Here is a 111,558-nt window from a genome sequence, read left to right on the forward strand (position 1 = left end):
GAGGTTTGCCGCTCGCTTCCTTCAGATCCCGCATCACTACGGACACCCTTGCGTTAGGCTATCGCTACTACTGCCTTCGCGATTCGGGACTTTCACCCTATAGAGTGCAGCCATGCCAGGTGCACCCAAATAGAAAAAGCGGACCAGAACCGGCCCGCTTTTTCCTATCCATCATCATTTAATTATCGGGAAAATCCGCCTAATTGTTGTTCAGCCATCGAAACAAGGCGTTTTGTAATTTCGCCGCCTACAGACCCGTTCGCGCGGGAAGTCGTATCAGCGCCAAGGTTCACGCCAAATTCTTGTGCAATTTCGTATTTCATTTGTTCCAGTGCCTGTTCAGCACCGCTTACAAGCAATTGGTTGCTGTTGTTGCTTTGTGCCATGTGTCTCACCTCCTTGTGAGTATAGAATGTGCACAAACACATAGCAACATGCTGTAATGATATTGGCGGTGCTACCAGTTAATGGATTTTACAGCAGATCCGATAAGTCTTCTTCCTGCTTTTTTTGGTTTGGCGTGATAAAGACGGTTTCAGTATGCTGCACTGCTTCCTCAATCAGTGTTTCCATATCAAGCCGGCTTTCATAGAGCCGCGAAAGCTCCACCTTCGGCCGTGTTTTCGGCGCAGGCGGCGTAAAAATGGTGCAGCAGTCTTCATACGGAAGGCTTGAGATCTCGTACGTATCAATTTTTTGCGCCATCTCAATGATTTCCAGTTTATCCATTGAAATGAGCGGACGTAAAACCGGCGTCGTGGTCACGTCATTAATCGCCACCATGCTGTCCAACGTCTGGCTGGCCACCTGCCCGAGGCTTTCGCCGGTCACAATAGCAAGCCCGTTGTGGATCTTGCGCAGCCGGTCCGTAATTTCCAGCATCACCCTTCTCTGTACTGTCATGGAATAGCCTTCCGGAACGCCTTTATGGATTGTTTCCTGGATTTTTGTAAACGGAACGATGTGCACTTTGATCGATCCGCTGTATGCTGAAATTTTTTCCGCCAAATCCAGCGCTTTTTGCTTTGCCCGCGGGCTTGTGAACGGCGGGCTGTGAAAGTGGACGGCTTCCACCTTCACGCCGCGTTTCATCGCCAAATAGCCGGCAACAGGGCTGTCGATGCCACCGGAAAGCATCAGCATCGCTTTTCCGGATGAACCGACCGGAAGCCCGCCGGCGCCTTTAATCACTTCGGTCGACAAATAGACGCCGTTTTTGCGGACATCCACGAGCAGTTCGATATCCGGATGTTTAACATCGACCCGGATGCCGCCGATATTTTTCAAGATATAGCCTCCGACCAAATGGTTTAAATCATTTGAATCGTATTCGAAAGTTTTGTCGCCGCGGCGTGCCGATACTTTAAACGTTTTTCCTTCCCGAAAGCTATTTTTGACCAGTTCAAGACCTGCCTGCTGGATACTTTCAAGCCGTTTATCGGCCCGGACAGCAGGACTGAACGACTGGATCCCGAAAATCGATTTTAACGTTTCGATCACCTGTTCTCCGTTTGCCCCGTTCAACAGCACGTACATCCGGTCGTACAGCGCCTGGACCTGAATGCCTTTATAAGGCTTCAGCGCTTTTTTGATGTTGTCTTTTAAATGCCTGATGAAAAACTGGCGGTTATGCCCTTTTGTCGAGAGCTCGCCGTAACGAATCAAAATTTGGTCGTAATTCATTGATTTCTCCCCAACACTTGTTGTAGATTTTGGATCGTTTGTTGCAAAATGCGTATAAAATTTTCCGCTTCTTCCATTGTGTTTTCATAGGAAAGGCTGATGCGCGCCGCCCCCTCGGCTTCAGCTTTGGAAACACCCATCGCCAGGAGCGTGCGGCTCAGTTCCCGCGTTTTTGAAGAGCAGGCACTTGTTGTCGAAATAAAAATTCCTTGCTGCTCAAGCGCGTGCACCAACACCTCACCGCGGATACCGCCGGCCGAAAAATTAATGATATGCGGTGCCGACACTTCCGGGTCCGTATGCACGGTAACGCCCGGTATCGCTGCTAACTTTTCGATCAGGTAATCGCGGATTTGGGACGTTTTTTCTGCTGCCCCGTTTTCGAACTTTTCATGGATCAGCCGGAGCGCTTTTGCGGCTGCAACAATCCCACCCGTATTTTCGGTGCCGCTGCGCAGCTGGCTTTCTTGGTGCCCGCCGGTTAAAAGCGGTGAAATTCTGATATTTGCACGCTTATATAAAACGCCTGTCCCTTTTAAGCCATGGAATTTATGCGCAGAAATCGTACAAAGATCGATGCCAGCTTCATGCAAGGAAAGCGGGACTTTTCCGCACCCCTGAACATGGTCGACATGGAATAAAATTTTTGGATAGTTTTTCAGGAGGCGTCCGATTTCCTCAACCGGCTGGACCGCCCCGACTTCATTATTCACATGCATGACGGACACCAAAATCGTTTCGTCCGTGATCGCCGCTTTTAAATCATCTATTCGGATTCTACCCCTGCTATCCACAGGCAGATAAGTAATGCGAAAGCCCAGCTTTTCCAGCTGGCGGCAAGTTTCAAAAACGGAAGCATGCTCGACAGCCGTTGTAATGATATGCCTGCCCCTTGCACGGTACTCAAGGGCGGTTCCTTTAATCGCCAAATTGTTCCCTTCCGTGCCGCCGGAAGTAAAAACAATTTCGTTTTGGTTTACACCGAGAATGTTTGCAATTTGCTGTCTCGCCTGTGTGACGAGCTTCTCTGCCTGCGCGCCGAGGCTGTGCAGGGAAGAGGGATTCGCATAATAGTTTACCGAAGTTTTCACAAAAGTATCCAAAACTTCAGGGTAAGGCTTCGTGGTTGCACTGTTATCGAAATAAATCATTTGAACACCTTCGATCGGCATAAAGTTGTATCCAAATCTACATCATACCATAGATGCGAATGTTGGAAAAGCGGTAAAAAGCAAACGGAAAAGGCGGGTATCTCCGCCTTTTCCGTTTGCCTGCATGCCCGTTACAACGTTTCTTCCGTTTCAAGCATTTTTTCAATTTTTTTTAAGGCACCGGGCTCGACAGATTCCACTGTTGTGGCGGCTTCTTCCAGCGCAGCCTGGTAATTGTAGCTCCGGAAAGCATCTTCGGCGCGCTGCAACCCGTCCGCCACTTTTTTATATTTTGCGCGGTACCGGTTGCCGTATTGAATCACTTTTTCAGCCAATACAACATTTTCCAGCAGTTCTTTCGTACTTTTCTCAAGCCCGCTGACCGTGCTTTCCGCTTCAGCCAGATGACGGTTCACCGTTTCCATATTCAGCGGTTTTGCATCCAAGCTTTCCGCCGTCTCCCGGATGGCTTTGCGCGCTGCTTCAAACTGCTCCCGGTACGATTCCGGCAGCCCCGGGACATTGCTTCTGCCAACCTGGCGGCGCATCTCCTGGATTTGCCGCCTTAATGCGGCAATTTTCCCGCGCGCCTCCATTTCATCTTTTCGCAGGCTTTGCAGATACTCCGTAAATGTCTCCTGGTCATCCTGCAGTTTTTCAATCTGCCCTTCAATTTCTTTTAACTGTTCGCTTAAAACCGAATAAATCGACTGGTTTTCGGGAATTTTAGCCTCAAGGACTGCAAAACGCTTTGCCAGTTTTTCAATTTGTTTTTCCAGCTCATCCGGGACCGCCATGTTTTCCTGCTGAAGCTGATACGTCTGCCGGATGGATTCCGTTTCATGCTTCAGACGGCTGTTTTCCCCCTGAATTTCATCGAGCTGTTCTTTCACTTTCCGGTAATTCAGCAGCACATAGTTTTTCGCATAAGCTTCTTTTTCCAAAATATCATAAATCGTATCGATTCTTTCCTTTAATGACTGAATTCCCTCTTCCACACCGCCGGTATCCGCCATTTCCAGTTTCTGGTGGTATGACGCAAGCTTTTCTTTTATATCCTTCATTTCTTCATCAAACTGTAGATGATCCAGCACAAAACCTTGGGCAGCCATTTCTTTATAGCCCTCTGTTAATTCCGCAAGCTGCATCGGTAAAAGCGATCCCGTTTCCGCCAATAAATCCGGGATCTTCCTAGTATCCTCCTGAAGTTTTTTCACTTCGGCCTTTAGTTCATCTGCTAATTTTTTTGCTTCAAGATAATTGCCCGCTTCCGTCAGCTCCCCGTACCGGTCAAACTTCGCTGCCAGAGCATCCGTCTTCAAATCCAGATTTTTAATGGCTTTTCCGTATGTGTGGCGGTGGGTCAAAAGCTGCTTCTTAATTTCTTTAAAAACCTTCCCGGTCTCTTCCATTTCCTGCCGGCTTTGTTTTTCGGCATCGATCAGTTCATGGAGTTCCACAAGTATGTTTTTTATTTTTAATTCGGCATCATTGAGAAATGCTTCCGTTTCAGCCTGCACTTCTTTTGCCCTTTTGAACCGGTATTTGTCGGTGTGCTCTTCGATTTCGAAAAGCTTTTCTTCCACCGCGGGCAGCTCGTCATTTAATAGGTCTTCCCAGTTTTTGCGCCAGCGCTCAAACAATTCTTCCGTCTCCCCGGTCATGTTGAGCTGCTTCACTTTTCCCAATTCTTCGATGACAGGCCGGTTCATAATATCAATTTTCCAAGCTTCTAGCCTGTCAATCTCCTTGTAAAACTGCCTTCTGATGATAAATCCGTATATCAATAAGATTAAAAGCAATACAATCGCGCCAATGATGCCGTACATCATAAACTTAAAAGCCTCCCGTCCATCCACAAATCAAATCTATATCAACCGCTCATTATGTAAAATTTCTTCCGGGCTTTTTCCGCCCGGATTTTCCCGTATGGTATTTGTATTCTATGATACCATGTAACGACAATATTTGACTATGGAATTCGAGATTTTTCGCATCAATTTGGTTTGTTCTTCCTTCAATGTACAAAAAAATCCTTAAATAAACCGGCTCTGTTTAATAGATTGCTGGCTGCCGCGAAATTCCATACCACAGTATGCGGCGGCCAACAATCAATGAAACAGAGCCGGCCCGTTAAAAAGCGGTTTTTAATAAAGGTTATGTTAGTGATCAATATGGATGATCGCGAAATCCGCTTCGCATATGGCGCGTCGCGGCCTCCCCTCCCGATACCACAGCACGAGGGCCTCTTCTTGCCCGCTTATACTGCAGATGTCTCAGAAATGAACGATAATCAACAACAACAATTAACAGAGCCTTAATAATAATGATTCCGGCTGCCCCTCGCCGTTTTGCTTCAAGCTGCCTAGCCATTCCGTAATGGCACGGCTGTACTGCTCGGTGAAATAAGGTTCTTCCGGCTGCATGCCCCATACTTCGCGAATATATTGGCTGTTTAAATAAGGCATCGCAATCATGCTTCTGAGCTGAATCACCATAAAATTCAGTTTGTTTCCCTGCATCCCCAGGCCAAACCAGGCTTTGGCAAGCTTTTTCAACAAATAGCGCTCTTTCATCAAGTACGTGGAAGTGATCTCGCGGACAATCTGCGAATCGATCGTTACTTCCCTCCACACAAATCTTGAAAGCAGATGGTTTTCACTTTGGAAATAAAGCATGCGGCGGATTGCCCGAATCAGTCCTTCCCCGGGAAGGTTTTGGGCATCCTGCACCACCTCCTCAAGGCATGCAATATATGGTTCAAAAAAGCGGATAAAACACGCTTCCAGCAGGCCCTGCTTTCCGTTATAATAATAAGAGATATTGGCAGAATTGACTTTCGCGGCGGAGGCGATTGCCCTGATGGTTGTCCCCCGGTAACCGTACGTATGGAATAAAGAAATGGCTGTATTTAATATTTTTTCTTTTGCTGCCGCACCATTACCGTCCATGTGCTTCATCCTTTCTTCCTATGTTCATGCTTGCCGATTTTGCCCTTGTGTGATAAAAATATTCTATTCATAAGAATTCAATGTTTTGGGCCGGTTTCCTTTAAGAACTTCTCGACAAATTCTTATCCCGTGCCCCGTTTCTTGTTGAAAAATTTGTTGACGTGAGGATGATGGCCATGTTTCATGCAGATACATATCGAGGAACGAAAAAAGAAAATTACCAGCTTGTCGTAAAACAGCTTGAGGCGCTGACGGATGGCGAACCAAACCGAATTGCCAATTTAAGTAATGCTTCCGCGCTTTTAAACCACTCTCTGGACCGGATCAACTGGGTCGGATTTTATTTGGCGGACGGAAAAGAATTGGTGCTTGGCCCCTTCCAAGGCTTGCCGGCTTGCGTGCGGATTCCATATGGGAAGGGTGTGTGCGGCACGGCATGGAAAGAAAACAAGATCTTGCGCGTCGCCGATGTCAACCAATTTCCAGGGCACATTGCCTGTGACGCCGCTTCGCAGTCGGAAATCGTTGTCCCGCTTGTAAAAAGCGGTAAAGTGGTCGGCGTTTTGGATATTGACAGCCCCGAAAAGAACCGTTTTGACGAGGAAGACGAAGCAGGCTTAACCGCGTTTGCCGCCGCGCTTGTGAAAGTTTTGTAAAATGGCGTATGCCCAAAACCCCTTGCCGGAATTGCCGGGCAAGGGGTTTTACTCATTTGCTTTGATTTGCGTATTGCTGATCACAACCTGGTTTTTCCCTAAATTTTTGGCATGGTATAAACCGGCATCCGCCCTGTTAAAAAGGGATTCAGCCGTTTCGTTCATTTCTTTGTTCCAGTACGAAACACCGCAAGAAACGGTGATCGGCGGGTTTGTATTTTTCTCCACAGCTGTAAGTAATCTTTTTGCGACCTGTTCGCCCGTTTCAAGCGGCACACCGGGGAGGTAAATGGCCAATTCCTCTCCTCCCCACCTTGCGCCGACATCTGTTGAACGGATATTTTCTTTAATCAAACGGGCAACTTGAACCAAAATTTCATCCCCCACCTGGTGACCATATGTATCATTCACTTTTTTAAAATCGTCAATGTCCAACAAAATCAATGTACCCTGCTCATCTTCTCTAATTGATTCCTCCATCCTGCTGTTCAAATAATTTTTGGCAAACAGTTGTGTAAGTTGATCCGTGATTACCATCTTTTCCAGCCGCTCACGGAGCATCGAATTCGTTAAAGCCATGCCCGACTGGTAAATCAAAGATTGAAAGAGTTTGAACATATCAAAAGAAAAATGGTACGGTTCCTCGTGGAGGACGATGCAGAATCCTTTTAATGCATCTTCCTGGATCAACGGGACGGCCATCAGCGAAGCAAAACGGTACCCTCTTTCGGGATAGCGCCGGTTTAAATTGCTGATAAACAATGATTCCTTATTGTTGTCGGAAAAGGATTGGTTGACAAAGTCAATATAACGGATGCCCTCATTTTGTTCGAAGACAGGGCTGCTGCCCTCAAGCAGGTGGTACTTCCCGTCCTGGATCATGATAAAGCCGATTTCTTTCGCATCAAACGAGCAGGAGATTTGCGACATTAAAAAATCAACCGTTTCTTTTACATTCGTGCTTTTATTTAACTGCTGAGAAACCGAATTGATGAGACGGAGTTCTTCAATGGACTGCATCGACTGCTGGTACAACTTGGCATTTTCGAGTGCACTGCCCGCCGTATTCGCCAACAGGCTGATAAATTCGACATCGCTGCGGTTAAATTCATAGTTGGCAAACGCGATGACTTGCAAAACGCCATATACCCCCTGCCTCCCTCGAAGCGGGGCATACAGCAGCGTCTGGTTCGTACGCCACAAAGTTGCAATCTGGATCTGGCCGTTCACATACGAATCAAGCGCCATATCGTCGATTGCATCGTACTGGAGCGATTTGATCGGCAAATCCACATTATGATGATCATCATCAGACAGCATTAAGGAATATTCAAAAACCGGGTACACCCTTTGGAGCGTATAAATGATTTCTGCTAGGATAGTGTCTGTATCCATGGAAGAGTGGAATTTCTCGGTCACTTGAAATAATTCAATATAACGTTTCCGGTCGCTTTCCACAACAGATAACTCATATTTCAACTTCAAAAATTTCCGGCTCTCCCGGACGAATGCCTGCAGATCCGCGTTTGACAGCGTTTCTAAAATCTTCTTTGGAATAGAAAGAAAAAGGCAGCCGTCCTCCATCTCTTTATCCGGAATGGAAAAGGCAATATTAAACTGTGAAAAGTAAGGATCTTTTTGCAATTCCCTGCTAAAGACGATCGGGGATTTCCCTGTCAAAGCTTTTATTTTCCCAGATGGCAGGCTTGTTTTGACGGGTTGCTGGTAAGGGTTGTAAAAACCGCTGATTTTATAACATTTTGTATTTTCGGTGTCCTGTTTATAATATGCAATCTTTTCCGCGTTTAAACAGTCGGCCACAACCCCCACCCATTCATCCAAGCTGCTGCCCTCCTGCAAATTCATTAAATCCAATAAACGGGACTTGTAATATAGGATCAAATGACTGAAATTCTTTTCCATTACCTAATCACCTTGTTTCATGTAAAAACGAAAACAAACGCATCCACATATTGAAAATGAAGAAAATTAAAACAAAAAATCGCGTGGTGTACCGCGAAAAAGGAAAAAAGTCACTTAAATTAATACTATTATATTACAAAAGAACTATTAATGTACAGCATATCCAGCCGATATATTATATATACTCGGTCTAATGCAGGAAAAACGCGGCACACCGATTTCCTTGTTGACTTTTAGGGAATAAAAACATATAATCAACTTTGTGTAAAATAATGCAGCCTTAGTGGGCAGCTTTATGCCTGCATTTTGTTCCTTGGACGGGATGTCCCGCAAGGTGTATCGCGTAACCCTCTGCTGCTGGGGCGATGGTACATGAAAACAAAATGCGCATAAAGGAATGTCCATGATACCTGTTTTTATTTTACAACAAAATAAAAACAAAGGAGGAGTCTTTCATGGCTCGTTATACCGGCCCAAGCTGGAAATTATCCCGCCGTCTTGGCATTTCTTTAAGCGGTACTGGAAAAGAATTAGAAAAACGCCCTTATGCGCCAGGCCAACACGGCCCGAACCAGCGAAAAAAATTATCTGAATATGGCTTGCAATTGCAAGAAAAACAAAAGCTTCGCCATATGTACGGCGTAAATGAGCGCCAATTCCGCAATACTTTCGCAAAAGCCGGCAAAATGCAAGGTAAACACGGCGAAAACTTTATGATCCTTTTGGAGTCCCGTTTGGACAACCTTGTTTACCGCCTTGGTTTGGCACGCACACGCCGCCAGGCACGCCAGCTTGTGAACCACGGCCACATTCTCGTTGACGGCCGTCGCGTTGATATTCCGTCTTACCGTGTAACACCTGGCCAAACGATCGGCGTTCGCGAAAGATCCCGCAACTTGGATGTCATCAAAGAAGCAATCGAAACGACAACTTTTGTTCCGGATTACCTTTCTTTTGATGCAGACAAGCTGGAAGGGATCTACACCCGCCTGCCTGAACGCTCGGAACTTCCGGCTGAAATTAACGAATCGCTGATCGTTGAGTTTTATTCCCGTTAATTGGACGGCTGCGCAAAAAACCCCAAGCCATTATGGTTTTGGGGTTTTTGCATAGAGGGATTTTTTTATCCAAAAAATCTATATTACGAATATCGAGATTACGATAGCAGCGTTTTAATTGATAAATGAATATTTAAATTTGCCGATCAGTTTTTTCATAGGACACAATAGAAAAAAGGGGTGGCAGTAGAATGAGGGTATCAGGAATGATGGGAATCTTATTGGGCATTCAAGCATTGCTGCTCTATTTAAACCCGTTAAACCTTCCGATCCAGTCAGATACAAGGGTCATCATATGCTTAACGGTTGCAGCAAGTATTCTATATATCATCGCAGCTTCCGCTGATTTGCAACCGAAACGGGCCATCCACATTTTGGGAGGAGTCATCGCCGCGGCAGTCATCGCCCAAATCGTGCTGGACGCTTTCCAAAATTCGTTTTTTGCCTATACCTTTTTTATTTACGGCAGCCTTGTGTTTTTCAATAGTTTATTATTTTTGATCGCTTTTTCTATATTTTCCTAAATTTTCTGATCAAAAACACCGCTGTAATAAAATTGCACAACAAAATGTAAGGCAACAAAGAAGACGAATCCGAATCCAAAATCCGAATTTCGGCCGTCTTTTTTGTTTGCCCTTCAATATGGAAAGTATCATTGATATTAAAGCTCGTCAAACCCGTTCAAATCGCTTACTTTTGTGTACTGGCGCGATTTTTGTTCAAAAAAATCGGTTTTTGTGCCGTCAAAATTGTCAAGATAGGCGCGGATCCACTTCATCGGGTTCCGGACATTTTCCGGATAGATTTCACTTAAGCCGATCATGCGCAGCATTTTGTTTGCCCGATATTGTATAAAACCGGCCATTTCCTCCAAATCGATCCCCTCTACATCAGAAAGGACATACTGCGACCATTCCGTTTCCAGTTCGACCGACCGCTTGAATTGGGCATACACCCAATTTGCAAACCCCTCCGTATTCAATTCCGGATTTTCCGCCAATGCCGCGCGGATCAGTTCCGACACAAACCGGCCATGTTCCAGCTCGTCCCGATTGATGTAGCTGATCATCGTTGAGGTGCCGACCATTTTATTTTGGCGCGCCAAGTTATAAAAGAATGCAAAACCGGAGTAAAAGAACAACCCCTCCAACAAGGTCGAGTACACTAGCGTTTTCAGGATGTTTTCGACGGACGGCTCTTTTACAAACCGGTTATATTGCTCCATTAATGCCCGGTTCCGTTTCAGCAGCACGGGATTTGTCCTGCCGATCTCAAATGCATTGTTCTGTTTTTCCAATGAAACAACAGAAGATAAAATATAGGAATAGCTCTCATTATGGACCGCTTCTTGCTGGGCGATAACAGCCAGGATCGACTGCACGGACGGATCCGCGGCATAAAGCGACAGAAGCAGCATCGTCCTTGTCTGCGAGGAATCGAGCGTCGCCAGCAGGCTGATGATTTTCAGGAAAGTTTCCTGTTCCCACTTCGATAACTCCGGAAATTGTTTGATATCCGAGGACATATTGATTTCATCAGACTGCCAGTAATTTCCAAGCAGCCGTTTGTACATTTTATACCAGTGGGGATACGGGAGGTCATTCCAATTGAGTATCCCGCTTGATTTCCCGCCGAAAAGCGCGGTCGCTTTATTTGAATACATGGGCTCTAATGTCTTCACTTTTTCCTGCAAAAGCATCTTCCAGCACTCCTTCCAGCCATTTTTCAACTTTCTTCTCTTGGCTCCCTCTAGGGGATTGTTCAATTTTTAAAGGTTCCCAGCGGCTACCGTAAAATTTCGCGAGTTTAACGGCGGCAAGACAGAACAAGTCATCACCGCCGAACTGCGTGTCGCCTGTACCAAAAACAGCGACATTCTCCGGCTTATACCCGATTTCGAGGACAAAATCTTTCACTTCATCAGGTGTGCTCCCCATATCCCAAGTAAACGTCCCAATCAGGATGAGATCGTAATGTTCCGGGTTTACCGGAGGCGAAACACCGATCTGGTACATGTCCACCCGGATGCCGCGCGCTTTAAGCCCTGATTCGATGAGTTCCGCCGTTTCTTTTGTATTTCCGCTATATGACAAATAAGCGATTAAAACGTTCAGCTTTGACACCATTCGCACTCCTCTACATCATTTGAAGTGGATCGCACATAATAAGTCGTTTTCAGGCCTTCCTTCCAAGCCTGGAGGTGAAGATCAAGCAAAACCGCTGCCCGGATGTTATGCGGCACATAAAAATTGAACGAGATGCTTTGGTCGACATGCTTCTGCCGGGCTGCGTTCTGCCTGACGGACCAGCGCTGGTCGAGCACATAGGCGGATCGTCGATAAACCGCGTAAGTGCGGTAATTTAAATCCGGCGCGGTGACCGGCATTTTATAATCCTTTTTCTCCTCAAAGTAAAAAGGCTTGAAAACCGGATCAATGCTCGCGGTGGATCCTGCAATGATGGAGGTCGTCGCGTTCGGGGCAACCGCCATTAAATAACCATTGCGGATGCCGTATTGTTTCACATCTTTTTCAAGTGCCTTCCAACGTTCACTTGTATAGCCTTTTTCTGCAAAATAGGCACCTGTGCTCCATTTGCTGCCCGGAAAAACCGGATAGCAGCCTTTTTCTTTGCCCAGTTCCATGCTGCTTTTAATCGTAAGGTAGGCGATGTCTTCATACAGCTTGTCCGCGTACTGCACTGCTTCTTCCGATTCCCATTGGATATTTTCTAATGCCAATAAATGATGCCAGCCGAAAGTGCCAAGCCCGACCGCCCGGTACTTTTGATTGGTGATTTCAACCTGCCTGATTGGAAGGGTGTTGACATCAATGACATTATCAAGCATGCGCATCTGGATTGGGATGAGCCGTTCAAGCACCCCGTCCGGCACCGCTTTTCCCAAATTGATGGAACTTAAATTACAGACAACAAAATCACCCGACCGGTATTTTTTTACAATCATATTTTCTTTTTCCACATATTCTTCCAACCATACCGTCGGGGATTGGTTTTGGGCAATTTCCGTGCACAAATTGGAGCAGTAAATCATCCCCTGATGGCTGTTCGGATTTTTCCTGTTCACTTCATCACGGTAAAACATGAACGGCGCTCCCGTCTCCAGCTGCGATCTCATGATGCGTTTCATGATTTCAATCGCAGGGACTTTCTTTTTCGATTTGAGGTCCGCTTTAATGCACGCTTCATATTTTTCGCGCCACTTGCCGCTTCCTTTTGTTTCATCGTAAAAATCTTCAAGTGAGAACCCCATTGCTTCCCTGACTTCATGCGGGTCAAACAAGTACCAATCGCCCCTTTTTTCCACCTGTTCCATAAAATAATCCGGGATGCAAACACCGGTGTAGATGTCCCTTGCCCGCATCCGGTCATCACCGTTGTTTAATTTCAAATCCAAAAAATCTTCAATGTCAAGGTGCCAAACATCCAAATAGACTGTAACCGCCCCTTTCCGCGTCCCGAGCTGGTCAACGCTGACCGCCGTATTGTTTAACTGCTTGATCCACGGCACAACACCGCTTGACATGCCGCGGAAACCTTTGATGGCACTCCCCCGTGCGCGGATTTTCCCCATATATACGCCAATTCCGCCGCCGTTTTTTGAAAGTTGGGCAATATCCGTATTGCTGTCATAAATGGATTGCAGGCTGTCATCTACTGTATCAATAAAGCAACTCGACAGCTGGCTGTAAGTTTTCCCGGCATTGGCGAGTGTCGGAGTCGCAACGGTCATATACAAATGGCTGAGCGCCCAGTACGCTTCTTTCACATATGCCATCCGTTTTTCCGGCTTTTCATCCTGCATCAGGTACATGGCGATCACCATCCAGCGTTCCTGCGGGAGTTCATAAATGTTTTTTTCAAAATCCGCGGCAAGATACCGGGTGGCAAGTGTATAAATTCCGGGATACGTAAACAGATAATCCCTTTCCGGCCGGATCCATCCGCCAATTTCTTCGATTTCCTTCCTGCTGTATTTGGCGAGCAGATGTGGCGAATAAATGCCTTTTTTCGTCAGTTGTTCAATCAGTTCATAAAAGGGACCGTAACGCTGCTGCGGATCGTAATGCCGGTTTGCAGCCGCCTTCATGTAAAGCAGTTGCAGGTAAATCCTGGCCGCAAGGAACGACCAGTCCGCACCGGCTTCATCTACATTTTCGAGCGCGTATTTGATAAGCAAATCGGTTTTTTCTTCAAGCCGGGCATCCTGATACCAGGCATTTGCAACCTTTTCTTTATACTTTTCGGTTTGAAGATCAAGTCCGGCCGAAATTTCATCCATCCATTTCAAAACGCCCGCTGCTTGAGTTGAACATAAGTTTTCCATGTTTTTCCTCCTTTTTTGAACCATAAAAAAACCGTCCACCCCGGGGATGAACGGCGAAACCGACAGAAAAACTGCAATATGTATCCATGTTTTCCAATCGTTTCACCTTCCCACACCCCGGAGAATGGAAACTTCAAGCTATGGCAGGTCTCCTGGCTTGTGTATCATCCTACTAAAGCCCTTCCCATACCGCCGCCATGAAGCAGGGGGTACAGTGGATTTGCTCGTTCGTCCACACTTACAGTTGCGGGGGCAGCTCCAGCTTTCAACTGGATTCCCTTTTAAGGCATTGCAAAAAATGCCACCATCGCCTGATATACCATATTTAGTGTTTTAATAGCATTAATAATACTACATATTGTTAGGTTATCATAGCAAGGAAATTTTTTCAAGAAAAAAATAAATAGAGCCCGCTTTTCACCACAAAAGCAGGCTATAAGGGAGTCTTCTTGAATGGCATTAATAATTGATTTTTATATAAGTATGTTCCCATTCTTCAAATGGAAGCGTGCGGTCCGGGATGTCAACTCGGTTAAAGCGGATCGCGCGGGCACCGTGGTCTTTTGTAATTTCTTCATAAATAAAAGCATCATCAAATCCCGCATTTGCCGCATCCTTTTGATCGGCGGCAAAATAAACTTCTTTCGGCCTCGCCCAGTAGATTGCGCCCAAACACATCGGGCACGGCTCGCAGCTTGAATAAAGGATACAATCGGCAAGCTGGAAAGTTCCAAGATTTTGGCAAGCATCCCGTATCGCCTGAACTTCCGCGTGGGCAGTCGGATCATTGTTTTTCGTAACGCTGTTTTTTCCGATCCCTACAATTTCACCGTTTCCATTTACAACAATGGCGGCAAACGGCCCGCCCCCATTTTCGATATTTTCCCTTGCCATTTCAATCGTTACCTTTAAAAAATACGCATGATTCATTCGCATCCCCCCTTTTTGTTGATTATAACAATAGATCTTCCAATTTTTGAAAAGATCTGTTCACAATTCTGACAATAAAAATTCGGGTTGCCGAAAGCGGGGCAAAACAAAAAGGCGTGATAGATGCCCACGCCCTAAACAAACCGCCTTATTTTTTCTTTCCGCTTTTCCGCCACAGCAGCAGCAATGAAACAGCCAGTGCGCCGGTAAGGAGCGGCTCTTTTTTCAGTTTGTGATCTTTTGTATAAAAAACGTCTTTCACGATGAGATTGATATTTTGCGGGCGTTCGGCCAGACGCCGCATATAATAGCCGAACCAATCGTTCCCGAACGGCATATAAGTGGTGAAGTGGTATTTTTCCGCCAATTCGTACTGCATCTCCTGGCGGAAACCGTACAGCATCTGAAATTCAAATTTTTCATGGGAAATGTTGTTTTCCCTGATAAAATCCTCCAACGCACGTATGATGTTGTGGTCGTGGGTGGCAATTGATGTGTACGCATCGCCGAGCAGCCGTTTTTTTGCTAGTTTTAAATAATTCCTGTCGATTTCAGCCTTCGTTTGGAAAGCAACCGCTTCGCTTTCTTTATAAGCCCCCTTCACAATGCGGAGCCGGATATCCTTCAGCTCATCCATCACATCTTCGGCACAGCGCAAATACGCTTGAATCACCGTTCCGACATTGCCGTAATTTTGGAGCAGGATTTTTAACACATCAATCGTGGCCTGAAAATGGGCATAATCTTCCATGTCAACATTGATAAAAATGCCGTAGTGCTCTGCCCGCGCTAAAATTTCTAACATATTTTGAATGCAAAATTCACGGCTGATATCAAGCCCGAGCTGGGTCAATTTCACCGATACATGGCAATCCAGTTTCTCTTCGCGGATTTTGTCCAGCATATTCAATATCTGCCGTTTTGCGGATTCTGCTTCCGTTTTTTCGGACACAAATTCCCCGAGATTGTCGACGGTGCAGCTGATTCCGCGGGCATTCATCTCCTTGATCGTGCGCGTGACGCTGCCGATATCCGTGCCTGCCACAAATTTTTCGGCCCCGAAGCGGAACCCCCATTTTTGCGCGCTTTTATTTAAAAATTTGCTGTTTGAGAGGCAGATGAAAAAATCCCTCGTCCAGTTCACCACCAGCTTCCCTCCTTTCTATGGATCCGCCCCAAAGGATTAAAACATTTCCGATACAGATTTGGCTTCCATAAACAGCTTCAAATAATCCGGGCCGCCTGATTTTGAATCGGTTCCGGACATTTTGAACCCGCCGAACGGCTGATACCCGACAACGGCCGCCGTGCACCCGCGGTTAAAATACAAGTTCCCGACATGGAATTCGTAACGAGCGCGCTCCAAATGCTCCCTGTTTTTCGAAATGACAGCGCCTGTCAATCCGTATTCCGTGTTATTGGCAATGTCCAGAAGCTCGTCAAAATCCTTCCCTTTTGTAAAGGCAACAACCGGCCCGAAAATTTCTTCCTGCATGATGCGCGCTTTCGGGTCCACATCTTTAAAGATCGTTGGATGGATAAAGAAGCCTTTTGAATCGTCAGCTTCCCCGCCGAGGACAAGCTTACCTTCTTTTTTGCCGATCTCTATATAACTTGTAATCTTGTCATACTGCTTTTGGTTAATCACCGCTCCCATGTAAACATTTTTTTCGGACGGGTCGCCGATCGTTAACTCCTGCGCAAGCGCAATGGTTTTTTCCAGCACTTCATCATATACATCTTCATGGACAGCAACCCGCGAGCAGGCGGAACATTTCTGCCCGGAAAACCCGAATGCCGAATGCACAATTGCATCGGCCGCAAGATCGAGATCAGCTTCCTTATCAACAATAATTGTATCTTTTCCGCCCATTTCGGCCACAACCTGTTTCAAGAACTGCTGGCCTTTCTGCACTTTCGCGGCCCGTTCATAAATACGCAAGCCCGTCGCCTTGGAACCGGTAAAGTTAATCCAGCGCGTCTCTTTATGGTCGACGAGATAATCGCCAATTTCCGCCGGATCCCCTGGCACAAACTGGAGAACGCCTTTCGGGAGCCCTGCTTCTTCAAGAATTTCGACGAGTTTATAGGCAATGACCGGCGTGTTTTCAGACGGCTTTAACAGCACCGGATTCCCTGCCACAATCGGTGCGACTGTGGTGCCGCAAACAATCGCAAAAGCGAAGTTCCACGGCGGGATCGTCACGCCCGGCCCGATCGGCTGGTAAAAATATGTATTATGTTCATTTTCCCGCTGCTCCATTTTCTGCCCTTTCGCAAGCTTGAGCATCTCGCGGCCGTAGTATTCCAGGAAGTCGATCCCTTCCGCCGTATCGCCGTCCGCCTGGCTCCAAGGCTTGCCGGCATCAAAGACAAGCCATGCCGACAGCTCGTGCTTGCGGCGGCGCGCAATCGCGGCAGCTTTAAACAGCACATTCGCCCGCGCTTCCGGGGACATTTTCCGCCATGTTTGAAACGCTTCATTTGCTCCTTCAAAAGCCATTTCGATATGTTTTTTAGCCGCTTTCGATACTTTTCCGACAACCTGCTCTTTATTTGCGGGATTGACAGATATAAGTTGTTCGTCTGTATAAATCCGCTCGCCATTGATCACGAGCGGGTACTCCCTTCCGAGTTCAGCACGCACTTTTCCGAGTGCCGCTTCAAAAGCCGCGGCATTTTCCGGCTGGTTAAAATCTGTTAACGGTTCGTGTTTAAAAAGTAAAACCAAAGGAAAAACCTCCTTCTCTTCAAGCATTCTGCACATATACCTTGCAAAAATCATGCCAACGAAAATAAGACCTGCCATCCCAATCATCCGTACTGAAAATAAACCGCTTTCCATGTACAATATATTTACACAATTGTAAATTAAATGTACAATAACTTTACAATACAGGTCTGGAGGGGGATGGGATTGGGAAATGAGCGGTTTTATTTGCAGGCGGTGCTGTCGACGGAAAATGATGCCATTACGATCGTAGACGAAAACCAGGAAGTGATTTACTGGAATGATGCCGCTGTCCGGACATACAACATTCCAATAGAAGAAATTTTAAACAGAAAGATCACGGATTTTTTCCGGGATGACGATTTAATCGTGCTGAAAGTGCTGCGCACAAAAGAACATGTGTCCAATCAGTACCACCGCCCGCGCCATGATAAACATGTCGTTGTCAACGCCAAACCGATTTTTAACGATCAAGGCAGACTGATCGGGGCCATTTCGGTTGAGCGGGATATTACTCAAATTGTAAAGCTGAATGACAACCTTGTATCCACATCCATTGAACTGAACGAACTGCGGCAAAAAATGTATACAAACTTTGAAGAAACACCGTTTGCCAAATTAAAAGGCAAAAGCCGCGCGCTGCAGGAAACGATCCGGATCGCGGCGAAAGCGGCTAAAACAGATGCCGTCACGTTAATTCTCGGGGAAAGCGGGACGGGAAAAGAAATTTGCGCCCGCGCGATCCACGAAGCCAGTGCAAGGAAAAACGGCCCGTTTATTCCGGTGAATTGCGGGTCGATACCTGCCGCACTCTTTGAAAGCGAATTATTCGGTTATGAACCCGGCACATTTACCGGTGCAGAAAAAAAGGGGAAGCCCGGAAAAATCGAAGAAGCGGACGGCGGAACCCTATTTTTGGACGAAATCGGCGAGCTGCCGCTGGATATGCAGGTCAAGCTGCTCCGGGTTTTGCAGGAAAATGTCATTTACCGTATCGGGGATGCAGCGGGAAGGAAAATTAATGTCCGGTTCATTGCGGCCACCAATCAAAACCTCGAAAAAATGATGGAAGAAAAGAAATTCAGGTCAGACCTTTATTATCGTCTAAATGTCATTCAAATTATCATGCCGCCTCTAAGAACGCGGACCGAGGATATTCCGGTTCTTTCGCAATACTTTTTGAAACAATTTGCCATCCAATATAAAATGCCTGAACCGGAGCTTACCTCCGATGCCCTATCTTTCCTGCTACAATACCGGTGGCCCGGCAATGTCCGCGAACTCCGGAATTTAATGGAGAGAATTGTGATACTGGCGGAAAAACCGGTGATTGAAGGGGAATCCCTCCTTCAGTTTTTCCAAAATGCTCATGCGGCCGTGCCTGAATTTGCCGCGCTTCCAGCAGGCCATTCCTTGCCGATGGAGAAGGAAACGATTGAAAAACAGCTGATTGAAAAAGCTTTGCGGGAAGCGGGCGGCAACAAATCGGCCGCCGCCAGAAAGCTGGGCATTTCAAGGGTGACGCTGTACCAAAAGCTGAAAAAATACGGGATCAGCAGTTGATTCCCATCGAAAGCGGGATGGTGTTATGGTAAAATAGCCGTATGAAACGAATGAAGGAGATCAACTATGGAAGCCAAAACCAATGTCCTCAACTTTGTCAGCGTCGCGCTCATCGTGCTGGAGGCGATTTTTAAATTGAAGTGGATCATTTACTTGTATTTTGCTTTTATCGCCGTGTTCCTTGTGCTTGAGCTGCGCGCCAAGCCTCCAAAAGATACACTTGTCCGTGTTCTTTTAAATATACTCGTGTTGACGATCATTATGGTGGTCGTTGGTTTTACGGAAATATAGGCTGAAAAAAGAAGAAGCCCGGATACAGGCTTCTTCTTTTTTTCTTAATGCTTAATTAAGAAGTACTTCTTCTTCCCTTTCCTGATGACGGTAAATTCCCCTCCGACTTTGTCTGATTCTTTTATTGTGTAATTCAGGTCGGTTACACGGGCGCCGTTTACGTAAATTGCGCCGTTTTGAATATCTTCGCGCGCCTGCCGTTTTGAAGGCGAAATTTTTGCAGCAACAAGCAGTTCGACCAATTGCTTTTGCTCCTCATTTTCAATTTGAAAAGAAGGTACATCTTTAAACCCTTGTTTCATTTCTTCGGCCGAAAGTTTTTTCACATCGCCGCTAAAAAGCGCCTCCGTAATGTTCAGCGCCTGCTGCAAAGCTTTCTCGCCGTGGATGAGCCTTGTCATTTCCGCCGCCAGCGCTTTTTGTGCTTTCCGGAGATGCGGTTCGGTTTCAACCGATTTTTCCAGCTCTTCAATTTCTTCTTTTGATAAGAACGTAAAGTATTTCAAGTATTTCACAACATCCTGGTCAGCAGTGTTCACCCAGAACTGGTAAAACTCATACGGCGATGTTTTTTCGGCATCAAGCCAGACCGCACCGCTTTCTGTTTTCCCGAATTTCGTACCGTCCGCCTTTGTGACGAGCGGAATCGTAAGGCCGAAAGCTTTTTCTCCTTCCGGTTCCAATTTGCGGATCAGCTCAAGCCCGCTTGTGATATTGCCCCACTGGTCACTGCCGCCGATCTGCAGCCGGCAGTTATATTTTTTGTATAAGTTTAAAAAGTCGACCGCCTGTAAAATCGTGTATGTGAATTCCGTAAAAGAAATGCCGGTTTCCAGCCGTGAAGCAATCGTGTCTTTGGCAAGCATGTAGTTGATGCCGATATGTTTCCCGTAATCGCGCAGAAATGTCACCAAATCCATCGATCCGTGCCAATCGTAGTTATTGACCATGACCGCGCCGGTTTCGCCTTCAAAATCGAAAAAGCGTTCCAGCTGTTTTCTCAGGGCTTCGCCATTTTGTTTCACAGCTTCAATCGTCAAAAGTTTCCTTTCTTCCTTTTTGCCGCTCGGGTCGCCGATCATCCCGGTCGCACCTCCCAGGACAACAATCGGCCGGTGCCCCGCCTGTTGAAAGCGGCGCAACGTCAAATACGGCAGGAGATGCCCGATATGCATGCTGTCCCCGGTCGGATCAATCCCGCAGTAAAGCGTAATTTTTTCATTTTTTATCAGATCGGCCAGCCCTTCTTCATCGGTCTGCTGGTAAATGATCCCCCGCCATTTTAAATCTTCGAGTAAATCCACGAAAAACCAACTCCTTTTTTTGCAAAAATAAAAACGTCCCTCCGTTAAACGAAGGGACGATTGATATCGCGTTACCACCCTACTTGAGAATTGCTTCTCCGCTCATTATGCATAACGGCTGTGAACCGTCTGCCGCTAGCACACGGCAGAAGCTCCGGGGTGTAATTCGCCCACCTGTCTGTACCGGTTCGCACCGACCACCGGCTCTCTTCAATGCAACAACAGGAGGCTACTGGATCCTTTCAACGCTTCATTATCTCGAATTGTAAGTTATTTTTACCATACGCATAGCGAAATGTCAACCTTGCGATGGGAAACGCCTTTGCCGGCAAACGCATGGTATATAAAAAAGTTTTAACTGCTGCTGCAGGCGTATGCGGTGATGTTGGCGATCCGTTCCGGATGGGTATAAATATTCATCGACCCGTCCCTGATAAAACCGACAGTCGTGATGCCGAGTTCTTCCGCCGATTTCAATGCGAAAGCGGTCGGGGCGGACTTGGACAATATGATTTCGCAGCCGATTTTTGCCACCTTTAATAAAATTTCCGAGGAAAACCGCCCGCTGAACGCAAGTATTTTCCCTTTTGTGGAAACCCCGTTTTTGAGACAGTAGCCGTATATTTTATCGAGCGCATTATGGCGACCGATATCCATCCGGCTGATGTTGATGCCGCCAGAATCGCATAAAGCGGCATTGTGGACGCCGCCGGTTTTCTTGAATACCGCTGCGTTTTTCTGTAGTTCTTCCATGAGCCGGAAACAGTCTTCAATGGTGATTCTTACATGGATCCCGTCTAATTTTTTCGCGGCAAGCGCATCATTAACAAACACAAACGCCTGCCTGCTCATGCCACAGCACGAGGTGATATACCGTTTATTTTGCAACTGTTGGTAATACGGGTTGACTTTATCGGTCCGGATATTGACATAACCTTCTTTTTCATCCGTCCAAATCTCGCGGATATCTTCATAACGCTGGACGATCCTTTCCGAAACCAAATAGCCGACCGCCATATCTTCTATATATTCAGGTGTGCAAACCATTGTGACCCATTCCTGCCCGTTCACTTTTAATGTCACCGGAAACTCCGTAACCACCGTGTCGACCGTACGCTCCAGCTTCCCATTGCGAAAGCGGAGGATTTCCCTTTGTGTGTCCACGTTTTTCATGGCCTCTCCAGCCCCCTGCCTATGATTTTTCATTTTAAATCAATTCATATCAAAACGAAAGCCAATTGCTCCAACATACAAAACAGTCTGATGATTTGTTCATTTTAAAATTGACCGCTATATGAAGATGACAACACCGTTTAAAAAAAGGTTCACTTTTCTAAGTTTGATATAAGTAACAGAGCCAGCTTATTACGTTTTTGCCATGATCTGCATTTTTTCTGAAGGCTGTACCTCATGGTCAAATGTCTTCAAAGGAGGAAAAGAAAATGGAAGGAGAAACCATTCACATCAACATCGACGGCAAGGATTACATCGCTGCAGCCGGGGAAAAAATCATCGATGTGATCAACCGGAACAAAATCCCGCACCCGCAAATTTGTTATTACCCTGAAGTAGACCCGATCCAAACTTGCGACACATGCATCGTGGAAGCAAACGGGGCTTTGGTGCGTGCATATGCGACTTTGGTGGAAGACGGCATGAACATCCGCCGCGACGTTGACCGGGCTGAAGCAGCGCGCCACGAAGCGATGGACAGAATTCTTGCCAACCACCTTTTGTACTGCACGGTCTGTGACAACAACAATGGGAACTGCATCGTGCATAATACATGCGAAATGATGGGTATCGAACACCAGAAATACCCGTTTACGCCGAAAGTGGGAGAAAGCGGCATCGATTATTCCCATCCGTTTTACCGGTACGACCCGAATCAGTGCATTGCGTGCGGGCGGTGCGTGGAAGCGTGCCAGAACCTGCAGGTGAACGAAACACTGTCGATTGACTGGGAAGCTGAACGCCCGCGCGTGATTTGGGACCACGGTGTGCCGATCAACGAATCTTCGTGCGTCAGCTGCGGGCACTGCGTCACCGTCTGCCCGTGCAACGCCCTAATGGAAAAATCATGCTTGGGGAAGCCGGATTTTTAACCGGGCTTGACCAGAACCTGCTCCATTGCCAAGGCCCGCCATTACTGACACAAATAGGCAGGCGGCCGTCATAATGACGATAACCTGGCTGTGCTCTTCCGCGTTTTTCTCAATCGGCTTCATATATTTTATTGTTTGAAAGCGGTGACTTCTTTTTCATAACGCAACACTCCTAAGCCTTAAGATATTTTCACTATAAACGGAGAGGAAATTGAAAAATGTGACGTTTGTCACCAAATTTCAGATTGACACAAATCCGTCAAAAAGTGAAAAAAAGAACGGCTTAAGAATGCTTAAACCGTTTGCCCTTTTCAATATTCCATTCAGTTGATGACGCAGTATTCAACTGGGCAGCCTTCGCAGTTGATCTGCCGTTTTAAATAATCAAGGCTGTGGATGACGATTTTTCTTCCTTTCTTGGAGATCACCCCTTTGCTTTGTAAGTGGTTTAGTTCCCGTGTAATACTTTCGCGTGAAGTCGAGCTGAAATTGGCCAGTTCCTGGTGGTTGATCGGGATATCAAGCAAAATCCCGTTTTCGCACTCCACCCCATAGCTGTTGGCCATCCGGATCAAAGTGGAGTAGAGCGCACTTTTTTCCCGTATAAAACCAGATCCCGGAACTTTGTATGCTGTTTCCGGAAATGGTCCGTCATCATTTTCATAAATTGAGGGCAAAGTACGGGTTGACCAAAAGCTCTTTTTCGATTGTTTCGTTTTTAATAACAAGCACTTCGCTGTCTTCGAGCGCACGCCCGTTGAGCAAGTATTACCGTTATTGGAAAAAATCATCAATTCGCCGATGACGGCATTTTTTTCGCACAGCCTTAAGCTTAATTTTTTGCCGTCACCGGTAAATGGCTGATTTCAAAATTGTCGGTGACGACAACAAAAAAGTATTCCCCTTTTTGGTCTTCCTGGAACAGAAATTTTCCTTTCGGCACTTTTTCCGACATATACGCCAATGATTTCAGCAGTTCGATATTTTTTTCACTCATTAAATTGTTCATGAAAATACCCCGCCGTTTTAAGCAAAATATTTTTGATACAAAGAACGTGCTTCCATTCTGTTTTTTGTTCCATGTATGAGCATTCTGCCGTCCGGAAACAAAACTACCCTGTGGCCTTCGAGTTCTGTAATCATTAAATAGCCATTATATTTTACATCCGCGCCGCCCGCTTTCATCTGCTGCGCCATGTTTTCCAAATGGAATTCCCCTGTATGGCGGATGTGCACCGTATCCCTGCCGCACAGCACATCCACGGATGATTTTTCGTTCAACGCCGGGTAAACAGGATGTTCCCCGCAGGAAGGGCAATCCAGTTTTTTCAGCTTTTCTGCTTTGAAAAAATGGTGGTCGTTTTTCCATAAATCAAATACGGCAACCGTATCGCGCACCTTTCCCCCTACCAAAAGCTTCATCGCTTCCGCCGTTTGGTAGGCAGCCGTCATCTGCACGGCCGGCGCGATAATGCCGACTGTATCACATGTCATCTGGTAGGCAGGCAGATGCCCGATCATGCAGCGAAAACACGGGGTTTGGCCCGGAATGATCGGAAACGAGACGCCGTAACTGCCGACGCAGGAACCGTATACCCACGGAATCCGGTATTTCATCGCGAGATCATTGAGATAAAACCGCGTTTCAAAATTATCGGTCCCGTCAATGATGACATCGACCCCTTCCTCCAATATGGTAATGAGTTTCGGATCAAACGCATCGATGCAATAGGCGCGGATGTTGACATCTCGGTTGACGGCTTCTAGGCGTTTTTTGGCGGCAACCGCTTTTGGCAAATTGTCCCTTACATCCTGCTCGCTGAACAAACTTTGCCGCTGTAAATTCGTTTCATCGACATAATCGCGGTCGACAAGGGTGATCTTTCCGACACCCGCCCTTGTTAAACTTTCCGCATTGGCAGAACCGAGCGCACCAACGCCGACAATTAACACATGGCTGCCTGAAATTTTTTCCTGCCCCTCTTTTCCAATCGGGGCAAACAGCATTTGCCGGGAATACCGTTCCATGTTCATTCCTCCTGCCTTTTAAAATGCCCGCTCTTACCGCCTGTTTTTTCGATCAAATAAGTCGGACCGATGACAATGCTTTTGTCAACCGCTTTGCACATATCATAAACCGTCAGCGCACAGATGGAGGCCGCCGTCAAGGCTTCCATTTCAACCCCTGTGCTGCCCTTTGTTTTCACGTACGTATCGATTTCAAGCGCATACTGCCCGTCTTCGCACTCCTGCCAGCTGAAGGAAATATCCACACCTGTTAACGAGAGCGGGTGGCACATTGGAATGACGTCCGCCGTTTTTTTCGCGCCCATGATACCGGCAACCTGGGCAACGGCAAGGACATCCCCTTTTTTCATTTTCAATTGGATGATGTTTTCATATACTTCTTTTGATAAAACCACGCAGCTTTTCGCATGGGCCGTTCTGACCGTTTCCTGCTTTTCCGTTACATCGACCATTTTCGCGCGGCCCTGTTCATTCATATGCGTCAATTTTTCCATTTTTCAACCTCCGCTTACCGGTGGGATGAGGGCCACGACATCCCCGTCCCGGATGATGTCTTCATCCTGCGCAAATTCTTCATTGACCGCAATCATGACGGATGAAGCCTGCGGAAGAAAACCATCTTTTCCGAGCTTGGCGCGCAGTTCGCCAACAGTCATTTCATTCCGGTCAATCGTTATTTCGGAACGGTTCAATTGTTCTTTTAAATGGGCAAATAATAAAACTTTAATCATAAACCAAACTCCTTTGGAACCCCTGTTTTTTCATAGGAGACCGTTTCCTGCTGGTTTCCGATCCATTTTTCGCCGTTTTCCCAATGCTCTTTTTTCCAGATCGGCACCATTTCCTTGATCCGTTCAATCGCATAACGGTTTGCTCGGTATGCATCATCGCGGTGCGGAGCGGAAACGGCAATCGCAACAGCTATATCTGTGATCTCAAGGCGCCCTATCCGGTGCACGATGGCGGTTTTCGCATCGGGAAACTGTGTTTTGATTTCCGACCCGATTTGTTCCAGCTTTTTCTTTGCCATCGACTCATATGCCTCATATTCCAAGTACAAGGTTTTCTTTCCTTTTGTCATTTCGCGGACCGAGCCGATAAACGTCACAATCGCGCCCGTATTCCGGTCTGCAACCGCATCAATGACTTTTGACACATCGATCGGCCCCTTTACAATGTCAAACATTTTATCACCTCTTCATAAACGCTTCGATCCATTCGGTGCAGCGTTTCCGGTCCTGTATCGGCATGCAGCCCGTAAGCTCCGGGTTCAGACTAAAAGCGGCCAAAACATTTGAAAGCCCGAGCAGGTCCGCATCTTCTTCACCACGGAGGCAGACCGTTTTCGGATAAGGCGCCTGTTTATAGCCTTCAATGAGCAGAAGATCAAGCGGCAGCGCCTTATACCAGCCGATTAGTGCTTCAAGGCCCCAGCCTTTTTCACTATGTACGGCAAAAACAAACAGGCCGTCCCCATCCACACCGGCCGCCTGTGCCCCGGCTTCAAAGTGCCGCGTTGAATCTTTCCCGGCTGAAAGTGTTGGTCTGCCGCCGTGCCCGTGATGCTTCAATGTCCCGACGCGGTATCCTTTTTCTGCAAGCACCCGCGACCAAAGTTCAACTAAAGTGGTTTTCCCGCTGTCTTTGCAGCCTGCGATCTGTAATATTTTCATCCCATTCCGGCGCCCCTTCTTCATCTTCCAAAAGCAGCACATCCACCTGCAGCCCTTTTGTAAAACCACGTGACCCGCCCGGCAGCACGATGAGGGCATTTGCTTCAATTAAAGACGAAACGATATTCGATTTGTCCATCCTGACTGGGCCTGCGTGTATCACGCCTGCTTCATAAGACAGTTTCGCGCGCACAAACCGGGTGAACGGGTTCGGTTTCGGAAAATCTTCCCCAAGGGTTGCCTGCGCTCTTTTCAAATATACGTTCCGATGCCCGAGCATCGTTTTCAAATACGGGCGGACGAACAGTTCAAAGCCGACATAGCACGCGGACGGATTGCCGGAAAGCCCGAACAGGATTTTTCCGGCAAGGACGGCTGCCGATGTTACGCTGCCCGGGCGCATTGCCACTTTATTGAACAATAGTTCGGCGCCAAGTTTTTCATACACTTTCGGAATATAATCAAAATCGCCGACCGAAACGCCGCCTGTTGTCATGACGATATCCGCTTCCCCAAGCGCCCGTTTAACAGCTTCATAGGTTTCATTAAAATCATCTTTTACAAGGCGGTAAAAAACGGGTTCGCCCCCGGCGCGGATTACCTGACCCCACAGCATATAGGCGTTGCTGTTGCGGATTTTCCCTTTTTCGAGCGGTTCGTCGACTTCGAGCAGTTCCGATCCGGTTGCAATGATCGCGGCTTTCGGTTTTTTCATCACCGGCACATCCTGATATCCAAAAGTGGCGAGCGTTGCCATGACGCCCGGGTTTACCGTGGTGCCTTTTGGAACAAGGATCTCGCCTTTTTTCATATCCTCGCCGATCTCGACGATGTTCTCGCCTTTTTCGACTTTTCGTTTAATTTGCACATAAATTTTTCCGTCTTTTTCCAATTCTTTTGTGAGTTCCACCATGATGACAGCATCGGCTCCGTCCGGAATCGCGGCCCCGGTCATAATTTTGACGGCTTGATCAGGCTTAATCCCTTCATCCCATGTATAGCCGGCGCCAATTGTGCCGAGGACTTCAAGCAGAACAGGATGGTCCGCATTTGCTTCCGCCGTTGATCCGGAAAAAATAGCGTACCCGTCATACGGTGACCGTTTAAACCACGGCACATCATTCGTGGCCGTCAGATCTTTTGCCAGCACCCGGTTCAAACTTTCTTTGATCGGCACGGTTTCCTGACGGCCTGTTCGCGTCCATTCCATCACTTTTCGTATGGCCTCTTCGACTTTTATTGGTTTTCTCATGCAGCATCACCGCCTCGTTTTATTCTTTTATGGGATGACCGCGAAATTGCTTTGCTTAGCAGGCAAGTTGCAAAGCCTCTATCATCCACGGTCATTTTAAATCATCTTTTGTATTGATATTGGCAAACCATTTTTTCTGCTCAAAATCTATTATTTTCACTCGGCAGTCTTCAAAAAGGCTACGCATGCTTAAATTGCCTGTGTCCAGTTTTGCGCGGATTTTCTCTTTCGCCCGCCTGTGAAAGACGGAAATGAGCGGCTGGAGCCTTCCGCCCGCACGAGAGACAATCACATCCCATTCCGGAGCCCTCTGCGCTAGGAGTTTTTCGATCACACTTTGTTTGATCCATGGTGTATCACACGGCAAAACGGCGTACCATTCCGCATCGATTTCCGTCATTGCCGAATAAATCCCGGCAAGCGGGCCTTTCCCACGATACTGCGGGAGATCGAAAATCACGCAGATGCGTCTGGTCTGAAGGATTTTTACGGCGAGATCGGGCCTCGCCACGATCACGATATCATTCAACCCGGCAAAGGCTTCCACACTGTATGCGACCATTTCTTTGCCATTTATTTTTGTGAGCGATTTTTCACCGCCAAACCGCCGTGACATCCCGCCGGCCAGCACAATCCCTGCCGTTTCTTTCATTACCGGTTGAGCTCCCACACAATATGTTTTAATTCCGGCAAAATCAATTTTTTCATGGCAAGGGAAACAGCGTTGCTGGACCCCGGCATGCAGAACACCACTTTTTTGCCGATCGTACCGGCGAGGGCTTTGCTGAGCATCGAAGCGCTTCCGATCTCCTCATAGCTTAAGTAGCGGAATAATTCCCCGAAGCCCGGCATCTCCCTATCCAGCAGTGTGCGGACAGTTTCTACCGTTATATCCCTGTTTGTAAAACCGGTTCCGCCGTTTAATAATACGGCATTGACATTTTCAGCCGCCGATTGCACAGCCGGGCGGATTTCCGCCGCCTCATCTCTTACAATACAATATTCAACCGCTTCGATTCCCTCCTGCTTTAATAAATCCATGATCAACTTCCCGCTTTTATCAGTTTCTTCCGTCCGTGTATCCGAAACGGTAATGACCTTGCAAAAAACTGGGATATTAGCTTTATGTTTATGTTCTTTCGTGCTCAACGTTTTACCCCCCAATATACGACATTTCAATCCGCTTCCCCTTGTAGGTCGGATTTTTCCCTCTTTCCTGCGAATACCGGTCGCATCGGACATCCCAGACACACTTAATCTGTGCGGCCAGCTCCTCATCGCTGGCGCCATTCCGCATTGATGAAAGCAGGTCAGTCCCTCTTGCAGCAAATAAGCAAGTATAGATTTTCCCGTCCGCGGACAGCCGGCAGCGCGTGCAGTCCCCGCAGAATGGCTGTGATACGGAAGAAATAAACCCGACTTCGATATCCGTCCCCACATAACGGCAGCGTTTTGCGACCTCGCCGTAATAATTTTCTTTTAACGGTTCAAGCGGCATTTCCTTGGAGATCATGTTGTAAATTTCTTTGCTGGTAACCACTTCATCCAGCTTCCAACCGTTCAGGGATCCGACATCCATAAATTCAATGAAGCGGAGGGTGATCCCTTTTTCTTTAAAATAAGCGGCCATCGGCAAAATTTGCGAATCATTCATGCCCCTTTTAACGACCATATTGACCTTTACTTTCATCCCTTGCCGGACGGCTTCATCCATTCCTTCTAAAATTCTCGATGATTTTGCCCCGACGCCGTTAATGGCGGCAAAAACTTCATCATCAAGAGCATCCAGGCTAACATTGATGCGTTTCAAGCCTGCTTTTTTTAAAGACGCGGCATATCTTTTTAAAAGAAAGCCGTTCGTTGTCATCGACAAATCTTCAAGTCCTTCGATGTTGTCAAGCATGCCCACAAGCTGATCGATATCTTTCCGTAACAAAGGCTCGCCACCCGTTAAGCGGATTTTCCGTACACCCAATGAAACGAAAAGTTTCGCGAGGCGTACGATCTCTTCGAATGTCATCAACTCGGACCGTTTCATAAAACAATATTTCTGTCCTTCGTCAGCAGGCATGCAGTAAGTACAGCGGAAATTACAGCGGTCCGTCACCGAAATCCTTAAATCCAAAAGCGGCCGGTTCAGCATATCGGTCAGCATGTTTGTCTACATCTCCATTTTAAATTCTATTTCCATGTTACAAAAGTCAGGAATGGCAATAATGTGATGCACGTCACATTTTTTAAAAATTCACCAAAAGTTCAAGATAACCTCATGAGATGTTCTTTCGGTAACACCAGCTTCTTTTCCCCGCTTAAAACGGACCCGATCTCCCGCGGCGAAACGAAAGCCTCTACGGTAAACCACGGTGTTTCCACAGTGACAAGACAATTTTCAATCCCTTGGTGTATGGCCGTGACACGATAGTCAAAAGCATTTTCATCCGCATTGTCCGCAAATTCAATATAATGGGCATGGATACCGAGATAACGGGCTTCCTTCCCTATTCCGACCGCAATCCGCGCGCCGCCGATGGTGCAAAACGATCCCCCGCTCCTGTCAACTCTCAAAATATTCCGGCATCCGATAATCTTGGCCGCCACCGCTGACTCTGGCCTTGTGATCACATCTTGTTTCGGCCCGGCCTGGAGTACTTTCCCGTTTCCGTACAAAATGAAGTGGTCGCATAAGAGATTAGCCTCTTCCAAATTATGGGTAACCAATAGAACGGTGCCGCCAAAATTTTCTTTGAGAAACGATAAAAACTCATTCATCAAATACTGCTTCGTGTCGGGATCCACCGCCGAAAAAGGTTCATCCAGCAGCAGGCAGTCCGGTTCCCGGATGAGCGTCCTTGCAAGTGCCACACGCTGCTGCTGCCCGCCTGACAGCTCATTCGGATAACAGTTTTCATACCCTTCCAATTTGATCTTTTTTAAAAAAGCAGCCGTTTTCTCTTCTATTTCCTTTTTTGTCCTACCTTTTAAACCAAATGCGAGATTTTGTTTAACGGTTAAATGCGGAAAAAGCGCATAATGCTGGAACATATACCCCGCTTTACGGAACCGTGTTTTGACTCGGATGTTTTTTTCCCGATCAAAAATCACCCTGCCGTTTACTTCAATATGGCCGGCATCGGGATTTTTAAGCCCGGCAATGCATTGCAGCGTTAAACTTTTGCCGCTTCCGGACGGGCCTAAAATGCCGGTAATGCCGGGTAGTGCCTGAAAATCAACATCAAGCGCAAAACGTGGCAATGTTTTTTTAATCTTTACGAGCAGCATGCCTGTCTTCACCTCTGATTACCCGTTTTTCAAGCCGCTTGATCCCGTATAAAATGGCGACGGACAAAACCGTCATGATGATCACGAGGAGATCAGCCGTACGTGTATCTCCGTTCATCAGGGCATCATAAATGGCAATAGACATGGTTTCCGTCTGGTTGGGAATACTGCCGGCAACCATTAATGTCGCACCGAAATCCCCGAGCGCGCGTGCAAATACAAGCATCATACCGCTCGTCAAACCCCTCCATGATAAAGGGATGACAACGGAAAAAAATAAATTCCATTCCGAGCGCCCGAGCACTCGGGCGGCATGAAGGAGATCCTCATCAATGCCGGCAAAAGCCGTCCGCGCCGATTGAATAAAAAAAGGAATGGAAACGGCCAGAGCGGCGATGACCGCCCCTGTTTGCGTAAAAACAACCGTGATCCCGAAATGCTGTTCGAGAAAACGGCCGACCGCACTCTGCCTACCTAGAAAAATAAGCAAATAATAGCCGAGGACGGTCGGCGGCAGTACGATCGGCAATGTCAGCAGCGCATCCGTAAAATCTGCCAGTTTCCCTTTCGACCTGCTTAAATAATAAGCCGCCGGCAGCCCCAAAACCAGGGAAAAAACGGTTGCCAGCAATGCAACTTTAAAAGATAAGTAGATCGGGAAAAAGTTGAGGTGCGCCACCCTTTACTGCCCCTCAGGTACCGTGTAGCCGTATTGTTTCATGATTTTTTGCCCGCTTTTGCTTGTTAAAAAGCTGGTGAATTTCCGTGCCGCATCCTGTTTTTCGGAGCTTTTGACAACAGCTGCCGTCTGCTTCAGCGGATCATACAGGCTGCTTGCGATGTTTTGAACCTTCATGTTCTCCCCCTGCACAAGGGAAAGGGAAACGATCCCGGCTTCAGTATTGCCGGATTGGACATATGTGAGCGTATCCGAAATGTTTTTTGCATAGACCAATTTTGATTTTACCTTGTTCCAAATGCCGGCTTTTTGGAGCGCCTGTCTCGCAGCCATTCCATACGGAGCGGTTTTGGGATTTGCAATCGCAATTTTTTTCACTTTAGGTTTTGTAAGATCATCCAGCCCATTAATGGAAAGCGAACGGTTTTTATTTGTTGCGATGCCGATTTTCCCGTACGCATAAACGGTTTTCGTGCCTGAGGCGATCAGGTTTTTATCCGCCAGTTGGTTGACATAATCGGCATTAGCCGCTGCAAAGACATCATACGGCGCGCCGTTTTCAATTTGCTGTTCCAATTCGCCGGACGCCGCGAAAATAAACTTCACTTTGATGCCGGTCTGCTTTTCAAACTGTTTGCCGATTTTCTGGAAAGATTTTGCTAAATCGGAAGCTGCTGCCACATTGATTTCCACCGGTTTTGATTCCTTTTTCCCGGAGGCACTTTTCCCCGCCGAACACCCTGCAAGCAGCAAGATGCAAAGCAGTGCTAAACTTAATTTTTTCATCTAAATCACCTATTCCAAAACTCTACTTTATTGTGAAAAAATGATATGTATTTATCATTTATCATAGCAGATTTAATTTTCATTCTCAATTTTTTGGTACACCTGAAAATTTTACCACTTATGCCGATTACAATACCTTTTCCTATCAAAAAACCGGGCAGCGCAACAGCTGTCCCGGTTCTAACCTCAATCTTCCATTGTCGACAAATCACCGGCCGGCAGGTTCAATTCCCAAGCCTTCAGCACGCGGCGCATAATTTTCCCGCTTCGTGTTTTCGGCAGTTTTTCGCAAAACTCAATTTCCCTCGGGGCGGCATGGGCGGCAAGGCCTTTTTTCACGAACTGGCGGATCTCTTCCTTCAGCTCATTCGACGGTTCGTACCCGCCCCTTAGGGCGATAAACGCTTTAATGATTTCCCCGCGCACAGGATCCGGCTTGCCGATCACGCCCGCTTCAGCAACAGCCGGGTGTTCGATCAATTTGCTTTCGACTTCAAACGGCCCGACCCGTTCACCGGAAGTCATGATGACATCATCGACACGGCCCTGGAACCAGAAATAGCCATCCTCATCCATGTAGGCCGAATCCCCGGAAACATACCAGCCGTTCGGGAAAAAGTAAGATTCATATTTTTGCGGGTTGTTCCAAATCGCTGCCATCATCGAAGGCCAGCCTTTTTTAATGGCGAGATTACCCATCCGGTTCGGCGGGAGTTCATTGCCTTGGTCATCTACAATCGCCACTTTGATGCCCGGGAACGGTTTCCCCATCGAGCCCGGTTTGATGTCCATACACGGGTAGTTGCAGATCAGCTGCGCGCCGGTTTCTGTCATCCACCATGTATCATGGATGCGCAGCCCAAAAACTTCATTTCCCCAGCGGATGACTTCCGGGTTCAGCGGCTCGCCGACACTTAAAATGTGGCGGAGCGTCGAGAGATCGTACTGCCTCACGATTTCATTACCGGCACCCATCAGCATCCGGAATGAAGTCGGTGCACTGTACCAAACCGTGACGCCAAACTGCTCGATCGTTTTATACCACGCGGCAGGGCTGAAACGGCCACCGACAACGACATTCGTTGCACCGTTCAGCCACGGGGCAAAAATTCCGTAGGACGTTCCCGTTACCCAGCCCGGGTCGGCCGTGCACCAGTAAATATCATCTTCTTTTAAGTCCAGGACCCATTTTCCGGTTTGGTAATGCTGGATCATCGCATTATGGACGTGCAGGACGCCTTTTGGCTTGCCGGTCGATCCGGATGTGTAATGCAGGATAAGCCCGTCGTTTCTGCCCACCCATTCAATATCCAATTTGTCGGAAGCTTCTTTAAAATATTTCAGAAAATCTAAAAGCTTCCCTTCTTCCCCGACATTTTCCCCGACGACAAAGATCGTTTCGAGCGCCGGAAGCTGGTCAACCGGAACGCGCCCGACAAGGTCCGGGGTCGTGACGAGGACTTTTGCTTTGCTGTCTTCAAGCCGGTCTTTTACGGCCCCTTCCATGAATGCTTCAAACAGCGGGCCGACAATTGCACCGAGCTTAATTGCGCCAAGCGTGGCAAAATACAATTCAGGCGAACGCGGCATGAAGATAAAGACGCGGTCACCTTTTTGGACGCCTGCTTTTTCTTTCAACACATTCGCCGCTTTGTTCGTCAGTTTTTTCATTTCATAGAATGTATATTTCTCGTTGCGTGTGTCACTTAAATACATGAGCGCCACTTTATTTTTGCGGAAGCTTTCCGCATGGCGGTCAATCGCTTCATACGCCATATTGACGCGGCCGGTTTCCGACCATGAAAAATTTTTCTCCACGTCTTTCCAGCTGAAAGTTTTGTAAGTTTCCTCATAGTTTTTCAGATTATAATCCCCTTGCACCGTTGGTAACGCTTCCAGTTGCATGCACATATCCCCCTTTGTTTAGATTCATATACCCATTATATATGAAAATCAATTTATTCACAAATTTAATTAAATGGTGTACAAAGTCAACATTTTGAACAATTCGGGAATATCACTTTCCATGTATTGTTTTTGCCGGAAAAACATGAGATGATGAAGATGCATAATGAATGATCATTCATTGAATTGTTTTTCTTTTGATTTGTTTAAGGGATGGTGGAAAATGGAACATAAGAAAACCTATTATTCTAAGGAATTGGAAACAAAAGCCGGGTTGCTTGTGATTGAAGGGCCAATTCCCGGGGAAAAGCTGGCAAAAATGGAGTTCCATGGAGATTTAAAAGCTTTCCGTCCCGCCCCGAAACAACTTGAAGCGCTGGTTGAAATTGCCGACCTGCCTGAAGGAAGGATCATCATCGCCCGGGACGGCAATACCGTTGTCGGCTATGTGACATTTTTATATCCGGATCCGCTGGAACGCTGGTCTGAAGGCCATATGGAAAACCTTCTCGAACTCGGTGCCATCGAAGTCATCCCGAAATACCGGGGAAATGCTGTAGGCAAGCATTTGCTGAAAGTTTCCATGATGGACGATGCGATGGAAGACTATATCATTATTACGACGGAATATTACTGGCACTGGGACATGAAAGGAACCGGGCTAAACGTGTGGGAATACCGGAAAATGATGGAAAAAATGATGAGCGCAGGCGGCCTGAAATGGTTTGCCACCGACGATCCGGAAATTTGCTCGCACCCGGCGAATTGCCTGATGGTGCGGATAGGAAAAAGGGTTGGCCAGGAATCGATTGAGCAATTCGACCGGATCCGGTTTAAAAACCGGTATATGTATTAATTTTACGGCAAAGGGGATGGGAAACATGATTGTGGAAGAAATTATGCAAAAAAACGTAAAAACGCTCACACCTAAAAATACCGTACGGGACGCATTGCAATTGATGCAAAAGGAACGGATCCGGCATATACCGCTTGTCGATGGAAACGGCAAATTGGCGGGTGTCGTTACGGAGCGCGACATTAAAGAAGTGGCGCCCAATCCGTTTTTCCCGAATGAACAAATGGAAAAACTGGCGCTGCCTTTGGAAAAAATCATGAAAACCAACTTGCTGACAGGGCACCCGCTCGATTTTATCGAAGACATTGCGGCCCTCATGAACGACAACCGCATTGGCTGCCTGCCAATCCTTGAGCGGGGCAAACTGGTCGGGATCGTCACGGGAACGGATTTGCTCCAGACTTTTGTCGATTTGACTGGCGCCGGGCAGCCAAGCTCGCAAATTGAAATCCGCGTGCGCAACCGTACGGGCGTCCTCCGGGAAATTACGGAAATTATTTATGAACACCATATCAATATTTTAAGCGTGCTGATCTATCCGGACCGCAAGAACCTTGATAACCGCATTCTCGTCTTCCGCGTCAGCACGATGAATCCTGTAACCCTTATTTCGCATTTAAAAGAGGCCGGCTTTGATGTGCTCTGGCCGAATATGCCGGGGATGCCGAGATGAAAGAGGCTGTTTTCGTTTTTTCAACCGACTTATTGGCATACCGGTTCCGCAACGACCATCCGTTTAACCAGATGCGGCTCCAATTGGTGAAAGAATTGCTCGAAGCGATCGGTGCATTAAACCGGGAAGATATCGTGAAACCGCGCATGGCCAGTGATGAAGAACTTTTTTTCATCCACGACCCGTCTTACGTGGAGGCGGTCAAACTGGCTGGCCGGGGCAAACTTGATCCCGTAAAAGCCGAAAATTTCGGTCTCGGGACGGAAGATACGCCAATTTTTCCGAATATGCATGAAGCAAGCGCCCTGATCGCGGGCGGCACGCTGGCAGCGGCGGAAGAAGTCATGTCTGGCAGGGCGCGCCATGCCCTCCATTTGGGCGGCGGCCTGCACCACGGCTTCCGTGGCAAAGCTTCCGGCTTCTGCATTTACAATGATACGGCCATTGCCATCAAATATTTACGTGAAACATACGGGGTACGCATTCTCTATGTGGATACCGACGCCCACCACGGCGACGGGGTGCAGTGGGCTTTCTATGATGATGAAAATGTTTGTACGCTTTCCATCCATGAAACGGGCCGTTATTTATTTCCCGGCACCGGTAATGTCAATGAATGGGGCACCGGAAAAGGTTACGGCTATTCTTTCAACATTCCTGTGGATGCGTTTACAGAAGATGAATCATGGTTGGAATGCTATGCGGCGGCGCTGGAAGAAATTGCAGCGTATTTTAAACCGGATGTGCTTGTCACACAAAACGGGGCAGATGCGCACTACTACGATCCGCTGACCCATTTATCGGCCACGATGAAGATTTACAGGGAAATCCCGAAACTTGCCCATAAAATCGCACACCAATATTGCGAAGGGCGCTGGATCGCGGTCGGCGGCGGGGGCTATGATATTTGGCGGGTAGTGCCGCGTGCATGGTCGCTTCTTTGGCTCGAGATGGCGGAAAGGGATGGCGGGCAAGGTGAAATCCCGGCATCATGGCTTGAAAAATGGCAGAAAAAGTCCTCTTATCCGCTGCCGGCTGTCTGGGACGATCCCGCTGACCTATACCGGCCGATCCCGCGCAAACAAGAAATTGAAGAAAAGAACCGGAACGTATTAAACCGGATGCTGCAGTTCATCGGGCAGTTAAAATAAGGCCGGCACTGCCAAAAATGTATTTTTTGGAAGGCCGGCCCCTTTCTTATTTCGTCGAATTCCGGTATTCAATGCGGTGCGGCAGGATGACTTTGTTTTCCGCTACCGTTTCTTTATTCATGTATTTCGTCAAAAGCCTCATAGATACTGCCCCGATGTCATACAAAGGCTGGACGACAGAAGTGAGCTGCGGGCGCACCATTTCGGCAAGGCGCGTATTATCGGACGAAACCACTTCCAGCTCATCCGGGATTTTTACGCCTGCGTCCTGGGCGCCATGGATCACGCCGAGCGCCATTTCATCGTTTCCAACGAAAACAGCCGTAGGGGCTTTATCCAATTCCTGAAGCCGCTGCCATGCTTCTATACCGGAATCATATGTATAGTCCCCCTCTATAACATAGTCTTCATCGAATTCAATTCCCGCTTCGGCGAGTGCCTCTTTGTACCCTTCCAGGCGCAGTTCACGGTTGATCGCATCATGGAGAGGGCCGATGACCAAAGCAATCTCTTTATGGCCTTTTTTCACAAACTCGCTGATGACTTCTACCGTCGCCTTTTTGTAATCAATATTGACAGACGGAATTTTGTTGAACGGCTCAATTGAACCGGCGAGCACGATCGGTACGGAAGATTTTTCGAATTCAGCAATATGCTCTTCCGTAATATTGCCGCTCATAAACACAATACCGTCCACCTGCTTGCCAAGCATCGTATTGAGCAGATGCAGCTCTTTCTCTTTATTTTGGTCCGAATTGCTCAAAATAATATTGTACTTGTACATCGTTGCAATATCTTCAATGCCGCGCGCAAGTTCCGCATAAAGCATATTCGAAACATCCGGGATGATCACGCCGACCGTCGTCGTTTTTTTGCTGGCAAGCCCGCGCGCAACAGCATTCGGGCGGTAGCCAAGCCGGTCGATCACTTCCAAAACTTTCTTTCTTGTAGTTGGCTTAACATTCGGGTTTCCGTTTACAACCCGCGAAACGGTAGCCATTGAAACATTGGCTTCACGGGCAACATCATAAATGGTCACATTCATTTTTCCATTCACACTCCAATTTTACAGTCCTATTCATAGTTTTCACAATTCAGCCCATATTAAACATGGCAACGGCAATATTCCGGCAGGTCAGCGGTGTATGATCTAAAAAACGCCAAACCACGATCGTATTCGACATTTTTATCAGTTCATTAGACTTTTCATTATACCATATATAATAAGCCAGGGAAAAATTTCCTGCAAGTCTTGACACAAAATTGACACATTCTTCGCATGGATTTTCAAGGAATGGGGGACCTGGCGAAGAAAAAACCTTCTGCACCACGCAGAAGGCTGTTTCAAATAGGTTAAATTTTTGCAGGCAGTACAGCTTGGATTTCTTTATAAAATTCATCAAATTGTTTCAAATCCATTTGCTGTGCCGAGTCTGAGAGCGCCACAGCCGGATCTGGATGGACTTCCGCCATGATGCCGTCCGCCCCGATGGCGAGCGCCGCTTTAGCCGCCGGAAGGAGCAGATCCCTTCTCCCTGTTGAGTGGGTCACATCCACAAATACCGGCAAATGCGTTTCCTGTTTTAAAATCGGCACGGCAGTTATGTCGAGCGTATTCCGTGTCGCCCTTTCATACGTCCGGATGCCGCGTTCGCAAAGGATAATCTGGCCGTTGCCCCTAGACATAATGTATTCCGCCGCATTGATGAATTCTTCAATCGTTGCAGCCAGGCCGCGTTTTAAAAGGATCGGCTTTTCTATGGAACCTGCCGCTTTCAACAGTTCAAAGTTTTGCATATTGCGCGCGCCGATTTGGATCACATCAAGGTAATCCACTGCTTTTTCCAAATCAGCCGGCGTTACGATTTCACTGATGACAGCCAAATCAAATTCATCGGCGATTTGCTTTAAGATTTTCAGGCCTTCAAGCCCCAAACCTTGGAAATCATACGGAGAGGTGCGCGGTTTATAAGCGCCGCCGCGAAGCAATTTTAATCCCTTCGCTTTAACGGATGCAGCAACAGCCGCAACCTGGTCGTACGATTCAACCGAACATGGGCCAAAAACAAAATATTGGTTGCCGTCGCCCACTTTTTCACCTTTAATATCGACAATCGTATTTTCCGGCTTTTTCTTCCGCGAAACAAGCAATGCTTTGCGGTGGTCATCTTCCTGCAGTTCTAGTCCGGCTTTGAAAATTTCCTTAAAGAGATGCTCAATCGTAGAAATTTCAAATGGGCCATCATGATGGTCCTTAATCAAATTCAGCATTTCCCGTTCACGGACCGGATCATAGCGGTTCACCCCCTGTACTTCCTTCAGTTTCCCGATTTCCTGCACAAGTTTGCCCCGCCTGTTGATCAATTCCAGGAGTTTCAAATTCAGTGCTTCTACTTCTTTTCGCAATTGCTCAAGCTCTTGGTTCCCCACGTACCTCTCATCCTCTCTGTTGTCCTTTATAGAATTTTTTCTGGCGTCTTCCTGTTGTCAATTAAACTTACAAGTTATTAGCACTTATTATAGTCTATTCTTTTTAAAAAGTCACGGAAAAATTCTTTATCGGATAAACGCTTTTATGCATTAAAGCAAATAGTGAAGTTTATGTTTTGCCACCCTATTCTTTATTATTATTTTGTATCGGAAATGGTTCTTTTCTTGTATGAAAAAAGCGGCGCAAATGCCGCTTTTTTCCGCCTGCTTATTCGCCGAATGAAGAGGAGGCTCCGGGCTGATCCTGCATTTGTTTATTCATCTCTTCCATATCGAACCCCGCTTTGTCTTTTGCCTGCTGAGCCGTTTGCATCACATTGTCTTTCAGCTGGCTGCCTTTTTGCATGGCGAAATCCCGTACCTGCTTTGTTTTTTCGGCAGCCTGCGAAGCAAGTTTTGTTCCTTTTTCAGCCGCAAATTCGCGCCAGCCGTCGGTTTTTCCTTTAATGGCTTCCATTTGGCCGTTTAAATCTTCACGCAGTTCTTTACCGGATTTCGGAGCGAGCATAAGGGCAACCGCAGCACCGACAACACCGCCGACAATAGCGCCCGTCAAAAAATCTTTTGTGGACATTTGTTCATTAGACATATCCATTCCTCCTTATGAATTTCTTGCCCTTCTCAACTGCCTTTCTTCATCATGGACCTGTTCTTCCAAAAGCCGCTTCGGTTTCGGGCTTTTTGCAGAAAGCGGATGGGTAACAGTACTGTTGTCCTGGCCGGACGAATTTTTGCTTTTTTTATCCGACCATCTATTTTTAATTTCTTTTAACGCAGCGCCCCATTGCATGGCTTGCGCTATTTTATCCTGCCTTTTGCTGACTGCAGAGGCAATGGTTGTTGTCACTTTGCGCAGTGCCTGGCTCAGCTGCTGGACGGACACGCCGATGTCTTCGACGGCATAAACCACGCTGTTCAGCCTTTCTGATTTATGTTCGATGTCCTCTACCAACACATTGGTTTTTTCCAAAAGTTTTGTGGATTCCATGGTTATCCCGTGCAGCTGCCCTTCAAGCCCTTTGACCGTATCAGACAGATTGTCCAAAGTTTTGCTTAACGATTTGAGCGTTTTCGACAAGCTCAGTACCAAAATAAAAAAGGCCACAGCAATCAGAGCCACGCTCAAATAAAGTATGATAATCATTTTTCCATACCACCTCCATGTACAATCAAATTATCCCAAATCACCTGCATAAAACACGCAAGGCTTTCGATTTCTTTTTTTTAGCCTCTGCTCCCTCTATTTTCTCATACTTGCCGGGCACCTGCCAATTATAAATGGCAGGATTTTCTTTTTGATTATTATTTCGATTTTTATTCCTTTTTTCCTGCTCATTTGCTGCCTTTTTTTGCGGAAATAAGACAATTTAGTAGGAACGTGCCGGAAATGGCGTCGCAGGATCGTCCGGGAAATTGAAAAGGCGTTGTCCAACGTTTTTCCGGACAACGCCTTTTCTATTACTGGCTTACATGCCTTTGCAGCAATTCTTCGTATGCTTTTTGGTACTTTTGAATATCGCCGGCCCCCATAAAGAGGATGACGCTGTTTTCAATCCCGAGAAGCGGGGACATGTCCTCTTCTTTGATAATTTGGGAACCTTCAATTTTTTCCTGCAAATCATTGATGGAAAGCTTTCCGTAATGCTCACGGGCCGACCCGAAAATATCGCAGAGAAAGACCCGGTCGGCAAGGCTTAAACTTTCGGCAAAATCCGTCAAGAAAGCCTGTGTGCGGCTGAAAGTGTGCGGCTGGAATACCGCAACCAGCTCGCGTTCCGGATATTTTTTCCGGGTCGCATCAATCGTTGCTTTGATTTCAGTCGGATGGTGGGCATAATCGTCAATAATGATTTGCGTGCCGATTTCTTTTTCCGTAAAGCGGCGTTTTACCCCATGGAACGTTTTTAAATGCTCCTGCACCGCTTCTTTATCAATCCCTTCGTACTGGCAGAGGGCGATGACACCGAGCGCATTCAGCACATTATGGTTCCCGAAAGACGGGATTTCAAACGTGCCGTAAAAATTATTGCGGACAACCACATCAAATTTCGTTCCTGTTGGTTCCGTCACAATATTTCTCGCCTGGAAATCGTTTCCTTCTTCAAATCCGTAAAACACAACCGGGACTTTTGCCTGGATTTTTTGCAGCTGTTCATCATCCCCGTATGCGATGATGCCTTTTTTCACCTGCAGGGCCATTTCCTGGAAAGCAGAAAAAACATCGTCAATATTGGCATAGTAATCAGGATGGTCAAAATCAATATTGGTCATGATCGCATAATCCGGATGGTAAGAAAGGAAATGACGACGGTATTCGCAAGCTTCAAACACAAAATACTCCGCATCTTTTACGCCTTTTCCCGTGCCGTCCCCGATCAAGTAGGAAGTCGGCTTGATCGCATGCATCACATGTGCAAGCAGCCCTGTTGTCGATGTTTTTCCGTGCGCGCCCGTAACGGCAATGCTTGTGAACCTGGTGATAAAATCTCCGAGGAATTTGTGATAACGGATCACAGGAATCCCGCGTTTGAATGCCTCGTCAATTTCTTCATGCGTATCGGGAAATGCGTTTCCTGCAATAACCGTCAACCCCGGCTGTATATTTTCACGTTGGAACGGCAATATTTTGATGCCCGCATCCTCCAGCGCTTGTTGTGTAAAAAAGCGCTTTTCTACGTCCGATCCCTGCACCTCGTATCCGATGTCGTGCAGGATTTGTGCCAGCGCACTCATGCCCGATCCCTTAATGCCTACGAAATGGTATACAGTCATAATAGAACCTCCAACACTGTCTATATGTATGCAGTATATGATAAAAACCCATCATGTGCGATAGCGCACGTTTCTGCACCGGCTGCACTTGCTGCGTGCGGCCGGTTTCGATGCCCATCTTCACAAAAAAATTTATGCTTAGTCATTATATCACTTCTGGGCAGCTGTGAACACAAAAAACAGAAACTTTGCTTCACCCTGCTAAAGCGGCAAATATGTGCGGGAAGAGCACCCTTCACTTCCTAGCGTTGCCATTATCCCCGCCGCATATAAGGAAAAACTTTTACTCGCGGGCGGCACCAGCTTCCTGCATTTGCCTGAATTCGCTTTTTGAAACAAGGACGTCGCGCGGCCTGCTGCCTTTTGCTTCCGATATGATGCCCTGCTCCTCCATCATATCGACGAGGCGGGCCGCACGGTTATAGCCGATCCTGAAATTGCGCTGCAAAAGCGAAGTGGACGCGCTGCCCTGCTCAATGACAAATTCGCACGCATCCAAAAAAAGTTCGTCTTCCTCTTCATTCATTTGCGCCTGCACCATCAATTCTTCCGGCTTGAACAAATATTCGGGCTTTGCCATTTTTCTGGCGTGCAGCACAACATCATCGATTTCTCTGTCGCTTACAAAAGTGCCCTGCAGCCTGACCGGTTTGGAAGAGCCGTTTTCCAAAAACAGCATATCCCCTTTCCCAAGCAGTTTCTCCGCCCCGCCCGTGTCGATGATGGTGCGCGAGTCGACCTGCGAAGAAACGGAAAAGGCAATCCGTGTCGGAATATTGGCTTTAATTAAACCGGTGATGACATCCACGCTCGGCCGCTGCGTCGCGATGATCAAATGGATGCCGCAGGCGCGGGCTTTTTGCGCGATCCGGCAAATCGCATCTTCAACATCCGCTGGAGATGTCATCATCAAATCGGCAAGCTCGTCGATCACGATCACAATATACGGCAATTTCTCCGCAAAACACCGCGATTGTTCCGCCATTTGATTAAAGCGGTGGATGTCGCGCACACTTTCATGGGCGAACAGTTCATAACGCCTTTCCATTTCTTCCACCGCCCATTTTAATGCGGCCGTCGCCATCTTCACATCTGTAATCACAGGGCTAACCAAATGCGGGATATTGTTGTACGGTGCCAGTTCCACCATTTTTGGATCAATTAAAAGTAGTTTTAAATCGTGCGGCGCCGCTTTGTAAAGAAGCGACACCAGAATGGAATTGATGCAGACGCTTTTCCCGGACCCGGTGGCGCCGGCGATCAGCCCGTGTGGCATTTTTTGCAGGTCGGTCACAACCGGCTTTCCGGAAATGTCGAGGCCCATCGCAACGGTCAATGGCGAGGGGCTGTTTTGGAATGCCGGATCCCCGATAATTTCGCTTAACCGCACAGGGCGGCTTTTCACATTCGGGATTTCAATGCCGACCGTATGCTTGCCCGGGATCGGCGCCTCGATCCTTATATCTTTCGCGGCAAGGCTTAATTTTAAGTCGTCATTTAAGTTTGTAATTTTATTGACTTTTACACCCGGCTCAGGCTGTACTTCAAAGCGCGTCACGGATGGCCCCTGGCTCGCATTGACCACTTTGGCGCGGACATTAAAATTTTCAAGCGCCCGGTCAAGCGTTTCGCTTTGTTCGTTTATCCATTCAGCATCCCGGGTTTGTTTTACCGGCGGATCCAGCAGGGAAAGCGGCGGGAAAGCATACGGCTTCTCCCTGCCGTTTTCCGCCTGCGCTGCCATGCCAAGCGCCGGTTTTTCCTGCTGTATGCGCGGCGCTTCTTTTTTTGCAGCGATTTTTCTGCGGTCCTGGTTTAGCATCAATACATTAAATGGCAAGTGTTTCCTCTCTTTTTTAGGCTTCTCTTCCGTTTTTCCGGAAACATCCTGTGCTTCAATAGTTTCAACAGCCGCTGCTCCAACTTGTTCCGTTTCAGATGCCGTTTGCTGTTCTTCTTTCACCTGTTCCGTTTCAGATGGTTGAACGAGTCCGGATGCTTCTGTTTCTTTCTCCGCAGTCAACAGCTCTGTACCTTTACCGATAACATGCTCCTGCCGCTCTGTCCGGCCACCGGTTTCTTCCTGCAGGCTCGGGCCCGCTTCTAAAAACGCCTGTTCCCCGGCGGAATTTTCCAACGCATCAGAGGAGCCTTTTGTATAAGCTGCCGTTCCCGTTTGTGAAACGTCCTGCATCATTCCTTGCTGCGGTATCTCCGCCTCACCTTCCACAGAGAGGGGTCCCGGCGTTCCAAAAACCGCTTCAGGATCAGTTGTTGCTGCTATTTCCCCTGTCTGCGGATCCAATATTTGATCTGGGCTTCCCGTACCAGCTGCCCGGCCCATTGCCGCAGCTTCCCTTTGTTGCACTTTTTGAGCAGCCTTTTCTCCGGAAAGATTTTCAGACGTTTCCGATGGGGTCCCTGATATAGAATCTGTTCCGGTAAATGCCTGCACCTTTTCACCATGTGCTGACAAACCCGTTACTGGAGCCGCTTCCGCCGTATTTTGGCCAAAAACGGGTTCAAAATCAAGCGCCTGTTTTGTCACTTTTTCTATATCACAAATACGGATATCTTTTTGGTAATCGTCTTCCAGTTCATATTCAAAAACCGGTTCTTTCTGCTGAAGCGGCGGCCCGTTTTCCGGCCGTTTATACCCGTAAACCGGGGAAGGGATATCGGTCGGCCGGAAAGGATGGCTTCCCTTTTGCCCAATTTTTTCTCTTTTATAGCGGGTAACAGGCTGATGCGCCCTTAAATCAGGCTGCGGGCGCTCCAGCCCCTTTTTCGACGTACGGGCAGGAAGGGCGTCCTGATCCGGTATTACCGGAAAACGGAAATGGTTTTTCGGATATTGGTAAACCACACGGGTATCAATGTTTTTGTTTAACGTCCGGTGATTTTGGGCCGTTTCTGTTTCCTCTTCGTGCCCGCTGTCGTCTTTAAAGTATTTTGCCATTTTTTTAAACCAATTCACATTCATCACTCTTTCCCTTTGCTCCTGCGTCCGAAGAGTCCCCAAAAAATCCTGTCACTCTCCATTATACAAAGGAAACACATGTTTTTCGAGGGATTTTTTAACACAGCCCTTCCAGCATAAAAAAAACTGCGCTAGGCACATTATGATTGATACCATTTTAAAAGGAGGCAAGTAAATTGAAAGCTGCAAAAACATTGCTGGGCATCGGGCTTGCATCAGGCCTATTAATCGGATGCGGCAACAGCAATAACCGTTCTAACGTGGACAACAACAATACGCGCCCTGTCCGCTATGATAACACGGCTGATAACAATGATGTTCGTTACAACAACGTCCGTTATAACACCCGGAATGACAACGGCACAAACAATACAAACTTGTTGGATAATGATGCCAACAACAATATGACAAACACGCAAAACGTCAGGGTCGCAAACAAAATCGCCCGCCGCGTTGAAGATTTAAAAGAAGTGGATAAAGCGAGAGTCATCGCTACGGATGACAATGCTTACGTGGCCGTATTGCTGGACAACAAGCAAAATAATGACAAATTGAACAAAAGTTTAAAAAACAAAATTGCAAAAGTTGTCAAGCAAACAGATAAGTCGATCGATGATGTGTATGTTTCCGAAAACCCGGATTTCTTTGACCAAATGAACGACTATGTAAATGATTTTCGGAACGGGCGCCCGATTTCCGGCTTCTTTGACCAGTTTAATGATACGGTCCAGCGTGTATTTCCGAACGGCAGCCGTTAAAAATCCGGCCACGAACCGCAGAGCGGGCGTGGCCTTTTCAAATGGTTAAGCCGGTAGCGGAAATTCCCGGCCAACCTCGTATTCGTCATCTAACACAAGGATGCCTTTCTTTTGCGGTGCATTCGGCAGCCCAAGTTCACGTGCCGAACAAATCATGCCGCTAGAAGCGACGCCGCGCAGCGAAGCATCTTTGATAATCATCCCGTTCGGCATGCAGGCGCCGACTTTCGCAACGACAACTTTTTGGCCGGCCTCCACATTTGGAGCGCCGCAGACAATTTGCAGCGTCTCATTGCCGACATCGACCTGGCAGATGCTCAAATGGTCGGAATCCGGATGCTTCACTTTTTCTTTCACATATCCGACAACGAATTTTGGAGATAGGTCGGCTTCAAGCTTTTCATCAAACCCGTTTTCAGCGAGAATCCCATTCAGCTTATCCATCAGTGCTTCCGTTAACTTTACTGGGCCTTTTGCATCAATCTCCATGTATTTTGATGCCCCGAAAATGTTATAGCCGGTGGTATCATTTGTCTTTTCATCATAAATGCGGGCAACATTGCCTTTTTTTTCAAAAGCGGTATGCTCCATATCTTTGATCATGATAATCAGCGTATCGCCGATTCCTTCGCGGTTGTAAAATACATTCATGAAACGAACTCCTTTCAAGATTTGCGCTTTTTGCCCATAATAAAGATCGGCTCCAGTTCGCCGTCTTTGTATAAAAACGAAAGGGCTGTAATCGGCACATGGCCGTTTGCAAAAAAGTTCATCGTCATTTGCGCCATTACATCATACCCTGTTTCATTCCGGATGTCACCTATAATTAAAACATCCTGGTGGGGAACGGCGACAACCATTTCCCCCTTCACTTTTTCTGCCATTTCTTTTAAAAATTTTTCATTCAAAATCCGGCTCGCATCATAACCGTCATTTGTATTTAAAAAATAAAAATCATTACCGGCCACCGTATCTTTTTTCATCTCCGTGGAAAGCGAACGCACATTAAAACGCGCCGTTTCGCGTACATGCTCCCCGCTCCAGCCTTCTTCTTCCAACAGTTTGAGATCGATCAGCCGGTATGTTTTCCCGAGGTCCAGGGCGTAATAAATGCGCGTTTCCGCCGTATGTTCATCCGTCAAAAACAGAACACCTTCGCGGGCTTCTTTTGGAAACGAAGAGGAGCGGATGACCGGGAAAATATACTTTTCCCGGCCCGAAAGTGGGTGGGCTTTCCCCATGACATTGAGCGCTTCTTCGGCATAATACACGACTTCATCGATCACTTTTTCTTTTTGCATATTCCATTTGGCCACAATCTCCGGTAGGGAAATATTCATTCCCTGATGGGTTGCCCCGTTTTCCACGCGGAGCACGTCTTTCTCACGATCATAGAAAAAAATTCTTCCTCCTTTTTCCAGCCGTTTTTGCAGCTCTTTTCTCATTTGTTTCGTATCCATTTTTTACGCCGCACCTCCCTCTATAAAATTTAGTTTTAGATTGCCATGACATTCACGCTGATCCAAGCAACTGGCAGCCGCCTTCCGAAAAAATCCCCCATCGGCATGATGGAGGGAAAAGCCAAATCAGGCAAGGCCTTCAATAAAGTTTTCCACTTCTTCTTTTGTTTTCCGGTCTTTACTGACAAAACGGCCGATTTCTTTGCCGTCGCGGTATGCGATAAAACTCGGGATGCCGTATACATCCAGTTCCCCGCATAAATCAATGAACTTATCTCGGTCAACATGGACAAACGTGTAATCGCTAAATTCTTTTTCGATTTCCGGCATAAACGGATCGAGGAAACGGCAGTCCGGGCACCACACCGCCGAAAACAAAAAGATATGCGCGCCGCTTTCTTTCAATTCATGAAATGCTTCTACAGATTGCAAGTCTTCCATTCGAGTACCTCCCAGTTATTTTCTGTCTTTTATTGTAACCTAAAATCGTGTAATTTTAAAAAACTGCGTCCGAAGCCGTTTTGGCTCTGGGCCAGCAGATTCCCTGCCTGGCTCCGATTTAAAATATCGTTGGGCTTATTCAGCCGCGATTGGATTTTGTCACCGTTTTGATTGATGTTTTTGATGCTGCTTTCAGCGTTTTTCCCTTTTTCTTCATTGTAATATGTAAAGGATTTCCCTGTCGGACTGCGCAAAAAGCAGCTGGATCTCTGTTGCCATTTTTAGCTTTAAATAACTGTCCTGCACAATTTTCAGACATATTTTCATCAAAATGAGCCCAGTTGCTGCTGTGGCCAACAAAAAGGCGATGTTGCCAAAGCCTGAATATTGTTTTTTCTAAAAACCTGGGCTTTCTTCCTCCTGCCTTATCGGTCTGTGCTTTGCGTCACGTATCTAAACGTATTGTTTTATCCGTCCCTTACAACGTGCAGTCAGCCAGTTGTAATCTATTCCTCATTTTCCACACATTATACCATGTGTTTGTGACAATTTTGTTACAAAGCAGTCCGCCAAAAGTATGATTTTAAAAGCCGATCTTTTTTCCTAATGTAAAACAGGCAGGACTGCCCCGCCTGCACTGCAATCAATTGTTATGATACAAGTACTGTCCTAAAAGCAGTTTTGCAATATGGGTAAACATTTCCCCTCTTGTAACCAGCCCGTTTGTAAAAATACCGACCGCCCCTTCTTTTTCCCGGACATTTTCTTTTTGGGCGAAGTCTTCCATGACAGGGCCGAGTTCTTCGCCGCCGCGCAGTCGCACCGCAATTTCTTCGGGTAGAGGGATCCGCGCCCCGCCTGCAACATAAGTCCCGCCACCTTTTACCGTGAGTGCACCCCAATTGCATAAAAACATACCGTGCGGGGTCTCGGTGACGCCGCCTTCAAGCCCAATACCGATATCGGCATTTTTTAATTTGAGTACCGCTTTCGAACGGTTGACCGCGCCCGTAATCGTTTCTTCATCGGAAAACGGCTGCTCGTTAACGCCGGATGGAACGGCGGCAGGGGCAAATTCTGCTTTTTCCATCATTTCAAAAACGTTCCGGACGGCCGAAACTTTCGCCGGATTGATTGAACCAATTGCAATGATCAAATGTATTCACCTCAATGTTTTAACAATTACTTCCGCTGATGGCATCCACCGTTACCCGGTCGCAGGCCTGAACGAGTTTAATGATTAAAGCTTTCGCCGCCGCATAATCATCTACATGGAGGATTGATGCATGTGTGTGGATATAGCGGGCACAAACCCCGATGACGGCGCTCGGAATGCCTTCATTGGAAATATGGACGTTGCCGGCATCCGTCCCGCCGTTCGGGGCGACAAAATATTGGTAAGGGATACCGTTGCTTTCGGCGATATCAAGGACAAATTCGCGCATGCCCTTATGCGTCACCATTGTCCGGTCATAAATTCTCGGCAGCGCGCCTTTTCCAAGCTACCCGAACTGTTCCTTATCCCCGGAGGCGTCGTTCGCCGGGCTTGCATCAAGCGCAAAGAAAATATCCGGCCTGATCATCGCCGCAGCCGTTTTTGCCCCACGCGCCCCGACTTCCTCCATTACCGTTGCACCGGAATAGAGCGTATTCGGCAATTTCTTTCCTTGCGGTTCTTTTAATAATTCGATTGCTAGGCCGCAGCCGTATCGGTTGTCCCACGCCTTGGCAAGGATTTTTTTCGGGTTGGCCATCGGGGTGAAAGGGCAGACCGGCACGATCGCCTGCCCCGGCCTGATCCCGATTTTTTCCGCATCTTCCCGGGAATCCGCACCGATATCGATCTATTTTTGATGTCCATCGGCTTCGATTTTTGCGCTTCATACAAGAGATGCGGCGGAATCGAACTGACGACTCCGGCCACAGGACCGTTATCTGTCCAAATCTGCACGCGTTGGGCTAGCAGCACTTGGCTCCACCAGCCGCCGAGCGTTTGGAAGCGGATCAAGCCGTTATCGGTAATGGAGGTGACCATAAATCCGACTTCATCCATATGCCCGGCGACCATAACAACCGGGCCGTTTTCCTTTCCACGGCGGACGCCGAAAATACTGCCGAGATTGTCCTGCACGACTTCATCCGCATATTTTTGCAGCTGCTCTTTCATAAAATTCCGAACCGCATGCTCATTCCCGGGCGCGCCCGGAAGTTCAGTCAGCGTTTTAAATAATTCGAGCGTTTCTTATTCCATTTGTATGGCTCCTTTATTGGGTATGTACTTTTTTATTGTACAAGACGAAAAGGGAGGCTTCCAGTTTTTGAAATTTGGAGAGTGAATACGGAAACACCGATTTTCTGCAGATTACCGCTGATTTTTTTAAAGAAGGTATCTGCTGTTTTTCCGCTGATTAGGGGCCGCCGAATATGGCCACAATTTGTTGATACCGTGCAAAGATGCTCCCGTTTGTTAACTTTCCCTGCCGTTTCAGTGTATAATGATAGGCAAATGGCAATATATGCTGCAAAAAAGAAGAAAGGGTGGGCAAATATGAATTGGAAAACGTTTTTAGCAGGGATTGCAATTGGCGCAGCGGCGGGATATGCGGTCAATGAAACGGTGCACCAGACAGTGCCAACTTCTGCGGATTCAGTCCTTTCCAAAGTAAAAAAAGCGTTTAAAGAAAACGGACCGATCGACGGATCATGGATCCAAATGGCAGCAGAAGATTATGAAAAATACCCGTTCAAAACAAAGGTTTACCGCGGCGGGATTTCAATGACGGAAGGCGGCGAGAAAAAGCAGTACGAATTCATCGCCGATGCCAAAACCGGCATCGTGCTCGATGTGTATCCGATATAAGGGAGCCTTAAAAAAAAACGGTGGACATGCTAGGTGTTCACCGTTTTTCAGAAAATCATGATTCGGGATTTCTTTCCCTTTCCACTTTCGCAACAATATTCCCTTCCGCGTCCCATTTCAGCGCCCGGTAGATTGCATCGTGGTAAAATACAAACCAGGCATTTTCCTGTATTGCCTTATCAATCCATTTTTGTTTTTGGAAAATCGAAGTCATCGGATAGTCGTCATACGCCATGACCCACAGTGGATTGCGGTGCGCATGCGTCGGCAAAAGGTCCGCCATATGGATCCATTTTTCCCCGCCGGACTCCCCGGTAATTATCGCATGGCCGTCGCTGTGCCCGCCGGTATGGATCATTCGGACTGCACCTTCAATTGTGATCTCTTCTTTAAACGTCTGTACCTGGTCCTGCACAGCTTCCCAGTTTTCTTTCCAGTACGTGCTTTTTGAGCGAATGTTCGGATGGCGCATTTCCTCCCACTCGGTTTCCGGCACATAGATCACCGCATTCGGAAATGAAGGAACATGCCTGTCCGCATCCGGTATGGTCAATCCGCATGCATGGTCGAAATGCAGATGCGTCATCAGGACGATATCGATATCTTCCCGCGCCAGGCCGAATTCTTTCAGAGACACATCAATCCTCGATTCCGCCGTCACACCGTAATTGCGTTTCTGCTTGTCCGTCAATTTGCCGTTCCCAATGCCGGCATCAATGATGATATTATTCCCGTTTAACTGGAAAAAAATCGGGTCTGTTCGCAGTTCAATCTGGTTTTTATCATTATACGAGTATTTTTTCGACCAAAGCGGCTTCGGAACAACGCCGAACATCGCGCCGCCGTCCAGGTGCGTAACGCCGCCGTCCAGCCAGTACAGCACCATTTCTCCGACTTTTAAATGTTCCATGTTTTTTCCCTCCTGATTATGTAACCGTTTCCTTCAAATGTATTCGCCGTCACTTCTTTTTTTCCTTTTTTTCGCGGTACGAAAAAGCGCCCCGTACTGCAAAACTTTTTGCAGTGCGGCGCGCGTTCAATTCCGGTATTTTGCTTCGCAGCGGTATATGCGCTGCCCTTTGGCGGAAAATTTTTCTTCATATTCCGTCATAATATTGCCTTCAAAACCGCTGTTATGCAGATCAAGGCTGATATTTTTCAAAAGCAGGCCGTATTCGGAAAAACTTTGCAGCGAGTATTCAAACAGGCCCTGGTTGTCCGTTTTGAAATGGATTTCCCCGCCTTCCACCAAAATATCCTCATACAGTTTTAAAAACATGCGGTATGTCAGTCGCCGCTTTTCATGGCGTTTTTTCGGCCAAGGATCGGAAAAATTTAAATAGATCCGCTCTACGTCACCTTTCGCAAAAAAATCGCGCAGCCTGCTGCCGTCCACGTTTAACAGCTTTACATTTCCGAGTTCTTTCTCAATCAGCTTGTCAAGGGCGGAAACAATCACGCTCGGCTGTCTTTCGATCCCGAGAAAATTGATATCCGGATGTTGTTCCGCCATCCCTGCGATAAATCTGCCCTTGCCTGTTCCGATTTCAATATGGAGCGGCCGGCTGTTCCCGAATAATTCCCGCCATTTGCCGCGCCATTTTTCCGGTTCGGGGACAACATATTGGGGATACTGCTTTATTTTATCTTCCGCCCATGGTTTATTCCGTAATCTCATGAAAGCACCTCGATTTATGGATTCCATTTGCATAAAAAAACATGTAAATCAAACAATAAATGTGTATGAAGGAAGTTTACGCCCCGCGTGAGTTGCGGGGAAAATAGCATGAATCCTTCGTACAAGCGGCGGCAGCCGTTTATGATGATAGCACGCAAACAGCTGCATATCAAAGTGAAGGATGTGTTCCATTTGACACTCAGTCATCGCGACCAGTTGAATTTATTAACCGATATTTTGTACGACCATCAGACAGACTGCTGCGGATCTGTTTCGGAATGTGAACAGTTGGAAAGGCTGGTAAAATCATTGCTGGTGAATTCCGCTGTCGGGGAAGATATGAAACAAATGCTGACAGATGTGTACAGCTACAGCCAGGCGGGGAAATATGCCCAGCATTTGGATGACCATATTGAAGCGCATCAAAGCAAATTAAGTGAATGGGTTGACCAGTTAAACACCTATTTTTAATGCCGGCGCACGCCGGAAAAACGAAAGAGGAACCGTTCAGCGGTTTCTCTTCCCATTTTCACGGCCATGGTAAACGATCTGCAAAAAATCAAGCCAGCGGCGCATCTCTTCCAACCGGTTTTTTTCCTTATGCCACCGGATCATGGCAATGGTTTGGAATATCGCATGCCACTTCATTCTTAAAGCCAAATCATCGGTCATCCCAATACCGTATTCCATGAGCCAATTTTCCCATTTTTCCGGCGGGATATACGAATACAGCAGCATGCCGATATCCATTGCCGGATCGCCGATCAGCGGGCCGTCCCAGTCGATCAGGAAAAGTTCATTCTCATCAGACAAAAGCCAGTTGTTGTGGTTTACATCGCCGTGGCAAACAACATAATCCTCATATTGGATGTTCGGCTGTTCTGTTTCAAGAAATTGCAGGGCATCTGGCACCCCGGGCATCTCCAGCAATTCCTTCCCGATCCCGTGCTCCAAATCACCCAGCATATCGGCCGGCTTCATCGGCTCCATCCCAAGCCTCTGCAGCATATTCAAGAGCGGTTTGGACTCGTGAATTTTTTTCAGCAGTCTGGCAACGCGCTGTTCTTCCATTTCATAAGGTTCCAGTTCCCTGCCCTGCACCCACTGCTGGGCAGTAATGGTATCGCCATTTTCCATCCGTTTTGTCCAGACGAGTTTTGGGACAATCCCTTCGGCGGACAGCACCGCAAGAAACGGCGACGAATTCCGTTTTAAAAACAGGGTCTGTTCCTTATATTTGGCGTAGAAGGCTTCTCCTGTTGCCCCCCCGGCCGGTGTAATTTCCCAGCCATTTCCTAATATATCTTCCAACATCGTTCACCTTCAAATCCAGTAAGTCAACCTCATATCACTGTGATTCTATGTATACAATGATTTCCAAATACAAGCATTTTACACGAAAAATAAAGGATCTGTTAAAATTTTCTATAGTTTCCACAAAAGTTTCCGCAAACTTTGCAGGATCAACAACGGTCCAAAACAAAAAAAAGACAGCTATTGGCAAGTATCATTCAACAATAGCCACCTTTTAATAAATTTTATCTCTTTTTGACTTTTTTCGTCAAGCTGATTTTATCGTTTTCGTAGAATAATGGCGAAAAGCCAGATGCGATGCGTCCGGTATTTAAAAGGTTCCACCCTTCCGGGCAGATTTTCAATTCAATGGGGGTTCTGCCCACAATTTCCCCGTCGGCGTGGACGAGCAGTGGTGTGCTTGAAATGACTGACATTTTCGTTCCTGTAAAAGTGGACACTTCCTTAAAATATTCATGTTTCCCTAAAAAAACGGTGAAAAAGATCAACAAAAGTTTCAAGCGGGATAAATCATGCACGACTATCATATTCAGCATGCCGTCAGACGGATCCGCCACCGGGGAGATTTTCATGCCGCCCCCGTAATACGGTTGGTTGGAAACGGCCACCAACCATGTACGGCGGAAAACTTTCTTCACGCCATCCGCCGCAATTTCCACCGTCACCGGACGGTATTTAAACAGTTCCAGCACAAGGATCAGCACATAGGCCAGTTTCCCGAGAAGCACGCGGTTCAGCCATTTCTTCAGCTTCGAACGGTTGGCCCGTTCGGAAATGACAGCATCAAACCCGGCGCCGAGGCTGTTGACAAAATAGCCTTCTTTTCCGCCTGCCGTGAAGAAATGGCCGAGGTCATAAGCGGAGGGGCTTTCTTCAAGCATGCCGAAAATGGCGCGGATGCATGCTTGCGGTTTTTTCGGCAGCCTGTAGCCCCTCGCAAAGTCATTGCCGGACCCGGCCGGAATGTAGGCGACCGTCACATGGCTGAAATGATGCACGCCGTTAATGACTTCATGGATCGTACCATCTCCCCCGACCGCAACGAGCACAACCGGTTCCGCAAGCTTTTTTGCAAACTTTTCTGCTAGTTCTTTCGCGTGCCCCCTGTACTTTGAAAAATAAACATCATATTGCAGGCCTCCGAGCATTGCCTCCATTTTCTCCCATACTTTTAAACAGGCACCGTTTTTTGCCGCCGGATTGACAATAAAAATGAGTGGTTTCATACGATCATTCCCCGTCCCGTGAGTGATCTTCCAACTCCCGTCTTTTTCGTGCCACACTTTTTGCCAGACATTCGTTCAACAGCGCCTGTGCCGCCTTCAGCTGCATATATTTTAACGGCGACCGTAAATTCCGCTGGTGCCGGAACCACTCCATATGGGGCCGTTTGTCAAGGATATGCAGGCCCTGCGGCGCATCCGGCCAAGTAATGTAACCGTTCCGGCAAATCAGCCCTTTTTCAATCGGAATTGTGACACCATGCTGTTTCAAAATGCCGCGCACAATTTTCTCGGTCCGATCAAGCGCAATCACCGGGTTTAAAATTTTTTTCGCGTTTTTGCCTGCCCGCTTTTCCCAGAAATGGCTTTTTGAACCGAAAAAGACGGCATCTTTCTCTTCTTCCAAAAACGTTAAACACCATACTGCCAAAGGGGAAATCAATATCGTCTCCATTTCCAAAATGGCTTTTTTAAAAACAAAAACCGGTTTATACAGCAATAAAAATGTATCCGGAAATCTCTGCAAAAAATATTTTAAGTCCGCATCAAAATACAGGGCGGCTGGTATCGGGGAATCCTCTAGCAAAGTGGAACTTGCCCATTTGAGCTGGAACCTGAACAGCTGGTCCAAAAATAATTTTTTTAACTGGTCTTCCGTTTCCGGGAAAAACACGAGCTGCGGCGAAAATTGGAGTATACCCGGCTGAAAGGGGGCCACCGGTTCCGCGAGCTCTTCCATTTCAACTTCGTTCTTTTTTCTTAACCAATGTTTAATGCGCGAAAAAAGCTGCCGGGAATCTTCATCGGGGGCAGCCTCTTCTTCCTGTACCTCCTGCATTTGCCCTGCTGCCAGCCTGTTTTCCCAGTTTTCCCGGAATGTTTGCCACTGCTGTTTTTTCAGGCGTACAAATTGGTTTGTATAGCGGATGATATCCACCTCATACCGTGAAACATAATCTTGGATTTTCAACAACTGTCCCATAATCCGTCCCTTTACTTCAAATTCATGTTATTGGAGCCTAAGCGAAAAGACTGCTTCATTTCGTATTTCGGCATTCTGTCCAAATGCGTTTCATACAGCACGATCCGCTCAGCCTGGAAATGCGCAGGCTGCGGCAAAAAGCCGTCCAGCACCCCCGCCTGGAAAGGCAAATCTCCCCGCCATTTTCTTGCCAACGTGATATGTGGGTTAAAAGGCTTTTTATCAAGCCGGAAGCCCGTATCAAGGCAGCAGCGGGCCACCATTTTCTGGAGGCCGGAAAGGAGCTCTGAAGCGCGTGTCCCGGCCCATAACACACGCGGTTCATCTTTTTTGCCAAATGTTCCGAAGTGGTCAAGCACCAAAGGGAAACCACCATATTTTACAATTTCTCCGGCAATGGCCCGGTTTGCTTTTTCCAATTGGTCTTCTCCGGCTGCGCCAAGAAAGGCAAGGGTAATATGATAATCATCCCGGTGCACCCATCTTTGGAACGGCAGCCCCGTTTTCATATTTTCGGCGGCTTGCTGCAGCACGGTTTTGATTTCCTCTGGCAGCCATACCGCGTAAAAATAATGATTCACCATTTTTCCGCCCCTATCCTGTTTATAATCATATTTATTTTAACAAATGGCCTTTTCCGCAAACAATGCCGGGTAACGGGAAATCCGCCCCGCCATCACGCAGGGACCGGCGAATCATCAACAATAAAATTTACCAGCACCAAGCAAAAAATCGGGTCCATATGACATATTCCGCGAGCTTCCGCCATATGATCATATCAAGCAGAAAAGTTTGATTTATTCGCCCGGAGGTATATACAAGATTTAAGGAGGGACACGTGTGAGAATTGGAGACCATGTCACTTACAAAGGAGAAACTTGCGGAATCATTTTTATTTACAAAAACGGCTACTTTGAACTGAAAAAGCCGTACTTCCATCAAATCGTCCTTGCCCACCCTTCGGAGCTCATGGTCTTCGGCGAAGAAACCGGGCGCTGCAGCTAACAAGACCCGGCCCAACCAGGAGCCGGGTCCCCTTTTTATTCCATTGTGCCAGATGCGAGTTGTGCTGAAAGCCCGTTGATTTCCCGTTCAAACGCATGCTGCAGTTTTCTCGTAACCGCACCCGGGGCCCCGTCTCCAACCATTTTTCCGTCAATTTGCACAATTGGCATCACTTCGGACGTCGTGCTTGTGATAAACACTTCATCCGCCCCCAATAAATCGTCAACCGTAAATGCTTCTTCCCGGACGGGGATCCCTTGTTTCCGGCAAATATCGAGGAGAACCTGCCTCGTGATCCCGTTCAAAATGAGGTTGGTTGCCGGATGTGTGGCCAATTCGTCGTTTTTCACGATAAAGACATTGGATGATGAACCTTCCGTCACCGTTTCTCCGCGGTGCTGGATCGCCTCATAGCACCCGTTTTCCACCGCTTTTTGTTTTGCAAGCACATTGCCGAGCAAATTCAGGCTTTTAATGTCGCAGCGGAGCCATCTAATATCTTCGGAAAGCACCGCTTTTACGCCTTTCTTCATTTTTTCAAGCGGCCGATCGAGTTCACTCGTATAGGCAACATACGTTGTTTCGCTTTTCTCCGGAAAATGGTGTTTCCGCTTGGCGGCGCCGCGCGTAAACTGCAAATACACGATTCCCGTGCCGACCCCGTTTGCCTCCACAAGCTTCTCCAATTGCGCGGTCAATTCCTGCGCTGTATACGGGATACGGAGTGAAAGTTTTTCGGCGCTCAAAAAAAGCCTGTTCAAATGCAATTCATTTGTAAAAAGCCTCCCGTGGTAAACCCTCACCACTTCGTAAATGCCATCCCCGAACTGATAACCGCGGTCTTCAATATCAATACTTGCATTTTCCCTGTCCATCAGCCTTCCGTTTAAAATCAGTTTCTCCATCTCGAAACCCCTTTGTCATTATTTTTGCTGTTGCTTTCCCGCCAATTCATAAATCGCCTGCGCATAAATCGCTGTTGCTTTGAGCAGATCTTCCACATACATGTATTCATTCTTTTGATGCATCACATCTTCGCGCCCCGGGAACAGCGCCCCGAACGCCACGCCTTTATCGAGCGCGCGCGCATATGTACCGCCGCCGATCGCCAGCAGTTCGGCTTTTTCTCCGGTTTGCTCTTCGTATACTTTTTGAAGCGTTTTGATCAATGGATCATTTTTGTCGACATGATGTGGTTTGCTATCCGAAAAATTGCCGAAAAGCAACCCGTCCTCTTTCAATTTCGACTCAATTTTCGTTTTTCCTGCTTCAATATCAAAAGTAACGGGATAGCGCATATTTAATCCTATGCGTCCGCCCTTTTCCCGATGATAGTTCATAATGCCAACATTGATAGTCAAATCCCCCGAAATGTCATCCTCATACTGGATGCCGAAGTTTTCGCCGCGCGACTTGTCAAAAAATTGGTTCAACGTCCCGATAAATTTGGCGCCTTGCGAATCCAGTCCAAACCGGCTTAAAAAATTCGCCAGGTAAAGTCCTGCACTCTTCCCGTTCCGCGGTTCGGCGCCGTGGGCCGATATGCCTTCCAATTTTAAAATCAATACGCCACCATCCACAAAATCCTTACCCGAAAGGCCTGTTTCCTTTTGATAATCCTGGAACTTCTGCAAAAGTTCCGCTTGTTCGCCGCGGATGGTCAAATGGGCTTCGGCATAATCCGGCACCATATTGTAACGGCGCCCCGATTCAAAAGACAAAATTTCTGCAAACGCCTGCGTATCTTCTTTCATTTGCGGCTCCTGAATGATATCAAAATCGGAAATTCCTTTTTCCGCGTAAATAATCGGAAAGTCTGCATCCGGCGAAAATCCGATGGCAGGCATTTCCTCATGCGCAAAATAATAGTCCATGCATCTCCAGTCGCTTTCTTCGTCCGTACCGACAATGAGGCGCACCCTTTTTTCAAGCGGCAGCCCGAGTTCTTTCACAATTTTCATCCCGTAATAAGCTGCCATTGTCGGGCCTTTGTCGTCACTGGAGCCGCGTGCATAAATTTTTCCGTCTTTTACAATCCCGCTGTACGGATCGACAGTCCAGCCATCCCCTTCCGGTACGACATCGACATGCCCGAGGATCCCGACGATTTCTTTTCCCGAACCCATTTCAATATGCCCGGCCAGGTTTCCGGCGTTTTTTGTTGTAAAACCGTCCTTATCACCCAAGTCCAGCATATACTGCAGCGCATCTTTCACCCCCCGGCCAAGCGGGGCTTCATCCGTCGCGTGTTCTTCATCCAGGACGCTCCTGATTTTCAAAATCCCTTGCAGGTCTTGAATGAGATCGTCTTTTCGTTTTAACACTTCATCCATCCACTTGATATCGGCCATGGTTTTCCCTCCTTTTTATAAACCATATCGCTCTTATTTTACTTCTTTTTTATTTTTTATAAAATAACATTATAGGCGAAAATCGCTAATCTTGGAAGTACGCCTTAAAAGAAAGCGCTACCAATTGTGTTCATAAATCAGGGTGACACTACATATTGTGTAGTAACCCACTAAAATATTTGTCAATTCTCACAAAAAGAGTTACAATATAATTGTTTGACATCTTAGAAAAAAATTTATGAAGAAAAGGGGTTGTCTGAACGGTAAAAGTTTCCTAAAACCTTATCATGTTGTGAAGCTGTTTGTCGTCTTTGTCTTTGGAAAAAAGATGAGGGAGTGGTATTTTGAAACCATCAACAGACCGCATGCTTACTCGTATTAAATCGATTTATGTGTTTATTAAAGAGAAAGGGACAGTGACGACCCAGGAACTGGTGGATGAGTTCGGCATCACTCCTCGCACGATTCAAAGAGATTTGAATGTGCTGGCATACAACGACTTAGTCAAAAGCACACACAGAGGGATATGGACAACAACCGATAAGAAAGTTAAGATGTCATCTTAAAGAAAGAAACAAAACATATTTGGAAAGCGGCAGCGGACAAATGCATTGCCGCTTTTGGCATGTTACGGGCTCTTTCGGTACAGCTCCAAGAGCGCCATTTCCGCCTCCGTCAATTCACGGTACGCCCCTGGCCCGAGTTATGCGTCCAGCATCATGGGCCCGATTGACAGCCTTTTTAAATTTCCCACTTTTTCCCAACCGCTTTGAACATCCGCTTCACATGATGGCATTTTCCTTCCGTAATCGTTCGTTCGATTTCTGAAATTTCTCCTGTTATTAAAATTTTTAGTTCAGCCGATTTTTCCGTATAACCATCATCAAGGAGAACACTGTTAAGGAAAATGCCAGCATCTTCTTCGCCGGCCCTGCCTTGATAACCGCGATACGTTTTTGGGACATGCTTTTTGCGTTTTGTCAAAAACTTAGCAAGCCTCTTGCCCGATCCCCCATTTCTGTTTGTGCCCCCTGCACGATTTTCGCATAATCTGGAGTATCCCGCTTGATAGGAGTGAACCGTATGAACTGCCAAATGGATCCTGCCCTGGCGCAGATGCTCCGGGAAATCATCCGTCAGCTGGATGAACTGGACAAACGGCTGAACAGGACGAATTTGCGTATTACGCAAATCGAACATTACATCCTCTATTTACAAGAACAGGATATATTGCCACGGTAAGGAGGAGGAAAAAGTGGTCCCCCTCCGCATTTCTTTTTACCGCATGTGGAGGAGTGCCTTTACCCTTTGTACCCTGACCCCAAACAGTTTGTCGGCAAGCCTCGATTTTAAGCCGAGGTAGGCGTACACGGCGGCACCGGCCAATGCGCAGATCACAACGATTAAAAAGGCATGCCATCTTGAGGACGGGGAGATGGCAAGCGTCAATCCTTTGTAGATGACGCCCACCACCGCCAGCATAACGGCGTTAAAAATCAAAATCAGGATCGTGCGCCGGATCACCGTCCGGTACGGATAGGCGGCAAAAACTTTAATCACGATAAAGCTGATCAGGATGGACGCCATATACCCGATCGCCGTCGCATAAACCGCGCCGATAATCCCGTACATCTTAATTAACGGGATATTCAAGCTTAGTTTAAAAAGCAGCCCGACAAGGAGGCTCAAAATCGTCCAGCGCTGTTCATTAATCCCTTGCATGATTGCGGCCGTAACGGAATAGAGAGAAAACAAAATCGCGACAGGTGCATAATGCATGAGCACACTGACCGAAATGGCGTTGTCCGTATTGTAAAAAATCGCAAAAATTGGCCTGGCCAACAGCGACATCCCGAGCGCGGCCGGCACCGTAATAAATAAAAGGACCTGCAGCGTTTGGTCGACGGAACGGATCAGCATATCCCGCTGCCTTTTCGCAAATGCTTCCGTGATCATCGGGACGAGTGTCATCGAAAAAGCGGTGGCAAGCGATACCGGAATAATGACCAACTTATGTGACTGGAAGTTTAAAATCCCAAGCTGCGTTTCCCACACTTTCCCGAGATTGATCGCTTCCATCCCGCGTTTCACCGTCAGCTGGTCAATCATTTGGTAAAGAGAATTGGCGATCCCGACGAACACGAACGGCAGCGCCGAAAGAATAATTTCTTTGTACATACTGAATACCGAAACATGCATTGTTCCCCTGTCCTGTTTCAAAAGCCGATCAAGGTGCGGCTTGCGCTTGACCCAGTACCAAATCAGAATGAGGAGGCTTGCAATACCTCCGACAAAAGCAGCAAAAGTCGCCGCGCTGATCGCGGATACGATGCTGCCGTGCAGGACATGCAAGATCACATATGCGCCGATCAGCATAAACAAAATCCGGACAAACTGCTCCACCACCTGCGAAACAGCGGAAGGCCCCATCGACTGGTGGCCCTGGAAAAAGCCGCGGATCAGACTCATCACCGGAATAATGATCAGCGCAAAACTGACCGCACGGATAACTGTTGTCACATCGGCTTTTGTAAATGCTTGTGCATCCTGTTTCCCGGCCATTGCCAAATCCGTAAAATATGGAGCAAAAATATACATCACAAGGAAGCCCAAAATGCCGGTCGCAAGCATCAAATACACGCTTGTCCTGAAGAGTTTGCGGCTGACCGCATATTCTTCGAGCGCATTATACTTTGCTACATATTTTGCAACAGCAAGCGGGACGCCTGCCGTGGAAATGCTGATAAAAATATTGTAAGGGACGTATCCAAACTGGTACAGTGCCTCAGGACCCGAGCCGCCGACAATCGCATCAAATGGGATAACATAAAACACCCCGAGAATTTTCGAAATAATGGTCCCAAGCGTCAAAATAAACGTGCCCCGCAACAAATTTGAAGACATAGAATCCCTTCCCGACCGAAATGATCTTCCGGCCGCCCATATACGGACGGACCTTTTTTCACACACTATAATGTAGTGTACCGCGAACGCCTTCACTTGACAATTTTTTTATGAAGAAATTTTTCCGGCATTTTGCGGCAGTTGTTTCTGCAAATCAAGATTTGCACAGACATTCCTTATATTTTACAATAATGTGGACAAAAAAGTAAAAGAGGTTTGGACATGAAAAGCGATTATGATGTCATTGTAGTGGGCGGCGGGCCTGCGGGGTTAATGGCCGCAATTGCAGCAGGGGAAACAAAGAGCCGCACGCTTCTTGTGGATAAAGGCAATAAACTGGGCCGGAAGCTGGCCATTTCCGGCGGCGGCCGCTGCAATGTGACAAACCGACTGCCGATAGATGAAATCGTGAAAAATATCCCGGGAAACGGACGCTTTCTTTACAGCGCATTTTCCGTTTTCAATAATGAAGATATCATTGCTTTTTTTGAAAAACTCGGCGTAGCCCTCAAGGAAGAAGACCACGGACGAATGTTTCCGGTTTCGAATAAAGCCCAGTCGGTTGTCGATGCCCTATTGAAAAAGTTAAAAGAACTGCATGTTGAGATCAAGGTAAATTCCCCGGTGAAAAAAGTATTGTTTGAAAACGGTGCGGCGGTGGGCATCCTGCTTGAAAGCGGCGGGAAAATCCGGGCAAAAGCAGTGATTGTCGCATCAGGCGGCAAATCCGTTCCGCAGACCGGGTCAACAGGCGACGGCTACCCGTGGGCGAAAGAAGCCGGTCATACCATTACCGAACTGTTCCCGACTGAAGTGCCGGTCACATCGGACGAACCGTTTATCCGCGACAAGACGCTCCAGGGCCTCTCGCTCCGCAATGTCGGCGTGAGCGTACTGAATCCAAAAGGAAAACCGATCATCACCCATCAAATGGATATGCTGTTTACCCATTTTGGCGTTAGCGGACCGGCCGTCCTCCGCTGCAGCCAGTTTGTCGTAAAAGCGATGAAAAAGTGGAAGCTTGATCATGTAGAAATGTCTATTGATGCAATGCCTGAAAAAAATGAAGAACAAATTTTTCAAGAACTTACCAAGGCGGATCCGAGGAAAGCAATCAAAAATGGACTAAAAGGGTTTTTACCGGAAAGATATTTGCTATTTTTACTTGAAAAAAGCGGTATAGACCTGAACGCTCCCGCTTACGCCGTTTCCCGCGAGGCACTGCGCACGCTCGCCGGGGAAATGAAGCATTTCCGCTTCCGGGTGAACGGGACACTGCCGCTTGAAAAAGCTTTTGTAACGGGCGGCGGCGTATCCGTCAGAGAAATCGAGCCGAAGACAATGGCCTCAAAGCTCATGCCCGGGCTTTATTTTTGCGGCGAGGTGCTTGATATTTACGGTTACACAGGCGGCTACAACATTACTGCCGCGCTTGTCACGGGCCGCCTTGCCGGAATGAGTGCCGGCACCTATGCTTTACAAAAGTGAAAATTCGGGGCTGCCCAATGGTTAAGGCAGCCTCGTTTGATATGTTTTTAAAGACACATTGCCTGAAATGTTTGCTGTTCCAAAATCCCCGAAATCATTTATGGTACAGGATCATGGCTGAAAAGCAGTAAATTTGCTCATCGCCGGGTTCCATCATGGCCGCAATATTGTATTTAATGTCAATGAGCTGATCTTCATCCATTTTTTGCAAAAACTCGTTCATGCTTTCTTCAAGGTCTTTTTCATGCTCGCAGTCGAAAAGCTTTACTTGCACCATTGTGATCCCTCCTTTATTAGGATCCATTCTTTCCAATTTCAGAACATTTTAAACTGAATCTTCAATTTTTAAGACCCATTTTGAAAAAGAAAAAAATAACGGGAAACTAAGGCAGTATATAAGGAATGAGCAGAAAAGGTTCCACCCATTCAAATAATGGAACACGCCGAACAAATCGGAAATGCCTTCCAGTATCGTAGAAGCGGAAATCCAGGCCAACAGGTAAAAAATTTTAAACTGCTTTGATAAAAACCTCGGCAAAAACATTTTCAGTAAATTGATAAATATATAGCCATATAAAATGTACACCGAAAAATACATAATGATATCGAATAATTCATGCCGGTGGGAATCAAATGTGTCATAAAAATTTCCAGGGTACGTGACGCCGATGACTTCATCGGCAAAACAGGAAACAGCCGAGAAAAACAAACCGGTCGTGATACCAGCTGTGCGTGATACGGATTTTGGCAAAATCCATACGGCAAAAATGAGTGCAGCAAGGGATACAAGGACATAAATTTCATTTTGGTCAAATCGTTCAGGAAGCATTCTGGGCCGCCCCCTTTTTTCCAAAAAGCTTAAATAGCACATCCCCGGTATGGGCTGCAGCAAGCCCGAAAAAAAAGAAAACAAACAAATACCTCCAGGACCATTCCCGTGCAAACAGGACGCCGGAAAATTGCAATACCGCCAAATAGGCCGCAAATACGGGGAAGAAAGCGGCTGTTGTTCCGGATTTCAATGCAGGAAACTTTGTTCGATGCCAAAAATGTAAATAAAGGAGAAACAAGAACGGGAACTGAAACAGGATGAGCTGTCTTGAAATAAAAATGATCGGTATATGGCGGTCATGGATCCAGCGCAGATTAAGTTCCATTATCCTCAGGATATTGACCGTCCAGCAGTAAAGCCATAAGTAAAGCCCCATTGTTTTCAGTTTTTCTTTTTTGGCCGTACGACAACAAAATAAGAACAGAACAACCCCTGCAAAAACTGGGAATAAAATGACCATTTGCCCGTTCCCCTTTTTTATGAAATAAATGTTAAGCATAGTTTGCCGTTTCCTATGAAAAATTATGAATCTGCCTTCATATAAAAAACAGGCCTTGCAGCCCAATCGATGCAAAGGCCTGTTTTTTAAAGCGGTTAGTTCGCCACAATATTCACCAGTTTGCCTGGAACGACAATCACTTTGCGGACGATTTTCCCTTCTGTAAATTCTTTTACTTTTTCATCCGCCAACGCGAGTTTTTCCATCTCTTCACGGCCCATATTGCGATCAATCATCACTTTGTTGCGCACTTTGCCGTTCACTTGCAGGACGATTTCAACTTCATTGTCAACGAGTTTTGACGCATCAAACGTTGGCCATGCTTCGTACGTAATCGTGCCCTTGTGCCCAAGTTTTTCCCAAAGTTCTTCAGCAATATGCGGGCAAAACGGCGAGAGCATTTTCACAAAGCCTTCCGCATAAGCTTTCGGCAAAATATCTGTTTTATACGATTCGTTGATGAACACCATCAATTGCGAAATGGCCGTATTGAAATGGAGAGCATCGATATCTTCCGACACTTTTTTCACAGTCATATGGTACGTTTTTTCAAGCGCCGGGTTCGCTTTGTCCTGGATTTTTGCCGCGAGGCTGCCATCTTCGTCAACAAATAGTCGCCAAATCCGGTCAAGGAAGCGCCGCGATCCATCAAGGCCGTTTGTTGACCAGGCGATAGAGGCATCAAGCGGCCCCATAAACATTTCATACAAACGCAACGTATCGGCCCCGTGCGATTCGACAATGTCATCCGGATTTACGACGTTCCCCCTCGATTTGCTCATCTTTTCATTGTTTTCGCCGAGGATCATGCCTTGGTTGAACAGTTTTTGGAACGGTTCTTTCGTCGGCACAACGCCGATATCGTATAAAAACTTATGCCAGAAACGGGCGTACAATAAGTGGAGGACCGCATGCTCGGCACCGCCGATGTAAATGTCAACCGGCAGCCATTTTTTCAGTTTTTCCGGATCTGCCAGCGTTTCTTTATTATGCGGGTCGATGAAACGGAGGAAGTACCAGCAGCTTCCCGCCCATTGCGGCATTGTGTTTGTTTCGCGGCGACCTTTTTTGCCTGTTTGAGGATCCACCACATTGACCCAGTCTTCAATATTGGCAAGCGGCGATTCGCCTGTGCCGCTTGGCTTGATTTCGGTCGTTTTCGGCAGCATGAGCGGCAGTTCTTCTTCCGGCACAGCGGTGGTCGTGCCGTCTTCCCAATGGATGATCGGGATCGGTTCGCCCCAGTAGCGCTGGCGGCTGAACAACCAATCACGCAGGCGGTATGTCACTTTTTTCTGCCCGATGCCTTTTTCTTCTAGCCATTCGATCATGCGTGAGATTGCCGTTTGTTTGTCAAGCCCGTTCAAAAATCCGGAATTAATATGCTCGCCGTCACCGGTATAGGCTTCTTTTTCAATATTGCCGCCGGCTACAACTTCTTTGATCGGCAAATTAAATTTGCGCGCAAATTCGTAGTCGCGTTCATCATGGGCAGGCACCGCCATGATCGCGCCTGTCCCGTAGCTCATCAAGACATAATCGGCAATCCAGATCGGCATTTTTTCGCCGTTGACCGGATTGACCGCATAAGCGCCAGTGAACACGCCGGTTTTTTCTTTTGCGAGATCCGTCCGTTCAAGGTCGCTCTTCGATTGGATCTGTTCCAAGTAAGCCGCGATCGCATCTGCCTGTTCCGGCGTTTTGATTTTATCAACCAAAGGATGCTCCGGCGCCAGTACCGCATAAGTCGCGCCGAACAGCGTATCCGGGCGGGTCGTGAAGACGGTGAAGGTTTCATCGGTGCCGTCGATGTTGAATATCACTTCCGCCCCTTCCGAACGGCCGATCCAATTGCGCTGCATGTCTTTAATGCTTTCCGGCCAATCGAGCTCTTCCAAATCTTCAAGCAGCCGGTCCGCATAAGCGGTGATTTTCAGCATCCATTGGCGCATCGGCTTGCGGATTACCGGATACCCGCCGCGTTCACTCTTGCCGTCGATCACTTCTTCGTTGGCAAGTACGGTCCCGAGCGCCGGGCACCAGTTGACAGGCACTTCATCCACATATGCAAGCCCCCGTTTCCATAACTGCAGGAAAACCCACTGCGTCCACTTGTAATACTCCGGATCCGTTGTGTTAATTTCCCTGTCCCAATCGTAGGAGAAACCGAGCGACTTGATCTGACGGCGGAACGTGTTAATATTTTTTTCCGTGAAAACGGCCGGGTCGTTTCCCGTATCAAGCGCGTATTGCTCAGCCGGAAGCCCGAACGCATCCCAGCCCATTGGATGCAGCACATTGTACCCCTGCATCCGTTTTGTGCGCGCCAAAATATCGGTTGCCGTATAACCTTCCGGATGCCCGACGTGCAGGCCGGCGCCTGAAGGATACGGAAACATATCGAGCGCATAAAATTTCGGTTTATTTGAATCTTCGTCCGTACGGAAAGTTTTATGCTCTTCCCAGTACTTCTGCCATTTCTTTTCGATTTTCCGGTGATCAAAACTCATCTGAAACTCCTCCTTCTGTATGTATCCCGATTGACAATAAAAGCAATGCAAAAACCCCCCCATCCCAAGGAATTGGGACGAGAGGGCCACTCCCGCGGTACCACCCAGATTAGTGCAAGCACTCACTTCATTATCCTTAACGCGGAAAACGGCAAATACTAATGAATCCGTTCATATTTGCAACTCAAAGGCGAGTTCATGGGGGTTTCTGATTGGCTTGCACCCTCCGCCAATTCTCTTGTTTTCAGTCCCGCCATTACTGCTCCTTGTCAACGTTCTTCCATATTTATTCATTTTATTTACTATTGTACAGAAATTTATACATCGTTTCAACAAGATTTTCTTAATGGCACCGATTGCTCCGCTTTTTTTGACTTTAACGGGAGGTTATAGGCCGCGGTAAGCATGAGCGCCACCGCATACAGGACAATTAACACAGCAAAAAGCACGTTCATGCCGTACAAATCGGCAAGCAATCCGCCAATGACCGGCCCGATCATGCGCCCGGCCGTTGCCACGCTGTTGACAATCCCTTGGTAAAATCCTTCCCGCCCTTTAGGAGCCAGCTCGCCTGCAACTGCCGGAACCGACGGCCAGACGAGCATCTCCCCTAAAGTGAGGATAGCCATCGCGGCAACAAAGCCCTGAAACTGTTCCGCGATGCTTGCAACTCCGAATGAAACCATGAAAATGGCAATCCCCGCCATGATTTGCGCTTTTACATTGGACAGCCATTTTGTCGTAACCGGAATAAGGAAAGGCTGCCCGAGCACAATGATTGACCCGTTCAACGTCCAGAGCAAACTGTACTCATGAAGTGAAATATGAAGTTTCTGCGTATAAGCTGAAATCGTCGCCTGCCACTGTACATATGCGATCCAGCAAAGCAGGTATGATGTACATAATATGATCAGCGCCAGAAGTTGTGAACGGGTACCACTTGAAATGCCGGTACGTCCCTGATTCTTTCGCGCCAATTGTTCTTTAGACATTTTATTATAGCCGAACGCCGCAATCAGCCCAAAAACAATAAACATCAGCAAGTTGGCCGGAAAAATGTAATCAAATGAATAAGAGGCAATCGCGCCCCCGAGTGCCGAACCGACCGCAACGCCGATGTTTTGCGCAACATAGATGGCGTTATATGCCTTGCGCCCACCGTTCTTCCACACCGATCCCGCCATGGCGAACATCGCCGGCCCGATGATTCCGGAACCGAGGCCGATTAACGACAAAAAAATAACATACTGCGGCCAGCCGTGCCAAAAGGTAAGCCCGGTTAAGGCGGCTACGGTGATCACAATGCCGATCATCGTTGCGCGGTATCCGCCGATATGATCGTATAAAGTTCCCCCCGCAAGACTGCCGATCACGCTCGCCAATGAATTGAGCATTAATACAACCCCTGCGACGGATAATGTTTTTCCAAGATGATCATGGATGTAGATGGAATTTAACGGCCATAAAAAAGAAGAGCCGGTAATATTGATTGCCATCCCGATCACAAGGAGCCAAAGGACTTTGGCATGGCCATGCTCCCTTTCGTTTCTTCAATATTAATCTTCCAAACAGCATTTTATGTGTTTTTTTGTATTGGGGCAAGAAAGATTTGCTCTGAGACTGAAAGAAGTAATATTCCGCAAACTTAGTTGGCTCAGCATCTATACCATCAGAGGTATTTTTAAACCATCCGCTGATATTTTTGCCGGTTCCGCTGATATTTCAAGTTTTACGCTGATTTCTTCTCCATTTCCGCTGATATTTTTCAAAACTTTAGTCTGCTGCAGGTCCAATACCCCTTGAAAAGCGGGATGAACTGCTTTTCATCCCGCTTTTCTCCATTAATCCGGATTTTCGTTATGCTGTTTCGATTTTACCGGCTGGCTCTTTTTGCTGTTTTTCTTTTTCAGTTCCTTCACCGGGTCGTAATCGAGGACGGCTTCGATGTCCTGATTGTTCACGCCGTTTTTCGTTTTCTGCTCCGGATTTTGCTGTTTTGAACGTTTCCTTGGCATACCGTTACCCCCGTGCTTACATAATCGGTTCGTGTTCCTGTAAAATGATCTGGTTCTGCAACTGCTGGATTTGCAGGCGCATGCGGTGGAGGCGCTCACGCTGCTGGGAGTTGGCGCTGATCGCTAGTTTGCAAAGCTCGTTATAGGCATCTTCCAGTTCTTTCAAAGGCGCGGAAAAATCATAATAGCCATAGTTTTCTTCACGGATGCCTTCCATATACTGCTCGCGCGCCGAATGTATGGCATTTTCGCAGCGGCTGATGCAATTTTCGACTGCTTCCCGTGTAGCCATCACCAATTCCCCCTTTTTCTTTGAAGCATGCATGCTCCATTTGTATTGTGCCCAGCCGCACGCCCGCCATTCCTTTTAACAAACGATCTTTCATGGTAAAATGCTTAAGGAACCGCACGAAAGAGGCGAAAAAAGGAGGCCGTTTAAAATGGCGGAATCAAATCCATTTCAATATTCAAATGACAATAAACGTTACCATACATGGAATTACCATCTAAGAAAACATTTCGGCCATAAAGTGTTTAAAATTGCACTTGACGGCGGGTTTGATTGCCCAAACCGGGACGGCACTGTGGCATACGGCGGCTGTACGTTTTGCAGCGCAGCAGGGTCAGGTGATTTTGCCGGCGACCGCACGGATGACTTGGAAACGCAATTTCAAAAAGTGAAAGCACAAATGCACCATAAATGGAAAGGAGGAAAATATATGGCGTATTTCCAAGCCTTTACCAATACACATGCGCCGGTAGATGTGCTGCGTGAAAAATACGAAACGGTGCTCAAACAGGACGGGGTTGTCGGGCTGTCCATCGCCACCCGGCCGGACTGCCTGCCGGATGATGTCGTAGAATATTTGGCGGAGCTGAATGAACGGACATACCTCTGGGTGGAGCTCGGCCTGCAGACGGTCCATGAGCGCACGGCGCAGCTCATAAACCGCGCCCATGATTTTCAGTGCTATGTAGAAGGCGTGGACAAACTCCGGAAAAAAGGCATCCGTATCTGCACCCATATTATAAACGGCCTGCCAATGGAAGATTACGATATGATGATGGAAACGGCGCGCGAAGTGGCGAAGCTCGATGTGCAGGGCATCAAAATCCACCTGCTCCATTTGTTAAAAGGAACGCCGATGGTAAAGCAATATGAAAAAGGGATGCTGAAATTCCTCTCGTTTGAAGACTATGTAAAACTCGTGTGCGACCAGCTTGAAATTTTGCCGCCGGAAATGGTGATCCACCGCATTACCGGCGACGGCCCGATCCACCTGATGATCGGCCCAATGTGGAGCGTGAACAAATGGGAAGTTTTAAATGCGATTGATGCAGAATTAAAAAGAAGAGACAGCTGGCAGGGGAAATTTTACAAAAATACTTTGGAAGCATCGGCAAAATGAACATGCTTCCTGTTATTCCGTTCGCCCATTCACTGATGGAAATAGCAGTCAAAAAAGGCGGATTTGCGATTGACGCGACCGCCGGGAACGGGCATGACACCGTGTTTTTGGCAAAACTTGTCGGGGACAGCGGTAAAGTGTTCGCCTTTGATATCCAGCCGGAAGCGGTCATCCGGACAAAAGAACGCCTGCAAAAAGAAAGGCTGGACACGCGCGTGGAGCTGTTCCGCACCGGCCACGAGCATGCGGGCGAATGCATCCCGGCTGGATATCACGGGAAAATCAGCGGGGCGATTTTTAATCTCGGCTACCTGCCAAACAGCGATAAATCGGTAATTACCCGGCCGGAAACAACGATTGCCGCAGTAGAGCAAATTTTTGCCATGCTTGAAACCGGCGGGGTCATCGCCATTGTCGTTTACCACGGCCATGAAGGCGGTGCTTTTGAGCGCGACCGGCTCCTTGAGTATGTGAAAAAACTTGACCAAAAACAGGCGCATGTGCTGCAATACGGTTTTATCAACCAGGAAAACCATCCGCCTTTTCTGATTGCAATTGAAAAAAGGTAAGATTACAGCATTTCTTTTGCGATCAGTTCAAAAGACCGCAGCTTGTCTTCAAACCGGTACATATTGGAAACGAGCATGATTTCATCCGTCCCGTAAACATCGGCGAGCCTGAGCAGCGTATCTTTCACCTTTTTCGGCGAGCCGATCACCATATTCTTGCGGTTTTCCTCGATATGGGCCCGCTCGAAACGGCTGTACGGATAGGCGAATGCTTTTTCCGGGCTCGGGAGACCGTCTGACGGTATCCCCTGTTCAAGCAAAATCCTCGCCAGTTCCATGCTCGCATTCAGCCGCTGTGCTTCCTCATCCGTTTCGGCACAGCAAACAAAAACAGCCGCTATGTTTTTTGGCTCCTTTAAATAGGGGGACGGCTTGAACTGTTTGAGATAAGTGCGCATTGCCTCCGGGCCGCCTTCCCCGTTGATAAATTGGGCATACGCATACGGCAGCCCTTTTTCTGCGGCAAGTGCGGCGCTTTTCTGGCTTGACCCGAGCAACCACACTTCCGGGTTTGTGTTCGTTACGGGCGTCGCCTTTAACCCATACAGTTTATCTTCCGGATCAATCGCATCGTGCAAATACATCTGCAGCTCATCGATTTGCGCCGGGAACCGGTCAATGTTTCTCCTTTCCCCGTTATGCAGGGCATACGTCGCACGCGGCATGCCCCCGGGCGCCCTGCCGACCCCAAGATCGATTCGCCCCGGCGCGAGGCCTGACAGCACCCGGAAATTTTCCGCAACTTTAAATGCGCTGTAATGCGTCAGCATCACCCCTCCCGAACCGATGCGGATCCGGGATGTTTTCGCAGCAATATAGGAAATCAAAACTTCCGGCGATGAACCGGCAAGCGCCGCGGAATCATGGTGTTCGGAAACCCAAAAGCGGCGGTATCCCCATTTTTCCGCATGTTTTGCCAATTCCACCGTATTTTGCAGCGCTTCTTCCGCCGCCATTCCTTCCGAAACCGGAGACTGGTCCAAAATGCTCAAACTTAATTCCGCCAATTTTCATCTCTCCTATTTCACAAGTATTTTTGCAAGCCCGGCCGGAATCATGTTTTTAATTGCCCGGTACATTTTTCCATTGAAATAAAAAAATAAACTGATGGAACCCGCAGATCTGATCATTTTCCGCGACAATTTCCGGACGCTCCGCTGTTTCCTTACTTTATCATCGGATAAATATACGGCTAGCAGCCCTCGGTTAATCAGTTTATGGAATTTTTCATTCGGAAGTTGCCCTGTATGTTTGTCCGCTTCCCGTAAAAAATGCTTCAGCCGTCGGAAAAGCTGTTCTTCATTCGGGTAATAAAAGCAAAAATTCAAATCTCCGCCTTTCTTGTCTTCATCCTGATCAATAAAATAGTCAAGCAAAATATGCAGCCCCTGTATATAAGGAAAGTAGCCGTCACGGATAATTTTTGCATATTCGGGGCGGAAATCATCCCGGAGCGCATAAGAGACGAGGCAGAAAATCCCGAGGGTCGAACCGGAACAAGCCGAAAACTCATACCATCCCATATCCGGAAAATCGGCTTTAAATTGTGCGAACCAATTCTCAAGCCGCGGCACCCGCTCTTCAACCCGCACATGTTTATGTACCTGCAAATCCGAATAATAACGGCACAGTTCGAGCAAATAAGGTTTGATCGCTTCGTAATGGGGGATTGCTTTTAAAACGGATTGGCAAGTCGTCACGAGCTCGTGCAGATAACCACCGTCGTTTTGGTCTTCGCGGAGCCGATAATAATTTTTTAAATTTGCCCCAACCGTCAGCGCATCGCACATTGATTCATGCAATGCCCGGAAATCATCCGGATCGAGCGATGTGCTGCGGTCACACAAATTATCCAAATAATCGCTGATCGTTTGGTAGGCGACAATAAACTGAAAAGCCTGTGCACGTTCTTCCATTGCCAAAAGCCCCAGGATCGACCCGCCCTCACAATGGAACGTTTTATATTTGATGCTTGCAAGCGCCTGCGCCTTTAATTCTTCATTTGGAATTTGCCGTGCCCTTTCCCGCCAGTAGCGCAATTCGCGGTGGACAGCCGGCATCACCCTGCGGTAAACTTGGGCCATTAACGATATAGGGCAGGATGGGATTGTCATCAGCGGTTCACCTCAATCAATGATATAGCCTAAAGCGCGGAGCCGGTTTTCCACGAAGTTTTTCGCATAAAGAAAAACATCTTCCCTTTCCGGTTCATTAAAAATTTCATGATAGCATTTCGGCCATTCTTTGTATAATTTTTCCGACAGCGTTGTTTGGTTAAACCAATCCAAAACCGCTACCTTGTCCACGATTTTATCATTGCCGCCCTGCATCACGAGAAACGGCACATCCGGCAGCCGGATCACATCGGCATGAGCCAGACGCATCGCCGCAATCAGCTCGCGGTACCAGCGGACGGAAACTTTCGTTAACATCAATGAATCATTTGCCGTCTTCATCTGAATTTCCTGGTTCCGCGTCGCCATCTGTACAGTCAGCGGGCTATTAAAGCGTATGGTTGGCGCAATTTGGTTTAATCCGATCGAAAGCAGGCCAAGCAGCTTTGAAGGATAAGTGACAAGCCCGAGGCACGGTGCGGAAAGGATAGCGCCTGCGATTTTCAAGCGCTCCCTTTCAAGCAGCCGGATCACCGCAAGCCCGCCCATGCTGTGGCCGAGGAGAAAAATCGGCAATTCAAATTGGTAAGCCGCCGTCACCCAGTCTTTAATCTCGGTTGTATATTCGTCAAAGGATTCGATATGCCCTCTTTGTGCCCTTGATGTCATGCCATGACCGGGAAGATCGCCCATCACCACATGAAAGCCGCTCGATCTCCACATCTCGATCAGCCAGCTGTAGCGGCGGTGGTGCTCCATCGCGCCATGGACCATGACGATGACTGCTTTCGGATTTTCATCTGCTTCCCATTTCCACATTTTATTGCCTCCTTCAAAACTGCGATACGATCGCCTTCCTTTATTTTACCCATAATCCTCCCATTCTGAAAAACATATGCCGTTTCCATTCCAATTTATTCATAATTTGTTTACAATTCTTTATAAGGCAAACTAGCGAAAAAAACAAAGCAGATATTGCAGGAACCAACAGAAAAAAGCCTGTTGAAATCAGTTCTTTGAACAAGGAGTGGATTTGATGATTTACCCTTTTCACGGCAAAACGCCTGTCATTTCGCCAACTGCTTATATTGCTGACTATGTGACGATTACGGGGGATGTTGAAATCGGCGATGAATCCAGCATCTGGTTCAACACCGTAATCCGCGGCGATGTCGCCCCAACGAGAATCGGCCGGAGAGTGAATGTCCAGGATAACTGCGTCCTGCACCAAAGCCCTAACACCCCGCTCATTTTGGAAGATGAAGTGACAGTCGGGCACCAGGCCATTTTACATAGCTGCCACATCCATCCGAAAGCCCTGATCGGCATGGGATCCATTATCCTGGACGGCGCCGAAATCGGGGAAGGTGCGTTTATCGGCGCAGGCAGCCTTGTGCCGCAGGGGAAAAAGATCCCGCCCCGTACGCTGGCATTTGGACGCCCCGCCAAAGTGATCCGCGAACTGACAGAAGAAGATATACAGGACATGCGCCGGATTGTCCACGAATATGCGGAAAAAGCGCAATACTACAAAGGGTCTGTTCCCGTTTCCGAAAGCTGATTCCGGAAGCGGGGCAGACCCCCCTATTTGTTCCTGCAATTATTTCCGCTTTCCCGCAGCGGTTAACGTGTCGTGCGGTTTCTTGCCTAGCGCCTTCTGTATAGTGGAGCTCCGGCAAGCTGGCCGCGGGCTTGTTTTTGAAAATCATATTTGTCTTCCACGTATACAGCATGCCATACCATGAAAATCAGGACGGTCCAGATTTTCCGGCTGTAGTCAAGTTTGCCCGCGCAATGGTCTTCCAACAGTTTTAAGACATATTGTTTATTGATGATATCATCGGTCGGGCTTTCTTTTATCGTCTGTACCGCCCAGTCATGCATTTCCTCTTTCAGCCAGTGGCGGATCGGAACCGGGAACCCAAGTTTTTTCCGGTTCAACACATGGTCCGGCACAATGCCTTCTGCCGCTTTTCTTAAAATATACTTCGTCGTGTTATGGGACGTTTTTAAACTCGACGGAATTTGCGAGGCCACCCGGAACACTTCCTTATCCAAAAACGGCACGCGCAGTTCAAGCGAATGGGCCATTGTCATCCGGTCTGCTTTTAGCAAAATATCGCCGCGCATCCACGTATGGATATCGATATACTGCATGCGGTCAACCGGGTCATAACCTTTCGTCTCATTGTACAGCGGCCTTGTAATATCGCGGTAATCGAGATCGCTGCGGTAAGTCCTGAGCAAGTCCCTTTTTTCTTCTTCCGTATACATTTTCGCATTTCCGATATAACGGTCTTCCATCGGTGTCACGCCGCGCTCGATAAAACTTTTCCCTTTAATCCCTTCAGGCAGCACTTTTGCCAAAGCTTTCAAAAGCGATTTTCCGGCAACAGGAATTTTATCGAAAACTTCAAGAGACTGCGGTTCGCGGTAAATATTGTAGCCGCCGAACAATTCGTCTGCGCCTTCCCCGGACAAGACAACCGTGACATGCTTCCTGGCTTCGCGCGCCACGAAATACAGCGGCACACAGGCAGGATCGGCAAGCGGGTCATCCATATGCCAAATAATTTTCGGCAGTTCTTTCATATATTCCTGCGGCGTGATCACATAACTGATATTTTCGACACCGAGTTTTTCCGCCGTCTCTTTGGCGACGTCAATTTCGCTGTAGCCTTCGCGTTCAAAGCCGACAGAAAAAGTTTTAATCGCCGGGTGGAATTGTTTCGCGATCGATGCGGTGATCGAAGAGTCGATCCCGCCGGAAAGGAAAGCCCCAACCGGCACGTCGCTGCGCATATGGACTTTGACGGAATCAATGAGCACATCGCGCACTTCTTTAATAAATTCGTCTTCGCTTTTTTGCACCGGATGGAACGATGCTTTAAAATACCGCTTAATTTCCATCGGTTTACCGATTTTCTTGATAAAATAATGGCCCGGTTCCAATTTTTGAATGCCTTTTGTCATGCTGTAAGGTTCCGGGACAAATTGATACGTTAAATAATGCTGGACTGCATCGTAATTAAGTTCCGGATTTTCCATCGCGAGCAAAATGCTTTTCTTCTCGGAGCCGAAATACATTTCTTCCCCGCTCTGGTAATAGAAAAACGGTTTGATGCCGAACGGGTCACGTGCCCCGCACAACGTCTGTTCCTGCTTGTCCCAAATCACAAAGGCGAACATACCGCGCAGTTTTCCAACTGCTTTTTCGCCAAGATGGCTGTACAGTGCGAGGATCACTTCCGTATCGGAATTTGTTTCGAACGTAAGCCCTTCTTTTAGCAATGCCTCACGCAATTCGACATAGTTATAAATTTCGCCGTTAAAAATGATCCAATACCGTTCGTTTTCATATGTTAAAGGCTGGTGCCCCGCGGCAAGGTCAATAATGCTTAGACGGCGGAATCCGAACTGGATATGTTCGTCTTCGTAGTAGCCTTCATCATCAGGACCGCGATGCTCAATCATATTGTTCATGCTTTTAAACAGTTGCCTGTCTTCATCTGATAATGCAATTGGATGGTCATGGACGCAGCCAATAAATCCGCACATGAGGAAAGTCACCTACTTTGATAGTTTCGATACATTTTATTTTAAAATTTTTTCGTGAAAAAACAAATGAAGGAAGAAACCTTCTGACAAACCATTTTTATGGCAGCCCTTTTCCGGCGCCATTTTCAACACATGTAATATATATTAGCATTTTTTCCGGCATTTTTGCAGGAAAAAATACGATTTGTTAAAAAAGAAACAAACTGCATGGGAGGAACGTACCGGCCCGGGCCGTGTTGATGCATTCCGAGACTCCCCGATTTGGATCAGGTTCTCCCCGTTGCACCGGTTTTTCCCCTGTTTTGCCAATCTTTCTCCCCAAAGTGCCGCGCTTACTCGTCTGGCGGTTCTCCCCATTTCGAACCGGATTCTCCCCGGTTCACCTATTGGTTTTTCTTTACATTTTTCTAATTATTCTCTCCAATGCAGAACTTTTTGTCCAGCTCTTTCAAACATAAGAAAAGAGCGGCTGCCAAAATCAGGCCCCGCTCCTTATCTACATTAATTTTCCTTATAATTGTGCACAAACACACTCAACGCTTCGGCTTTATCCGTTTTTTCCCACGGCACGTTTAAATCGTTGCGGCCGAAATGCCCATACGCAGCGGTCTGCCGGTAAATAGGGCGGCGCAGGTCAAGCATTTTGATAATGCCGGCCGGTCGCAGGTCAAAGTTGGCTTGTACGGCTTTAATCAACACTTCCTCAGAAACTTTTCCGGTACCGAACGTATCAATGGAGATGGATACAGGTTTCGCCACCCCTATCGCATACGCAAGCTGCACTTCACATTTTTCCGCCAGCCCGGCCGCCACAATATTTTTCGCGACATAGCGGGCTGCATAGGTAGCGGAACGGTCCACTTTCGTCGGGTCTTTTCCGGAGAATGCGCCGCCGCCGTGGCGGGCATAGCCGCCGTACGTGTCTACAATAATTTTGCGGCCGGTCAAACCGGCATCCCCCTGCGGTCCGCCGATCACAAAACGGCCGGTCGGGTTAATGAAATATTTCGTGTCCGCATCAAGGAGATGGGCAGGCACGACCGGTTCGATGACATGCTTTTTCATATCTGCCTGAATCTGCTCAAGGCTGACGTCCGGATTGTGCTGTGTGGAGATGACAATTGTATCGATGCGGACAGGTTTATTGTTTTCATCATATTCAACGGTCACCTGCGTTTTCGCATCCGGGCGCAGATACGGAAGTACTTCCTTTTTACGGAGTTCGGCAAGGCGGCGCGCCAGCTTATGGGCGAGCGAGATCGGCAGCGGCATCAGTTCTTCCGTCTCATTGCAGGCAAAACCGAACATTAAGCCCTGGTCGCCTGCCCCGATCGCTTCAATTTCTTCATCGCTCATCTGGCCTTCGCGCGCTTCCAGTGCCTGGTTGACACCCCGCGCGATATCCTCGGACTGTTCGTCAATCGAAGTCAGCACCGCGCACGTTTCGGCATCAAATCCAAATTTCGCGCGTGTATAACCGATTTCTTTAATCGTTTGCCGCACCACTTTTGGAATGTCCACATATGTATTCGTGGAAATTTCCCCCGTAACAAGCACAAGGCCGGTTGTAACTGAAGTTTCGCAGGCGACGCGGGCATTCGGGTCTTTTGCCAGAATTGCATCCAAAATTGCATCGGAAATCTGGTCGCAAATTTTATCGGGATGGCCTTCCGTGACCGATTCCGATGTGAACAAATGCCGTCTTTTTGACATTCACTTTTCCTCCTTAAATGGGTTGCTGTTTTTATCCTCTTTAACGGTACTCATTACCCTTATTATGTCAGGCTCAAAATTAAATATCAAATTCCAAGTATACCTATAGGAAATAAAGCGGCCAATAATAAAAACCTTTCCGACCAATGGGAGAGTGGAAAGGTTTTGACTATTGCTTATCGCGCCTTTCACTCTTATCGTTCAAGGAATCCTTTCCTTGCTGCAGGTTAGCACCTTTGCCTGGAAGTTAAAGCGGCGGCTGCGTTGCGAGCGCATCGCCTGTTCCAGCGGCGGGTTGCTGGGTTTCATTGGGCCCGTCCCTCCACCAGCTCGGGATAAGAGTATCCGTTCAAAGTAAAATCATACGCAATTTACCGGCCAGTGTCAATGTTTTTTCATTGTCTGCGGGAAGTTTCCACGATCAAAAAGCCTGTTTCCCTTTCTTTCCTATTTCATCACATATTTCAATCAAAAGTATGTGACAATCAAATAAATATGTTATACTAATATCGTTTACAAGATAGAATAAGATTTTCAAAGGGGCGGTTTATCGAAATGGATCTTATTGGCACTTCTGATGATTTAAAACTTTTGCTTTCGGGGAAAAATGTACGCACTCAGCTTTCCGTACCACAATTAATGGAAAAAATATTAGTAAGGAAAGAAGCGGTGCTGACCTCTACCGGGGCCGTTTCCGCTGTAACGGGAAAATATACGGGAAGATCGCCGAAAGACAAATTTATCGTTGTCGACTCCGAATCAAAAAGCCGCATCGACTGGGGAAATGCCAACCAGCCGATCTCTGTCGGAGTGTTCAACAAGCTTTACAAAAAAATGGTGCAGTATTTAAAAAGCAGAAACGAGATTTTTCTGTTTAAAGGATTTGCAGGTGCCGATCCTTCCAGCCGCCTTCCGATCCAGGTCGTGAACGAGTTCGCCTGGCATAATTTATTTGCGCACCAATTGTTTATCCGGCCGGACGCGAAGGAACTGCAGGAACACGAGGCGCAATTCACCATTTTGTCCGCGCCGCTGTTCAAAGCTGACCCGGCTACAGACGGTACGCATTCCGAAGTCTTTATCATCATTTCGCTTGAACGGCGCATCATTTTAATCGGCGGAACGGAATATGCCGGTGAAATGAAAAAAAGCATCTTTTCTATTATGAATTATTTGCTGCCGCAAAAAGGCATCCTTTCCATGCACTGTTCCGCAAATACCGGTAAAAATGGCGATACGGCGCTGTTTTTCGGTTTGTCCGGAACCGGGAAAACGACTTTGTCAGCAGACCCGGACCGCGCGCTTGTGGGCGATGATGAACACGGCTGGTCGGACAGCGGCATATTTAACATCGAAGGCGGCTGCTATGCAAAATGCATCGGGTTGACGGAAGAAAAAGAACCGCAAATTTACCGGGCGATCCAATTCGGAACCGTCCTTGAAAATGTTGTCGTCGATCCGGAATCCCGCAGTCCGCAGTTTGAGAATAATACGCTTACCGAAAACACAAGGGCCGCTTATCCGATTGAAAACATCGGAAACATTGCCCGCTCCGGCATGGCCGGCCATCCGGGCACAATTATCTTCCTGACGGCCGATGCATCCGGTGTCCTGCCGCCGATCAGCAGGCTGACAAAGGAACAGGCGATGTACCATTTCTTAAGCGGCTATACATCGAAACTGGCTGGCACCGAACGCGGCGTCACCAGCCCGGAAGCCGTTTTCTCTACCTGTTTCGGCGCGCCGTTTTTGCCGCTTGAACCGGCTGTATACGCGAAAATGCTTGGAGAAAAAATTGAAAAGCACCATGTCCAAGTATTCCTCGTCAATACCGGCTGGACTGGCGGACCGTACGGCACCGGGGCGCGCATAAAATTAAGCTACACAAGGGCAATGGTCCGGGCCGCAATCGGTGGAAAACTGAAAGATGCACCAACGCAGCAGGATGACATTTTCGGTTTGCACATCCCGCTCCATATCGACGGTGTGCCGGATCACGTCCTGTTTCCGGCAGAAACTTGGGAAGACAAACAGGCTTACCGCCAAAAAGCGCTTGAGCTTGCTGCACGCTTCAAGGAGAACTTCTGGAAATTCGCGTCCATACCGGGCGAGATCGAAAAACTCGGCGGTCCACTCGTTTAAACCGGCGGGAGCCGCGAGAAAGGCGCCTCAGTAATCCGGCTATCCTTACGCATCCAAATAACGGACTTTAAAACCACATACTTGCCTGGACGGCGTTGATCCCTTCCTGAACGGCCCATTGGTGGTGGCCGCCGCTCATTTTTGCGGCAGCCTCGTGAAGATTTAGCCATTCCAGTTTTTGGCTTCCTTCACTGGGCTGTTCGATTTTTCCTAAATAAAACAGCCCTTCGTCTATCGTATGTTGCCTTGTGAATTGTGCAGCTTTTCCTAAAAAACTCCCGACTTCCAATTCCGCCCCGACCGTACGCTTGAGGCAGGCAATATCCGATTCCCCCTGCCCGATTTTACCTCCCGGCAGCACATAACCATTATATTTCAGAACCGCCCCGACCCTTTCTTTTTTTGCATCAAAAATAACGGCATAGGCGCCGCAGTCTTTCATATAGGTCCCTTTCGTTTCCATTACAGGCCACTCCTTTCCTGCTTTACAAAATAGTATTTGCTTTCGTGCCTCTTTCATTCAAAAAACATGCGCCGCAGTTCGAAACGCGGCGCATGTTTTAATTCGGCGTATTCAAAGAAACGAGTTCATAGCGGATGATGGTCGTATTTCGTTCCCATTCCATTTTCCGGATTACGGCACTTCCGCTTGGTTCGCTTTCCTTCTTTTTCCGGACTTCAATTGGCATATCAAGCGGATAAAGGCAGTAACCCGGTTTTTTCAGCACAAATAAATTTTGTTCAATCCGTTCTTCTTCCCCGTTTGTAATGAGGACCGTATCCAGTCCCATCAACATTCCCATTCGTCTCACCTCCGTTAGTATTTTCATTTTATCATGGCAATGCCCGTCTTTTCATCCACACGCATAAATCATGCACAATCCGGCGGTTCACAACAGGCGGAAAATGATGGGCAAACTGCGGGAAATACCATGTTTCCACCCGCTTATCCAAAGCCTCAAGCCCGCGTTCAAGGCGCCGCGCATGTTCCACTGAAACATTCCGATCTTGCTCTCCGTGGATAATAAGCACCGGGCATTGAATTTGATTAAGCGCATACAGAGGCGTCCGTTCCCGGTAACGGTCCGGGTATTTTTTCGGCGTGCCCCCGATGACGCGCTTCATCATTCTTCTTAAATCGACGCGTTCCCTATACGTTAGCGCAACATCCGAAACGCCACCCCAGGTGACAAGCGATGCGGCTGTCCTTGCTTCTGCGGTACTGAGTGCCATAATGCCGCCGCGGGAAAAACCGAACACATGCACTTTTCCGGAAACCCGATCGTGTTCCATCAGCAGGTCAAAACCAAAGTACGCATCGTGTCGGTCGCATCCGCCGAAATCTTCATCCCCCTCCCCGCCCCAATTGCCGCGGTAAAAAGGAGCAAAAACGATAAATCCTTCCAACGCAAACTGGCCGATGCGCGCCGGCCGCACCATCCCGACGCTCTTGATGCCACCGCGCAAATACAAAAACCCATCATATGTAAGCCCATCATCCGGTTCCGCCAGCATCCCTTTCACTTTCAAGCCGTCCGACAAATACGTGACAAGATACATGCGCACCCGCGGACTCGGGGAAGGAAAAAGCTGCTTGTCGACAATCAAACCCATGCCGCATCACCTTTTCAGTTTTTCATTGATTTGCCTTGCTCCAAACAATGCCCCTTAGTTCTCTTACCGGTTTGTTTCCTTCACATACCTAAAATCCTTCCACCTTCAGCTTCTGTTGCTAGTATGGCGTTTGGTTCAGGTGCCTGTCAAGTTTCCAGCAAAAACGTATGTGTCAAGTTTTTCTCGACATCGTTTAAAAATCAGTGATGTCCAGCCACTCTCGTATAATAAGTTTCGATCCTACTAAATGAGTCAATATCCAGTTGAATGATTGTTCTTTGACAAGTGAATCTTTGATGTTTTCGGGGCGAGCCCCGAAAACATCAATTTGGGACTTGGGCGTTTCGTGATGTTCCTAGATAATGGTCTTAGGATCATTTGGGTTAACGCTGAGAACACTCTGTAGCTTTGACTACTTAAAAAGTCTGCGTCCACAGGTTTTTGCCCGACCTTCTAACCCGTAGGCTGTTCCTCCGGTGAACACTTTTTGTACACTTTTGGCTACCGCACTTTGCTTCCCTGGATAAGGGCAATCCAAAAAGCCGTTAAACCGGGCATATTTTTGATGATCGCGAAATTTACTCGCTTGTCCTTCAAACACACTGGGTCTCTTCTTGCTCGCTTTTCCCGCAGGAGTCTCAGGAATTAGCAATCATCATATATTCTCAGCCTTTTAAAGGATTTTGCGATTGCCCCTTATCCAGGTGAAGATATGAAAACCTAAAAATCTTGCTCAAATTCCCTATTGTTGATTGAATGCTCATATACGGGCTTATAGATCCCTGTTTTGCCCCGATTGACGTGCGTACAGGCTGTTTTAGCAGCTGGGCGGGTTTGTCAGACCTGCTGACTTTCCAGCCCTCAACCTGTTTCTTTGCTTTTATGAGGCTGTCCATGCCGTAGATGTACTCGACTACAAGCGTACATTTAAATGATAGAGTGTCTTTCTATTTTTTTCCACACTTTAACCCCCGAGAAATATTTTACGCATACGCAAAAACCTTTCCAATTCTAAGCGGTTTCAGTACAATACAAATGAAGGAAAAATTTTTCAAAGAGCGTTTCTGCAAAGCGAAACATTTTTGCACCAAGATAAAGGAGATTGTTTAAAATGACGGCTTCATCCTATTATTTAGGTGTCGATATCGGCACCACCACAACGAAATCCGTTTTGTTCGGCGCGCAAGGGAAAGTAATCAGCATGCACCATGTCGGCTACCCGCTGCACAGCCCTTCACCTGATGTGGCCGAACAGGATCCGGATGAAATTTTCCGCGCCGTGAAAGAAACGATGAAAACGGCGATTGCAAAAGGCGGCATCAATCCATCCGATATTGAACTCGTATCTTTCAGCTCTGCCATGCATAGTTTGATTGCGGTGGATGCAGACGGAAAACCGTTAACCCGCTGCATTACCTGGGCGGACGCGCGGTCAACAAAATGGGCGAAAAAGATCAAAAATGAATGGAACGGCATCGACATTTACAGAAGAACCGGAACCCCGATCCACCCGATGTCACCGCTCGCGAAAATCACCTGGCTGAAGAACGATAAGCCGGATTTGTTCGAAAAAACATATAAGTTTATCGGCATTAAAGAATATATTTTTTACCGGTTTTTCGGGCAATATGTTGTCGATTATTCCATTGCCTCTGCAACCGGCCTCTTTCATCTTGAATCACTTGACTGGGACAGAGGCGCGCTCAAAGTGGCTGGCATTTCGGCGGATCAACTGTCCAAACCGGTTTCCACTACTTTTTTCCTCACCGGTTTGGATCCAATATATGCCCACGAAATCGGAATTCCGCAAGACACGCCGTTTGTCATCGGGGCAAGCGACGGGGTGCTGTCCAATCTTGGCGTAAATGCGATCGACCCCGGCGTTGTCGCGATCACGATCGGGACAAGCGGCGCAATCCGGACGGTCACAGACAAGCCGGCAACCGATCCAAAAGGGAGGATTTTCTGCTATGCGCTGACGGAAAACCATTGGGTCGTCGGAGGGCCGGTCAATAATGGCGGGATGACGTTCAGATGGGTTCGGGATGAACTCGCTTCCGCCGAAGTGGAGACCGCTAAACGTCTCGGCCTTGATCCTTACGAGGTGCTGACGAAAATCGCATCGCGCGTTGCCCCCGGATCAGACGGGCTCATCTTTCATCCGTATCTGGCAGGCGAACGCGCACCGATTTGGAATGCAAATGCAAGAGGATCATTTTTCGGACTCGGCCTGCACCATAAACGCGAGCATATGGTCCGCGCCGTATTGGAAGGTGTCATTTATAACCTTTACACCGTCATGCTTGCGCTCCAGGAAATGATAGGCGTTCCCCAGAAAATCCAGGCGACCGGCGGCTTTGCCAGATCCGAACTGTGGCGCCAGATGCTCGCCGACATTTTCAACCAGGAAGTCGTCGTTCCGGAAAGCTTCGAAAGCTCCTGCCTCGGCGCCATCGTCCTCGGCATGTACGCACTGGGTAAAATTGACGATTTCTCGATTGTATCCGAATGGGTCGGCTCCACGCACACCCACCGGCCGATCCCTGAAAATGTCACCATTTATGAAGAAATCCTCCCAATTTACATCCGCGTATCACGTCTGCTGGAAGCGGAGTACGGGAATATTGCGGCGTTTCAGCGGAAATGGGTGAAGGGTTGATGAGAACAGGGGCTGCCCAAAAGCCCCTTTTTAGCAAACTTTATATAAGGATGGGCAATGCAAATGAAACAAAATAAACCGCTATTTGAGATGAAGCAGCTGATCATTTGGAAAATCGCCATTGCATCTTCATTATCCTGGGAGATCGCAAAATCAGCCGGTTCCCATCACCCCTATTTGGCGCCTTTAACGGTCATTTTATGTATCAAAGCAATGCCGGATCAAACGATAAGTTTTGCAGTTAATCGTATGATTGGTACAATGGTCATCGGCACAAATGGCGGCCTTCAGTAAAATGTTCCAACAGTTGCTGGAAGGCGACCCCTTTGAATTGGATTCCCCTGTACAACCCTTCTTAAAAGAAAACCGAACACATCAATTTTCTATACCTTTGGCTGTACTCACAGAACAATTCATGAAATCCATAAACCTGAATAAACTTTATTATGATATTTGAAAGTGGTGAGCAGCTTGGAGGATATTTTTCAAATGTTGGAGCAACTCCCCTTTATAACGGAAAGATGTGTGATTGCAACAATACTGCGTGTTGAAGGCTCCGCTTATAAAAAAGAAGGCTCCTGCATATTAATGGGGAAAGCGGGGCACAAATCGGCATGTTAAGCGCAGGTTGCCTCGAGGAAGATCTGAAATGGAAAGCAAAACAAGTACTGGAAAGCGGAAAAGCACAAATCTACACCTATGATATGCAGGATGAAACAGACTTATCATGGGGGCAGGGCGCAGGGTGCAACGGTATTTTGCATATATTCATCGAACCTTTAACCCGGACTTTAAGGCAAAATTTAATGAAATTAAAAGCATTTTTGGATGCAGGGATTTCTGTTCTTCATATTAAACAGTTTAACGGGAATTTTGAGTTCCTCCGGGGTGGTTATTTTCCCCAAAACGGTGAACCCTTCGGCGATGCATTTCCGGCTTTTATGATAGAAAAACTTTTTGGCAAAAGCGACACACGAAGCACAGATAAAAACGGCCAATTTTATTCATACCATTACAGGTCGCGCCCCCGCTTGATATTGTTTGGGGCGGGGCCGGATGCAAAACCGCTCGTACGATTTGCGGCTCAGACCGGTTTTTCCGTAACAGTTTATGAACATAGGCCGGCGTTATGCAACCGTGAAAACTTTCCTGAAGCCGAACAGTGTATCACCGGATTTCCAGATGGTGCAGATCAAAACCTTGACATTGTCGAAAAAGATTTTGCCGTAATTATGACCCACAATTTTCAAAAAGATAAGGAACTTCTTCGCATATTGATGCACAAAAAATTATCTTATCTCGGTATACTGGGGCCCTGTAGGAGAACAGAAAGATTACTTGAAGGAAAAGAAATTCCGCCCTGGATCTCCTCACCGGCCGGAATTAATATACATGCGAAAGGGGCGGAAGAGATTGCAATCAGTATTATCGCCGAAATGATAAAAGTTTTAAGAAAACCGGAGAAAATATGAAAAAAATCATCGGCATTTCTTCCGCAGCCAAAAAAGTTATGACCAATTGCGCGTTTTGCGAAGGAGGGAAATGGGTTGACTCTCTTAGGAAAAAGCATGATACGGAAAGATGCTTTGGAAAAAGTTACAGGCGAAGCCAAATACATCCATGACCAATCCTATAACGGCTTACATGCTGCAACAGTTATAAGCCCGTTCGGCCATGCAAAAATCCGGAAAATAGATATGAAAGAAGCAAAAAAGATACCGGGGGTAAGGGCAATCATTACCGGGGAAGGTCTTCCTTTAACCGGTGAAGAGATCCGGGACCGGCCCCCGATTGCATTCGATAAAGTCAGGCATTGTGGGGAAGTCGTTGCAGTCGTTGTAGCAGATAACCTTTTGATTGCAAAAAAAGCGGCAAACTTGATTAAAATCGCATATCAACCATTGCCGGTTGTCCATTCCCCTACAGAAGCCTTACGTCAAGATGCGCCGCTTGTACATGAAAAACTGGGAAGCTATGAAAAATCGCACATGGTTTATCCAATACCCGGAACTAATATTGCAAACCTCCAGAAAATCCGCAAAGGGAATATGGAAAAAGGATGGCGTGAAAGTGAGGTGATTGTAGAAGCCTCTTTTTCTATTAAACCCTCCGACCACGCTGCAATGGAGACACGCTGTTCAACTGTCGAAATAAAATCCGACGGCACGGTGATCATTTCAACCACCTCCCAATCCCCTTTTATGGTAAAAAAATTAATCGGCCGTTATATTCACGAAAATCCAGGAAAAATCATCGTCAATACGCCGCTTGTCGGAGGCGCTTACGGAGGAAAAGCTTCGGTGCATACAGAACTGCTGGCTTATCTCGCCTCAAAGGCTGTTGGTGGGAAACCTGTGAAACTCTTTTATTCCCGCGAAGAAGATATGGTAAGTGCGCCGGGGCATATCGGACTGGATGCAAAAGTAAAGCTAGGCGCCACCCGTGATGGGAAATTAACAGCTGCTGAAATGACTTTTTTATTTGATGGCGGCGCCTATGCCGATAAATCCATTGACTTAAGCAGAGCTGCAGCAGTTGACTGTACAGGCCCGTACAATATTGAAAACATTCGATGCAATTCTTACTGTATGTATACCAATCATCCATACCCCGCACCCTTCCGAGGATTCAGCCATTCCGAACTTTTATTTGCATTTGAACGGACAATGGACATATTGGTGCAAAAACTGCAGATGGACCCGTTTGATTTGCGTTATTTAAACGCCATTCTCCCTGGCCACACAACGCCCACCCAAGTTCAACTGAATGAAAGTACGGTCGGAAATTTGAGGAAATGCATTGGCCGTGTAAAAGAATTAGCGAATTGGGAAGAAGGGCAGATTACAGAAATTGATGAACGTTACGTACGTGTAAAAGGCGCAAGCTGCGGATGGAAAACATCGACGATTGATTCAAATGCAAGTTCCGGCGTCGTTTTAACTTTTAATTCTGATGGCAGTGTCAATATTATTTCCGGCGTCATTGAAATCGGAACAGCCACAAAAACGATGCTGGCACAAATGCTCGCCGAACGTTTCCAAATGGATATCCATCAAATCCATGTCCGGATGAAGGTAGATACGCAGACAACCCCGGAACATTGGAAAACTGTTGCAAGCCAGGGGACTTTTATGGCGGGAAGAGCATTGATGGAAGCGGCTGATGATGCGGAAAGGCAAATGAAGGAAATTGCTTCCGCTGTCTTAAGATGCACACCGGAAGATTTAGCCGTTGCGGACTCCCGTGTATTCCTAAGAAGCAACCCCCGAACCGGCCTCCATTTTAAAGATATTGTATACGGCTATGTGTATCCAAATGGAAATGCCATCGGCGGCCAGATTATCGGCAGAGGGAACTATATTTTGCGCGGCATGACGTATCTGGACCGGGAGACCGGCAGAGGCAGGCCCGGACCCGAATGGACGGTATGCGCGTCTGTTGTGGAAGTGGAATTTGACCGCAGAGATTACACATATAAAATAATCAAAGCCTGTACAGTTGTCGATATCGGGAAAGTATTAAACGAAAAAACAGCAAAAGGGCAAGTGATGGGGGCAATGAGCATGGGGCTTGCGTACGGCGGGCGGGAAACGTTTATTTTCGATTCATTCGGAAGGGTATTGAATCCGCAGCTGCGAACTTACCGGCCGATCTATTACGGGGAAAATCCCGAGTATCTGGTTGATTTTATCGAAACGCCGCATTTGGAAGCACCATATGGTTTGCGGGGGGTTGGCGAACATGGGATTTTAGGAATGCCGGCTGCGCTTGGAAATGCTTTATCTCGTGCTGCCGGCGTATCCCTGTACAGCCTGCCGCTAACACCGGAATACATCTGGCGGGCAAAGGAAGAAGCAGCCAATGATACCATTTGAATTTGACTATTACCGCCCAAAATCTCTTCAAGAAGCTGTCTTTCTCTATCAATGGCTAAAAAATCAAGGAAAATCACCAAAATATTTTTCCGGCGGAACAGAAGTGATTACACTTGGAAGATTAAATGTATTGTATACGGACGCTGTAATTGACCTAAAGGAAATACCGGAATACAAAGTCCGTTTTTCAACTGAGGACAGCCTTATCCTCGGCGGGGGCCTTTCTTTAGCTGAAATTGAAGAAGAAGGATCATTTCCATTGCTGTCAAAAACCGTACGCGAAATCGCAGACCATACAGCCCGTACGAAGATCACGTTAGGCGGTAATATTTGCGGCCAAATTTTTTACCGGGAAGCCGTACTGCCTTTTTTATTAGCCGACAGCCTCATCATGGTTGCCGGGCCGTACGGCGACAAAGTGTTGTCGATTCATCAAGTTTTTCAGCAACATTTGCACCTCGATGAAGGGGTATTTTTCGTTCAAGTGAGTACCCAGCAGGAATTTATCCGGGCGCCGCATATGAGCATCAAAAGGCGCAGGCAATGGAATACCGGCTATCCCTTGATTACAGTTGCCGCCTTAAAAACCGGGAATCAAATCAGAGTGGCCATCAGCGGCTTAACCCCTTATCCGTTTCGTGCATTTGAGATGGAAAAAGCATTAAACAATGGGCGCTTAACCTTAAAAGAAAAAGTTCAAGAAGCCATCCGCCATGTGCCGGCGCCTGTATTAAATGATGTTGAAGGTTCTTCCGGGTATCGGATATTTGTTTTAAAAAATACTTTGGCGGATATTTTAACGGGTTTGGGAGAGGAGTGAAACCCATGGCTTTGATTTCTGCCATGTTGGATGTAAATGGCGAAAAAAAAGCAGTCACGATCCGATCTTCTGACATCCTGCTCGATGTGATAAGAGAACATTTAGGTTTAACAGGTGCTAAACCCGGATGTTTGAACGGGGACTGCGGGGCTTGCACGGTGATGGTTGACGGCCGTCCGATGAAGTCATGTTTAATGTTGGGTGCCGAGGCAGTCGGAAAGCGGATCACAACCATTGAAGGATTGAAAAATACCCCGATCCAGCAAGCATTTATTGAAAACTTTGCCTTCCAGTGCGGATACTGTACACCCGGATTCATTATGAATTGCCATGCACTCATTGAAACTCATCCTGATGCAACAGCCGAAGTCATACAAAACTGGCTTGAATCCAATATATGCCGGTGTACAGGATACAAGGAGATTGAAAAGGCGGTAAAAGCGGCAATGAAAAAACGTAATGGCTTGTACCCCCTATCTTAAAGTCAAAACTACCCCACCTTCACCGGCTCGCCGCCATAAAGCCCAACCGCATTGGTGCCGAGCATTTTTTCGGTTTTCGTTTCCGTGATGCCATTTTCGCGCAGGGCAGGGAGAATGTCTTCAAAAATATGGGCCGGGTGCAAGTTTTCCATAATTAATTTTTATGATCTGTTCGTTCATGGCCGGCGGGCGCCCGAGCCTTCATCATAACAGCCGGGCGCTCCTTCGAGATAATCTTCGGTTTCCACCATCAGCGTTTGGATCACGCTCCTGTTCGAGGAGGATGTCTTTTAACGAGGGGACTGGCCGACCAGTATTTTCTGCTTTCAGTAAGCCCTGCCCAGCCCATGAGCCAGTTTGAACGCAAATTTCATCGATTTTTCCTTTAACAAATGCGCCATGCCCATCTCCCTTACCATAAGCGGACTTTCAAAAGCGTTATCGAATACTAGTCGGTAGTGGTTTGTTATACAACCTCAAAAACAAAGCCGTCAACTTTTTAAAAAGAAAAACAGCCGGGCGCTCCTTAAATATGGATGCCCGGCTGCTGCCGTCAAAGGAACATATTCAAAATCAACGCCCCGGCAAATCCGGCAAGCGAAAGGATTGTCTCGAGCACGGTCCATGTTTTGAATGTTTCTTTAATCGATAAACCAAGGTATTCTTTTACCATCCAGAACCCTGCATCATTGACATGCGAGAAAATCAGCGAGCCCGCACCGGTTGCAATGACAAGCAGTTCGAGGTTGATGCTTGTTGTATGGGCGATGACAGGCGAGATAATCCCGGCTGCTGTCGTCAAGGCAACCGTTGCCGAACCTGTCGCAATCCGGATCAGGGCGGCGATCAGGAAAGCGAGAACAAGCGGGGACAGGGACAAATGCCCGGCCATTCTTGCGATCACGTCACCGACGCCGCTATCAATCAAAATCTGTTTAAATCCCCCGCCGGCACCGATGATCAAAATGATCGACCCGACCGGCAGCAGGCATTCTTCCGTAAATTTTTTAACCAGCTTCCGGTCCATCCCCTGCCGAAAACCCAAGAAATAATAGGCAAAAAAGCATGAGAGCAAAAGTGCAATGAGCGGGCTTCCGATAAACGCGAAAATTTTTTCAACGAGTTTCGGCACACGCAGGTAAGGTGCAGCCGTTCCGAGCACCATCAAAATCACCGGCATTAAAATCGTCAAGAAAGAAATGCCTGCGCTTGGCATTTTCGACTGCGACACATCTTCCACCTGGATCAATTTCGGTTCGCCTTCCGGAGTAACGCGTTTATTCACCCATTTGGCAAACAGGGGCCCGCCTAAAATCCCGGCCGGAATGGCAATGATCAAAGAATACAGCAATACTTTTCCGAGATTAGCGTTGTAAATGCCGATTGCCGCAATTGCGCCCGGGTGCGGCGGGACAATGCCGTGCACGATTGATAATCCCGCAATGGCCGGCAAAGCGATCAGCAAAATATTTTGTTTAGACGCTTTTTGGATCGATATGACAAGCGGCAGCAAAATCAAAATCCCGACTTCAAAGAAGACCGGTATGCCGATAATAAAGCCGGAGAAAAACATCGCCCACGGCAGTTTCTTTTCGCCGAACATTTTTATGAAATAATTGGCGATCTGGATCCCTGCACCGGATTTTGAAAGCATCTCGCCAAGAATTGTGCCGAGCGCCAAAATTCCGACCAAATGCCCAAGGACACCGCCGACACCGGTTTCGTAAGCGGTAACAATTTTATCCAAAGACATTCCTGAAAAAATCGCAAGAAACATGCTGGCAACAAGTAAACTGATAAACGCATGCCACTTAAACCATGAAACTCCTAATATAACGATGACGATTGCCAAAAATGTAATCAACAGCAAATAAGCATCCATGATGTCAACCCCTTTTCGACGCAAAATGAAAGCACTTTCAGCGATACTTTTATTATATGAAAAAATTTTTTAATAATCAAGTTTTACTGTAAAAAATTTTTAAACATTAGGCATTCACACAATCACTCCCCCTGGCATAGGCTGTAAGAAAAAAGCCCAATTATGAGGAGGTTCCCCGATGGTTAGATGGTTGAAAATCGGCTTTACGTTGCTGATGACTGCTATACTTGCATTCAGCTTAGGCGCATGCGGCGCTGGCAGTTCAGGAACGAAAAAGAAAGCATTGCAAAATGTACGGGTTGCCGAAGTGACGCGCTCCGTCTTTTACACGCCACTTTATGTTGCGCTTGCAAAAGGCTATTTCAAAGAGGAAGGACTTGATATCAAGTTAACAACCACCTGGGGCGGCGACAAAACGATGACAGCCCTGCTTTCCGGCGGGACAGATATTGCGCTTGTCGGATCGGAAACGTCCATTTACGTTTACAAACAGCAGGCAGCCGATCCGGTCATTAATTTTGCGCAACTCACCGCAACGGACGGCACATTCCTTGTTTCGCGCAAAAAAATTGACCATTTCTCTTGGAATATGCTGAAAGGCTCCACTTTCCTCGGCCAGCGTAAAGGCGGGATGCCGCAGATGGTCGGCGAGTATGTGTTGAAAAAGCACGACATTGACCCGCACAAAGACACAAAGCTGATCCAAAATATCGACTTTGCGAACATCGCCAATGCCTATGCGTCCGGGACGGGGGATTTTGTCCAATTGTTTGAACCGAATGCAACAGTGATGGAAAAAGAAGGAAAAGGCTATATTGTCGCTTCATTCGGCAAAGAGTCCGGCGAAGTGCCGTACACGACGTTCATGGCCAAACAAAGCTATTTAAAGGAAAATGAAACAAGCGCGGTGAAATTTGTGCGCGCCTTGTTAAAAGCCGGCAAATGGGTGCGGAAAACCGATCCGGAAGTCGTCGCCAAAACAGTACAGCCTTATTTTAAAGACACCAAAACGGATATTCTTGCTTCCTCTATTGAACGGTACCGCAGCCAGGGCTCTTTTAGTGATGACATGATTTTAAGCAAATCGGGCTGGAGCACAATCCAGGAGATTATGAAAGAAGCCGGCGAACTCGGCCAAACAGTGCCTTACAGCAAACTCGTCAATACAACGATTGTGAAAAAAGCTGCAAAATAATGGAAAGGGGGCGTGCCCTGCCCATCCGGCAGGCTGCAGCCATGAGTTTTTTGATCGTCCAAAATGTCAACCATACTTATTTCACGGCTAAACAGGCAACAAAGGCGCTTGAAAATATTTCGTTCAGCATCCGGGAAGGGGAATTTGTATCTTTACTTGGCCCGAGCGGCTGCGGAAAAACGACAATGCTTTCGATTATCTCGGGGCTGTTGCAGCCGACAGAAGGGGAGGTGCGGATCGACGGTAAAGCGCCTGATCTAAAAGCGTCGTCGATCGGATATATGCTCCAGCAGGATTATTTATTCCCGTGGAAAACGATTGAAGAAAACATATTTCTCGGGCTAAAAATGAAAAAACAGCTCAACGCAGAATCAAGAAAAAACGCCCTTCAACTTTTGCATGACATCGGCCTGCATGGCGTTGAAAAACAATTCCCGCGGCAATTGTCCGGCGGGATGCGGCAGCGGGCCGCATTGGTAAGGACGCTTGCCGTCAACCCGAAAATCCTGCTGCTTGACGAACCGTTTTCCGCACTCGATTTCCAAACAAAGTTAAAGCTTGAAGATTTGGTCTTTAAAACGTTGAAGCAATTCCACAAAACAGCCGTGCTCGTCACGCACGACATCGGCGAGGCGATTTCGATGAGCGACCGGATTCTCCTGTTTGCGGCAAAGCCCGGGCGGCTGCATAAAATTTTTGAGGTCCCGGAAGATCTGCGCCGCATCCGCCCGTTTGAAGCCCGCAGCAAAGAATCCTATTCCATTCTTTTCAACGAAATTTGGAAGGAGCTGGAGTCCCTTGAAAACAGTTAAAAATGTTCCGCTCCTGCACGAAGACTATCTCGCCGCCATCCGTAAAGAAAAACGCCGAGTCCGTTTTTTCCAGCTGTTGATTTTAATCGTATTTTTCTGTTTATGGGAAATTGCGAGCCGCCGCCACTGGATCGACCCGCTCATTTTCAGCTCGCCGTCAAAAGTGTGGGCGCTATTTGTGGGAAAAATTGAAGATGGCTCGCTTTACATCCATTTGGGGATCACCGTGTTTGAAACGATCATGGGCTTTATTCTCGGCACGCTGCTCGGCGCCGTGCTGGCCGCCATTCTCTGGTGGTCGCCGTTATTATCGAAAATTCTTGACCCGTACCTCGTTGTTTTTAACGCGATGCCGAAAGTGGCGCTCGGTCCGATTTTGATCGTCAGCATGGGCCCGGGGTTTTCATCCATTATTTCGATGGGGATTATCATCTCCGTCATCGTCACGACCATCGTGATTTATACGGCGTTCCGCGATGTCGACCCGAACTACATCAAAGTGCTGCGTTCGTTCGGCGCCACCCGGATGCAGGTGTTCCGTGAAGCGGTTTTGCCGGCATCTGTCCCAGTCATGATTTCAACGTTAAAAGTAAATGTCGGGCTCGCATGGGTCGGAGTCATTGTCGGTGAGTATTTAGTCTCCTCACAGGGGCTCGGCTATATGATCATTTACGGTTTCCAGGTGTTCAATTTTACGCTTGTGATGCTTTCAATGATCATGATCGCAATTGTCGCAACCATCATGTATCAGCTTGTCGACTTGCTTGAGAAAAAATTAATGAAAGACAGATAGGCTGTTCCGGTGCGCAAAAAACGCGCCGGATTTTTATTTTTCCAGGCGCACAATCACTTTTTCTACAACCCCGTCTTTCATTAAAAAACTGAATGCAGGTGACTGCAATTTTTCACGAAGATCCCCTTCCACGAGGACAGGCCCCTTTGTTTCCAAATAATTATCCTTTTTGTCTATCCGACTGATTTCGGCATAAAAAAGCGCTTTGGCAAACGGGCCGTTCTTCCGGTCTTCCACCATATATTCGCCGATGTATTCCAGCTTTTTCGAAACGCCGCCGGTTTCTTCATATAATTCGCGTAAGGCCGCTTCTTCAATCGTTTCGCCAGCTTCCCTTTTGCCGCCCGGGAATTCGAGCCCCCTTTCCGAATGGTAGGTCAACAGCCAGCTCCCGCTATATTTCGCAATCACAAGGACATGCTGCGGTTCAACCGGAAATGCTTTTTTCTCAAATTTTAATGTAACAGTATTGCCGTTCAGGTCCGTAAACTGGCACATACGATCCCTCCTATTTTACATTATACGGCAAACAGGCGCAAAAATTGGCGAAAATATTATTGAAATCGCATACATTTTTCGCTGTACATCTCGTGAACATAACCATACAATGTTTAAAAGCATATTTTTAGGGCTAGTAAATAAGAACTGGATAAAGGAGGAAAATGCCATGAGGTTAGTCGATGAGTTGTTTGAACTGTACCGGGACCGGCTGACAGGGGACGAAGAAGATTTGGGCGCCATCACAGCAGCCGTCATCGAAAACTACAACCGGAAAGACCTGCTCGGGATCGTCAACGAGATGAGCACCGCCGAACTGGAACATTTTATCGAGTTATACATATTGGAGAGTTTAAAAGATAAGTTTGCGGATTACGCCGGCTTTGACGCCTATCCGTCAACGAAATATTTGCAATGAAAAAATGCTGTTTCGGCGCACCGGAGCAGCATTTTTTCTATAATGAGGGCACCTGTGGAATCCAGGCCCCGGTTGCCCGGCCGGCGAATCCTGCCTTTCAAAATACCGAACGCCGGCCGACAAACGCTTAACGTCTTCCCAAAAACGCATTGAGCATCCAAATGTTTTTATCCAATGTTTCCTGGATGCCGATAAACATGTCGGCTGTTGCGTCATCGCCTGCATTGCTTGCAAGCCCGATCGCTTCTTCCAGTTCTTTTGCAATCATTGCAAAATCATTGGCAACGGCCTGCACCATTTCTTCCGTGCTTTCCCGGCCGCTTGCTTCCTGCACTGATGCAGTTGCCAGGCTCTCTTTCAATGTTGCAACCGGATTGCCGTTTAACGCCAGCAGACGTTCGGCCAATTCATCGATGTATTCATTCGCAAGATCGTATAATTCTTCAAATTTGGCATGGAGGCTTAAAAATTGCGGCCCTTTCACATACCAATGGTAATTGTGCAATTTTGTATAAAGCACTGTCCAGTTTGCCACTTGCTTATTCAATAATTCCAGCAATTGATCGTTTTCAGCCATGTTCAATCTACCTCCTGCTTAGTTTGTACCCTTTTGCCGGGCCTTCAAACGCCTAAACATATGTTGCGCATCTTTTTTTAAAACATGCTACAATAAACGCAGGAAAGGGGCAGATCGATGCTGAAGTTCATTTTGATTAAATTGATCCGTTTTTATCAACTGGTGATTTCCCCCCTGACGCCGCCAAACTGCCGTTTCCAGCCGACCTGTTCGAATTACGGCCTGGAAGCCATTAAACGGTTCGGGGCAATCCGCGGCGGGTATCTGACCGTAAGAAGAATTCTAAAGTGCCACCCGTTTCATGCCGGCGGGTACGATCCCGTTCCAGAACAGTGGCCTGTCAAAAAACATTAGATGTACGCCTCCGCTGCATACGTTTTTCTTTTTCTGAAAACGGTACAGATGGAGGTGCTTTTTTATGAAAGAAAATAAAGAGCAGCAGAAGAAAAACAGCAACAGCCAAAACGACTTTGGCGCGGATATCGACGAGCTGGCCATGAACGGATCTTACGGCATGCTGGAAACTGAAGAAGCAGACAAAAGCAGCGAGTAAACAGGCAATGGGGGCAGACAGATACTGCCCCTTATTTTTTTCTTGCCATGCGTGCCGGCTTTTAGTATTATATTTTTTGTGAGTAAATCGTAATCATTCCTAATTAAATTTTTACAAGAAAGGAATATCCGTTTTGAGAAAAATTTCTTTGATACTGCTTGCCTTTACGATGGTCGTCCTTTCAGCATGTTCGAATGGGCAGCCAAGTAAACCGGAAAATAAAATTTCCGTCTACACCACCGTGTATCCTTTGGAATATGTCACACAGCAAATTGGCGGGAAATATGTCACGGTCCAAACGATTTATCCACCGGGCACCGATGAACATACGTACGAACCATCGCAGAAGGATATTTTAAAACTTGCCGATTCCGACTTTTTCTTCTACATCGGCCTCGGGCTTGAAGGATTTGCGGATAAGGCAAAACAAGTTTTACAGGGGCAGAATGTCAAAATGATGGCGCTTGGGGACCGCCTCAATGTTCCGGAGAAAAACAGCCCGAATGTGGATCCCCATGTCTGGCTCGACCCTGTCTATGTGAAGCAGATGGCCGACATGATCGCGGAACAGCTGTCGAAAAAAATGCCGAAACAAAAAGCGTATTTTGAAAAGAACTACAAACAACTGGCCCAAAAGCTCGACAAAGTAAACGCCGAATACAAAGCTGCCGTCCAAAAATCAAGAAATAAAGAAATTGTCGTCTCGCACGCAGCTTACGGATATTGGGTAAAACGCTACGGCATCAAGCAAATTCCGATCGCCGGGCTGTCAACGTCGGACGAACCGTCGCAACAGCAATTGGAGAAGGTCATCCAAAAAGTAAAACAAGACCATCTTTCCTATATCGTTTTTGAGAAAAATGTTCCTTCTAAAATCGCAGATGTCGTGCAGCAGGAGACGAATACAAAACCGGTTTATATCCACCACCTCGGCGTACGGACGAATAAAGAAATCAAAGAACATAAAGATTATTTTACTTTAGTGAATGACAACCTAAAGGCATTGGAAAAAGCTTTGCAATAAGCGGGCATCTTTTGCGGCGGATTGCGGAAACTAATGCTTGTACCACATGCTTAAAGGGGGGTGCAGCATGGCAAAAGACGTCTTATGCGAAGTGAAAAACTGCGTATTTTGGCAGGAAGGGAATCTCTGTTCTGCAGAAGCAATCTATATTGTCAGCCATACAGGGAAGCAGGCTGAAAACCAGTACGAAACAGACTGTAAAACGTTCGAGTCGATTTATTGATCGGGAAAAGGCGCTTATCATTTGATAGGCGCTTTTTCTGTTGCCCGTATATTTTTGGCGACGCTGATCTCTAAGTTTGAGTCGACATTTGGCAAATCTAGCCTGCTCATCTGAAAGCCCAACAAAAAACTGCTGCAGATAAAGATACAGCAGTTTTTTTCTTTCAAAATACTTCCTTGTATATCCGGACTTTTTCCATATACGCCTGGTTCAACCCGAATCCGATTCCCGATTCATTCGAAAGCTGAATTTTTCCATTTTCTACCTTGATTTCGGGAACAATAATATCTTTTTCCCAAAAACGGCTTGAAGCAGAGATATCGCCCGGAATAGTGAAACCCGGCAAAGAAGCGAGCGCAAGGTTAAAGGCGCGCGAAATGCCGAATTCAATCATCCCGCCGCACCAAACCGGAATGCCTCGGGCCGCACAAAGATCATGAAGCCGGATGGCCGGCCACAAACCGCCGACCCGGCCGATTTTAATATTGAGCACCCTGAAACTGCCGAGGCGGAGCGCGCTTTCCGCATCATGGTACGTCACGATGCTTTCATCAAGGCAAACCGGCGTTTTCAACTGTTTTTGCAATAAGGCATGATCCACAATATCATCGGCGGCAAGCGGCTGTTCAATCATCATAAGCCCGTACCGGTCCAGTTTCTCAAGCTGGGGCAAATCTTCCAATGTATAAGCGGAATTCGCATCCGCCATAAGCGCCAAATCTGGAAAGTTGCGGCGGATCTCACGGATGAACGATTCATCATGGCCGGGCTTGATTTTTACTTTGACTCTTTCATAGCCATCGCCAAGAAATGATTCGATTTGCCGCAGTGCTTCCGCTGTATCATGGCTGCCGACCGCAACGCCGGCAGCCACCGTTTCCCGCGTGCCGCCGATCAGTTTCCATAGCGGAATGCCTTTCTTTTTTGCATACAGATCCCAAATGGCTGTTTCAATCCCGGCTTTTGCCATATGGTTGCGCCGGACTGCACGGAAACGTTCACTCACTTCTTTCGGGTGAAAGATTGGCTTTTTCATGAGTAGCGGGATCAGGACGTCTTTCAGTATATGGAAACACGTCCGTACTGTCTCTTCCGTATACCACGGCGTCGAAAAAGCGATGGCTTCCCCGTATCCGGTCACACCGTCTTTGTCCGTTACTTCAAGCATGATCGCTTCCCGTTCCACCACTTTTTCAAGTGCATTTTCAAACGGGGATTTGAGCGCCATTTTTATGACCGATAACTGGACCCTCTCAATTTTCATCATGACGGCAGCCACTCCAAAAGTTTTCTGCGCATCAATTTATTGGATGCATTGCGCGGCAAGTCCGATACGGTAAAAAATTTTTTCGGGATTTTGTATTTCGCAAGGCGTACTTCACAAAATGCCTGGAGTTCGCTTTCTAAAACTTCTTTTTTTGTGACAATAAAAGCCGCCGGCACCTGGCCCCATTTTTCGTCTTCCATCCCTACGACGCCGGCTTCCAATATATCCGGATGGGCCAGGAGCACTTCCTCAACCTCGGCCGGGTAAATATTTTCCCCGCCGGAAATAATCAGATCCGACCGCCTGTCCATTACATATAAAAAGCCTTCGTCATCGAGATAGCCGATATCGCCGGTAAAAAACCAGCCATCTCGGAAGCTTTTTTCGTTGGCATCCGGGCGGTTCAAATATCCGATCGTGACATTCGGCCCTTTGACAGCAATTTCCCCATGCTCAAACGGCTTGCATTCCCTGCCTTCAGAAACAATGTGAATCTGTGCAGGAAACAATGGTTTTCCTGCGGATCCGATTTTCCGCAGGCTGTCTTCCGGCGCAAGTGTCACGATTTGGGAGGACGTTTCGGTCATGCCATATGATTGGAATACAGAAATTTGCTTTTCGGCGCAAGCCTCAAGAAGCGGGCGCGGCGCCGGCCCCCCGCCGAGGAGCATACAGCGCACGTTCGGATGAAGCGATTTTTCCCCAAGTTCGTTTAAAATCCGCTGCAATGTGTTGGCCACAACCGACATGATCGTAATGCAGCCCGATTGCAGCAGTTTGACGGCCTCTTTTTCATTAAATTTTTCCATTAAATAGACCGGCATGCCGTAAAAAACGGAACGCATGAGGATAGAAAAACCGCTGATATGAAAAAGCGGCACTGCGCACAGCCATACATCTTCCTCCCTCAAGCCGAGATTCAGCGCAGATCCGGCTGCGCTCCACCAGTGGTTGCCGTAAGTCTGCAGCACGCCCTTTGGCTTGCCGGTCGTTCCGGACGTGTACATGATCGAGCAGACATCATCGAGTGTAAACTCTGCTGCTTCTTCGTAATCGGCAGAAGGCAAAGCAGCAAGCGTTTCTCGTTGAATGACCTGCACTTTCTCTTTTAGCACAACCGATTTTTCCTGAAAATCTTTTTCCGTAATCAGCCATTTTGCTCCGCTGTCCTGCAACTGGTACTGCATCTCAACTGTTGTCAAACGGTGATTGAGAAAAAGCGTGCGTACGCGCAGCTGCTGCAGGGCATGGAGGATGACTACTGTTTGCGGGCGGTTTTTTAATAAGACGGCAGCTGTATCTTCCGGCTGCATACCGCGACCAGCCAGTTTTTGTGCCGTTTCTTTCACCTGCTTGTATAACTCGACAAAAGTGAGTATTCCATCTTTAAACACAAGCGCCGTACGGTTCGGCGTCAAGTATGCCCGTTGTTTTAAAAAATTGGGTAACATATGATCACCTGAATTGAAATCGTTCATTTTGAAAAAAGCAGCTTGTTAAAGGAAGTCGCCTTTCATGACACAGTCTTCAGTATTCCTTCAAAAAGACAATTGCCCCAAAAACTGCCGCTTATATATTCTTTCTCCCTGCTGATTAAAAAACATTGATAAGAATTTAGGCTGCCTCAATCAGAGACAGCCCATTTTTCGATCACGGGAAACGCGGGAATTGGCCAAAGTCCGGTTTGCGTTTTTCCTTGAACGCGTCGCGGCCTTCTTTCGCTTCATCCGTTGTGTAATACAAGAGCGTCGCATCCCCCGCAAATTGCTGCAAGCCGGCAAGCCCGTCCGTATCAGCGTTGAACGCGGCCTTTAAGAAGCGGATCGCCATCGGGCTTTTCTCAAGGATTTCTTCCGCCCATTTGATCGTTTCTTCTTCAAGTTTTTCAAGCGGCACAACCGCATTGACGAGCCCCATTTCCAATGCTTCCTGCGCATTGTACTGGCGGCACAGGTACCAGATTTCGCGCGCTTTTTTGTGACCGACGATTCTTGCCAAGTAACCGGCGCCGTAACCGCCGTCGAAGCTGCCGACTTTCGGTCCGGTTTGCCCGAAGATCGCATTGTCCGCCGCAATTGTCAAATCGCAGACAACATGCAGCACATGGCCGCCCCCGATCGCATAGCCGGCAACCATTGCGATGACCGGTTTCGGGATGACGCGGATTAAACGCTGAAGATCCAGCACGTTCAAACGCGGAATATTGTCTTTTCCGACATAGCCGCCGTTGCCGCGCACTTTTTGGTCGCCGCCGGAGCAGAATGCCTTGTCCCCCATTCCCGTCAAAATAATGACGCCAATTTTGGAGTCATCGCGCGCCCTCGTAAAAGCGTCATACATTTCATTTACCGTTTCAGGGCGGAAAGCATTGCGCACATGGGGACGGTTAATCGTAATCTTGGCAATGCCGTTGTAAGATTCGTATAAAATATCTTCATACTCATGTTCCGTTTTCCATTCGACTGCCATGAAGTGTTCCTCCTTTATACGTACATTCTTTGACAATTTATCAACAATTTTTTAAAAATCCCTTTACCATTGTACCAAACTTTCGCGGATCTTCCGCATGAATTGCATGGCCGCAATGCGAAAAAATAATTTTTTTCGCATGCGGCATCCTCGCTTTCATTTCTTCGGCAATCCGGCAAAATTTCGGATCCCCTTCGCCGGCAGCAAGCAATACAGGAAAGTCAAGTTTCTGGAGGCAATCCCACCATGACGGCTGGGCTCCTGTTCCCATACCGCGCAGGCTGTTTGCCAATCCAACCGGGTCATTTTCCAGGCGTTGCGTACGGATTTTCTCCCGGACATCAGCCGCAAGCTTTTTCTGCGATTCAAACAGCGGAATATTTGTCCAATAATCTACAAACGCTTCGATCCCTTCCGATAAAATCCGGTCCGCCAGCTGCTCATCCTGCTTTCTGCGCGCCGCCCGTTCCGCCTCTGTTTTTAAGCCGGGGGACGCGCTCTCCAGCACAAGTTTTTTCACCATTTGCGGATACAGCACCGCGAATGTGAGCGCCAGCCGCCCACCCATAGAATAGCCAAGAACGGAGGCCTGGGCGATTCCAAATTGTTCCAAAACAGCACGCAGATCCGCTGCCGCTTTTTGAATCGCATAACGCCCTGCATCATCCGGTTTGGCTGTTTTGCCGTGCCCAATAATGTCGACGAAAATACAGCGGAACTCATCCTGCAGCAAAGTCGCTATTTCTTTCCAGATATCCCCATTTCCTGTAAAACCATGCAAAAGCAGCAGCGGCTCGCCCTTGCCGGCCGTTTCCACATGATATTCCAAGCCATTGATTTTCATTGATTTTCACCTTGAAAATAAGTTTCCATTTCCCGGGAAACTTGCATCCACATTCTCCGGTGGTTTTCGACGTTTTTGGCGCGGTCCGTCTGTACTTCGATGACTTGCAGCCCGTTTTCGTAACCGGAAAGCGCCCCGCGGAATTCCTTCCAATCACGCGGCTTTACATAGCGCCCGTCGTACATCTTTACCGCATATTCAAACTCAAGGCCGGTCGGAGTACCGAACAGCCTTTCAAAGTTTTTCGGCTCGTTTGATTGCGGCAAAAACGAGAAGATCCCGCCGCCATTATTATTGATTAAAATGACACAAAGATTGAGCTTGTGCATTTTTGCCATCAGCAAGCCGTTTAAATCATGAAAAAAAGACAAGTCGCCGATCAACAAATACGCTTTGCCGGCACTTGCGCTTACACCCGCCGCACTGGATACAACACCGTCAATACCGTTCGCTCCCCGGTTGGCCAAAATCCGGATATTTTTGCTGTTCACCTGGAAAAATGTGTCAACATCGCGGATCGGCATGCTATTGCCGACAAAAAGCGTGCTGCCATCCGGCAAAAGTTTGGCAAGTTCCGTTACCGTTTTTCCTTCATCGAGCCCTTTTTCCGTCTCCATCGCAATTTCCACAATACTCCGGGCCCGTTCGTTCAACGTGTGCCACATCGTGAACCATGAGGAATGGGAATCCATCGAAACAGCAGATGCCAATTTATTGCAAAAAGCGATTTCATCACAGTAAACGGCGGTTGTCCCGCGTTTGACCGGATCGCGCCAGCCGTTTCCGCCATCCACGACAAAATGGTCGACTGTTTCCAATTTTTTCAAAAGAAGCGTCAGCGATTTTGAAACCGGCATCGCCCCAAAGCGGATTACAACATCCGGTGCAAGGTAGCCCGCCCATTTTGGATCTTTTAACAAGGAATCATAATTTTCAATGATCCGTTCTTTCCCGTGCTTTCCGCTCCGCAGCTGCGACAGCGGATCTGCCAAAATCGGATAGCCGGTTTTCTCGCTGAGCGTGAGGACCGCTTCAGGAAACCCGGGTTCATCGATCGTTCCGCAAATAATCAGCCCCCGTTCTTTAGGACGGATGGCTGCGGCAATTTTTTGAATCTCGCCGCCTCCAAGCTCAAGTTTTCCAATCGCGCTTCCAATTGCCTGGTTTTCTTCCTTACAGGCAAAAGGGGGAGGATCCAAAACCGGCACCAAAGGTTCCCGAAGCGGGAAATTCAGATGTACGGGCCCTGCCGGCTGCTGCACCGCCGTTACAACCGCCCTGGTTGCCGTTTGCCGTACAAATTGCAGCACTTCTCCCCCCGCTTCCGGCAGTGGCATTTCCTCAAACCATTTGGCATGCGGACCGTACAGCCGGATCTGGTCAATGGCCTGCGGTGCGCCGACATTGCGCAGTTCATGCGGCCGGTCTGCCGTCAGTACAATCAGCGGCACCCGCGAAATATTTGCCTCCGCAACAGCCGGGAAATAGTTGGCGGCGGCGGTTCCCGATGTACAGAGGAGCACGACCGGTTTCCGCATTTCTTTTGCCATGCCGAGCGCAAAAAAAGCCGCCGACCGCTCATCAATATCGATATAAATTTGAAAATTGGGATGTTCCGCAAGCAGCATCGCAATCGGCGTGGACCGCGATCCAGGGCTGACCACGGCATGGCGGACGCCCATCGCGGACAGCTGCCTGATAAAAGTTGCCAAATACGTTGTCATGATTTCCTGGTGTTCCACTCTATTTTCCTCCTAAAGCACGCAGCATCGGGGTAAATTTGACACCCGTTTCTTTATACTCTTCTTCCGGTACTGAATCTGCGACCACGCCGCAGCCGGCATAGAGGTAAGCGTGGTCCTCTTTCAAAAGCCCTGACCGGATACCAACGCAAAACTCGCCATTGCCCCTGTAATCCACCCAACCGAGCGGCGCCCCGTAAAGCCCCCGATCCATTTTTTCCAGGCGGCGGATTGCTTCCAAGGCGCATTTCCGCGGGATTCCCCCGAGGGCAGGCGTCGGGTGCAACGCTTTTGCCAATTTAAAAATTGTCGTTTCTTTATCTTTAACCGTGCCCGTTACCGGCGTGTACAAATGCTGGATATCGCGCATTTTCATCAATACCGGCGCATCCGGCACAATGAGTTCGCTGCAAAAAGGTGCGAGCACATTTTGGATCATAGAAACGACAAAACGGTGTTCGTTTAAATTTTTCTTATCTGAAAGCAGCATTCCGCCCAATTTCAGATCTTCTGCTTCATCCCGGCCCCGTTTGATCGAACCGGCCAGGCAAGTCGATAAAATTTCACGGTCCGTTTTCCTGATCAGTCTTTCCGGCGAGGCCCCCACAAAACTTTCATTTTCCTCTTCCAGCACAAACAAATAGCTTTCATGCTGCTGTTCGGACAAAGCTAAAAGCACAGCATCAGTGTTCACGGCACCGTCATAAGCCATCTCCATTTTTCTTGCGAGCACGACTTTATCCATTTCACCTTTTTGAATGAGTCTTACCGCATTCGCGACACTTTCTTTCCATTTTGCCGCGCTGATTTCCCGCACATATTTTACTTTCGGAAGAGCCGGATCACGAGGACTTTTTGTTAAAAGCCTGCGTGCGGTTTCTTCCGCTCCCCGCATGCCGCCTGGCAGGTCCTGTCCATTTGAAATTGCATTTACGGTGAGGTAGACCGCATCTTTTTTAAAGGTAAAAAGAATTTGCGGAATGCGGAATATCCCCTGCCCGAATGCTGCCCATTCCCGTTTTCCGAGCGTCTGATCAAACGCAAAACCGCCGAAAAGAAGCGGGCCTGTCCCCATTTCCTGGATTTCCTGATCAATTTCCATCCGTCCCGCCAGTTCATTCCATTCTTTTTCAATCTGCGCAAAACCGTCCGCTTCCGTGACGCGAAAGGTGCGCACATCGCCGAATCCGATAAATACAATTTCACGCTGTGGATCCTGCCAATAAAACCGGTTTCCGTAAAAGAGATGAGCGCCCGCATTAAATAATTGAAATGGTCCGGGCACCGCTTGGCAGTTCACCACCTTGCTGTACAGTTTTTGGACCGGCGGATTTTTCTCCTTTAATATATATGAGTTATTTTTAGCCAAAAGATCTCCTCCAAACAAAATCATACTTAAGGCCAATCCATCTATTCCAGTATTCCGGAGCAGAAACATTACATTTTTGTGAACATATCCTTCTCTATTATATAGAATCCGTCAACCGAATTCAGCAAAACGGCTTAAAATAAGATTCTGTTACAAATACATTGACACTTTATGATTATTTACCTAAACTTTAAATGTACTAATTTTGTCATATATTTTTTGATAGAAAGATAAAGGAGAGAAAGATGATGAATGCGCAATCTTCTCCGGCAATCCACCCTGATAAAGGCTGGCGGATTTGGTGGCAATTGACGCGTCCCCATACATTAACGGCCGGATTTGTGCCCGTGATCCTTGGTACAGTGCTGGCTTTGGGCAAAACCCGCATAGATCTGATGCTGTTTGCGGCTATGATGGTGGCAACACTTTTAATTCAGGCTGCGGCCAATATGTTTAATGAATATTACGATTTTAAGCGTGGTCTCGACAATGAGCATTCCGTCGGGATCGGTGGGGCGATCGTCAGAAACGGCGTAAAGCCAAAAACCGTGCTGCATTTAGCACTTGCGTTTTTTGGCGCGGCCATTTTGTTCGGCGCCTATATTTGCGCAGAAAGCTCCTGGTGGATTGCACTTATCGGGTCTGTCTGCATGCTTGTTGCGTATCTTTATACGGCAGGGCCTTTCCCGATTTCATCCACCCCGCTCGGTGAACTGATTTCAGGCTTTTTCATGGGTGTCATTATTATATTACTATCATTTTTTATTCAGACAAAAACGATTACATGGCCGATTGTATTTGTCTCGATTCCGATTATGATTCTAATCGGTGCGATCATGCTGTCCAATAACATCCGCGATTTGGACGGCGACAAAGCAAACGGCAGAAAAACGATTGCGATCCTGCTCGGGCGGAAAGGCGCCATCATCCTTTTAGCCGTGATGTTTGCCCTTTCCTACCTGTGGATGGTCGGGCTCGTCTTATTCGGCGTTGTGACCCCGTGGGTGCTGCTCGTGCTTGTCAGCGCGCCGAAACCGGTCCGTGCCATTAAAGGATTTATCGGAAAAAGCGAACCGATCCAAATGCTGCCTGCCATGAAAGCGACGGCACAAACGAATACCATTTTCGGGCTGCTTTTGTCCATCAGCTTTTTAGTCGACCACTTTTTCTAAATACCATCAAAACAAAAAAAGCGGCGGGGATCATGCTGTTGGCATACTCCCGCCGTTTTTATAGCTACCTGCCCGTACTTTGTCCGGTAGACTTTCGCAATCGCCTGGACGCGGTCCGATTTTCTGTAAATGTTTGGGATGTGGTTCTTCACCGTATTGACGCTGATATTCAAATAATCCCCAACTTCCTGGTTATTGCAGCGTTCAAGCACCAAATAAAGCACATCTTTTTCCCTCGGCGTTAACGGAAATCCGGATATGCTGCCAAACCGTTTCTTTCTCCAAAGCCATCGCCTGCCCCAAAATACCTTCGCCGATATAAAATGTTTCTCCCAGCAGCGCAGGCATATTCGTTTTTTGGATTTGATACGCTTCATCTTCGATTTTCCCCGCATAACCAAGAACTTTCTATATTTCCAAGCAGAAGGTCAAATAGTTTTGAAAGAAGTTGGCTGATGCCCATTTTTCCGTCTGTAAAATCATTGATTAAGCGAAAAACAGGCTGGATGCCGCTGCAATGAATAAGGGAATCCCCCGCCATCGTAACAAGGTCCGGATTCAGCTTCGCATACTTTTCAACCGCAGTCTGTTCGTTTTTTACTTCATACACGGCTTTTGTAATCATGTCTCTCAATTGCATCCGCATGAATACGGCGTCATCCGTAAACAAATACTCTTCCCATTCCAAACTCCCTTTATCTCTGTCTGGTACTGGAACTAATCGAGCGTTAAAACAGGACCTCGATGACGAATTCCTTTTCCGCAAAACATCTGAATGTTCTTAATACGAAGAACGCACACAGGTTGAGCCTAAAGCGGAGGCTTTGGCGAATCAAAGGGAATCAGCTCTTGGTTTCTAAGGCAATTCGCTGCTGTGTATATGAGCCATCTATGGGAGACAGTGCACCGGGGTGACGGGTTTCATCGGATTTTTGAAGGACAGTTTGAATAATTTTGGAAGGGAGCTGGTATTCACCAAGAAAAAGAAAACAAAATGTCTTTATAAAATCTTAAAAAAGGACTGTCTCAGTTTGATATGCTCCCCTTAAGGTAGACAGATTAAAAATAAAAAATCTGTTTTACCTTAGGGGAGTTTTTCTATGTATAAGCAATATACTACAGAGTTCAAGCTTGAAGTTTTACTTGCATATGAAAATCGAGAATGTACCATTCAAGAGCTTTGTAAAAGGTATAAAATTACTAAATATTCTTTAAGACAATGGTTGAAGGAATTTGGAAAAGCGGGTTTAGAACGTGCTAATACTTGGAAAGGTTATACCAAAGAACTTCAGGAAGCAGCTGTAAAAGATTATTTATCTGGTGAATTCTCACAGTACGAGATTGTTAGGAAATATGGTATTTCAAGTAGATCAGTACTTCAACGATGGATTAAGGAGTATAATAGCCATAGAGAATTAAAGGATACGTCGAAAGGAAAGACAAGCTCTATGACTAAAGGAAGAAAAACGACTTGGAATGAACGGATACAAATTGTGCTTGATTGTTTGAGGAACGGAAAAGACTATAAAAAAACAGCAGAGACTTATGAAGTTTCTTATCAACCAGTATATCAATGGGTGAAGAAGTATGGAAATGGTGGGGAAGAAGCGCTTAAAGACAAACGAGGAAGAAAAAAAGAAGAAGCAGAGTTATCTCCAGAAAAGAAAATGAAACGGGAGATGAAAAAGTTAGAAAGAGAAAATGAACGCTTACGTGCGGAGAATCTATTTTTAAAAAAGTTAGAGGAAATCGAAAGGAGGCGAAAATAAACCAAATCCTATTTGAAGACAAGTATGTATCCGGGAACTTCATGAGAAAGAGCACCGAAGCATTATCTTATTATGTGAAATCGCAGGTATTTCACGAGCTGCTTACTATAAGTGGTTGAAACGTTCGTCTTCCTCCCGAGAACTTCAGAATAAAGAAATCAAAAAAGAGATGAAAGTTCTCCATGAGAAAGTGGACGGCATCTATGGTTACCGTCGAACGGCTTTGAATATAAATCGAAAGCTTGGTCAGCTCTTCAATCACAAACGTATTTACAGACTGATGAAAGTTGCCGGTATACAATTTGTTATTCGAAAAAAGAGGAAATATTTACATAAGTATCAGACATTTGAAGAATTATCTCTTGCGATTGATGAGTACGTCCATTTTTATAATTATGAAAGGTATCAAAAAAGACTAAACGGCCTTAGCCTCATGGAATATAGAGCTAAAGCCGTTTAGATATTTTTTTATTATTTCTACTGTCCACTTGACAGGGGGCAGTTCAGATTAATACTGAAACAGCCCTATTTTCTAATATGACCCGTACGGGATTCGAACCCGTGTTACCGCCGTGAAAGGGCGGTGTCTTAACCGCTTGACCAACGGGCCATGAATGGCGGAGAAGGAGGGATTTGAACCCTCGCGCCGCTAATCGCGACCTACACCCTTAGCAGGGGCGCCTCTTCAGCCACTTGAGTACTTCTCCATATGGCTCCGCAGGTAGGATTCGAACCTACGACCAATCGGTTAACAGCCGATTGCTCTACCACTGAGCTACTGCGGAATGGAATGGGCCTAAATGGACTTGAACCATCGACCTCACGCTTATCAGGCGTGCGCTCTAACCAGCTGAGCTATAGGCCCGTAATGGAGCGGGTGATGGGAATCGAACCCACGACAACAGCTTGGAAGGCTGTGGTTTTACCACTAAACTACACCCGCATGAAAGGGCGGATGATGGGAATCGAACCCATGAATGCCGGAGCCACAATCCGGTGCGTTAACCACTTCGCCACAACCGCCATACGCATGTAATTTTAAATTATATCTAAATGGTGGCTCGGGACGGAATCGAACCGCCGACACAAGGATTTTCAGTCCTTTGCTCTACCGACTGAGCTACCGAGCCAAAAATGAAGCGGTCCCGACGGGAATCGAACCCGCGATCTCCTGCGTGACAGGCAGGCGTGATAACCGCTACACTACGGGACCAAATTGCGGGGGCAGGATTTGAACCTGCGACCTTCGGGTTATGAGCCCGACGAGCTACCAGACTGCTCCACCCCGCGATAATAAGATAACAATGATATGGCGGAGGAAGAGGGATTCGAACCCCCGCGCGGTGTAACCCGCCTGTCGGTTTTCAAGACCGATCCCTTCAGCCGGACTTGGGTATTCCTCCGTAACGAATTCAAAAAAAATATAAATGGTGGACCTTGTAGGACTCGAACCTACGACCGGACGGTTATGAGCCGTCTGCTCTAACCAGCTGAGCTAAAGGTCCGGAAACATAGCGGCGGAGGGGATCGAACCCCCGACCTCACGGGTATGAACCGTACGCTCTAGCCAGCTGAGCTACGCCGCCATTATCCAATCTATATTTGGTGGAGCCTAGCGGGATCGAACCGCTGACCTCCTGCGTGCAAAGCAGGCGCTCTCCCAGCTGAGCTAAGGCCCCTTTTTTGTCATCATGGTCGGGAAGACAGGATTCGAACCTGCGACCCCATGGTCCCAAACCACGTGCTCTACCAAGCTGAGCTACTTCCCGGAAGGAAATTAAAACGCGCCCAAGAGGAGTCGAACCCCTAACCTTTTGATCCGTAGTCAAACGCTCTATCCAATTGAGCTATGGGCGCATATTTTATAATGTTAATGATGCCGAGGACCGGAGTCGAACCGGTACGGTAGTCACCTACCGCAGGATTTTAAGTCCTGTGCGTCTGCCTATTCCGCCACCCCGGCGGGATATATGGAGCGGAAGACGGGATTCGAACCCGCGACCCCCACCTTGGCAAGGTGGTGTTCTACCACTGAACTACTTCCGCAAACAGTGCGGGTGAAGGGAGTCGAACCCCCACGCCTTACGGCGCCAGATCCTAAGTCTGGTGCGTCTGCCTATTCCGCCACACCCGCGGAAATGGTGAGCCATGCAGGATTCGAACCTGCGACCCTCTGATTAAAAGTCAGATGCTCTACCGACTGAGCTAATGGCTCATTTTTGCCCGCCATATTTTCCTAAAATAACATTTAACCCTGCACTATCTCTTTTTTAACAACAAACCATGCTTGTCACAAAAAAGATTATACTATATCAGGTTAAATATGTACATAGCCAATTCTACTTTTTTACATCAAATATGGTGCCGGCCAGAGGACTTGAACCCCCAACCTACTGATTACAAGTCAGTTGCTCTACCAATTGAGCTAGACCGGCAGTCTCGCACTCGCATATAAAAATAG

Annotated in this window: 112 protein-coding genes, 20 tRNA genes, 2 pseudogenes, 2 riboswitches and 2 other annotated features; of the genes and pseudogenes, 37 read left to right on the forward strand and 97 right to left on the reverse strand. The window is 47.4% G+C overall.

The window, feature by feature from the left end; all coding sequences use genetic code 11:
• Positions 1-182: 182 nt before the first annotated feature.
• The 5 genes from BpJC4_RS04360 to refZ all read right to left on the reverse strand — a co-directional run bounded on the left by BpJC4_RS04360 (position 183) and on the right by refZ (position 5,785).
• Positions 183-386, reverse strand: a complete 204-nt coding sequence (locus BpJC4_RS04360; RefSeq protein WP_151679360.1) for an alpha/beta-type small acid-soluble spore protein — start codon at positions 384-386, stop codon at positions 183-185.
• Between the two features lie 88 nt (positions 387-474).
• Entirely contained in the window at positions 475-1,683 is a 1,209-nt protein-coding gene (gene thiI, locus BpJC4_RS04365; protein ID WP_151679361.1) for a tRNA uracil 4-sulfurtransferase ThiI, read from the reverse strand.
• The gene (locus tag BpJC4_RS04370) at positions 1,680-2,834 is read right to left on the reverse strand and encodes a cysteine desulfurase family protein (protein WP_151679362.1); all 1,155 of its coding nucleotides are present in this window, start codon (positions 2,832-2,834) and stop codon (positions 1,680-1,682) included. The genes thiI and BpJC4_RS04370 overlap by 4 nt, the downstream gene beginning before the upstream one ends.
• 131 nt (positions 2,835-2,965) lie before the next feature.
• Positions 2,966-4,666: a septation ring formation regulator EzrA gene (ezrA, locus tag BpJC4_RS04375; RefSeq protein ID WP_151679363.1), complete on the reverse strand. Its 1,701-nt coding sequence runs from the start codon at positions 4,664-4,666 to the stop codon at positions 2,966-2,968.
• Positions 4,667-5,140: 474 nt separating this feature from the next.
• Positions 5,141-5,785: a forespore capture DNA-binding protein RefZ gene (gene refZ / locus BpJC4_RS04380; RefSeq protein WP_151679364.1), complete on the reverse strand. Its 645-nt coding sequence runs from the start codon at positions 5,783-5,785 to the stop codon at positions 5,141-5,143.
• Between the two features lie 176 nt (positions 5,786-5,961).
• Here refZ and msrC point away from each other — a divergent pair, with 176 nt between their 5' ends.
• On the forward strand, positions 5,962-6,441 hold the full coding sequence (gene msrC, locus BpJC4_RS04385; RefSeq protein WP_151679365.1) for a free L-methionine (R)-S-oxide reductase MsrC: 480 nt from the start codon (positions 5,962-5,964) through the stop codon (positions 6,439-6,441).
• A gap of 48 nt (positions 6,442-6,489) precedes the next feature.
• Here msrC and BpJC4_RS04390 read toward each other — a convergent pair whose 3' ends face one another.
• Positions 6,490-8,364, reverse strand: coding sequence for a sensor domain-containing diguanylate cyclase (locus tag BpJC4_RS04390; protein ID WP_151679366.1), 1,875 nt, complete (start codon positions 8,362-8,364; stop codon positions 6,490-6,492).
• Positions 8,365-8,819: 455 nt separating this feature from the next.
• On the opposite strand from BpJC4_RS04390, the gene rpsD reads away from it, so the two are divergent.
• Both rpsD and BpJC4_RS04400 read left to right on the forward strand, forming a co-directional pair.
• Positions 8,820-9,422 (forward strand): 30S ribosomal protein S4, encoded by a 603-nt coding sequence (gene rpsD, locus BpJC4_RS04395; RefSeq protein ID WP_151679367.1) that lies wholly within the window; start codon positions 8,820-8,822, stop codon positions 9,420-9,422.
• Between the two features lie 191 nt (positions 9,423-9,613).
• The gene (locus BpJC4_RS04400) at positions 9,614-9,946 is read left to right on the forward strand and encodes a hypothetical protein (RefSeq protein WP_151697577.1); all 333 of its coding nucleotides are present in this window, start codon (positions 9,614-9,616) and stop codon (positions 9,944-9,946) included.
• 137 nt (positions 9,947-10,083) lie between these two features.
• Here BpJC4_RS04400 and BpJC4_RS04405 read toward each other — a convergent pair whose 3' ends face one another.
• From BpJC4_RS04405 to pruA, 6 genes are all read right to left on the reverse strand, one after another.
• The gene (locus BpJC4_RS04405) at positions 10,084-11,121 is read right to left on the reverse strand and encodes a ribonucleotide-diphosphate reductase subunit beta (protein WP_151679369.1); all 1,038 of its coding nucleotides are present in this window, start codon (positions 11,119-11,121) and stop codon (positions 10,084-10,086) included.
• Entirely contained in the window at positions 11,072-11,548 is a 477-nt protein-coding gene (locus BpJC4_RS04410; protein WP_151679370.1) for a flavodoxin, read from the reverse strand. The genes BpJC4_RS04405 and BpJC4_RS04410 overlap by 50 nt, the downstream gene beginning before the upstream one ends.
• A complete protein-coding gene (locus BpJC4_RS04415) occupies positions 11,533-13,767 on the reverse strand; it encodes a ribonucleoside-diphosphate reductase subunit alpha (protein WP_151697578.1) in 2,235 nt (744 codons plus the stop codon). The genes BpJC4_RS04410 and BpJC4_RS04415 overlap by 16 nt, the downstream gene beginning before the upstream one ends.
• Before the next feature lie 125 nt (positions 13,768-13,892).
• A riboswitch (cobalamin riboswitch) is annotated at positions 13,893-14,091 on the reverse strand.
• Positions 14,092-14,226: 135 nt separating this feature from the next.
• Positions 14,227-14,697: a nucleoside deaminase gene (locus BpJC4_RS04420; RefSeq protein ID WP_151679372.1), complete on the reverse strand. Its 471-nt coding sequence runs from the start codon at positions 14,695-14,697 to the stop codon at positions 14,227-14,229.
• 148 nt (positions 14,698-14,845) lie between these two features.
• On the reverse strand, positions 14,846-15,844 hold the full coding sequence (locus tag BpJC4_RS04425) for a proline dehydrogenase family protein (protein WP_151679373.1): 999 nt from the start codon (positions 15,842-15,844) through the stop codon (positions 14,846-14,848).
• A 36-nt stretch (positions 15,845-15,880) separates the two neighbouring features.
• A complete protein-coding gene (gene pruA, locus BpJC4_RS04430) occupies positions 15,881-17,428 on the reverse strand; it encodes an L-glutamate gamma-semialdehyde dehydrogenase (RefSeq protein WP_151679374.1) in 1,548 nt (515 codons plus the stop codon).
• A 186-nt stretch (positions 17,429-17,614) separates the two neighbouring features.
• Between pruA and BpJC4_RS04435 the strand changes: the two genes are divergently transcribed.
• Positions 17,615-18,991: a sigma-54 interaction domain-containing protein gene (locus BpJC4_RS04435; RefSeq protein ID WP_151679375.1), complete on the forward strand. Its 1,377-nt coding sequence runs from the start codon at positions 17,615-17,617 to the stop codon at positions 18,989-18,991.
• 66 nt (positions 18,992-19,057) lie between these two features.
• A complete protein-coding gene (locus tag BpJC4_RS04440) occupies positions 19,058-19,282 on the forward strand; it encodes a hypothetical protein (RefSeq protein ID WP_151679376.1) in 225 nt (74 codons plus the stop codon).
• 44 nt (positions 19,283-19,326) lie between these two features.
• Here the strand turns inward: BpJC4_RS04440 and tyrS are convergent, their stop codons facing one another.
• Both tyrS and fdhD read right to left on the reverse strand, forming a co-directional pair.
• Positions 19,327-20,586, reverse strand: a complete 1,260-nt coding sequence (gene tyrS, locus BpJC4_RS04445) for a tyrosine--tRNA ligase (RefSeq protein WP_151679377.1) — start codon at positions 20,584-20,586, stop codon at positions 19,327-19,329.
• Between the two features lie 49 nt (positions 20,587-20,635).
• Positions 20,636-20,841 (reverse strand) — a binding site (T-box leader).
• A gap of 99 nt (positions 20,842-20,940) precedes the next feature.
• Positions 20,941-21,759, reverse strand: coding sequence for a formate dehydrogenase accessory sulfurtransferase FdhD (gene fdhD, locus BpJC4_RS04450; protein WP_151697579.1), 819 nt, complete (start codon positions 21,757-21,759; stop codon positions 20,941-20,943).
• A 269-nt stretch (positions 21,760-22,028) separates the two neighbouring features.
• On the opposite strand from fdhD, the pseudogene BpJC4_RS04455 reads away from it, so the two are divergent.
• A pseudogene (locus tag BpJC4_RS04455) lies at positions 22,029-22,714 on the forward strand (2Fe-2S iron-sulfur cluster-binding protein); the annotation flags it as partial.
• Positions 22,715-23,014: 300 nt separating this feature from the next.
• Here BpJC4_RS04455 and BpJC4_RS16470 read toward each other — a convergent pair.
• From BpJC4_RS16470 to acsA, 15 genes are all read right to left on the reverse strand, one after another.
• Positions 23,015-23,368, reverse strand: a complete 354-nt coding sequence (locus BpJC4_RS16470) for a helix-turn-helix domain-containing protein (protein ID WP_253724286.1) — start codon at positions 23,366-23,368, stop codon at positions 23,015-23,017.
• Between the two features lie 155 nt (positions 23,369-23,523).
• Positions 23,524-23,700 (reverse strand): hypothetical protein, encoded by a 177-nt coding sequence (locus tag BpJC4_RS16475; RefSeq protein ID WP_253718587.1) that lies wholly within the window; start codon positions 23,698-23,700, stop codon positions 23,524-23,526.
• 17 nt (positions 23,701-23,717) lie between these two features.
• On the reverse strand, positions 23,718-24,719 hold the full coding sequence (locus BpJC4_RS04465; RefSeq protein WP_151679379.1) for a ThiF family adenylyltransferase: 1,002 nt from the start codon (positions 24,717-24,719) through the stop codon (positions 23,718-23,720).
• A 2-nt stretch (positions 24,720-24,721) separates the two neighbouring features.
• Positions 24,722-25,213: a cyclic pyranopterin monophosphate synthase MoaC gene (moaC, locus tag BpJC4_RS04470; RefSeq protein WP_151679380.1), complete on the reverse strand. Its 492-nt coding sequence runs from the start codon at positions 25,211-25,213 to the stop codon at positions 24,722-24,724.
• 3 nt (positions 25,214-25,216) lie between these two features.
• On the reverse strand, positions 25,217-25,450 hold the full coding sequence (moaD, locus tag BpJC4_RS04475) for a molybdopterin converting factor subunit 1 (RefSeq protein WP_151679381.1): 234 nt from the start codon (positions 25,448-25,450) through the stop codon (positions 25,217-25,219).
• Positions 25,447-25,905 carry a molybdenum cofactor biosynthesis protein MoaE gene (locus BpJC4_RS04480; RefSeq protein WP_151679382.1) on the reverse strand — a complete coding sequence of 153 codons (459 nt, stop codon included), beginning with the start codon at positions 25,903-25,905 and terminating at the stop codon, positions 25,447-25,449. The genes moaD and BpJC4_RS04480 overlap by 4 nt, the downstream gene beginning before the upstream one ends.
• 4 nt (positions 25,906-25,909) lie before the next feature.
• Entirely contained in the window at positions 25,910-26,392 is a 483-nt protein-coding gene (gene mobB, locus BpJC4_RS04485; protein WP_151679383.1) for a molybdopterin-guanine dinucleotide biosynthesis protein B, read from the reverse strand.
• Entirely contained in the window at positions 26,337-27,644 is a 1,308-nt protein-coding gene (locus BpJC4_RS04490) for a molybdopterin molybdotransferase MoeA (protein WP_151679384.1), read from the reverse strand. Before BpJC4_RS04490 ends, mobB begins: the two co-directional genes overlap by 56 nt.
• 91 nt (positions 27,645-27,735) lie before the next feature.
• The gene (mobA, locus tag BpJC4_RS04495) at positions 27,736-28,296 is read right to left on the reverse strand and encodes a molybdenum cofactor guanylyltransferase (protein ID WP_151679385.1); all 561 of its coding nucleotides are present in this window, start codon (positions 28,294-28,296) and stop codon (positions 27,736-27,738) included.
• A complete protein-coding gene (locus BpJC4_RS04500; RefSeq protein ID WP_151679386.1) occupies positions 28,296-28,793 on the reverse strand; it encodes a MogA/MoaB family molybdenum cofactor biosynthesis protein in 498 nt (165 codons plus the stop codon). Before BpJC4_RS04500 ends, mobA begins: the two co-directional genes overlap by 1 nt.
• Before the next feature lie 4 nt (positions 28,794-28,797).
• A complete protein-coding gene (moaA, locus tag BpJC4_RS04505; RefSeq protein WP_151679387.1) occupies positions 28,798-29,799 on the reverse strand; it encodes a GTP 3',8-cyclase MoaA in 1,002 nt (333 codons plus the stop codon).
• A 101-nt stretch (positions 29,800-29,900) separates the two neighbouring features.
• Positions 29,901-30,923 (reverse strand): sulfate/molybdate ABC transporter ATP-binding protein, encoded by a 1,023-nt coding sequence (locus BpJC4_RS04510; RefSeq protein ID WP_151679388.1) that lies wholly within the window; start codon positions 30,921-30,923, stop codon positions 29,901-29,903.
• The gene (modB, locus tag BpJC4_RS04515; protein ID WP_151679389.1) at positions 30,904-31,602 is read right to left on the reverse strand and encodes a molybdate ABC transporter permease subunit; all 699 of its coding nucleotides are present in this window, start codon (positions 31,600-31,602) and stop codon (positions 30,904-30,906) included. The genes BpJC4_RS04510 and modB overlap by 20 nt, the downstream gene beginning before the upstream one ends.
• 3 nt (positions 31,603-31,605) lie before the next feature.
• Positions 31,606-32,388: a molybdate ABC transporter substrate-binding protein gene (modA, locus tag BpJC4_RS04520; protein ID WP_151679390.1), complete on the reverse strand. Its 783-nt coding sequence runs from the start codon at positions 32,386-32,388 to the stop codon at positions 31,606-31,608.
• A 186-nt stretch (positions 32,389-32,574) separates the two neighbouring features.
• A complete protein-coding gene (acsA, locus tag BpJC4_RS04525; RefSeq protein ID WP_151679391.1) occupies positions 32,575-34,293 on the reverse strand; it encodes an acetate--CoA ligase in 1,719 nt (572 codons plus the stop codon).
• A gap of 223 nt (positions 34,294-34,516) precedes the next feature.
• On the opposite strand from acsA, the gene BpJC4_RS04530 reads away from it, so the two are divergent.
• From BpJC4_RS04530 to BpJC4_RS04540, 3 genes are read left to right on the forward strand one after another with little or no spacing between them, the layout of a single operon-like run.
• Positions 34,517-35,149, forward strand: a complete 633-nt coding sequence (locus tag BpJC4_RS04530; protein ID WP_151679392.1) for a GNAT family N-acetyltransferase — start codon at positions 34,517-34,519, stop codon at positions 35,147-35,149.
• A 25-nt stretch (positions 35,150-35,174) separates the two neighbouring features.
• Positions 35,175-35,822 carry an acetoin utilization AcuB family protein gene (locus BpJC4_RS04535; protein ID WP_151697580.1) on the forward strand — a complete coding sequence of 216 codons (648 nt, stop codon included), beginning with the start codon at positions 35,175-35,177 and terminating at the stop codon, positions 35,820-35,822.
• Positions 35,819-36,973, forward strand: coding sequence for an acetoin utilization protein AcuC (locus tag BpJC4_RS04540; RefSeq protein WP_151679394.1), 1,155 nt, complete (start codon positions 35,819-35,821; stop codon positions 36,971-36,973). Before BpJC4_RS04535 ends, BpJC4_RS04540 begins: the two co-directional genes overlap by 4 nt.
• 46 nt (positions 36,974-37,019) lie before the next feature.
• Here the strand turns inward: BpJC4_RS04540 and ccpA are convergent, their stop codons facing one another.
• The 6 genes from ccpA to BpJC4_RS04570 form a co-directional block, all read right to left on the reverse strand.
• Entirely contained in the window at positions 37,020-38,018 is a 999-nt protein-coding gene (gene ccpA / locus BpJC4_RS04545; protein ID WP_151679395.1) for a catabolite control protein A, read from the reverse strand.
• A 308-nt stretch (positions 38,019-38,326) separates the two neighbouring features.
• The gene (locus tag BpJC4_RS04550; RefSeq protein ID WP_151679396.1) at positions 38,327-39,403 is read right to left on the reverse strand and encodes a bifunctional 3-deoxy-7-phosphoheptulonate synthase/chorismate mutase; all 1,077 of its coding nucleotides are present in this window, start codon (positions 39,401-39,403) and stop codon (positions 38,327-38,329) included.
• 268 nt (positions 39,404-39,671) lie between these two features.
• Positions 39,672-40,052 (reverse strand): YtxH domain-containing protein, encoded by a 381-nt coding sequence (locus BpJC4_RS04555; protein ID WP_151679397.1) that lies wholly within the window; start codon positions 40,050-40,052, stop codon positions 39,672-39,674.
• 12 nt (positions 40,053-40,064) lie between these two features.
• Positions 40,065-40,607, reverse strand: coding sequence for a DUF948 domain-containing protein (locus BpJC4_RS04560; protein ID WP_151679398.1), 543 nt, complete (start codon positions 40,605-40,607; stop codon positions 40,065-40,067).
• Positions 40,608-40,921: 314 nt separating this feature from the next.
• Positions 40,922-42,235 carry a UDP-N-acetylmuramate--L-alanine ligase gene (gene murC, locus BpJC4_RS04565; RefSeq protein WP_151679399.1) on the reverse strand — a complete coding sequence of 438 codons (1,314 nt, stop codon included), beginning with the start codon at positions 42,233-42,235 and terminating at the stop codon, positions 40,922-40,924.
• A 283-nt stretch (positions 42,236-42,518) separates the two neighbouring features.
• Positions 42,519-45,212 carry a DNA translocase FtsK gene (locus BpJC4_RS04570; protein WP_443098244.1) on the reverse strand — a complete coding sequence of 898 codons (2,694 nt, stop codon included), beginning with the start codon at positions 45,210-45,212 and terminating at the stop codon, positions 42,519-42,521.
• A 179-nt stretch (positions 45,213-45,391) separates the two neighbouring features.
• Between BpJC4_RS04570 and BpJC4_RS04575 the strand changes: the two genes are divergently transcribed.
• Positions 45,392-45,973 carry a YhcN/YlaJ family sporulation lipoprotein gene (locus BpJC4_RS04575; RefSeq protein WP_151697582.1) on the forward strand — a complete coding sequence of 194 codons (582 nt, stop codon included), beginning with the start codon at positions 45,392-45,394 and terminating at the stop codon, positions 45,971-45,973.
• A 45-nt stretch (positions 45,974-46,018) separates the two neighbouring features.
• Here BpJC4_RS04575 and ytpR read toward each other — a convergent pair whose 3' ends face one another.
• The 5 genes and pseudogenes from ytpR to BpJC4_RS04600 all read right to left on the reverse strand — a co-directional run bounded on the left by ytpR (position 46,019) and on the right by BpJC4_RS04600 (position 50,092).
• On the reverse strand, positions 46,019-46,624 hold the full coding sequence (gene ytpR / locus BpJC4_RS04580; RefSeq protein ID WP_151679401.1) for a YtpR family tRNA-binding protein: 606 nt from the start codon (positions 46,622-46,624) through the stop codon (positions 46,019-46,021).
• A gap of 14 nt (positions 46,625-46,638) precedes the next feature.
• The gene (locus BpJC4_RS04585; protein WP_151697583.1) at positions 46,639-47,433 is read right to left on the reverse strand and encodes a DUF1444 domain-containing protein; all 795 of its coding nucleotides are present in this window, start codon (positions 47,431-47,433) and stop codon (positions 46,639-46,641) included.
• Between the two features lie 126 nt (positions 47,434-47,559).
• A complete protein-coding gene (locus BpJC4_RS04590; RefSeq protein ID WP_151679403.1) occupies positions 47,560-47,874 on the reverse strand; it encodes a thioredoxin family protein in 315 nt (104 codons plus the stop codon).
• A gap of 643 nt (positions 47,875-48,517) precedes the next feature.
• On the reverse strand, positions 48,518-49,030 hold the full coding sequence (locus BpJC4_RS04595; protein WP_172967443.1) for a DUF84 family protein: 513 nt from the start codon (positions 49,028-49,030) through the stop codon (positions 48,518-48,520).
• 19 nt (positions 49,031-49,049) lie between these two features.
• Positions 49,050-50,092: pseudogene (locus tag BpJC4_RS04600) on the reverse strand (M42 family metallopeptidase).
• Positions 50,093-50,422: 330 nt separating this feature from the next.
• On the opposite strand from BpJC4_RS04600, the gene BpJC4_RS04605 reads away from it, so the two are divergent.
• Positions 50,423-50,734 (forward strand): PepSY domain-containing protein, encoded by a 312-nt coding sequence (locus BpJC4_RS04605; RefSeq protein WP_151679405.1) that lies wholly within the window; start codon positions 50,423-50,425, stop codon positions 50,732-50,734.
• Positions 50,735-50,789: 55 nt separating this feature from the next.
• Here BpJC4_RS04605 and BpJC4_RS04610 read toward each other — a convergent pair whose 3' ends face one another.
• Positions 50,790-51,644 (reverse strand): YtnP family quorum-quenching lactonase, encoded by an 855-nt coding sequence (locus tag BpJC4_RS04610; RefSeq protein WP_151697584.1) that lies wholly within the window; start codon positions 51,642-51,644, stop codon positions 50,790-50,792.
• Positions 51,645-51,770: 126 nt separating this feature from the next.
• Positions 51,771-52,412 (reverse strand): tRNA (guanosine(46)-N7)-methyltransferase TrmB, encoded by a 642-nt coding sequence (gene trmB / locus BpJC4_RS04615; RefSeq protein WP_151679407.1) that lies wholly within the window; start codon positions 52,410-52,412, stop codon positions 51,771-51,773.
• Positions 52,413-52,520: 108 nt separating this feature from the next.
• Between trmB and BpJC4_RS04620 the strand changes: the two genes are divergently transcribed.
• Positions 52,521-52,883: a YtzH-like family protein gene (locus tag BpJC4_RS04620; protein ID WP_371862298.1), complete on the forward strand. Its 363-nt coding sequence runs from the start codon at positions 52,521-52,523 to the stop codon at positions 52,881-52,883.
• Between the two features lie 36 nt (positions 52,884-52,919).
• On the opposite strand, the gene BpJC4_RS04625 is transcribed toward BpJC4_RS04620, so the two are convergent.
• From BpJC4_RS04625 to thpR, 4 genes are all read right to left on the reverse strand, one after another.
• A complete protein-coding gene (locus tag BpJC4_RS04625; RefSeq protein WP_151697585.1) occupies positions 52,920-53,726 on the reverse strand; it encodes a phosphotransferase family protein in 807 nt (268 codons plus the stop codon).
• 224 nt (positions 53,727-53,950) lie between these two features.
• Positions 53,951-54,952 (reverse strand): diacylglycerol/lipid kinase family protein, encoded by a 1,002-nt coding sequence (locus BpJC4_RS04630; RefSeq protein ID WP_151679409.1) that lies wholly within the window; start codon positions 54,950-54,952, stop codon positions 53,951-53,953.
• Positions 54,953-54,956: 4 nt separating this feature from the next.
• On the reverse strand, positions 54,957-55,931 hold the full coding sequence (locus BpJC4_RS04635; protein WP_151679410.1) for an NERD domain-containing protein: 975 nt from the start codon (positions 55,929-55,931) through the stop codon (positions 54,957-54,959).
• A gap of 11 nt (positions 55,932-55,942) precedes the next feature.
• On the reverse strand, positions 55,943-56,515 hold the full coding sequence (gene thpR, locus BpJC4_RS04640; protein ID WP_151679411.1) for an RNA 2',3'-cyclic phosphodiesterase: 573 nt from the start codon (positions 56,513-56,515) through the stop codon (positions 55,943-55,945).
• Between the two features lie 256 nt (positions 56,516-56,771).
• Between thpR and BpJC4_RS16055 the strand changes: the two genes are divergently transcribed.
• A complete protein-coding gene (locus BpJC4_RS16055; protein ID WP_172967442.1) occupies positions 56,772-56,936 on the forward strand; it encodes a hypothetical protein in 165 nt (54 codons plus the stop codon).
• A gap of 35 nt (positions 56,937-56,971) precedes the next feature.
• On the opposite strand, the gene dat is transcribed toward BpJC4_RS16055, so the two are convergent.
• Positions 56,972-57,841, reverse strand: coding sequence for a D-amino-acid transaminase (gene dat / locus BpJC4_RS04645; protein ID WP_151679412.1), 870 nt, complete (start codon positions 57,839-57,841; stop codon positions 56,972-56,974).
• An 18-nt stretch (positions 57,842-57,859) separates the two neighbouring features.
• The gene (gene pepV / locus BpJC4_RS04650; RefSeq protein ID WP_151697586.1) at positions 57,860-59,287 is read right to left on the reverse strand and encodes a dipeptidase PepV; all 1,428 of its coding nucleotides are present in this window, start codon (positions 59,285-59,287) and stop codon (positions 57,860-57,862) included.
• A gap of 344 nt (positions 59,288-59,631) precedes the next feature.
• On the opposite strand from pepV, the gene BpJC4_RS04655 reads away from it, so the two are divergent.
• Positions 59,632-59,853, forward strand: coding sequence for a DeoR family transcriptional regulator (locus BpJC4_RS04655; protein WP_151679414.1), 222 nt, complete (start codon positions 59,632-59,634; stop codon positions 59,851-59,853).
• 175 nt (positions 59,854-60,028) lie between these two features.
• Here the strand turns inward: BpJC4_RS04655 and BpJC4_RS04660 are convergent, their stop codons facing one another.
• A complete protein-coding gene (locus tag BpJC4_RS04660) occupies positions 60,029-60,271 on the reverse strand; it encodes a pseudouridine synthase family protein (RefSeq protein WP_151697587.1) in 243 nt (80 codons plus the stop codon).
• Between the two features lie 99 nt (positions 60,272-60,370).
• On the opposite strand from BpJC4_RS04660, the gene BpJC4_RS16060 reads away from it, so the two are divergent.
• The gene (locus BpJC4_RS16060; RefSeq protein WP_172967441.1) at positions 60,371-60,529 is read left to right on the forward strand and encodes a hypothetical protein; all 159 of its coding nucleotides are present in this window, start codon (positions 60,371-60,373) and stop codon (positions 60,527-60,529) included.
• A gap of 36 nt (positions 60,530-60,565) precedes the next feature.
• On the opposite strand, the gene BpJC4_RS04665 is transcribed toward BpJC4_RS16060, so the two are convergent.
• Positions 60,566-62,191 (reverse strand): putative polysaccharide biosynthesis protein, encoded by a 1,626-nt coding sequence (locus BpJC4_RS04665; protein WP_151679416.1) that lies wholly within the window; start codon positions 62,189-62,191, stop codon positions 60,566-60,568.
• Between the two features lie 222 nt (positions 62,192-62,413).
• Between BpJC4_RS04665 and BpJC4_RS04670 the strand changes: the two genes are divergently transcribed.
• Positions 62,414-63,679, forward strand: a complete 1,266-nt coding sequence (locus BpJC4_RS04670) for a BaiN/RdsA family NAD(P)/FAD-dependent oxidoreductase (protein WP_151697588.1) — start codon at positions 62,414-62,416, stop codon at positions 63,677-63,679.
• 94 nt (positions 63,680-63,773) lie between these two features.
• Here BpJC4_RS04670 and BpJC4_RS04675 read toward each other — a convergent pair whose 3' ends face one another.
• From BpJC4_RS04675 to BpJC4_RS04705, 7 genes are all read right to left on the reverse strand, one after another.
• Positions 63,774-63,956 carry a sporulation protein Cse60 gene (locus tag BpJC4_RS04675; RefSeq protein ID WP_151679417.1) on the reverse strand — a complete coding sequence of 61 codons (183 nt, stop codon included), beginning with the start codon at positions 63,954-63,956 and terminating at the stop codon, positions 63,774-63,776.
• Positions 63,957-64,004: 48 nt separating this feature from the next.
• Positions 64,005-64,508, reverse strand: a complete 504-nt coding sequence (locus tag BpJC4_RS04680; RefSeq protein WP_151697589.1) for a hypothetical protein — start codon at positions 64,506-64,508, stop codon at positions 64,005-64,007.
• Positions 64,498-64,971, reverse strand: coding sequence for a hypothetical protein (locus tag BpJC4_RS04685; RefSeq protein ID WP_151679419.1), 474 nt, complete (start codon positions 64,969-64,971; stop codon positions 64,498-64,500). Before BpJC4_RS04685 ends, BpJC4_RS04680 begins: the two co-directional genes overlap by 11 nt.
• Positions 64,972-65,105: 134 nt before the next feature.
• Positions 65,106-67,520, reverse strand: coding sequence for a leucine--tRNA ligase (leuS, locus tag BpJC4_RS04690; protein WP_151679420.1), 2,415 nt, complete (start codon positions 67,518-67,520; stop codon positions 65,106-65,108).
• Positions 67,521-67,590: 70 nt separating this feature from the next.
• Positions 67,591-67,802 (reverse strand) — a binding site (T-box leader).
• 47 nt (positions 67,803-67,849) lie between these two features.
• Complete coding sequence (locus BpJC4_RS04695) at positions 67,850-69,016, reverse strand: MDR family MFS transporter (RefSeq protein ID WP_151697590.1); 1,167 nt, start codon at positions 69,014-69,016, stop codon at positions 67,850-67,852.
• 345 nt (positions 69,017-69,361) lie between these two features.
• Positions 69,362-69,535 carry a glycogen biosynthesis protein GlgD gene (locus BpJC4_RS04700; RefSeq protein ID WP_151697591.1) on the reverse strand — a complete coding sequence of 58 codons (174 nt, stop codon included), beginning with the start codon at positions 69,533-69,535 and terminating at the stop codon, positions 69,362-69,364.
• 16 nt (positions 69,536-69,551) lie between these two features.
• Positions 69,552-69,827, reverse strand: coding sequence for a YtzC family protein (locus tag BpJC4_RS04705; RefSeq protein ID WP_151679423.1), 276 nt, complete (start codon positions 69,825-69,827; stop codon positions 69,552-69,554).
• A gap of 148 nt (positions 69,828-69,975) precedes the next feature.
• Between BpJC4_RS04705 and mnmL the strand changes: the two genes are divergently transcribed.
• The gene (gene mnmL / locus BpJC4_RS04710) at positions 69,976-70,944 is read left to right on the forward strand and encodes a tRNA modification radical SAM protein MnmL/YtqA (protein ID WP_151679424.1); all 969 of its coding nucleotides are present in this window, start codon (positions 69,976-69,978) and stop codon (positions 70,942-70,944) included.
• Positions 70,941-71,513, forward strand: a complete 573-nt coding sequence (gene mnmM, locus BpJC4_RS04715; protein ID WP_151679425.1) for a tRNA 5-(aminomethyl)-2-thiouridylate-methyltransferase MnmM — start codon at positions 70,941-70,943, stop codon at positions 71,511-71,513. The genes mnmL and mnmM overlap by 4 nt, the downstream gene beginning before the upstream one ends.
• A 2-nt stretch (positions 71,514-71,515) precedes the next feature.
• Here mnmM and BpJC4_RS04720 read toward each other — a convergent pair whose 3' ends face one another.
• The 3 genes from BpJC4_RS04720 to BpJC4_RS04730 are packed head-to-tail and all read right to left on the reverse strand — an operon-like array spanning position 71,516 to position 74,446.
• Positions 71,516-72,520 (reverse strand): LLM class flavin-dependent oxidoreductase, encoded by a 1,005-nt coding sequence (locus tag BpJC4_RS04720; RefSeq protein WP_151679426.1) that lies wholly within the window; start codon positions 72,518-72,520, stop codon positions 71,516-71,518.
• Between the two features lie 12 nt (positions 72,521-72,532).
• Positions 72,533-73,627, reverse strand: coding sequence for a tetraprenyl-beta-curcumene synthase (gene tbcS, locus BpJC4_RS04725; protein ID WP_151679427.1), 1,095 nt, complete (start codon positions 73,625-73,627; stop codon positions 72,533-72,535).
• Positions 73,628-73,639: 12 nt separating this feature from the next.
• A complete protein-coding gene (locus BpJC4_RS04730; protein ID WP_151679428.1) occupies positions 73,640-74,446 on the reverse strand; it encodes an alpha/beta hydrolase in 807 nt (268 codons plus the stop codon).
• A 217-nt stretch (positions 74,447-74,663) separates the two neighbouring features.
• Here BpJC4_RS04730 and BpJC4_RS04735 point away from each other — a divergent pair, with 217 nt between their 5' ends.
• On the forward strand, positions 74,664-75,188 hold the full coding sequence (locus BpJC4_RS04735) for a gamma carbonic anhydrase (RefSeq protein WP_151679429.1): 525 nt from the start codon (positions 74,664-74,666) through the stop codon (positions 75,186-75,188).
• Positions 75,189-75,274: 86 nt separating this feature from the next.
• On the opposite strand, the gene asnB is transcribed toward BpJC4_RS04735, so the two are convergent.
• The gene (gene asnB / locus BpJC4_RS04740) at positions 75,275-77,185 is read right to left on the reverse strand and encodes an asparagine synthase (glutamine-hydrolyzing) (protein WP_151697592.1); all 1,911 of its coding nucleotides are present in this window, start codon (positions 77,183-77,185) and stop codon (positions 75,275-75,277) included.
• A gap of 501 nt (positions 77,186-77,686) precedes the next feature.
• A complete protein-coding gene (metK, locus tag BpJC4_RS04745; protein WP_151679431.1) occupies positions 77,687-78,898 on the reverse strand; it encodes a methionine adenosyltransferase in 1,212 nt (403 codons plus the stop codon).
• A 191-nt stretch (positions 78,899-79,089) separates the two neighbouring features.
• A riboswitch (SAM riboswitch) is annotated at positions 79,090-79,240 on the reverse strand.
• A 213-nt stretch (positions 79,241-79,453) separates the two neighbouring features.
• Between metK and pckA the strand changes: the two genes are divergently transcribed.
• Positions 79,454-81,040 (forward strand): phosphoenolpyruvate carboxykinase (ATP), encoded by a 1,587-nt coding sequence (pckA, locus tag BpJC4_RS04750; RefSeq protein ID WP_151679432.1) that lies wholly within the window; start codon positions 79,454-79,456, stop codon positions 81,038-81,040.
• A 67-nt stretch (positions 81,041-81,107) separates the two neighbouring features.
• Here the strand turns inward: pckA and BpJC4_RS04755 are convergent, their stop codons facing one another.
• The 3 genes from BpJC4_RS04755 to BpJC4_RS04765 form a co-directional block, all read right to left on the reverse strand.
• On the reverse strand, positions 81,108-81,503 hold the full coding sequence (locus BpJC4_RS04755) for an NUDIX hydrolase (RefSeq protein ID WP_151679433.1): 396 nt from the start codon (positions 81,501-81,503) through the stop codon (positions 81,108-81,110).
• Positions 81,504-81,600: 97 nt separating this feature from the next.
• On the reverse strand, positions 81,601-81,843 hold the full coding sequence (locus BpJC4_RS04760) for a DUF2584 domain-containing protein (RefSeq protein WP_151679434.1): 243 nt from the start codon (positions 81,841-81,843) through the stop codon (positions 81,601-81,603).
• A 31-nt stretch (positions 81,844-81,874) separates the two neighbouring features.
• Positions 81,875-82,654: an alpha/beta hydrolase family protein gene (locus tag BpJC4_RS04765; RefSeq protein ID WP_151679435.1), complete on the reverse strand. Its 780-nt coding sequence runs from the start codon at positions 82,652-82,654 to the stop codon at positions 81,875-81,877.
• A 1,111-nt stretch (positions 82,655-83,765) separates the two neighbouring features.
• On the opposite strand from BpJC4_RS04765, the gene gntK reads away from it, so the two are divergent.
• The 6 genes from gntK (at position 83,766) to BpJC4_RS04795 (ending at position 90,490) form a co-directional block, all read left to right on the forward strand.
• A complete protein-coding gene (gene gntK / locus BpJC4_RS04770) occupies positions 83,766-85,313 on the forward strand; it encodes a gluconokinase (RefSeq protein ID WP_151679436.1) in 1,548 nt (515 codons plus the stop codon).
• Positions 85,314-85,376: 63 nt separating this feature from the next.
• The gene (locus BpJC4_RS04775) at positions 85,377-85,607 is read left to right on the forward strand and encodes an aromatic acid exporter family protein (RefSeq protein ID WP_151679437.1); all 231 of its coding nucleotides are present in this window, start codon (positions 85,377-85,379) and stop codon (positions 85,605-85,607) included.
• Positions 85,608-85,927: 320 nt separating this feature from the next.
• Entirely contained in the window at positions 85,928-86,785 is an 858-nt protein-coding gene (locus BpJC4_RS04780) for an XdhC family protein (RefSeq protein ID WP_253693331.1), read from the forward strand.
• 75 nt (positions 86,786-86,860) lie between these two features.
• Positions 86,861-89,188 carry a xanthine dehydrogenase family protein molybdopterin-binding subunit gene (locus tag BpJC4_RS04785; RefSeq protein ID WP_172968345.1) on the forward strand — a complete coding sequence of 776 codons (2,328 nt, stop codon included), beginning with the start codon at positions 86,861-86,863 and terminating at the stop codon, positions 89,186-89,188.
• Complete coding sequence (locus tag BpJC4_RS04790; protein WP_151679438.1) at positions 89,175-90,008, forward strand: FAD binding domain-containing protein; 834 nt, start codon at positions 89,175-89,177, stop codon at positions 90,006-90,008. Before BpJC4_RS04785 ends, BpJC4_RS04790 begins: the two co-directional genes overlap by 14 nt.
• 5 nt (positions 90,009-90,013) lie before the next feature.
• The gene (locus BpJC4_RS04795) at positions 90,014-90,490 is read left to right on the forward strand and encodes a (2Fe-2S)-binding protein (RefSeq protein ID WP_253693334.1); all 477 of its coding nucleotides are present in this window, start codon (positions 90,014-90,016) and stop codon (positions 90,488-90,490) included.
• A gap of 8 nt (positions 90,491-90,498) precedes the next feature.
• On the opposite strand, the gene BpJC4_RS16065 is transcribed toward BpJC4_RS04795, so the two are convergent.
• Both BpJC4_RS16065 and BpJC4_RS04800 read right to left on the reverse strand, forming a co-directional pair.
• Complete coding sequence (locus BpJC4_RS16065) at positions 90,499-90,642, reverse strand: hypothetical protein (RefSeq protein ID WP_172967439.1); 144 nt, start codon at positions 90,640-90,642, stop codon at positions 90,499-90,501.
• A gap of 401 nt (positions 90,643-91,043) precedes the next feature.
• Positions 91,044-92,372: a GntT/GntP/DsdX family permease gene (locus BpJC4_RS04800; protein WP_151679439.1), complete on the reverse strand. Its 1,329-nt coding sequence runs from the start codon at positions 92,370-92,372 to the stop codon at positions 91,044-91,046.
• 178 nt (positions 92,373-92,550) lie between these two features.
• Between BpJC4_RS04800 and BpJC4_RS04805 the strand changes: the two genes are divergently transcribed.
• From BpJC4_RS04805 to BpJC4_RS04815, 3 genes are read left to right on the forward strand one after another with little or no spacing between them, the layout of a single operon-like run.
• Entirely contained in the window at positions 92,551-93,567 is a 1,017-nt protein-coding gene (locus BpJC4_RS04805; RefSeq protein ID WP_151679440.1) for an ABC transporter substrate-binding protein, read from the forward strand.
• A gap of 41 nt (positions 93,568-93,608) precedes the next feature.
• A complete protein-coding gene (locus tag BpJC4_RS04810; RefSeq protein WP_151679441.1) occupies positions 93,609-94,379 on the forward strand; it encodes an ABC transporter ATP-binding protein in 771 nt (256 codons plus the stop codon).
• Positions 94,366-95,172, forward strand: a complete 807-nt coding sequence (locus tag BpJC4_RS04815; protein WP_151679442.1) for an ABC transporter permease — start codon at positions 94,366-94,368, stop codon at positions 95,170-95,172. Before BpJC4_RS04810 ends, BpJC4_RS04815 begins: the two co-directional genes overlap by 14 nt.
• A 33-nt stretch (positions 95,173-95,205) precedes the next feature.
• Here the strand turns inward: BpJC4_RS04815 and ytkD are convergent, their stop codons facing one another.
• A complete protein-coding gene (gene ytkD / locus BpJC4_RS04820; protein ID WP_151679443.1) occupies positions 95,206-95,670 on the reverse strand; it encodes an RNA deprotection pyrophosphohydrolase in 465 nt (154 codons plus the stop codon).
• A 169-nt stretch (positions 95,671-95,839) separates the two neighbouring features.
• On the opposite strand from ytkD, the gene BpJC4_RS04825 reads away from it, so the two are divergent.
• Positions 95,840-96,088, forward strand: a complete 249-nt coding sequence (locus BpJC4_RS04825; RefSeq protein WP_151679444.1) for a DUF6154 family protein — start codon at positions 95,840-95,842, stop codon at positions 96,086-96,088.
• A gap of 127 nt (positions 96,089-96,215) precedes the next feature.
• Here BpJC4_RS04825 and BpJC4_RS04830 read toward each other — a convergent pair whose 3' ends face one another.
• Positions 96,216-96,665, reverse strand: coding sequence for a Dps family protein (locus tag BpJC4_RS04830; protein WP_151679445.1), 450 nt, complete (start codon positions 96,663-96,665; stop codon positions 96,216-96,218).
• Between the two features lie 117 nt (positions 96,666-96,782).
• Between BpJC4_RS04830 and yidD the strand changes: the two genes are divergently transcribed.
• The 4 genes from yidD (at position 96,783) to BpJC4_RS04850 (ending at position 98,465) form a co-directional block, all read left to right on the forward strand.
• A complete protein-coding gene (yidD, locus tag BpJC4_RS04835) occupies positions 96,783-97,019 on the forward strand; it encodes a membrane protein insertion efficiency factor YidD (RefSeq protein WP_151679446.1) in 237 nt (78 codons plus the stop codon).
• A gap of 64 nt (positions 97,020-97,083) precedes the next feature.
• On the forward strand, positions 97,084-97,218 hold the full coding sequence (locus BpJC4_RS04840; RefSeq protein WP_151679447.1) for a DUF4021 domain-containing protein: 135 nt from the start codon (positions 97,084-97,086) through the stop codon (positions 97,216-97,218).
• Positions 97,219-97,387: 169 nt separating this feature from the next.
• Complete coding sequence (locus BpJC4_RS04845; protein WP_371862160.1) at positions 97,388-98,242, forward strand: metal ABC transporter solute-binding protein, Zn/Mn family; 855 nt, start codon at positions 97,388-97,390, stop codon at positions 98,240-98,242.
• A gap of 67 nt (positions 98,243-98,309) precedes the next feature.
• Complete coding sequence (locus tag BpJC4_RS04850) at positions 98,310-98,465, forward strand: DUF1540 domain-containing protein (RefSeq protein ID WP_151679449.1); 156 nt, start codon at positions 98,310-98,312, stop codon at positions 98,463-98,465.
• A gap of 163 nt (positions 98,466-98,628) precedes the next feature.
• On the opposite strand, the gene menC is transcribed toward BpJC4_RS04850, so the two are convergent.
• The 6 genes from menC to BpJC4_RS04880 all read right to left on the reverse strand — a co-directional run bounded on the left by menC (position 98,629) and on the right by BpJC4_RS04880 (position 106,156).
• Positions 98,629-99,732 (reverse strand): o-succinylbenzoate synthase, encoded by a 1,104-nt coding sequence (gene menC / locus BpJC4_RS04855; RefSeq protein WP_151679450.1) that lies wholly within the window; start codon positions 99,730-99,732, stop codon positions 98,629-98,631.
• Positions 99,729-101,183: an o-succinylbenzoate--CoA ligase gene (locus tag BpJC4_RS04860; RefSeq protein WP_151697593.1), complete on the reverse strand. Its 1,455-nt coding sequence runs from the start codon at positions 101,181-101,183 to the stop codon at positions 99,729-99,731. The genes menC and BpJC4_RS04860 overlap by 4 nt, the downstream gene beginning before the upstream one ends.
• A 199-nt stretch (positions 101,184-101,382) precedes the next feature.
• Positions 101,383-102,201 (reverse strand): 1,4-dihydroxy-2-naphthoyl-CoA synthase, encoded by an 819-nt coding sequence (gene menB / locus BpJC4_RS04865; RefSeq protein ID WP_151679452.1) that lies wholly within the window; start codon positions 102,199-102,201, stop codon positions 101,383-101,385.
• Between the two features lie 40 nt (positions 102,202-102,241).
• Entirely contained in the window at positions 102,242-103,045 is an 804-nt protein-coding gene (gene menH, locus BpJC4_RS04870; RefSeq protein WP_151697594.1) for a 2-succinyl-6-hydroxy-2,4-cyclohexadiene-1-carboxylate synthase, read from the reverse strand.
• Entirely contained in the window at positions 103,042-104,787 is a 1,746-nt protein-coding gene (gene menD, locus BpJC4_RS04875) for a 2-succinyl-5-enolpyruvyl-6-hydroxy-3-cyclohexene-1-carboxylic-acid synthase (RefSeq protein ID WP_151697595.1), read from the reverse strand. The genes menH and menD overlap by 4 nt, the downstream gene beginning before the upstream one ends.
• 1 nt (position 104,788) lies before the next feature.
• A complete protein-coding gene (locus tag BpJC4_RS04880; RefSeq protein ID WP_253724287.1) occupies positions 104,789-106,156 on the reverse strand; it encodes an isochorismate synthase in 1,368 nt (455 codons plus the stop codon).
• A gap of 248 nt (positions 106,157-106,404) precedes the next feature.
• Here BpJC4_RS04880 and BpJC4_RS04885 point away from each other — a divergent pair, with 248 nt between their 5' ends.
• On the forward strand, positions 106,405-107,328 hold the full coding sequence (locus BpJC4_RS04885; protein WP_151697597.1) for a 1,4-dihydroxy-2-naphthoate polyprenyltransferase: 924 nt from the start codon (positions 106,405-106,407) through the stop codon (positions 107,326-107,328).
• Here the strand turns inward: BpJC4_RS04885 and BpJC4_RS04890 are convergent.
• A complete protein-coding gene (locus BpJC4_RS04890; protein WP_172967438.1) occupies positions 107,325-107,705 on the reverse strand; it encodes a response regulator transcription factor in 381 nt (126 codons plus the stop codon). The genes BpJC4_RS04885 and BpJC4_RS04890 overlap by 4 nt on opposite strands.
• Complete coding sequence (locus BpJC4_RS16890; protein WP_216643708.1) at positions 107,702-108,016, reverse strand: response regulator; 315 nt, start codon at positions 108,014-108,016, stop codon at positions 107,702-107,704. The genes BpJC4_RS04890 and BpJC4_RS16890 overlap by 4 nt, the downstream gene beginning before the upstream one ends.
• Before the next feature lie 412 nt (positions 108,017-108,428).
• On the opposite strand from BpJC4_RS16890, the gene BpJC4_RS04900 reads away from it, so the two are divergent.
• A complete protein-coding gene (locus BpJC4_RS04900) occupies positions 108,429-109,097 on the forward strand; it encodes a helix-turn-helix domain-containing protein (protein ID WP_151679457.1) in 669 nt (222 codons plus the stop codon).
• A 115-nt stretch (positions 109,098-109,212) separates the two neighbouring features.
• Positions 109,213-109,557 carry an IS3 family transposase gene (locus BpJC4_RS17065; protein WP_151697598.1) on the forward strand — a complete coding sequence of 115 codons (345 nt, stop codon included), beginning with the start codon at positions 109,213-109,215 and terminating at the stop codon, positions 109,555-109,557.
• Positions 109,558-109,635: 78 nt separating this feature from the next.
• Here the strand turns inward: BpJC4_RS17065 and BpJC4_RS04910 are convergent.
• The 20 genes from BpJC4_RS04910 to BpJC4_RS05005 all read right to left on the reverse strand — a co-directional run bounded on the left by BpJC4_RS04910 (position 109,636) and on the right by BpJC4_RS05005 (position 111,532).
• A tRNA-Glu gene (locus BpJC4_RS04910) sits at positions 109,636-109,707 on the reverse strand.
• Positions 109,708-109,712: 5 nt separating this feature from the next.
• Positions 109,713-109,804 (reverse strand) — tRNA-Ser (locus BpJC4_RS04915).
• 3 nt (positions 109,805-109,807) lie between these two features.
• Positions 109,808-109,882, reverse strand: a tRNA-Asn gene (locus BpJC4_RS04920).
• Positions 109,883-109,888: 6 nt separating this feature from the next.
• Positions 109,889-109,962, reverse strand: a tRNA-Ile gene (locus BpJC4_RS04925).
• 4 nt (positions 109,963-109,966) lie between these two features.
• Positions 109,967-110,040: transfer RNA gene (locus tag BpJC4_RS04930), tRNA-Gly, on the reverse strand.
• A gap of 7 nt (positions 110,041-110,047) precedes the next feature.
• Positions 110,048-110,120: transfer RNA gene (locus tag BpJC4_RS04935), tRNA-His, on the reverse strand.
• Positions 110,121-110,151: 31 nt separating this feature from the next.
• A tRNA-Phe gene (locus BpJC4_RS04940) sits at positions 110,152-110,227 on the reverse strand.
• Between the two features lie 10 nt (positions 110,228-110,237).
• Positions 110,238-110,310 (reverse strand) — tRNA-Asp (locus BpJC4_RS04945).
• Between the two features lie 3 nt (positions 110,311-110,313).
• Positions 110,314-110,387 (reverse strand) — tRNA-Met (locus tag BpJC4_RS04950).
• Between the two features lie 20 nt (positions 110,388-110,407).
• Positions 110,408-110,500: transfer RNA gene (locus tag BpJC4_RS04955), tRNA-Ser, on the reverse strand.
• Between the two features lie 25 nt (positions 110,501-110,525).
• Positions 110,526-110,602, reverse strand: a tRNA-Ile gene (locus BpJC4_RS04960).
• Between the two features lie 7 nt (positions 110,603-110,609).
• Positions 110,610-110,683 (reverse strand) — tRNA-Met (locus BpJC4_RS04965).
• 17 nt (positions 110,684-110,700) lie between these two features.
• Positions 110,701-110,776, reverse strand: a tRNA-Ala gene (locus tag BpJC4_RS04970).
• A gap of 13 nt (positions 110,777-110,789) precedes the next feature.
• Positions 110,790-110,866: transfer RNA gene (locus tag BpJC4_RS04975), tRNA-Pro, on the reverse strand.
• Positions 110,867-110,880: 14 nt separating this feature from the next.
• Positions 110,881-110,954 (reverse strand) — tRNA-Arg (locus BpJC4_RS04980).
• Between the two features lie 20 nt (positions 110,955-110,974).
• Positions 110,975-111,060: transfer RNA gene (locus BpJC4_RS04985), tRNA-Leu, on the reverse strand.
• Between the two features lie 8 nt (positions 111,061-111,068).
• Positions 111,069-111,143 (reverse strand) — tRNA-Gly (locus BpJC4_RS04990).
• Positions 111,144-111,149: 6 nt separating this feature from the next.
• A tRNA-Leu gene (locus tag BpJC4_RS04995) sits at positions 111,150-111,231 on the reverse strand.
• 5 nt (positions 111,232-111,236) lie between these two features.
• Positions 111,237-111,312, reverse strand: a tRNA-Lys gene (locus BpJC4_RS05000).
• Positions 111,313-111,456: 144 nt separating this feature from the next.
• Positions 111,457-111,532, reverse strand: a tRNA-Thr gene (locus BpJC4_RS05005).
• Between the last annotated feature and the right edge of the window lie 26 nt (positions 111,533-111,558).

This window comes from Weizmannia acidilactici, from assembly GCF_008974185.1.
Taxonomy (GTDB): Bacteria; Bacillota; Bacilli; order Bacillales; family Bacillaceae_C; genus Weizmannia; species Weizmannia acidilactici.

Coding starts and splice junctions, on each gene's coding strand:
- BpJC4_RS04360 (WP_151679360.1), bottom strand. CDS start 386: ATGGCACAAAGCAACAACAGCAACCAATTGCTTGTAAGCGGTGCTGAA.
- thiI (WP_151679361.1), bottom strand. CDS start 1,683: ATGAATTACGACCAAATTTTGATTCGTTACGGCGAGCTCTCGACAAAA.
- BpJC4_RS04370 (WP_151679362.1), bottom strand. CDS start 2,834: ATGATTTATTTCGATAACAGTGCAACCACGAAGCCTTACCCTGAAGTT.
- ezrA (WP_151679363.1), bottom strand. CDS start 4,666: ATGATGTACGGCATCATTGGCGCGATTGTATTGCTTTTAATCTTATTG.
- refZ (WP_151679364.1), bottom strand. CDS start 5,785: ATGGACGGTAATGGTGCGGCAGCAAAAGAAAAAATATTAAATACAGCC.
- msrC (WP_151679365.1), top strand. CDS start 5,962: ATGTTTCATGCAGATACATATCGAGGAACGAAAAAAGAAAATTACCAG.
- BpJC4_RS04390 (WP_151679366.1), bottom strand. CDS start 8,364: ATGGAAAAGAATTTCAGTCATTTGATCCTATATTACAAGTCCCGTTTA.
- rpsD (WP_151679367.1), top strand. CDS start 8,820: ATGGCTCGTTATACCGGCCCAAGCTGGAAATTATCCCGCCGTCTTGGC.
- BpJC4_RS04400 (WP_151697577.1), top strand. CDS start 9,614: ATGAGGGTATCAGGAATGATGGGAATCTTATTGGGCATTCAAGCATTG.
- BpJC4_RS04405 (WP_151679369.1), bottom strand. CDS start 11,121: ATGCTTTTGCAGGAAAAAGTGAAGACATTAGAGCCCATGTATTCAAAT.
- BpJC4_RS04410 (WP_151679370.1), bottom strand. CDS start 11,548: ATGGTGTCAAAGCTGAACGTTTTAATCGCTTATTTGTCATATAGCGGA.
- BpJC4_RS04415 (WP_151697578.1), bottom strand. CDS start 13,767: ATGGAAAACTTATGTTCAACTCAAGCAGCGGGCGTTTTGAAATGGATG.
- BpJC4_RS04420 (WP_151679372.1), bottom strand. CDS start 14,697: ATGAATCATGCGTATTTTTTAAAGGTAACGATTGAAATGGCAAGGGAA.
- BpJC4_RS04440 (WP_151679376.1), top strand. CDS start 19,058: ATGGAAGCCAAAACCAATGTCCTCAACTTTGTCAGCGTCGCGCTCATC.
- fdhD (WP_151697579.1), bottom strand. CDS start 21,759: ATGAAAAACGTGGACACACAAAGGGAAATCCTCCGCTTTCGCAATGGG.
- BpJC4_RS16475 (WP_253718587.1), bottom strand. CDS start 23,700: ATGAACAATTTAATGAGTGAAAAAAATATCGAACTGCTGAAATCATTG.
- BpJC4_RS04465 (WP_151679379.1), bottom strand. CDS start 24,719: ATGGAACGGTATTCCCGGCAAATGCTGTTTGCCCCGATTGGAAAAGAG.
- moaC (WP_151679380.1), bottom strand. CDS start 25,213: ATGGAAAAATTGACGCATATGAATGAACAGGGCCGCGCGAAAATGGTC.
- moaD (WP_151679381.1), bottom strand. CDS start 25,450: ATGATTAAAGTTTTATTATTTGCCCATTTAAAAGAACAATTGAACCGT.
- BpJC4_RS04480 (WP_151679382.1), bottom strand. CDS start 25,905: ATGTTTGACATTGTAAAGGGGCCGATCGATGTGTCAAAAGTCATTGAT.
- mobB (WP_151679383.1), bottom strand. CDS start 26,392: ATGAAAATATTACAGATCGCAGGCTGCAAAGACAGCGGGAAAACCACT.
- BpJC4_RS04490 (WP_151679384.1), bottom strand. CDS start 27,644: ATGAGAAAACCAATAAAAGTCGAAGAGGCCATACGAAAAGTGATGGAA.
- mobA (WP_151679385.1), bottom strand. CDS start 28,296: ATGAAAGAAACGGCAGGGATTGTGCTGGCCGGCGGGATGTCACGGCGG.
- moaA (WP_151679387.1), bottom strand. CDS start 29,799: ATGCTGACCGATATGCTGAACCGGCCGCTTTTGGATTTAAGGATTTCG.
- BpJC4_RS04510 (WP_151679388.1), bottom strand. CDS start 30,923: ATGCTGCTCGTAAAGATTAAAAAAACATTGCCACGTTTTGCGCTTGAT.
- modA (WP_151679390.1), bottom strand. CDS start 32,388: ATGAAAAAATTAAGTTTAGCACTGCTTTGCATCTTGCTGCTTGCAGGG.
- acsA (WP_151679391.1), bottom strand. CDS start 34,293: ATGCAACTGGAAGCGTTACCAACGGTGCAAGGGGATTATAATCTGAAA.
- BpJC4_RS04530 (WP_151679392.1), top strand. CDS start 34,517: ATGGAACATAAGAAAACCTATTATTCTAAGGAATTGGAAACAAAAGCC.
- BpJC4_RS04535 (WP_151697580.1), top strand. CDS start 35,175: ATGATTGTGGAAGAAATTATGCAAAAAAACGTAAAAACGCTCACACCT.
- BpJC4_RS04540 (WP_151679394.1), top strand. CDS start 35,819: ATGAAAGAGGCTGTTTTCGTTTTTTCAACCGACTTATTGGCATACCGG.
- ccpA (WP_151679395.1), bottom strand. CDS start 38,018: ATGAATGTGACCATTTATGATGTTGCCCGTGAAGCCAATGTTTCAATG.
- BpJC4_RS04555 (WP_151679397.1), bottom strand. CDS start 40,052: ATGTCTAATGAACAAATGTCCACAAAAGATTTTTTGACGGGCGCTATT.
- BpJC4_RS04560 (WP_151679398.1), bottom strand. CDS start 40,607: ATGATTATCATACTTTATTTGAGCGTGGCTCTGATTGCTGTGGCCTTT.
- murC (WP_151679399.1), bottom strand. CDS start 42,235: ATGACTGTATACCATTTCGTAGGCATTAAGGGATCGGGCATGAGTGCG.
- ytpR (WP_151679401.1), bottom strand. CDS start 46,624: ATGAATGTATTTTACAACCGCGAAGGAATCGGCGATACGCTGATTATC.
- BpJC4_RS04585 (WP_151697583.1), bottom strand. CDS start 47,433: ATGGATACGAAACAAATGAGAAAAGAGCTGCAAAAACGGCTGGAAAAA.
- BpJC4_RS04590 (WP_151679403.1), bottom strand. CDS start 47,874: ATGGAAGACTTGCAATCTGTAGAAGCATTTCATGAATTGAAAGAAAGC.
- BpJC4_RS04605 (WP_151679405.1), top strand. CDS start 50,423: ATGAATTGGAAAACGTTTTTAGCAGGGATTGCAATTGGCGCAGCGGCG.
- BpJC4_RS04610 (WP_151697584.1), bottom strand. CDS start 51,644: ATGGAACATTTAAAAGTCGGAGAAATGGTGCTGTACTGGCTGGACGGC.
- trmB (WP_151679407.1), bottom strand. CDS start 52,412: ATGAGATTACGGAATAAACCATGGGCGGAAGATAAAATAAAGCAGTAT.
- BpJC4_RS04620 (WP_371862298.1), top strand. CDS start 52,521: ATGAATCCTTCGTACAAGCGGCGGCAGCCGTTTATGATGATAGCACGC.
- BpJC4_RS04625 (WP_151697585.1), bottom strand. CDS start 53,726: ATGTTGGAAGATATATTAGGAAATGGCTGGGAAATTACACCGGCCGGG.
- BpJC4_RS04630 (WP_151679409.1), bottom strand. CDS start 54,952: ATGAAACCACTCATTTTTATTGTCAATCCGGCGGCAAAAAACGGTGCC.
- BpJC4_RS04635 (WP_151679410.1), bottom strand. CDS start 55,931: ATGGGACAGTTGTTGAAAATCCAAGATTATGTTTCACGGTATGAGGTG.
- thpR (WP_151679411.1), bottom strand. CDS start 56,515: ATGGTGAATCATTATTTTTACGCGGTATGGCTGCCAGAGGAAATCAAA.
- dat (WP_151679412.1), bottom strand. CDS start 57,841: ATGGAGAAACTGATTTTAAACGGAAGGCTGATGGACAGGGAAAATGCA.
- pepV (WP_151697586.1), bottom strand. CDS start 59,287: ATGGCCGATATCAAGTGGATGGATGAAGTGTTAAAACGAAAAGACGAT.
- BpJC4_RS16060 (WP_172967441.1), top strand. CDS start 60,371: ATGAACTGCCAAATGGATCCTGCCCTGGCGCAGATGCTCCGGGAAATC.
- BpJC4_RS04665 (WP_151679416.1), bottom strand. CDS start 62,191: ATGTCTTCAAATTTGTTGCGGGGCACGTTTATTTTGACGCTTGGGACC.
- BpJC4_RS04670 (WP_151697588.1), top strand. CDS start 62,414: ATGAAAAGCGATTATGATGTCATTGTAGTGGGCGGCGGGCCTGCGGGG.
- BpJC4_RS04675 (WP_151679417.1), bottom strand. CDS start 63,956: ATGGTGCAAGTAAAGCTTTTCGACTGCGAGCATGAAAAAGACCTTGAA.
- BpJC4_RS04680 (WP_151697589.1), bottom strand. CDS start 64,508: ATGCTTCCTGAACGATTTGACCAAAATGAAATTTATGTCCTTGTATCC.
- BpJC4_RS04685 (WP_151679419.1), bottom strand. CDS start 64,971: ATGGTCATTTTATTCCCAGTTTTTGCAGGGGTTGTTCTGTTCTTATTT.
- leuS (WP_151679420.1), bottom strand. CDS start 67,520: ATGAGTTTTGATCACCGGAAAATCGAAAAGAAATGGCAGAAGTACTGG.
- BpJC4_RS04695 (WP_151697590.1), bottom strand. CDS start 69,016: ATGGCAATCAATATTACCGGCTCTTCTTTTTTATGGCCGTTAAATTCC.
- BpJC4_RS04700 (WP_151697591.1), bottom strand. CDS start 69,535: ATGCCAAGGAAACGTTCAAAACAGCAAAATCCGGAGCAGAAAACGAAA.
- BpJC4_RS04705 (WP_151679423.1), bottom strand. CDS start 69,827: ATGGCTACACGGGAAGCAGTCGAAAATTGCATCAGCCGCTGCGAAAAT.
- mnmL (WP_151679424.1), top strand. CDS start 69,976: ATGGCGGAATCAAATCCATTTCAATATTCAAATGACAATAAACGTTAC.
- mnmM (WP_151679425.1), top strand. CDS start 70,941: ATGAACATGCTTCCTGTTATTCCGTTCGCCCATTCACTGATGGAAATA.
- tbcS (WP_151679427.1), bottom strand. CDS start 73,627: ATGACAATCCCATCCTGCCCTATATCGTTAATGGCCCAAGTTTACCGC.
- BpJC4_RS04730 (WP_151679428.1), bottom strand. CDS start 74,446: ATGTGGAAATGGGAAGCAGATGAAAATCCGAAAGCAGTCATCGTCATG.
- BpJC4_RS04735 (WP_151679429.1), top strand. CDS start 74,664: ATGATTTACCCTTTTCACGGCAAAACGCCTGTCATTTCGCCAACTGCT.
- asnB (WP_151697592.1), bottom strand. CDS start 77,185: ATGTGCGGATTTATTGGCTGCGTCCATGACCATCCAATTGCATTATCA.
- metK (WP_151679431.1), bottom strand. CDS start 78,898: ATGTCAAAAAGACGGCATTTGTTCACATCGGAATCGGTCACGGAAGGC.
- pckA (WP_151679432.1), top strand. CDS start 79,454: ATGGATCTTATTGGCACTTCTGATGATTTAAAACTTTTGCTTTCGGGG.
- BpJC4_RS04755 (WP_151679433.1), bottom strand. CDS start 81,503: ATGGAAACGAAAGGGACCTATATGAAAGACTGCGGCGCCTATGCCGTT.
- BpJC4_RS04760 (WP_151679434.1), bottom strand. CDS start 81,843: ATGGGAATGTTGATGGGACTGGATACGGTCCTCATTACAAACGGGGAA.
- BpJC4_RS04765 (WP_151679435.1), bottom strand. CDS start 82,654: ATGGGTTTGATTGTCGACAAGCAGCTTTTTCCTTCCCCGAGTCCGCGG.
- gntK (WP_151679436.1), top strand. CDS start 83,766: ATGACGGCTTCATCCTATTATTTAGGTGTCGATATCGGCACCACCACA.
- BpJC4_RS04775 (WP_151679437.1), top strand. CDS start 85,377: ATGAAACAAAATAAACCGCTATTTGAGATGAAGCAGCTGATCATTTGG.
- BpJC4_RS04780 (WP_253693331.1), top strand. CDS start 85,928: ATGTTAAGCGCAGGTTGCCTCGAGGAAGATCTGAAATGGAAAGCAAAA.
- BpJC4_RS04790 (WP_151679438.1), top strand. CDS start 89,175: ATGATACCATTTGAATTTGACTATTACCGCCCAAAATCTCTTCAAGAA.
- BpJC4_RS04795 (WP_253693334.1), top strand. CDS start 90,014: ATGGCTTTGATTTCTGCCATGTTGGATGTAAATGGCGAAAAAAAAGCA.
- BpJC4_RS16065 (WP_172967439.1), bottom strand. CDS start 90,642: ATGGAAAACTTGCACCCGGCCCATATTTTTGAAGACATTCTCCCTGCC.
- BpJC4_RS04800 (WP_151679439.1), bottom strand. CDS start 92,372: ATGGATGCTTATTTGCTGTTGATTACATTTTTGGCAATCGTCATCGTT.
- BpJC4_RS04805 (WP_151679440.1), top strand. CDS start 92,551: ATGGTTAGATGGTTGAAAATCGGCTTTACGTTGCTGATGACTGCTATA.
- BpJC4_RS04810 (WP_151679441.1), top strand. CDS start 93,609: ATGAGTTTTTTGATCGTCCAAAATGTCAACCATACTTATTTCACGGCT.
- ytkD (WP_151679443.1), bottom strand. CDS start 95,670: ATGTGCCAGTTTACGGACCTGAACGGCAATACTGTTACATTAAAATTT.
- BpJC4_RS04825 (WP_151679444.1), top strand. CDS start 95,840: ATGAGGTTAGTCGATGAGTTGTTTGAACTGTACCGGGACCGGCTGACA.
- BpJC4_RS04830 (WP_151679445.1), bottom strand. CDS start 96,665: ATGGCTGAAAACGATCAATTGCTGGAATTATTGAATAAGCAAGTGGCA.
- yidD (WP_151679446.1), top strand. CDS start 96,783: ATGCTGAAGTTCATTTTGATTAAATTGATCCGTTTTTATCAACTGGTG.
- BpJC4_RS04840 (WP_151679447.1), top strand. CDS start 97,084: ATGAAAGAAAATAAAGAGCAGCAGAAGAAAAACAGCAACAGCCAAAAC.
- BpJC4_RS04845 (WP_371862160.1), top strand. CDS start 97,388: ATGGTCGTCCTTTCAGCATGTTCGAATGGGCAGCCAAGTAAACCGGAA.
- BpJC4_RS04850 (WP_151679449.1), top strand. CDS start 98,310: ATGGCAAAAGACGTCTTATGCGAAGTGAAAAACTGCGTATTTTGGCAG.
- menC (WP_151679450.1), bottom strand. CDS start 99,732: ATGATGAAAATTGAGAGGGTCCAGTTATCGGTCATAAAAATGGCGCTC.
- BpJC4_RS04860 (WP_151697593.1), bottom strand. CDS start 101,183: ATGTTACCCAATTTTTTAAAACAACGGGCATACTTGACGCCGAACCGT.
- menB (WP_151679452.1), bottom strand. CDS start 102,201: ATGGCAGTCGAATGGAAAACGGAACATGAGTATGAAGATATTTTATAC.
- menH (WP_151697594.1), bottom strand. CDS start 103,045: ATGAAAATCAATGGCTTGGAATATCATGTGGAAACGGCCGGCAAGGGC.
- BpJC4_RS04885 (WP_151697597.1), top strand. CDS start 106,405: ATGAATGCGCAATCTTCTCCGGCAATCCACCCTGATAAAGGCTGGCGG.
- BpJC4_RS04890 (WP_172967438.1), bottom strand. CDS start 107,705: ATGAAGCGTATCAAATCCAAAAAACGAATATGCCTGCGCTGCTGGGAG.
- BpJC4_RS04900 (WP_151679457.1), top strand. CDS start 108,429: ATGTATAAGCAATATACTACAGAGTTCAAGCTTGAAGTTTTACTTGCA.